This window comes from Microvirga subterranea, assembly GCF_003350535.1.
GTDB lineage: Bacteria > Pseudomonadota > Alphaproteobacteria > Rhizobiales > Beijerinckiaceae > Microvirga > Microvirga subterranea.
In genome coordinates, this window is sequence record NZ_QQBB01000006.1 from 1 (window position 1) to 113404 (window position 113404).

Annotated in this window: 103 protein-coding genes, 1 other RNA gene and 2 pseudogenes (1 of these 106 cut by a window edge); 68 read left to right on the forward strand and 38 right to left on the reverse strand. The window is 66.1% G+C overall.

Going from position 1 to position 113404, the window contains the following annotated elements; translation table 11 throughout:
* Positions 1-197 (reverse strand): annotated as a pseudogene (locus DES45_RS15490) (porin family protein); the annotation flags it as partial.
* Positions 198-418: 221 nt separating this feature from the next.
* Between DES45_RS15490 and DES45_RS26090 the strand changes: the two are divergent.
* Positions 419-1783, forward strand: a complete 1365-nt coding sequence (locus DES45_RS26090; RefSeq protein ID WP_281024092.1) for a glycosyl hydrolase — start codon at positions 419-421, stop codon at positions 1781-1783.
* Positions 1784-1867: 84 nt separating this feature from the next.
* Here the strand turns inward: DES45_RS26090 and DES45_RS15505 are convergent, their stop codons facing one another.
* Positions 1868-2287 (reverse strand): hypothetical protein, encoded by a 420-nt coding sequence (locus tag DES45_RS15505; protein WP_114770941.1) that lies wholly within the window; start codon positions 2285-2287, stop codon positions 1868-1870.
* A gap of 167 nt (positions 2288-2454) precedes the next feature.
* Entirely contained in the window at positions 2455-2895 is a 441-nt protein-coding gene (locus DES45_RS15510) for a CoA-binding protein (protein WP_210271863.1), read from the reverse strand.
* A 131-nt stretch (positions 2896-3026) separates the two neighbouring features.
* Here DES45_RS15510 and DES45_RS15515 point away from each other — a divergent pair, with 131 nt between their 5' ends.
* Positions 3027-3938 (forward strand): hypothetical protein, encoded by a 912-nt coding sequence (locus DES45_RS15515; RefSeq protein WP_114770942.1) that lies wholly within the window; start codon positions 3027-3029, stop codon positions 3936-3938.
* A gap of 69 nt (positions 3939-4007) precedes the next feature.
* On the opposite strand, the gene DES45_RS15520 is transcribed toward DES45_RS15515, so the two are convergent.
* The 5 genes from DES45_RS15520 to DES45_RS15540 form a co-directional block, all read right to left on the reverse strand.
* Positions 4008-4511 (reverse strand): single-stranded DNA-binding protein, encoded by a 504-nt coding sequence (locus DES45_RS15520; protein WP_114770943.1) that lies wholly within the window; start codon positions 4509-4511, stop codon positions 4008-4010.
* Between the two features lie 173 nt (positions 4512-4684).
* On the reverse strand, positions 4685-5098 hold the full coding sequence (locus DES45_RS15525) for a VOC family protein (RefSeq protein ID WP_114770944.1): 414 nt from the start codon (positions 5096-5098) through the stop codon (positions 4685-4687).
* 127 nt (positions 5099-5225) lie between these two features.
* Entirely contained in the window at positions 5226-5501 is a 276-nt protein-coding gene (locus DES45_RS15530) for a hypothetical protein (protein ID WP_114770945.1), read from the reverse strand.
* A 35-nt stretch (positions 5502-5536) separates the two neighbouring features.
* A complete protein-coding gene (locus DES45_RS15535) occupies positions 5537-5932 on the reverse strand; it encodes a hypothetical protein (RefSeq protein ID WP_114770946.1) in 396 nt (131 codons plus the stop codon).
* A gap of 5 nt (positions 5933-5937) precedes the next feature.
* Positions 5938-6543, reverse strand: a complete 606-nt coding sequence (locus DES45_RS15540; RefSeq protein WP_114770947.1) for a hypothetical protein — start codon at positions 6541-6543, stop codon at positions 5938-5940.
* 289 nt (positions 6544-6832) lie between these two features.
* Here DES45_RS15540 and DES45_RS15545 point away from each other — a divergent pair, with 289 nt between their 5' ends.
* Genes DES45_RS15545 through DES45_RS15555 form a run of 3 tightly spaced genes read left to right on the forward strand, consistent with a single transcriptional unit; the run spans position 6833 to position 9944 of the window.
* Complete coding sequence (locus tag DES45_RS15545) at positions 6833-7129, forward strand: hypothetical protein (RefSeq protein WP_114771291.1); 297 nt, start codon at positions 6833-6835, stop codon at positions 7127-7129.
* Positions 7129-8949, forward strand: a complete 1821-nt coding sequence (locus DES45_RS15550) for an AAA family ATPase (RefSeq protein WP_114770948.1) — start codon at positions 7129-7131, stop codon at positions 8947-8949. The genes DES45_RS15545 and DES45_RS15550 overlap by 1 nt, the downstream gene beginning before the upstream one ends.
* Positions 8946-9944, forward strand: a complete 999-nt coding sequence (locus tag DES45_RS15555) for a metallophosphoesterase family protein (protein ID WP_114770949.1) — start codon at positions 8946-8948, stop codon at positions 9942-9944. The genes DES45_RS15550 and DES45_RS15555 overlap by 4 nt, the downstream gene beginning before the upstream one ends.
* 10 nt (positions 9945-9954) lie before the next feature.
* Here the strand turns inward: DES45_RS15555 and DES45_RS15560 are convergent, their stop codons facing one another.
* Complete coding sequence (locus DES45_RS15560) at positions 9955-10605, reverse strand: hypothetical protein (protein WP_114770950.1); 651 nt, start codon at positions 10603-10605, stop codon at positions 9955-9957.
* A 361-nt stretch (positions 10606-10966) separates the two neighbouring features.
* On the opposite strand from DES45_RS15560, the gene DES45_RS15565 reads away from it, so the two are divergent.
* The 3 genes from DES45_RS15565 to DES45_RS25195 all read left to right on the forward strand — a co-directional run bounded on the left by DES45_RS15565 (position 10967) and on the right by DES45_RS25195 (position 14144).
* The gene (locus DES45_RS15565) at positions 10967-11635 is read left to right on the forward strand and encodes a trna delta -isopentenylpyrophosphate transferase (protein WP_114770951.1); all 669 of its coding nucleotides are present in this window, start codon (positions 10967-10969) and stop codon (positions 11633-11635) included.
* Between the two features lie 90 nt (positions 11636-11725).
* The gene (recD2, locus tag DES45_RS15570; RefSeq protein ID WP_114770952.1) at positions 11726-13915 is read left to right on the forward strand and encodes an SF1B family DNA helicase RecD2; all 2190 of its coding nucleotides are present in this window, start codon (positions 11726-11728) and stop codon (positions 13913-13915) included.
* Between the two features lie 61 nt (positions 13916-13976).
* Entirely contained in the window at positions 13977-14144 is a 168-nt protein-coding gene (locus tag DES45_RS25195; RefSeq protein ID WP_170151527.1) for a hypothetical protein, read from the forward strand.
* Here the strand turns inward: DES45_RS25195 and DES45_RS15575 are convergent.
* Complete coding sequence (locus DES45_RS15575; protein ID WP_245571743.1) at positions 14104-15870, reverse strand: glycosyltransferase; 1767 nt, start codon at positions 15868-15870, stop codon at positions 14104-14106. The genes DES45_RS25195 and DES45_RS15575 overlap by 41 nt on opposite strands.
* 269 nt (positions 15871-16139) lie before the next feature.
* On the opposite strand from DES45_RS15575, the gene DES45_RS15580 reads away from it, so the two are divergent.
* Together DES45_RS15580 and DES45_RS15585 are read left to right on the forward strand one after the other, a co-directional pair.
* Positions 16140-16940, forward strand: coding sequence for a transporter substrate-binding domain-containing protein (locus DES45_RS15580; protein ID WP_114771292.1), 801 nt, complete (start codon positions 16140-16142; stop codon positions 16938-16940).
* A 130-nt stretch (positions 16941-17070) separates the two neighbouring features.
* The gene (locus DES45_RS15585) at positions 17071-18804 is read left to right on the forward strand and encodes a lysine--tRNA ligase (RefSeq protein ID WP_114770954.1); all 1734 of its coding nucleotides are present in this window, start codon (positions 17071-17073) and stop codon (positions 18802-18804) included.
* Between the two features lie 3 nt (positions 18805-18807).
* On the opposite strand, the gene DES45_RS15590 is transcribed toward DES45_RS15585, so the two are convergent.
* Positions 18808-19443 (reverse strand): S24 family peptidase, encoded by a 636-nt coding sequence (locus tag DES45_RS15590; RefSeq protein WP_114770955.1) that lies wholly within the window; start codon positions 19441-19443, stop codon positions 18808-18810.
* Between the two features lie 159 nt (positions 19444-19602).
* Here DES45_RS15590 and DES45_RS15595 point away from each other — a divergent pair, with 159 nt between their 5' ends.
* Both DES45_RS15595 and DES45_RS15600 read left to right on the forward strand, forming a co-directional pair.
* Positions 19603-19947, forward strand: coding sequence for a DUF952 domain-containing protein (locus tag DES45_RS15595; RefSeq protein WP_114770956.1), 345 nt, complete (start codon positions 19603-19605; stop codon positions 19945-19947).
* The gene (locus tag DES45_RS15600; protein ID WP_114770957.1) at positions 19944-21026 is read left to right on the forward strand and encodes a quinone-dependent dihydroorotate dehydrogenase; all 1083 of its coding nucleotides are present in this window, start codon (positions 19944-19946) and stop codon (positions 21024-21026) included. Before DES45_RS15595 ends, DES45_RS15600 begins: the two co-directional genes overlap by 4 nt.
* A gap of 15 nt (positions 21027-21041) precedes the next feature.
* On the opposite strand, the gene DES45_RS15605 is transcribed toward DES45_RS15600, so the two are convergent.
* On the reverse strand, positions 21042-22379 hold the full coding sequence (locus tag DES45_RS15605) for an MATE family efflux transporter (protein ID WP_114770958.1): 1338 nt from the start codon (positions 22377-22379) through the stop codon (positions 21042-21044).
* A 17-nt stretch (positions 22380-22396) separates the two neighbouring features.
* On the reverse strand, positions 22397-22648 hold the full coding sequence (locus DES45_RS15610) for a DUF6460 domain-containing protein (protein ID WP_245571744.1): 252 nt from the start codon (positions 22646-22648) through the stop codon (positions 22397-22399).
* Between the two features lie 104 nt (positions 22649-22752).
* Between DES45_RS15610 and DES45_RS15615 the strand changes: the two genes are divergently transcribed.
* The gene (locus DES45_RS15615; protein WP_114770960.1) at positions 22753-23691 is read left to right on the forward strand and encodes an alpha/beta hydrolase; all 939 of its coding nucleotides are present in this window, start codon (positions 22753-22755) and stop codon (positions 23689-23691) included.
* On the opposite strand, the gene DES45_RS15620 is transcribed toward DES45_RS15615, so the two are convergent.
* From DES45_RS15620 to DES45_RS15635, 4 genes are all read right to left on the reverse strand, one after another.
* On the reverse strand, positions 23688-24359 hold the full coding sequence (locus DES45_RS15620) for a response regulator transcription factor (RefSeq protein WP_114770961.1): 672 nt from the start codon (positions 24357-24359) through the stop codon (positions 23688-23690). The genes DES45_RS15615 and DES45_RS15620 overlap by 4 nt on opposite strands.
* 153 nt (positions 24360-24512) lie before the next feature.
* The gene (locus tag DES45_RS15625) at positions 24513-24965 is read right to left on the reverse strand and encodes a secondary thiamine-phosphate synthase enzyme YjbQ (RefSeq protein ID WP_114770962.1); all 453 of its coding nucleotides are present in this window, start codon (positions 24963-24965) and stop codon (positions 24513-24515) included.
* A gap of 2 nt (positions 24966-24967) precedes the next feature.
* On the reverse strand, positions 24968-26701 hold the full coding sequence (locus tag DES45_RS15630; RefSeq protein WP_114770963.1) for a cisplatin damage response ATP-dependent DNA ligase: 1734 nt from the start codon (positions 26699-26701) through the stop codon (positions 24968-24970).
* The gene (locus DES45_RS15635) at positions 26698-27750 is read right to left on the reverse strand and encodes a ligase-associated DNA damage response exonuclease (protein WP_114770964.1); all 1053 of its coding nucleotides are present in this window, start codon (positions 27748-27750) and stop codon (positions 26698-26700) included. Before DES45_RS15635 ends, DES45_RS15630 begins: the two co-directional genes overlap by 4 nt.
* Positions 27751-27988: 238 nt before the next feature.
* On the opposite strand from DES45_RS15635, the gene DES45_RS15640 reads away from it, so the two are divergent.
* Positions 27989-28954 (forward strand): class I SAM-dependent DNA methyltransferase, encoded by a 966-nt coding sequence (locus DES45_RS15640; protein ID WP_245571745.1) that lies wholly within the window; start codon positions 27989-27991, stop codon positions 28952-28954.
* Here the strand turns inward: DES45_RS15640 and DES45_RS15645 are convergent.
* Entirely contained in the window at positions 28951-29769 is an 819-nt protein-coding gene (locus DES45_RS15645) for an SDR family oxidoreductase (protein WP_114770965.1), read from the reverse strand. The two genes, DES45_RS15640 and DES45_RS15645, sit on opposite strands and share 4 nt — an antisense overlap.
* 143 nt (positions 29770-29912) lie before the next feature.
* On the opposite strand from DES45_RS15645, the gene DES45_RS15650 reads away from it, so the two are divergent.
* Both DES45_RS15650 and pdeM read left to right on the forward strand, forming a co-directional pair.
* Positions 29913-32534, forward strand: a complete 2622-nt coding sequence (locus DES45_RS15650) for a ligase-associated DNA damage response DEXH box helicase (RefSeq protein WP_114770966.1) — start codon at positions 29913-29915, stop codon at positions 32532-32534.
* Complete coding sequence (gene pdeM, locus DES45_RS15655; protein ID WP_114770967.1) at positions 32531-33232, forward strand: ligase-associated DNA damage response endonuclease PdeM; 702 nt, start codon at positions 32531-32533, stop codon at positions 33230-33232. The genes DES45_RS15650 and pdeM overlap by 4 nt, the downstream gene beginning before the upstream one ends.
* A gap of 6 nt (positions 33233-33238) precedes the next feature.
* On the opposite strand, the gene DES45_RS15660 is transcribed toward pdeM, so the two are convergent.
* The 3 genes from DES45_RS15660 to DES45_RS15670 all read right to left on the reverse strand — a co-directional run bounded on the left by DES45_RS15660 (position 33239) and on the right by DES45_RS15670 (position 38201).
* Entirely contained in the window at positions 33239-34003 is a 765-nt protein-coding gene (locus tag DES45_RS15660) for a TIGR02186 family protein (RefSeq protein WP_114770968.1), read from the reverse strand.
* Positions 34000-34929, reverse strand: coding sequence for a sulfite exporter TauE/SafE family protein (locus DES45_RS15665; RefSeq protein WP_114770969.1), 930 nt, complete (start codon positions 34927-34929; stop codon positions 34000-34002). The genes DES45_RS15660 and DES45_RS15665 overlap by 4 nt, the downstream gene beginning before the upstream one ends.
* A 104-nt stretch (positions 34930-35033) precedes the next feature.
* Positions 35034-38201, reverse strand: a complete 3168-nt coding sequence (locus DES45_RS15670) for an SEL1-like repeat protein (protein WP_114770970.1) — start codon at positions 38199-38201, stop codon at positions 35034-35036.
* Between the two features lie 389 nt (positions 38202-38590).
* Between DES45_RS15670 and DES45_RS15675 the strand changes: the two genes are divergently transcribed.
* The 10 genes from DES45_RS15675 (at position 38591) to DES45_RS15720 (ending at position 47874) form a co-directional block, all read left to right on the forward strand.
* On the forward strand, positions 38591-39013 hold the full coding sequence (locus DES45_RS15675; RefSeq protein ID WP_114770971.1) for a MerR family transcriptional regulator: 423 nt from the start codon (positions 38591-38593) through the stop codon (positions 39011-39013).
* Positions 39014-39222: 209 nt separating this feature from the next.
* Positions 39223-39441 (forward strand): DUF1801 domain-containing protein, encoded by a 219-nt coding sequence (locus DES45_RS15680; RefSeq protein ID WP_114770972.1) that lies wholly within the window; start codon positions 39223-39225, stop codon positions 39439-39441.
* The gene (locus DES45_RS15685; protein WP_114770973.1) at positions 39425-39655 is read left to right on the forward strand and encodes a hypothetical protein; all 231 of its coding nucleotides are present in this window, start codon (positions 39425-39427) and stop codon (positions 39653-39655) included. The genes DES45_RS15680 and DES45_RS15685 overlap by 17 nt, the downstream gene beginning before the upstream one ends.
* A 136-nt stretch (positions 39656-39791) precedes the next feature.
* Positions 39792-41585 (forward strand): acyl-CoA dehydrogenase C-terminal domain-containing protein, encoded by a 1794-nt coding sequence (locus tag DES45_RS15690; protein WP_114770974.1) that lies wholly within the window; start codon positions 39792-39794, stop codon positions 41583-41585.
* A 131-nt stretch (positions 41586-41716) separates the two neighbouring features.
* Positions 41717-42925: an acetyl-CoA C-acetyltransferase gene (locus DES45_RS15695; protein ID WP_114771294.1), complete on the forward strand. Its 1209-nt coding sequence runs from the start codon at positions 41717-41719 to the stop codon at positions 42923-42925.
* Between the two features lie 123 nt (positions 42926-43048).
* Positions 43049-45259, forward strand: coding sequence for an FAD-dependent oxidoreductase (locus DES45_RS15700; protein ID WP_114770975.1), 2211 nt, complete (start codon positions 43049-43051; stop codon positions 45257-45259).
* Positions 45260-45407: 148 nt separating this feature from the next.
* Complete coding sequence (locus tag DES45_RS15705) at positions 45408-45917, forward strand: DinB family protein (RefSeq protein ID WP_114770976.1); 510 nt, start codon at positions 45408-45410, stop codon at positions 45915-45917.
* On the forward strand, positions 45914-46462 hold the full coding sequence (locus tag DES45_RS15710; RefSeq protein ID WP_114770977.1) for an acyl-CoA thioesterase: 549 nt from the start codon (positions 45914-45916) through the stop codon (positions 46460-46462). The genes DES45_RS15705 and DES45_RS15710 overlap by 4 nt, the downstream gene beginning before the upstream one ends.
* A gap of 57 nt (positions 46463-46519) precedes the next feature.
* Positions 46520-47143: a 2-hydroxychromene-2-carboxylate isomerase gene (locus DES45_RS15715; RefSeq protein WP_114770978.1), complete on the forward strand. Its 624-nt coding sequence runs from the start codon at positions 46520-46522 to the stop codon at positions 47141-47143.
* A gap of 29 nt (positions 47144-47172) precedes the next feature.
* Positions 47173-47874 (forward strand): aspartate/glutamate racemase family protein, encoded by a 702-nt coding sequence (locus tag DES45_RS15720; protein ID WP_114770979.1) that lies wholly within the window; start codon positions 47173-47175, stop codon positions 47872-47874.
* A 20-nt stretch (positions 47875-47894) separates the two neighbouring features.
* Here DES45_RS15720 and DES45_RS15725 read toward each other — a convergent pair whose 3' ends face one another.
* Both DES45_RS15725 and DES45_RS15730 read right to left on the reverse strand, forming a co-directional pair.
* A complete protein-coding gene (locus DES45_RS15725) occupies positions 47895-51404 on the reverse strand; it encodes a PAS domain-containing hybrid sensor histidine kinase/response regulator (protein ID WP_114770980.1) in 3510 nt (1169 codons plus the stop codon).
* A gap of 77 nt (positions 51405-51481) precedes the next feature.
* Positions 51482-52396: a LysR family transcriptional regulator gene (locus DES45_RS15730; RefSeq protein ID WP_114770981.1), complete on the reverse strand. Its 915-nt coding sequence runs from the start codon at positions 52394-52396 to the stop codon at positions 51482-51484.
* A gap of 102 nt (positions 52397-52498) precedes the next feature.
* On the opposite strand from DES45_RS15730, the gene DES45_RS15735 reads away from it, so the two are divergent.
* From DES45_RS15735 to DES45_RS15755, 5 genes are all read left to right on the forward strand, one after another.
* Positions 52499-52933 (forward strand): DoxX family protein, encoded by a 435-nt coding sequence (locus DES45_RS15735; protein WP_114770982.1) that lies wholly within the window; start codon positions 52499-52501, stop codon positions 52931-52933.
* An 11-nt stretch (positions 52934-52944) separates the two neighbouring features.
* Complete coding sequence (locus DES45_RS15740; RefSeq protein WP_114771295.1) at positions 52945-53475, forward strand: VOC family protein; 531 nt, start codon at positions 52945-52947, stop codon at positions 53473-53475.
* Between the two features lie 56 nt (positions 53476-53531).
* On the forward strand, positions 53532-53966 hold the full coding sequence (gene mscL, locus DES45_RS15745; protein ID WP_114770983.1) for a large conductance mechanosensitive channel protein MscL: 435 nt from the start codon (positions 53532-53534) through the stop codon (positions 53964-53966).
* 113 nt (positions 53967-54079) lie between these two features.
* Positions 54080-55282: a pyridoxal phosphate-dependent aminotransferase gene (locus DES45_RS15750; protein WP_114770984.1), complete on the forward strand. Its 1203-nt coding sequence runs from the start codon at positions 54080-54082 to the stop codon at positions 55280-55282.
* Positions 55283-55364: 82 nt separating this feature from the next.
* Positions 55365-56450: an AbrB family transcriptional regulator gene (locus DES45_RS15755; protein WP_245571746.1), complete on the forward strand. Its 1086-nt coding sequence runs from the start codon at positions 55365-55367 to the stop codon at positions 56448-56450.
* A 3-nt stretch (positions 56451-56453) separates the two neighbouring features.
* Here the strand turns inward: DES45_RS15755 and DES45_RS15760 are convergent, their stop codons facing one another.
* The gene (locus DES45_RS15760) at positions 56454-57326 is read right to left on the reverse strand and encodes a MurR/RpiR family transcriptional regulator (RefSeq protein WP_114770985.1); all 873 of its coding nucleotides are present in this window, start codon (positions 57324-57326) and stop codon (positions 56454-56456) included.
* 138 nt (positions 57327-57464) lie between these two features.
* On the opposite strand from DES45_RS15760, the gene DES45_RS15765 reads away from it, so the two are divergent.
* The 5 genes from DES45_RS15765 to DES45_RS15785 all read left to right on the forward strand — a co-directional run bounded on the left by DES45_RS15765 (position 57465) and on the right by DES45_RS15785 (position 63953).
* On the forward strand, positions 57465-58253 hold the full coding sequence (locus DES45_RS15765; RefSeq protein ID WP_114770986.1) for an N-formylglutamate amidohydrolase: 789 nt from the start codon (positions 57465-57467) through the stop codon (positions 58251-58253).
* Positions 58254-58314: 61 nt separating this feature from the next.
* Positions 58315-59850, forward strand: coding sequence for an amino acid permease (locus DES45_RS15770; protein ID WP_114770987.1), 1536 nt, complete (start codon positions 58315-58317; stop codon positions 59848-59850).
* 62 nt (positions 59851-59912) lie between these two features.
* Entirely contained in the window at positions 59913-61283 is a 1371-nt protein-coding gene (locus tag DES45_RS15775) for a glutamine synthetase family protein (RefSeq protein WP_114770988.1), read from the forward strand.
* A gap of 103 nt (positions 61284-61386) precedes the next feature.
* Positions 61387-62781: an aldehyde dehydrogenase family protein gene (locus DES45_RS15780; protein ID WP_114770989.1), complete on the forward strand. Its 1395-nt coding sequence runs from the start codon at positions 61387-61389 to the stop codon at positions 62779-62781.
* A gap of 8 nt (positions 62782-62789) precedes the next feature.
* Positions 62790-63953, forward strand: coding sequence for an iron-containing alcohol dehydrogenase (locus DES45_RS15785; RefSeq protein ID WP_114770990.1), 1164 nt, complete (start codon positions 62790-62792; stop codon positions 63951-63953).
* 65 nt (positions 63954-64018) lie between these two features.
* Here the strand turns inward: DES45_RS15785 and DES45_RS15790 are convergent, their stop codons facing one another.
* A complete protein-coding gene (locus tag DES45_RS15790; protein ID WP_114770991.1) occupies positions 64019-64585 on the reverse strand; it encodes an NADPH-dependent FMN reductase in 567 nt (188 codons plus the stop codon).
* A gap of 145 nt (positions 64586-64730) precedes the next feature.
* Here DES45_RS15790 and DES45_RS15795 point away from each other — a divergent pair, with 145 nt between their 5' ends.
* The gene (locus tag DES45_RS15795; RefSeq protein ID WP_425374290.1) at positions 64731-65096 is read left to right on the forward strand and encodes a winged helix-turn-helix transcriptional regulator; all 366 of its coding nucleotides are present in this window, start codon (positions 64731-64733) and stop codon (positions 65094-65096) included.
* Positions 65097-65105: 9 nt separating this feature from the next.
* On the opposite strand, the gene DES45_RS15800 is transcribed toward DES45_RS15795, so the two are convergent.
* On the reverse strand, positions 65106-65765 hold the full coding sequence (locus DES45_RS15800) for an HAD family hydrolase (RefSeq protein WP_114770993.1): 660 nt from the start codon (positions 65763-65765) through the stop codon (positions 65106-65108).
* Positions 65766-65928: 163 nt separating this feature from the next.
* Here DES45_RS15800 and DES45_RS15805 point away from each other — a divergent pair, with 163 nt between their 5' ends.
* Complete coding sequence (locus DES45_RS15805) at positions 65929-66696, forward strand: potassium channel family protein (RefSeq protein WP_114770994.1); 768 nt, start codon at positions 65929-65931, stop codon at positions 66694-66696.
* A 4-nt stretch (positions 66697-66700) separates the two neighbouring features.
* On the opposite strand, the gene DES45_RS15810 is transcribed toward DES45_RS15805, so the two are convergent.
* The 5 genes and pseudogenes from DES45_RS15810 to DES45_RS26100 all read right to left on the reverse strand — a co-directional run.
* A complete protein-coding gene (locus DES45_RS15810; protein ID WP_245571747.1) occupies positions 66701-67813 on the reverse strand; it encodes an ABC transporter ATP-binding protein in 1113 nt (370 codons plus the stop codon).
* On the reverse strand, positions 67810-69993 hold the full coding sequence (locus tag DES45_RS15815; protein WP_114770995.1) for an ABC transporter permease: 2184 nt from the start codon (positions 69991-69993) through the stop codon (positions 67810-67812). The genes DES45_RS15810 and DES45_RS15815 overlap by 4 nt, the downstream gene beginning before the upstream one ends.
* A gap of 118 nt (positions 69994-70111) precedes the next feature.
* Positions 70112-71125: an ABC transporter substrate-binding protein gene (locus DES45_RS15820; RefSeq protein WP_245571768.1), complete on the reverse strand. Its 1014-nt coding sequence runs from the start codon at positions 71123-71125 to the stop codon at positions 70112-70114.
* Positions 71126-71352: 227 nt separating this feature from the next.
* Positions 71353-71796 carry an inositol monophosphatase family protein gene (locus DES45_RS26095; RefSeq protein WP_281024093.1) on the reverse strand — a complete coding sequence of 148 codons (444 nt, stop codon included), beginning with the start codon at positions 71794-71796 and terminating at the stop codon, positions 71353-71355.
* Positions 71797-71866: 70 nt separating this feature from the next.
* Positions 71867-72148 (reverse strand): annotated as a pseudogene (locus tag DES45_RS26100) (inositol monophosphatase family protein); the annotation flags it as partial.
* Between the two features lie 201 nt (positions 72149-72349).
* On the opposite strand from DES45_RS26100, the gene DES45_RS15830 reads away from it, so the two are divergent.
* The 6 genes from DES45_RS15830 to DES45_RS15855 all read left to right on the forward strand — a co-directional run bounded on the left by DES45_RS15830 (position 72350) and on the right by DES45_RS15855 (position 77947).
* Positions 72350-72775, forward strand: a complete 426-nt coding sequence (locus DES45_RS15830) for an NUDIX hydrolase (RefSeq protein WP_114770997.1) — start codon at positions 72350-72352, stop codon at positions 72773-72775.
* A 142-nt stretch (positions 72776-72917) separates the two neighbouring features.
* Positions 72918-74093 carry a zinc-dependent alcohol dehydrogenase gene (locus tag DES45_RS15835; protein ID WP_114770998.1) on the forward strand — a complete coding sequence of 392 codons (1176 nt, stop codon included), beginning with the start codon at positions 72918-72920 and terminating at the stop codon, positions 74091-74093.
* 45 nt (positions 74094-74138) lie between these two features.
* Positions 74139-74678 (forward strand): cyclase dehydrase, encoded by a 540-nt coding sequence (locus DES45_RS15840; RefSeq protein ID WP_245571748.1) that lies wholly within the window; start codon positions 74139-74141, stop codon positions 74676-74678.
* Positions 74679-74798: 120 nt separating this feature from the next.
* A complete protein-coding gene (locus DES45_RS15845) occupies positions 74799-75245 on the forward strand; it encodes a DUF488 domain-containing protein (RefSeq protein ID WP_114771298.1) in 447 nt (148 codons plus the stop codon).
* 73 nt (positions 75246-75318) lie between these two features.
* On the forward strand, positions 75319-75861 hold the full coding sequence (locus tag DES45_RS15850) for an MOSC domain-containing protein (RefSeq protein WP_114771000.1): 543 nt from the start codon (positions 75319-75321) through the stop codon (positions 75859-75861).
* Positions 75862-76135: 274 nt separating this feature from the next.
* Complete coding sequence (locus DES45_RS15855) at positions 76136-77947, forward strand: ABC transporter ATP-binding protein (RefSeq protein WP_114771001.1); 1812 nt, start codon at positions 76136-76138, stop codon at positions 77945-77947.
* Between the two features lie 17 nt (positions 77948-77964).
* Here the strand turns inward: DES45_RS15855 and DES45_RS15860 are convergent, their stop codons facing one another.
* Positions 77965-79368: a peptidoglycan-binding protein gene (locus DES45_RS15860; protein ID WP_114771002.1), complete on the reverse strand. Its 1404-nt coding sequence runs from the start codon at positions 79366-79368 to the stop codon at positions 77965-77967.
* Positions 79369-79488: 120 nt separating this feature from the next.
* Here DES45_RS15860 and DES45_RS15865 point away from each other — a divergent pair, with 120 nt between their 5' ends.
* From DES45_RS15865 to DES45_RS15885, 5 genes are all read left to right on the forward strand, one after another.
* Entirely contained in the window at positions 79489-84729 is a 5241-nt protein-coding gene (locus DES45_RS15865; protein WP_114771003.1) for an alpha-2-macroglobulin family protein, read from the forward strand.
* Positions 84730-84731: 2 nt separating this feature from the next.
* Positions 84732-86834 (forward strand): penicillin-binding protein 1C, encoded by a 2103-nt coding sequence (gene pbpC, locus DES45_RS15870; RefSeq protein WP_114771004.1) that lies wholly within the window; start codon positions 84732-84734, stop codon positions 86832-86834.
* Positions 86835-86873: 39 nt separating this feature from the next.
* On the forward strand, positions 86874-87386 hold the full coding sequence (locus DES45_RS15875; RefSeq protein ID WP_114771005.1) for a GAF domain-containing protein: 513 nt from the start codon (positions 86874-86876) through the stop codon (positions 87384-87386).
* Positions 87387-87496: 110 nt separating this feature from the next.
* Positions 87497-89632 (forward strand): adenylate/guanylate cyclase domain-containing protein, encoded by a 2136-nt coding sequence (locus DES45_RS15880; protein ID WP_114771006.1) that lies wholly within the window; start codon positions 87497-87499, stop codon positions 89630-89632.
* Between the two features lie 55 nt (positions 89633-89687).
* Positions 89688-90974 (forward strand): NAD(P)/FAD-dependent oxidoreductase, encoded by a 1287-nt coding sequence (locus DES45_RS15885; RefSeq protein ID WP_114771007.1) that lies wholly within the window; start codon positions 89688-89690, stop codon positions 90972-90974.
* Between the two features lie 10 nt (positions 90975-90984).
* Here the strand turns inward: DES45_RS15885 and DES45_RS15890 are convergent, their stop codons facing one another.
* Both DES45_RS15890 and DES45_RS15895 read right to left on the reverse strand, forming a co-directional pair.
* Positions 90985-91287 carry a hypothetical protein gene (locus tag DES45_RS15890; protein WP_114771008.1) on the reverse strand — a complete coding sequence of 101 codons (303 nt, stop codon included), beginning with the start codon at positions 91285-91287 and terminating at the stop codon, positions 90985-90987.
* A 335-nt stretch (positions 91288-91622) separates the two neighbouring features.
* Entirely contained in the window at positions 91623-91925 is a 303-nt protein-coding gene (locus DES45_RS15895; protein ID WP_114771009.1) for a hypothetical protein, read from the reverse strand.
* A 742-nt stretch (positions 91926-92667) separates the two neighbouring features.
* Here DES45_RS15895 and DES45_RS15900 point away from each other — a divergent pair.
* Complete coding sequence (locus DES45_RS15900) at positions 92668-94353, forward strand: methyl-accepting chemotaxis protein (RefSeq protein WP_114771010.1); 1686 nt, start codon at positions 92668-92670, stop codon at positions 94351-94353.
* A gap of 69 nt (positions 94354-94422) precedes the next feature.
* On the opposite strand, the gene DES45_RS15905 is transcribed toward DES45_RS15900, so the two are convergent.
* Entirely contained in the window at positions 94423-96033 is a 1611-nt protein-coding gene (locus tag DES45_RS15905) for a M10 family metallopeptidase C-terminal domain-containing protein (RefSeq protein WP_114771011.1), read from the reverse strand.
* Between the two features lie 126 nt (positions 96034-96159).
* Between DES45_RS15905 and ssrA the strand changes: the two genes are divergently transcribed.
* Positions 96160-96494: a transfer-messenger RNA gene (ssrA, locus tag DES45_RS15910) on the forward strand.
* Between the two features lie 109 nt (positions 96495-96603).
* Positions 96604-97155 (forward strand): hypothetical protein, encoded by a 552-nt coding sequence (locus tag DES45_RS15915; protein ID WP_147282419.1) that lies wholly within the window; start codon positions 96604-96606, stop codon positions 97153-97155.
* Between the two features lie 41 nt (positions 97156-97196).
* On the opposite strand, the gene DES45_RS15920 is transcribed toward DES45_RS15915, so the two are convergent.
* A complete protein-coding gene (locus DES45_RS15920; RefSeq protein ID WP_114771013.1) occupies positions 97197-97781 on the reverse strand; it encodes an acyloxyacyl hydrolase in 585 nt (194 codons plus the stop codon).
* A 199-nt stretch (positions 97782-97980) separates the two neighbouring features.
* On the opposite strand from DES45_RS15920, the gene DES45_RS15925 reads away from it, so the two are divergent.
* The 6 genes from DES45_RS15925 (at position 97981) to DES45_RS15945 (ending at position 104480) form a co-directional block, all read left to right on the forward strand.
* Positions 97981-98292, forward strand: a complete 312-nt coding sequence (locus DES45_RS15925; protein WP_114771014.1) for a hypothetical protein — start codon at positions 97981-97983, stop codon at positions 98290-98292.
* A gap of 380 nt (positions 98293-98672) precedes the next feature.
* Positions 98673-99728 (forward strand): patatin-like phospholipase family protein, encoded by a 1056-nt coding sequence (locus DES45_RS15930; protein WP_114771015.1) that lies wholly within the window; start codon positions 98673-98675, stop codon positions 99726-99728.
* Between the two features lie 121 nt (positions 99729-99849).
* Positions 99850-100935: a branched-chain amino acid aminotransferase gene (locus DES45_RS15935; protein ID WP_114771016.1), complete on the forward strand. Its 1086-nt coding sequence runs from the start codon at positions 99850-99852 to the stop codon at positions 100933-100935.
* 747 nt (positions 100936-101682) lie between these two features.
* Positions 101683-102831 (forward strand): plasmid replication protein RepC, encoded by a 1149-nt coding sequence (gene repC / locus DES45_RS15940; RefSeq protein WP_114771017.1) that lies wholly within the window; start codon positions 101683-101685, stop codon positions 102829-102831.
* A 120-nt stretch (positions 102832-102951) separates the two neighbouring features.
* Positions 102952-103242, forward strand: coding sequence for a hypothetical protein (locus DES45_RS24790; protein ID WP_147282420.1), 291 nt, complete (start codon positions 102952-102954; stop codon positions 103240-103242).
* A 971-nt stretch (positions 103243-104213) separates the two neighbouring features.
* Positions 104214-104480, forward strand: coding sequence for a hypothetical protein (locus tag DES45_RS15945; protein ID WP_147282421.1), 267 nt, complete (start codon positions 104214-104216; stop codon positions 104478-104480).
* A 4-nt stretch (positions 104481-104484) separates the two neighbouring features.
* Here DES45_RS15945 and DES45_RS15950 read toward each other — a convergent pair whose 3' ends face one another.
* Positions 104485-104703, reverse strand: a complete 219-nt coding sequence (locus tag DES45_RS15950; protein ID WP_114771019.1) for a hypothetical protein — start codon at positions 104701-104703, stop codon at positions 104485-104487.
* A 210-nt stretch (positions 104704-104913) separates the two neighbouring features.
* Between DES45_RS15950 and DES45_RS15955 the strand changes: the two genes are divergently transcribed.
* The 4 genes from DES45_RS15955 (at position 104914) to DES45_RS15970 (ending at position 107974) form a co-directional block, all read left to right on the forward strand.
* A complete protein-coding gene (locus DES45_RS15955; RefSeq protein WP_114771020.1) occupies positions 104914-105282 on the forward strand; it encodes an Ig-like domain-containing protein in 369 nt (122 codons plus the stop codon).
* A gap of 231 nt (positions 105283-105513) precedes the next feature.
* The gene (locus tag DES45_RS15960; RefSeq protein ID WP_147282422.1) at positions 105514-105963 is read left to right on the forward strand and encodes a hypothetical protein; all 450 of its coding nucleotides are present in this window, start codon (positions 105514-105516) and stop codon (positions 105961-105963) included.
* A gap of 564 nt (positions 105964-106527) precedes the next feature.
* Positions 106528-106890: a hypothetical protein gene (locus DES45_RS15965; protein ID WP_147282423.1), complete on the forward strand. Its 363-nt coding sequence runs from the start codon at positions 106528-106530 to the stop codon at positions 106888-106890.
* A 235-nt stretch (positions 106891-107125) separates the two neighbouring features.
* Positions 107126-107974 (forward strand): lysine/arginine/ornithine ABC transporter substrate-binding protein, encoded by an 849-nt coding sequence (locus tag DES45_RS15970; RefSeq protein ID WP_114771023.1) that lies wholly within the window; start codon positions 107126-107128, stop codon positions 107972-107974.
* Between the two features lie 278 nt (positions 107975-108252).
* Here DES45_RS15970 and DES45_RS15975 read toward each other — a convergent pair whose 3' ends face one another.
* Positions 108253-108945 carry a FadR/GntR family transcriptional regulator gene (locus tag DES45_RS15975; protein ID WP_170151528.1) on the reverse strand — a complete coding sequence of 231 codons (693 nt, stop codon included), beginning with the start codon at positions 108943-108945 and terminating at the stop codon, positions 108253-108255.
* Between the two features lie 356 nt (positions 108946-109301).
* Between DES45_RS15975 and DES45_RS15980 the strand changes: the two genes are divergently transcribed.
* From DES45_RS15980 to hydA, 6 genes are all read left to right on the forward strand, one after another.
* Positions 109302-110045: a transporter substrate-binding domain-containing protein gene (locus DES45_RS15980; protein WP_170151545.1), complete on the forward strand. Its 744-nt coding sequence runs from the start codon at positions 109302-109304 to the stop codon at positions 110043-110045.
* 76 nt (positions 110046-110121) lie between these two features.
* A complete protein-coding gene (locus tag DES45_RS15985) occupies positions 110122-110793 on the forward strand; it encodes an amino acid ABC transporter permease (RefSeq protein ID WP_114771300.1) in 672 nt (223 codons plus the stop codon).
* Positions 110793-111524 (forward strand): amino acid ABC transporter ATP-binding protein, encoded by a 732-nt coding sequence (locus DES45_RS15990; RefSeq protein WP_170151546.1) that lies wholly within the window; start codon positions 110793-110795, stop codon positions 111522-111524. Before DES45_RS15985 ends, DES45_RS15990 begins: the two co-directional genes overlap by 1 nt.
* A 12-nt stretch (positions 111525-111536) precedes the next feature.
* Complete coding sequence (locus tag DES45_RS15995) at positions 111537-112055, forward strand: ureidoglycolate lyase (protein ID WP_114771026.1); 519 nt, start codon at positions 111537-111539, stop codon at positions 112053-112055.
* A 7-nt stretch (positions 112056-112062) separates the two neighbouring features.
* Positions 112063-113277 carry a cysteine desulfurase-like protein gene (locus DES45_RS16000; RefSeq protein WP_114771027.1) on the forward strand — a complete coding sequence of 405 codons (1215 nt, stop codon included), beginning with the start codon at positions 112063-112065 and terminating at the stop codon, positions 113275-113277.
* 11 nt (positions 113278-113288) lie between these two features.
* Positions 113289-113404, forward strand: the 5' portion of a protein-coding gene (hydA, locus tag DES45_RS16005; RefSeq protein ID WP_114771028.1) for a dihydropyrimidinase. The gene runs 1303 nt beyond the window's last position; only the first 116 of its 1419 coding nucleotides appear in the window; the start codon lies at positions 113289-113291; its stop codon lies beyond the right edge, outside the window.

Sequence of the window (113404 nt, forward strand, 5' to 3'; positions counted from 1 at the left end):
GTCGGGTCGTAGTAGCGGTCATCGCTGTTGGTGTTCCAGCCGTAGCCGGCGTTCACACCCACATAGAAACCCGTCCAGGTGAAAACCGGAACAGCGGCGACGACCGGGAAGTCGACCGTGCGGCCCGGAAGGTCCGCCGCGCCGGCGCCGGCGGTGAGGCCCAGGAGGGCGACGGTCGTCAGGAGGAGGGTTCTCATGTCGTGATTCCATTGAAGATCGATGCGGCGTGAGTCCTAGGGCGTTAACCTTAAGAAAGGGTAACGTAAGGTAATGAAACTTGATAATGTATCATTATCCACAGCTATTCTGTCCCTGAAACCCTTGCAAATTAACGATCCTGCGAGCTCTCGATTGTAAGCCTGTGACGCTTGTGGCGTAGTGTTCCTTATAGGAAACGAAAGCTTTCTGAGCGTGCGCCATGCATTCGATTGATCACCCCGAGAAGATCGGGATCAGTCTCTGGGACAAGGACGATCGGGGCACTGCCCTCAACGACGTGGATCGCGTCAATTTCGATTGGTACTACAATTGGGATTTCCACGCGCTCTGGGATGCCGATGCCACGCCCGAGAGGACCCATCACGTTCCAATGATCTGGGACGAGACCTTCGCGATCGAACAGATACTGGCCCAGATCAAGGCCTCCGGGGCGACGACGCTCCTCGGCTTCAACGAGCCCGACGACCTTCGTCAAGCGAACATGTCGGTGGAGCAGGCCATCGCGCTCTGGCCTCTGCTCCAGGCGACCGGCCTCCGTCTCGGATCGCCTGCAACAACCAAGAACGGCGCCCTTGGCCAGGATTCCTGGCTCGGCCGGTTCATGGCAGAGGCCGACAAGCAGGGCCTGCGAGTCGACTTCATCTCGGTCCATTACTATTCGACCGACGGGGACGTGAACGCCTTCAAGGCCTGGCTCGAGGCCGTTCACAAGCAATACAACAAGCCCATCTGGGTGACCGAATGGGTTCTGGCCGACTGGAACAACCCCGGCCGGTTCACCGCAGCGGAGCAGGCGGCTTTCGCCCGCGCCGGCTCGGAGATGATGGACGACCTGCCGTTCGTCGAAAGGCAGTCATGGTTCGCAGCCTATGAAGGCGGCGACGGATGGTATCTCAACAGCAGCCTTTTCGACGCCAACAACAATCTCACCCCGGTCGGACGCGTCTTTGCGGAATTGACCGGCCTCATCGTGGACCACGTCGTGGTCGGAGGGGCGATCAAGGGTGTCCTCGACCAGAACTATCTCACGGGCACCGCCGGGGCGGACACGATCATCGGCGGCAACGGAAACGACCAGATCTTCGGCCAGGCCGGCAACGACACCCTGAAAGGCGAGGGGGGCAACGATATTCTCGTCGGTGGCGCGGGACGCGACAAGCTCTATGGCGGCAAAGGCAAGCTGAGCCAAGATGCCTTCGTGTTCGACACCAAGCTGACCAGCAAGACCGTGGCCAACAAGCACAAGGACACGATCTACGACTTCGGACCCAAGTATGATTCGCTCTGGTTCGACGATGCGGCCTTCACGAACAAGACCATCGCCAACTACCTGAAAGGCAAGGCTCCATCGTTCGACTCGCCCGTGGCCTTGAAGGCGAGCTTCTTCCGGGTCGGCGACAAGGCCCTGGACAAGGACGACTTCTTCATCTGGAATCCGAAGACCAAGAAGCTCTATTGGGATGTCGACGGGTCGGGCTCGAAGCAGATGGTCGAGATCGCCACAATCAAGCTTCAGAAGGGGGAGGGCACGACCCTCACGCACAAGGATTTCTTCTTCGTCTGAACGGTCGTGAGCCGATCGTTCGGCACGACACGATCCTGCCTGTCGGCGCAAGGCGGCCGACAGAGCGGCCGCGCCCCGCTCCTCTTAGGCTGACAGCTTGCGGTACCAGCCGAGATCGACCTGGACCACACGGGGAGACATGTGGGCCGCGTAGACGGCGGCAGCGCCCTGAAGCTCACGATACTCGTCGGGGCCGACCTTCTCGGAGGCGGCAATCAGCCGGTCATGGAAGCGCTGCCGGGCATCCCGCAGCAGACGCAGCTTGCGGGCCTGCGGCTGCGATCCCACCTCGCGATCGACCACGAGGCACCGTGCGGCCGCATACAGGTCATCCACCGCAGCCTCGACGCCCGGGTCGCGCTTGAGAAGGCCGATCACGTCGATGAGGAGCACACGCAGATCCCGCAGGTCGGCTTGTCCGCCGTCCTCGGTCAACAGGGCAACGATCCGCTCGATCGCCGCAAGCCTTTCGTCGATCGTTTCGGCGAAGCTCTTTTCCGCCATCAGCCGTTACCTCCCGGAAACAATACGTGCCGTTCCTCGACAATGCTCGATTATGGTTAATGAATTGTTGATGGAATGACCGGAGGAGCCCGCGAAACGCCTTTCCGAGCAACGATTTTGACGGTTCCTGTGCCCGATCCCGCCGCCTGTGGAGAACGGCATCGCCCTCAGCGCATGAGGCGGGAATGCTCAATGCTGATGCAGCGGTTCATGACGACCTGGATTCCTGCCGCCTCAGCCTGCGCGGCCGCAACCGCATTCACGATGCCGAGTTGAAGCCAGAGGGCAGGGGCCCGGATGGCGATCGTGTCCGCGACGACGTCCGGGATGTATTCCGGCCGGCGAAAGACGTTCACGAGATCGACGGGCTCGCCGAGGTCCTGGAGGCGGGCGCGGAACGGTTCGCCATGCAGATTCTGTCCCAGGGCTGTCGGGTTCACGGGAATGATCCGATAGCCGGCCTGATGCAGGTAGCGGGTGACGCCAAAGCTCGGTCGCCAGGGATCGGTGCTCGCGCCGACTACGGCGATGGTTCTCGTCCGCGCAAGGATGTCGCGGAGGTAATCGGGCGGGTACGCACCGTGATCGATCGGAGCTTGGATCTGCATGGGAGGAGCCTCTCTCTCACCAATGGACGCCCGACGGGCGGGTTCCATGGACGAGGCGGGATCAAAACGGCCGGCCAGCCGGTTGTTTCCATAGAACGGCTTCTCAGAGGAGGCGGCCGGCAGGTCAGGCGATGGAGCTTTCATCCGCGTTTCAGGTGTTTCCGTCCGACAGCGAGAGGCCAGGCGCCTACGCGTCCTTCCCCTATGATCGCGATTTGGTGCGCCGTTTCCGAGAGACCTTTCCCCGGGCACGCTGGCGTGGAGCGGAGGAGCGGTGGTTCGTCCCCGGCACGACGGCGGCTCGGCGACTGCAGGTTTGGATCTCGCAGGAACTTGAGACGCTCGACCGCTACGCCGACGCCAAGGGCCGGGATGCCTTCGCGTTCGATCCGATGGCAAGCCCCTATCTCACCGTCGCTGACGACCTCCAGGTCAGGACACCCTATTCCCGCACCATCGTCGACGTGATGCGGGCCATTCCCTGGGCCTGGTGGGATTCGCACAATCGCATCTGGCGGGTTCCGTTCCGGTCCTATGAGGAGCTTCGTAGGCGCTGGCCCGAGATTGAGGAGGCCGCGCGTCGCAACGAGCCGGAGGCGCGGCGAAGGAGGCGGGAGGAGCAGGCGGGCCACGGCTCCGGCAAGCTTGAACGCGTCCAGGCCGAGCGCAGGCGTCGGCGCTATCCCGTCCCGGGCGACGATCTTCCCCCTCTGGATCGTCCCGTCACGACCTTCACCTGGGGTGTCGTCGTGTTTGAGGATATCGAGGCCGAGCCGATTACAGATGCGGCCGTACGGGAATTTTATCCGCACCTGCCGGAGGACACGGGAGGGTATGTCTGGGCCAGATGGCGACTGCCCTGGCTTCAGGAGGTTTATCGGGCAAAGCCGGCGCCGGAAGATGAAGGGGGGGACCTGCGTCCGATCAGGGGCTGGTGGCCTGCGAGCCGCGACGAACTGCAGGACCGAGCCCGCCGGCTGCGGCAGGTGGAGCGGGCCCAGCGCACCCGCGAACAGGCGAGAAAATCCCCGGCCGATGCTTGAATGCCGCCAAATGCAAAATCCGGGCCGTGGCCCGGATTCCGAACTCATCAGGTTCTGGCCGGTCGAGGCCTAGAACGGAATGTCGTCGTCGAGGTCGTTATAGCGAGAACCGGAGCTTGCCGGCTCGGGCCTGCGGTCCATCGGGGCTGATCGTCCGAAGTCGCCGCCGCTGCGGACCTGGCCCGGCTCCTCGTCCCCGTACTCGGAGGCTCCCCCGCCGCCGCGGCTGTCCAGGATCGTCAGCTCGCCCCGGAAGCGCTGCAGCACGATCTCGGTCGTGTACTTCTCCTGCCCCTGCTGGTCCTGCCACTTGCGCGTCTGCAGCTGGCCCTCAAGGTACACCTTCGAGCCCTTCTTCAGGTACTGCTCCGCCACGCGCGCCAGGTTCTCGTTGAAGATCACCACCGAGTGCCACTCGGTCTTCTCCTTGCGCTCGCCCGTGCCCTTGTCCTTCCAGGTCTCCGACGTGGCGATCCGCAGGTTCACCACCGGCTCGCCCGAGTTCAGCCGCCGCACCTCCGGGTCACGCCCCAGATTGCCCACCAGGATCACTTTGTTCACGCTGCCTGCCATAACGGCTCTCCACTTCATCTCTCCCGAGGCCGGCTGGAGCCGGCCTGTACGGGTCCGTTGACGCTCTCCTGTCCCTGGCAGGGACATCACGTAATGTTCTATATTTGTTCCGACATTTGTGCAAGAGGGAGCTTCTGACCGGCCGCCGCCGGACGCTCTTTCGTGCGACCGTGTCAATAGGTCGGCCAGAGGCCCGGCGTCGCGAGTTCCAGGAGATGGCCGTCCGGATCGCGAAAATAGATGCTCGTGCCGCCTTTCGGCCAGGTGGTGCGTCCCTCCACGTCGATGCCGTGCCGGCTGAGGTGCTCCTCCCATGGCTTGAGCTCGTCCGCAGAGATGGCGAAAGCCATGTGCGCCGGTCCGCTGCCGTCGTGCGGCGGAATGGTGCCACCCGGGAGCACGGCAGTTTCCGTCGAGCCTCCGCGCCTGAAGAGCAGGAGCACGGTTCGCGCTCCGACGTCGTAGGCGCAGAGTCGGTGGTCCGAAAAGATGGGCTTCAGCTGGAGGACGGCCTCGTAGAAGCGTCGCGCGCGCGGCAGATCGTCGACATAGAGCGCGGTCTCGAGAACCCCGTCCAACCTGGGCATGCTGAATTCTCCCTCTGCTGCACGTCCACTATCGCGCCAGAGGTTCGAAGAGACCACTGCGGACCGACAACAAAAAAGCCGTGAGGCAGGCTCACGGCTCGTTCGTCGATTGTAAATTGCGGAGACGTTACTCGGCGGCCTGCAGGTAGACGACCTTCGTCTGCTCGGCCTTAACCTCGCGCAGGGTCTTGGCCATGTACGTCAGGCGCTCGATTGCCTTTTCGAGATCCTGCTTGGCACCCTCGGTAAGATCATAGGCTTCGCGGCCGCGATAGAGGCGGTTGACCTGGCTTTCCATCTCGCCAGCCGCCTCACGGATCCGGTGCACCAGGTTGTCGGCGATCACGTCGGCATTGCTGTCGACGACGCAGAAGCCGACATTGCTTGCTCGGACTTTGGACATTCGATGAGACCTCTTCTTGTCGTTCTTCTTGCGGTTCAGGCCACAGCCCGATGCTCATGCTCGGCCACGAGGCCGAGCCGGCGCGCCAGGGCATGTTTCGTCACGGGCCCGATCCACGGAAGCGTCGCGATGAAAGCGAGCTTGTCGGGGCTCGTGAGGTATTCGTCATAGAGGCGAGCACGCTCGCTCCAGATCCTGTCGATGGCATCGGCTTTTCCGGGGTGCCGGAAACCGAGCCTTGTGGTCGAGCCGAAGTCCAGAGCCCGCATGCAGCGCTCGAAGGTGCGGCGGCCAACCGATGGGGTCACGCTCGCATGGCAGATCGTACGAATGATCTGCTCTGCGAACTCATCCGCCGTCCTGGGTGCGGAGCAGGTTTCATCCTGCACGAGGCCGAAGCCGCTCCGATCGTCGAAGCTTAAACTTGGCATTGGAGTCACCTCATGGTCCAAGCCGCCTGCAGCAGCCGAACGAGCTTCGTTCCAGTCCCTTCGAGCCGGTACGATGTCCGCCAGGCCAACGCCGTCGATCTTGCGAAGTCGGCCTGGGAGACGCTGGAGCGCGCTTTCGCGGAAAACACCCGCGCACCCTTCAGGGCGTGCTTGCGCGGACCTTTGCCATTTCCGCTAGCATCCTGATCTCTCACGGATTTTTCGCCGCGTTCCGGCTCCCATAAGATGGGGTTGGGCCCCATCGGATGCAAGGTTCGTTTCGTCAATGGAGCGGGCGGAGTGTTTCGTTTTGCTCCATGCGGCCAAGCCGAAACGTCCTGGCGGGCTAGGGTAAAGCTCTGCTCCAACTCGGCACTGGTCTCCACCTTGTAAATGGAGGCCGCCCGGGAGAATGCTTCTGCGAAAGGCCGCATGGCGCACCAGCTCTTTTCCGCCATCTGCAGGGGCCACGTCCAAAGCCCGTCGCTACGGCGATTGGCCAGGCTTTCGCGCTCGATGAAGTATCCGGTCGTCTTGTGCTCAAGTCCGCTCTCCGTCACGAGCCATTCCTCGTTCTCGAAGACCGGACGTTCCGCAACCATCGCCGTCATGTCGACACCCTTCCGGAAGCGGGCTCATCCCGCCTCATTGCCGCCAAATCTCGAATGCATCTCACGCAACTGGAACAAACCAAGAACATAACGCAAGCACCCTGCGTGTCAAGCAAAGTGTGCCGGTCAGGACTGTAATCTTGGAGTAATGACGACTATGTGGGGATGAGGAGCCAGGATTGAAGAACTCGTCTATCATCCGGCCGAAATTGAGGCGAAGGTCTCGAGCGATCTTACCGTCCAGCTTGACTGAAGCTGGGCCCTTGGAATGCAGTGGAGCTTTCTCGACATGACAAGTCTGACGCGCCTGGAATCCGACAGTCTCAGGCGGCTCGAGGAGATGCGCGCGACCTTCGAAAAGCTGCGCGCCGAGCGGATTCGCGCGGAAGGTGAGGTGGAGCGCCTGACGCGCGAGCTGGAGCAGGCTCGCGAGCTCGCCCGGGCCGAGTTCGGCACGGACGACGAGGAACGGATCCGCTCCCTGATCGAGGACGCACTGGCGCAGAATGCCAAGCTCGTCGACGAGTTCGGTGCTGCGCTGCGCGGTATCGAGGCTCGGCTGAAGCAGCTTGGGGGCGAGCGCTGATGCGCGTCGATGCCATCGATCATGAGGTCGCACGCGTTGAGGCCTCTCTCGCGCGGCTGGAAGGGCGCCGCGATGCGGTGACGGCGCGGGTCCAGGAGCTGACGCGCGAGATCGAACTCGCCAAGGGCCGCCTCGCCGTGAAGGATGAGGTCGAGGCCTTCATCGAAGCCGTGCACGGCAGCGCCAGCCGGCGCAATCTCGCGGCGTTCGAAACCCTGCTGACGGCGCTGGTGCAGGAGGTCCTGCCCGGCGAGAAGCCCGTGGCGCTCGATCTCTCGACGGAGCGCGGGCTTGCCTCGCTCGATATCTGCGTAGCCCGTCCCGACGGATCGCTCGAAGACGTGCTGGAGGACAATGGCGGCGCGCTCACCAACGTCATCGGCATGGCCCTGCGCCTGATCGCCGTCGTGAAGGCGGACGTCGCCCGCTTTCTGGCTCTCGACGAGGCGGATTGCTGGATCGCGCCCGATCGCGTCTCGTCCTTCTATCGGGTGCTCGAGGACGGCGCGGCTCGTCTCGGCGTGCAGTGCCTGGCCGTTTCGCATCACGATCTGTCGCAGTTCTCCGGTCATTTTCACATCGCCCGGATCGCAGGCGAGCCCCTCGCGGGAGTGGATGTGGTCTCGAGTGACACCGGCAGCGCCTGGAACGACGTCCAGCCCGGCCTGCGCTACATCCGGCTGGTCAATGTCCAGGCCTACCAGGATGCGATGCTGTCCCTGACACCTGGGGTGAACGCGCTGATCGGCCGGAACAACCGCGGCAAGTCGACCTTCATCCGAGCGCTGCGGGCCGTGTTCTACGGCGAGGCGCGCGACAGCCTCGTGCGCGCGGGTGCGAAATCCGCCATGGTCGAGATCGGCGTTGCCGCAGGGAGGACCCTTCGCTTCGTGCGCCAGCCCAAGCGGACGCCGGTCAACATCTGGTCCCTTCACGAACGGGACGGCTCGATCGTGGAGGAGCAGGGCATGCGCTACGAGACGGGCGGGCGCGCCGTCCCGGACTGGGTTGCGGACCTGTTCCAGATCCGGAAGGTGGAGGATCTCGACGTCCACATCGCGCATCAAAAGTTTCCGGTGTTCCTCCTGGGCGAGACCGCCTCGCGCCGCTCCGCCGTGCTGTCAATCGGACAGGAGGCGAGCTACATCCGCGACATGCTCGTCATCCACCGCGAACGCTGCGCCCGCGACAACGCCCTCGTGCGCAATGGCGAGCGGGAGCTGATCGGCCTCACCGAGACGCTGGTCGATCTCGATCAGCTCGGCGCCATCAAGGACGATGTCGCAGCCGCGCGAGGGCAGGCGTCTGCCATCAAGGCGTCCGTCGACCGTCTCGAGCGGTTGCAGGGACGGGCCGAATCCCTGGCCAGGTTGGGCGAGGCGCTTGCCAGAGCACGAGCGCGCGCCGAGGCCACCGCAGAGCTTCCCGAGCCCGAGCGGCTTGCCACGTTGGCGAGCGCTGTCGAACGCTCGCGCGAGCGGGAGCGCATCGGACGGCAGGTCCTGCGGCTGACCGAGGCCCTGTCGCGAAGCCGGTTGCGGCTCGATGCGCTCCGCTCCCTGCCGTCATCAGTTCCGGCCCTTGAAAATCCGACAGCAGCACAAAACATCCTCTCTCGGCTTTCCGACTTCCGCAGCACGGTCGCCCTAGCGCAGGGGCGGCTGGCGCAGATCGATGAGAACCTTTCAGCCGTTCAAGCCGACATGGCGCGCCTCGTCGAGGAGACCGGCGGCTTGTGCCCGACCTGCGGTTCGCCCGTGAGCGCCGAGAACCTGCTCACCCATCACGCCCATCCTCCTGTGGAACGATTGACCGCATGATCCTGACCGGACAACAGCTCGACCCCGTCTCCTGCAACGGCATCCTCGTGATCGGGGATCCGCATGTGGGCTCGCGCCGTCCCGGGCGACGCAAGGATGCGCAATGGCCGCTCCCCGTGCTCGCCAAGCTCGAACGCTGCGTCTCCATCGCCAATGAGCGGGGACTCGCCGTCGTCATCCTGGGCGACCTCTTCGACCGTCCGGTGGAAACGGACGAAGCGCTGAAGAACCAGCTCATCCGCACGCTCAAGACCTTCCGGCACCGTCCCATCGTCAATGTGGGCAATCACGACATCCAGCACACGACGCTGACCGACGGCGACACGCTGGCGCTTCTGGGCCTGTGCGATGTGGTCGACGTCGTCGCCTCATCCGCTCCCGTGGTCACGGTTCAACTCGGCGGGCGGCGGCTGGGCGTCGGCATGACGCCTTACGGTCAAGCTATTCCCACCGACGTGCGCGGCTCCTTCGCCGGCGTCGACCTCCAGGCCTGGTTCACCCACCACGACATCGCCTTCGAGGGCGGATATCCGGGAGCCGTGCCGCCCTTCGCGGTCGAGGGCTGCGACGTTCTGGTGAACGGCCATATCCACAAGACTCAGAAGGCCGTGCTGGCGGGCCGCACCCGCTGGCTCAATCCCGGCAACATCACGCGGCAGTCTGTCGATCTCGTCGATCACGTGCCGCGCGCCTGGATCCTCGATGCGGCCGGCGACCTCGAAGCGCAGCCGCTTCCGTTCGAAACCAACGTCTTCGATCTGACCGGACGCGTCGTCGATGCCGCGGACGGGTCCGTCGTTGCGCGCGAGGTCGAGAGCGCCTTCGTGACCCTGCTGCAGGCGGAGTCCCCGACGGAGTTGAAGCGAAGTGGCGACGGCTCCATCGTTCGCGACGAGATCGAGGCCAAGTTCATGCAGGACGATACGCCCGACGTGGTGCGTGCGATCGTACGCTCCCTGCTCGGTGAGGCGGTCGAGCGGCACGCCCGTTCATGAGGCTTCGGCTCTAGAAACCGAACGGGTCGGTGTAGGGCAAGCGGCGGCGGCGCACCTGCGTCTCCGGCAGGATCGGACGGCTGATGTCGACCGCGATCAATCCCTCGCAGGCCAGCGCCAGCACGGCCGCGACGCCATCCGCCGTGTTCATGACGGCGCTGGCGCAATCGACCAAGCGCATGGTGCCGTTCTCGTCGAGCTGGTGCAGGATCCGTACCCGGTCGCCCGCCGTCACCGGGGTGCGCTTGCAGGCCATGATGAGGCGAATCGTAGTGAACCGCGGCTCGGCCCGGATGCTCGCCGCGGTCTCGATGGTGAACAGACGTCCGTCGGCGGCCGCGATCCCGTGGAGCGCCGCAGCCCGCATCGGGTGCTTCGCCAGATCCTCGTCCGTCAGAACGTCCATGAGGTAGGGCGTGCCGTCCCGGACGATCTCGAAATCCGCCACGTGCGCGATCATCCCGTCGCCGATGTCGAATTCGGCGGGATCCGCTGGAGCCCTCAAGGCCTCGATTTCCGGGTCGAGCTCACAGATCGCCAGGAAGTCCGCGATCAGGCCGTTGCGCGTCACCGGAGCCCCATGGCTCCGCTGGGGCCGCCTGGATGCGGGCCGGCGGGAGGGGCGCCGGGCCGGAAGATCGAGAATGGCTTGCGCGGACATCAGTATCTCCAGCTGAATGTCGGAAAGCGAGGCCTTGCGGCGCCGCCGGAAAATTCTCAGTCAATGAAACGACAGGAACAAATATAGAACGAAAACGCGGACGTCAAATCCCCTCAAGATCCTGCGCCAGGATTCGGGGCCGGAGCCGAAAGCTTGACTTTAGGTGCACTTGAGACAAAAGGACGCGACCTCTTAAGACCTTGAAAATCAAGGTTTTGAGCGGGCGGAATACTGCCTTGCAACTGGACGTACGGCACCCGATTTGGTATAGAACAAATGACGAACGTGCCGGCCGAGCCACGATGGTTCGAGAAGAGCGCGAGACCTTCTTTTGCGGGCTCCTTTGAAAGTTGGAACCGAGATGAATACGACAGACAAGAAAATTGCCGAGGTGCTTGCGAAGTTCGGCGAACCGATGGCCGGGAACGTCTGGCGCGTCCAGGGAACGGCTGTCATCTACCACAAGGCTCTGGAGCGCGTCGCCGCTCAGGCCAAGATCCAGTTCGATGCGCCGACGATCGTCCGCGCCGAGCGGGACGAAGCAGTCATCCTGGTCACCGGTCGGATGGGCGAGCGTGTCGAGTGGTCGATCGGCGAGGCCCTGATCGGCGTGAACTACCGCGTCTCCGGCAAGCAGGCGGCCTACGTTTATGCCATGGCCGAGAAACGTGCCAAGGACCGCGTCATCCTGAAGCTCATCGAGCTGCATGGCCTCGTCTACTCCGAGGAGGAGGCCGACGAGTTCAAGAACAGCCGTCCGATGGCGGGCGATCAGCAGGTCGAGGTCGAGAAGACGGAAAAGGCCGACAAGACCAAGGTCGAGGTGGCAGCATCCGATACCTCGGTCGAAGCTGACCTGAAGCAGAAGATCACGAAGGCGAAGTCCATCAACGCCGTCACCGACCTGATGCTGCATGCCGATACGCAGAAGATCCTCAACGACCTGCCGGAAGGCGTGCGCGACGAGATCCGCGACTTCGCCAAGGCACGGCTCGTGGAGCTCGGCTGGCCGACCAAGAAGGCGGCCTGAGGCTTTTCACAACTCCCGCCGGGGCGGCGCTTCGGTGCCGCCCCGCTCTCCTGATGAGGCACGCCGCGGCGCGTGCGACCGCCGGTATCGATGCTGAGATCCTCCGCCACGGCTGCGACCGACCAAGGCGCCCTGACGCTGTCGGAGCATCTCGTCGGATCTGTCGAGCGCATCACGTTCCACAACGAGGAGACCGGCTTCTGCGTTCTGCGCGTCAAGGCGCGCGGTCACCGCAAACCTGTCACCGTGGTCGGCCACGCGGCGACCGTCGGCGTGGGCGAACTCGTAGAGGCAGGCGGGGCCTGGCTCAACGACCGCAATCACGGCGTTCAGTTTCGGGCGGATATGCTCACCACCTCCACGCCGACCACTGCCGAAGATCTCCAGCGCTATCTCGGATCCGGTCTCCTGCGCGGCGTGGGCCCATCCTGTGCGCAGCGTCTGATCGCGTCCTTCGGCACCCGCATCATCGACATCATCGAGCGGCGTCCCCACGAGATGACGCGCGTGCACGGCATCGGCATGGCCACGGCGCAGAACATCGCTGCCGCCTGGGCCGAGCATCGTGCCCTGAAGGACATCGCAGCCTTCCTGCATGCTCATGGCATTCGCGGCATTCTGCTGATGCAGATCTACCGGACTTATGGCGCGGGCGCGATCGAGATCATCTCGGCCAATCCCTACCGGCTTGCCCTGGATATTCCCGGCTTCGAGTTCGCGTTGGCGGACCAGATCGCCATGCAACTCGCCATCGAGCCTACATCCCGGGTGCGCCTTCAGGCGGGCCTCGCGAACGTGCTGGCCGAGGCCGTCAAGGACGGTCATTCGGGCCTGCCGGCCGACGAGCTCGTTCGCCAAGCAAGCCTGCTGCTCGACGTCCCGGAGGATGAGTTGAGGCCCGTGCTCGATGCGCAATGTCAGGCGGGGCTCGTCATCCCTGACGACCTCGATGGCCGTCCGGGCATTTTCCTCAAGAGCCTCTATGGGGCCGAGCACTTCATCGCGCAGCGTCTGAAGGATCTGGCCAAGGGCGTCCATCGCTGGAGCGGGCTCGACGCTGGCGATGTCGTCGCCGAAGCCGAACGGGCCATCCGCGTCTCGTATTCACCGAGCCAGCGGCAGGCACTCATGGCGGCGTGCCGGTCCAAGGTCCTGGTGGTCACCGGTGGCCCCGGCGTGGGCAAGACGACCCTGGTCCGCGGCCTCGCGCATCTCGTGGCCGAGCATGATCTGAGCATCGCGCTCTGCGCGCCGACAGGACGGGCCGCCAAGCGGCTTTCCGAGAGCACGGGCTTCCCGGCCAAGACGGTCCATCGCCTGCTGGAGGCATCCGAGGGCGGCTTTCGCCGCAACGCCAAGGCGCCGCTCGCCTGCGACCTCCTCGTGGTGGACGAGGCTTCCATGCTCGACATCCGGCTCATGGCGGCCATCGTGCGCGCCCTGCCGGACAACGCGTCCCTGCTTCTCGTGGGCGATGTCGACCAGCTTCCCTCCATAGGGCCGGGGCAGGTGCTTTCCGACATCATCATGTCGGGTGTCGTTCCGGTCGTCCGTCTGAAGGAAGTATTCCGCCAGGAGCGCGAGAGCCGCATCATCGCGGCTGCCCATGCGATCAACAGCGGCCTCGTGCCCGATGTGGATCCGAAGGCCGATTCCGACTTTTACTTCGTGGAAGCGGAAACGACCGCTGACGCCATGGCCAAGATCGCGATCCTCGTTCGCGACCGCATCCCGCGGCGGTTCGGCCTGGATCCGATACGGGACATCCAGGTGCTCTGCCCGATGAACCGGGGGCGGCTCGGGACGTACATGCTGAACGGCGAGTTGCAGCAGCTCCTCAATCCGCCCGGGCCTGACAGCATTCACCGGGCGGGCTGGATCTACGGCCCGGGCGACAAGGTCATGCAGGTGCGCAACGATTATGATCGCGACGTCTATAACGGCGAGGTCGGCATCGTTCGCGAGGTCGATCGGGACGTGGGGGAGGTTTCCGTCGCGTTCGACGATCGACTCGTGGTCTACAGCTTCAAGGAACTCGACGAGCTGGTCCTGGCCTATGCGGTGACGATCCACAAAGCGCAGGGATCCGAATATCCGGCGGTCGTCATCCCCGTCGGCTTTCGGCAGGCATCGATGCTGCGCCGCAAGCTCCTCTATACGGGGGTGACGCGGGGCAGCAGCCTCGTGGTCCTTGTCGGGAGCCGGGCGGCCCTGGAGCAGGCCGTGGCCGCCGAGGAGGATCCGCGCTGGTCAAGGCTGCAGGTGCAGCTGCAGGCCTGACACCTTTCCTGCGCGCCGGCCGGCGCCTATATTGCCTCGACGTCGTTATCGGGAGCGCTCTATGGCCCTTCATCCAGATCAGGCCGACAAACAGGAGCGGGTGCCGGGCCGCCTGCTGATCGCCGGCGCCGCCCTGTGCTTCGTTGCATCCGGTGGCCTGCTCTGGTGGCGCTATGGTGCGTCCGTGTTCAACGACCTCGTGCTGGCCGGTCTCGCCCTTTGCTTCTGAGCCGTGCGGCGCGCGATGTCCGCGCCAAGCCGTGGCTGGTCTTGTTCCAGCGGAAGGGCGCCACCGCCAGCTCCCATAGGCTTCTCCAGGCCGCGAGGCTCACGAGCACGTAATAGACCGGCAGGAGGGCGACCCAGGGCAGGAGCCGCCAGAGCCGGCGGCGCTTGAGACCCGCGATGGCCGGCAGGAACACCGCGGCAGCTCCCGTGCAAAAGAGCGTCACGCTCACGGAGAACAGGATCCTGCTCCCTTGCGAGTGCGGATCGATGAGCGCGCCCCCGCTCCACAGCAGGATGAAAAGGCCTGTGAAGACAGGATAGAGCAGAGCGCTCAGCACGGTTCCGAGTGTCACGAGGACAGCTCCTATGAAGCGCCAGAGGCCGAGCTGGCGCAGGGCCGTACCCGGATGCCGGGAGTGCACGGTGCAGGTCTGCACGAAACCCTTCATCCAGCGCGTCCGCTGGCGCATCCAGGCATTCAGCGTGATCGGCGCTTCCTCGAGGGTGGAGGAGGGCAGGTCCTCGACGCGGTAGCCCGATCTGGCGAGGCGGATCCCGAGATCCGCATCCTCGGTGACGTTCCACGCGTCCCAGCCATGGATCTGCTGCAGGATTTCCGTCCGGAAGTGGTTGGAGGTTCCGCCGAGCGCGATCGGGCCGCCGATCTCGGCCAGTCCCGGATTGAACACGTCGAACAGTGCCGCATACTCGATGGTGAACAGCCGGGTGAGCCAGGAATCGTCTGTGTTGTCGATGGTCAGACGCGCCTGAAGGCAGGCGACGTCACGCGGAAGGCGGGCGAAGGCATCGGCCGCAAGGCGCAGCTGGCCCGGATCGGGAATGTCCTCCGCATCATAGATCACGGTAAAGCGGCCCCGCGCCAGCGGCAGGGCGACGTTCAGGGCGCGCGGCTTCGTCCTCGGCAGGCCCGGCGGCGCCACGATGACCTCCACGCAGCCCGGAAGGGGAACCGATGCAAGGGCTGCCGGCGTCTCACGGTCATCCGCCTCGAGCACCAGCTTGATGTCGAGCTTGGCCGCCGGATAGTCGAGGCGGGACAGGGCCGCGACCAGTCGCCTGGCAACTCTCTTCTCCCGGTAGAGTGCGATGATGATCGTGTAGACGGGCAGGCCTGCATCAGCTCTCTTCGGGTAGTCGGTGGCCGGTCTCGCAGGGCCACCGAGAAAACATGCCGCCAGCCTCAGCACCGCCAAGCCGAGAAAGAGAGGGCTGAGCGCGGCTCCAAGGCAGGCGAGCGTCGCACTCGGTATAAGGCCGGCGCTGAAGGAGAGCAGGCAGGCTCCTGCGCAAAGCACCGCAAACTGCGATCCGGTTGCGCCGTCGCGGCTCGAAAGATCGGGCGCGTGATCGGGCAGTTCGTTCGCGCAGCGCTCGGCAACCCGGCGCGGCTGATGGCGGAGCACGGCCCGGGCCAGGAGAGATGGAGCCGTCACCGCCAATCCACCGCGGACCAGCGTGCGGTGCTGCAGGAGGCGCGACAGGACAGGCCCGCGAGGTGCGATGACGAACCCGCCTTCCGGCCCGGCCAGGGGCGCCACGCCTGTCAGAATGCTCTCGGGAAAACGGGTCTGCCGGGACAGGTGTGGCGCCGACGCGAAGGGGAGGGCCAACTCCGCCGCGAGCGCGCGATAGAAGACAGTCTCGTCGATCCAGCCGTTGCGGATGAGAAACTCGTCGGCGGACACACGGCCCAATGCCGCCAGCACTGCGGCCTCTCGCAAGGCTTCCGGCGAAAACCCGTGGTCAGCCAAAAAGCTCAGCTCAAACGGGAGAAGGCTCTGCGGGGCGGTTGACTGTCGGGCGCCGTCCGCTAGACCCTGCCTGACCTGCACAGGCGGTTGTCCGAACTCGTTCGAGGATACCGGCAAGAGGACATCAGCAGTTGAAGAAGCGATATACTGTTTCAATTCTTGCGCGGCTCGCGCAGGAGATCAAGCCCTTCTTCAGGAAGCGGTCTGCCGCTCTTCTCGCATCAATGCTTGGGGTTCTGCCCGCGGTGGCGCAGGCTCAAGGGGTCTCAATCCCGAATTTCTGGGATCCGCGAGCGCAGCTCGAGCGGCCCGATCTCACCGGAATGCGCACGGTTCGGTTCCTTGTCGACGACGATTTCCCGCCCCTGCATTTTCCCGCGCTCGACGGCACGCCCACGGGGTTCTCGGTGGAGCTGGCCCGGGCGGCCTGCGAGCGGCTGAGCTTGACCTGCACCATCCAGGTGCGCCGCTTCGACACGCTGCTCGACGCCCTGGCGGACAAGCAGGGCGACGTGGTGGCTGCCGCCATTCCCGTGACAGCGGGCCTGAGGGACCGGTTCGGCCTGACGTCGCCATATTTCAAGATTCCGGCCCGGTTCGCGGTCCGGAAGGACCGCAATCTGCCCCCGCCGGACGCGAAGACCCTCCAGGGCAAGTCGGTGGGCCTCGTCGGCGGCACCGCTCACGAAGCCTTCGCCAAGGCCTTCATGCCCGGCGCGACCCTCAAGCCGTTTCCGGAGCTCTCAGCCGCTCAGGCCGCCCTCAAGGCCGGAGAGGTCGATTACGTGTTCGCCGACGGCCTCGGCCTCGCCCTATGGATCGGCGGCGAGGATTCCGCCGGGTGCTGCGACTTCGCCGGCGGGCCCTTTCTCGAGAGCCGGTTCTTCGGCGAGGGGATCGGCTTCATCGTCCGCAAGGACGAGGACAACCTCAGGCGCGCCCTGGATTTTGCCCTCCAGCAGCTCTGGAAGGAGGGCAAATATGCCGAGCTCTACCTGCGCTTCTTCCCCATCAGCCCCTATTAGGCCGCATTGACCCTCGCAGCTTCGGTCCGTACAGCACTCCTGATAAGCCGGTGTTTCCCGAAGCGATTGCCAATTTCCACGATCCTGAATTCGCTCTAGGGTGCGCCCTCATTTCAATCACTCTGGTCCCATGTCTCAGCCCCTGTCCCTCGACCCCGCCCTCATCGACGCCGCCCAGTCCGCGAATGCCTGGCCTTTCGAGGAGGCGCGCAAGCTCGTCGAGCGGCTGAAACGGACGGGCAAGCAGGAGGCCTTGTTCGAGACCGGCTACGGCCCGTCCGGCCTGCCGCATATCGGCACCTTCGGGGAGGTAGCCCGCACCAGCATGGTCCGGCACGCCTTTCGGATCCTGACCGGGGATGCCATCCCGACGCGCCTCGTCGCCTTCTCGGACGACATGGACGGCCTGCGGAAGGTGCCGGACAACATCCCGAACAAGGAGGTCGTGGCAGCCGCCCTCGGCAAGCCCCTGACCCAGGTGCCGGATCCCTTCGGGACCCATGCGAGCTTCGCCCACCACAACAATGCGCGCCTGCGGGAATTCCTCGACGCCTTCGGCTTCGACTACGAGTTCCTCTCGGCGACCGAGTGCTACAAGGCCGGCCGGTTCGACAAGACCCTGCTGACGGTGCTCGAGCGCTACGACGCCGTCATGGCGATCATGCTGCCGTCGCTGCGCGAGGAGCGGCAGCAATCCTACTCGCCGTTCCTGCCGATCCATCCGAAGACCGGGATCGTCATGCAGGTGCCGATCGACGAGCGCAAGCTCGATGCCGGCACCATCGTGTGGCGCGATCCCGAAACCGGCGAGCGGTTCGAGACGCCTGTCACGGGCGGCCATGCCAAGCTGCAATGGAAGCCGGACTGGGCCATGCGGTGGGTCGCGCTCGGCGTCGACTACGAAATGGCCGGCAAGGACCTGATCGACAGCGTGAAACTCTCGGGCCAGATCGCAACGGCTCTCGGCGGCCTGCCGCCGGAGGGCTTCAACTACGAGCTCTTCCTCGACGAGAAGGGCCAGAAGATCTCCAAGTCCAAGGGCAACGGCCTCACGATCGACGAGTGGCTCGCCTACGGCACGCCGGACAGCCTCGCGCTCTTCATGTACAACAAGCCGCGTGAGGCGAAGCGGCTGTTCTTCGACGTGATCCCGCGCCAGGTCGACGACTACCTGACCTTCCTGGAGAAGTATCCGAACCAAGACGTGCGCATGCGCCTGATGAACCCGGTCTGGCACCTCCATGCGGGCAATCCGCCGGCGCCGGAGCTGGTCTCGTCGGCCGGCAGCAACCAGCCCGGCACGACGATCTCGTTCTCGATGCTGCTCAACCTCGTGGCGGTCGCGAACTCCGAGGATCCCGGGGTGCTCTGGGGCTTCATCCGCCGCTATGCGCCGGGCGTCTCGCCCGAGACGCATCCGCGTCTCGACAGCCTCGTGGCGCGCGCCGTGCGCTACTTCGAGGACTTCGTGAAGCCGCAGAAGACCTATCGTCTGCCCGACGACGTCGAGGCGGCGTCGCTGCGCCGTCTCTCGGACGTGCTGGCCCCGTTCGAGGCGGGCGACCGGCCTGCGACGGCGGAAGCGATCCAGGACGAGATCTACAATGTCGGCCGCGCCGAGCCGCGCTACCAGGACTTCAAGGCCAAGGGCGCCACGCCCGAGCGTCCGGGCGTCTCGATCGAATGGTTCAACACGATCTATCAGGTGCTGCTGGGCGAGCCGCGCGGTCCGCGCTTCGGGTCGTTCGTGGCTCTCTACGGCGTCAAGGAAACGCGGGCGCTGATCGAGAAGGCGCTCGCCGGCCAGCTCGTCAGCGAGCACGAGGCCTTCCTGAAGGAGAAGGCGACGGGGCGCGCGGCCTGAGGATTACTGGCGCGCCCACATGATCCTGCCGACCCAGGAGATCTCCTCGGTCGGGATGGCACGCTCCTCGCTTCCCTCGATGAGGGAGGCGAGTTCGAGGGTCTTCGCCGAGCGGCGTCGCAACTCCCGGGCCAGAACCTCGCCGCCGGTGGTGCGAACGACGACCCGGTCGCCTTTGCGAATGCTCGCCGTCGGCGAGATGATGAGCACGTCTCCGTCCCGGTAGAGGGGAGCCATGCTGTCGCCGGTGACTTCGAGGGCGAAGACCTTCTCCTGGCCGAAATCCGGAAAGTCGATCTCGTCCCATCCCGGACCGCCGGTCGGGTGTCCCTCGTCGGTGAAGAACTTTCCCGCACCCGCCACCTGGGTCATGCTGATGAGCGGGATCATCGAGCGGCGCAGCGATCCGCTCGGCTCCACGAGACGCAGGAAATCCTCGAGCGTCGCGCCGGTGGCGCGCAGGATCTTGGCGATCGACTCCGTGGAAGGCCAGCGGTCCCGGCCTTCCGGACTTGTGCGCTTCGATTTGTTGAAGCTCGTCGCATCGAGACCGGCCTTGCGAGCCAAACCCGACGCGGTCATGCCGTGGCGTGCGGCCAGCGCATCGATAGCAGCCCAAACGCGGTCGTGAGACAACATGTGATGAACCTTCGCAAAACGCGAAAAAACTTACTGAAACCGAACCTATGATTAGGAATTAAGGTTGTTCTATGGCTCAGCCTGATCGCCTTCTTCCTTGATCACAGGCGATTCACATTCGGGTTGCTCCTTAAGCGTCGCACAGCTACTCAAACCCTCATGAAAATCATCTTTAAGATATGTCCCGAACCGCTCTGGCGGGAGGCCGAGAAGGCCGGAATCTTTGAGGGCGCCCCCATCGACATTATTGATGGGTACCTCCATTTCTCGACGGCACAACAGGTGAGGGAAACGGCGTCTCGCCACTTCGCAGGCCAGCGCGATCTGCTGCTCGTCGCGATCGATGGCGATCGACTCGGTGACGATCTGCGCTACGAGCCGTCGCGTGGCGGCGACCTATTCCCGCATCTCTACGCAGCCCTTCCGATGTCGGCCGTGTTGTGGGTCAGGCCGCTTCCCCTGGGCGACGATGGTCTGCACGTTTTTCCGGATCTGGAACAATGATCAGTTCGCTCTTTCCGCTGGCGAAGCCGGTTCTGCATGCGCTCGATCCGGAGACCGCCCATCAGCTGACGATCCGCGCCCTGTCCCTCATGCCGATGAACGCAGGCCCGAAGGACGATGCTCGTCTCTCGGTCGATCTGTTCGGAAGGACGTTTCCCAACCCCATCGGCCTCGCGGCGGGCTTCGACAAGCAATGCGAAGTGCCCGATCAGCTCCTGTCGCTCGGCTTCGGCTTCGTCGAACTTGGCGGCGTCGTGCCGAAGGCCCAGGCCGGCAATCCGCGTCCGCGGCTTTTCCGCCTGACGCGGGACGAGGCGATCATCAATCGCTTCGGTCTCAACAGCGACGGGCTGGAGGCCGCACGGAAGCGCCTGCAGCAGCGGCAAGGCCGCTCCGGAATCGTCGGCGTGAACATCGGAGCCAACAAGGATTCGACCGACCGCATTGCCGACTATGTCACATGCGTGCGGGGCCTGTGCGGCCTCGTCGACTTTCTGACGATCAACGTCTCCTCCCCGAACACGCCGGGGCTGCGCGACCTCCAGGGCGAGGCCTTCCTCGACGATCTTCTGGCGCGTTGCGTCGAAGCACGCGATGCCGCCGACCACGGGCAGCGGAAGACCACGATCGTTCTGAAGATCGCGCCCGACATGACGCTCGAGTCGCTGGACGCCATCGTGGCGACGGCGCTGAAACGCGGCATCGACGGGCTGACGGTTTCCAACACGACCGTCGCCCGTCCGGAGAGCCTGAGGGAGAAGGCGCTCGCGGGCGAGACCGGCGGGCTGTCGGGCAAGCCGCTCTTCGCTCCGTCCACACGCCTGCTGGCCGAGACGTTCCTGCGCGTCGAGCGCAGGATTCCGCTCATCGGCGTCGGCGGCGTCGACTCCGCCGACGCCGCATGGGCGAAGATCCGTGCAGGCGCAAGCCTGGTCCAGCTCTATTCCGCCATGGTCTACAAGGGGCCGGGTCTCGTCGGTGAGATCAAGCGCGGTCTGGTCGAAAGGTTGGCGCGGGAGAAGACGTCCCTGGCGGAGGCCGTCGGGCGGGACGCCGCGTCGCTGGCGAAGGGTCTCTGAAACGGGAAGAGGCGATCACGTGGCCTGCGGGAAGGTTCGCCGCGTGAGCCTCGCGCTCAAGACCGCCTGGCCGAGTCCTCTGGTGCCCAGGAACACCAGCAGCGCGATCCACAGAGCCGTGTTGCCCAGGCTGCCGGCCGCGAGCAGCACCAGCGCATAGGCCGCGAAGGCCGCGACCATCAGGTCCCGCATGGCCTTGGTCCAGGTGGCGCCCGTATAGATGCCGTCGTAGGCGAAGGCGGCGGCGCCGACGAGGGGCGTCAGCGCGGCGAAGACCAGATACTCCCGCGCATAGGCACGCACCTCCGGACTCGTGGTCACGAAGTCGATGAAGAGGCCTCCGCCGACGAGGAACAGTCCCGAGACCGCGAGCCCGAACCCGATGCTCCAGCCCAGGCTCAGGGAAATGGCGCGGCGGAAGCCGCGCTCGTCGCGGGCGCCGACGCTCTGGCCGCAGAGTGTCTCGGCGGCGGTCGCGAAGCCGTCGAGGAAATAGCCGCCGATCAGGAACATGTTGTAGAGCACCGCATTGGCCGCGAGCGTCACGTCGCCGTTCCGTGCCCCCATGGCGCTGAAGATCGAGAAGGCGAGGATCAGCGCCACGTTGCGGATCATGATGTCCCGGTTGACCGCCATGGTCTGGATCATGGCGGCCTTGTCGAGGACCTCGCTCCAGGCGACCGCGAACGGATTAGAACCGAGCCGCCGCAGAACCACGATGCCGAGGCCGACGCCCAGCGCCTCCGCCACCGCCGTGCCGATGGCGGCGCCGGCGACGCCATACCCGAACCCGATCACGAGCAGGGTCGTGAGCAGGATGTTGAACACATTGATTGCGACCTGGAGCAGGAGGCCGAGATCGGTCCGGCCCCGCCCCAGGGTCGAGCCGAGGATCACGTAGTTGGCGAGCGTGAAGGGGGCGGCCCAGATGCGGACGAAGAAGTAGGTCGAGAGGGCGCCCGTCACCGCCTCGCTGGCGCCGGCAAGCGAGAACGCCACCGTCGCGATGGGCCATTGCAGCAGGATCAGCAGCAGGCCGACCGCGACGGCCACCAGGAGAGCGCGGGCGAGCGTGCAGTCGACCTGGTGCCGGTCGCCGGCGCCTGTCGCCTGGGCGGTCAGGCCGGCGGTCGCCATGCGGAGCGATCCGAAGCTCCAGAACACGAAGTCGAAGATGACGGCCCCGAGGGCGACGGCTCCAAGCAGGTGAGCCTCGCCGAGGCGTCCGATCACCGTCGCGTCGACGAGTCCGAGGAGCGGCGTCGTGACGTGCGACAGGGTCATCGGCAGCGCCAGCGCCAGCATGCGCCGGTGCGTGACGTCGATCCGCCGGGCGGAGAGGGAACCGTCCATGATGTTTCTCGCGAAGGTCAGCGCCGGCTGAAGAAGCGGGAGATGAGCCAGAGCGGCACGACGATGACGGCCCCGTAGAGGATCCAGAGCCCGACCTCCTTGACGGTGTCGAGGCTGAGATCGAAGACGGACCTGATCCAGTTGAACAGCCCCTCGATCAGCCCGAACGGCGTGATGTCGAGAAAGGCCATGAAGGCGCCGACCAGGAGGGACAGGAAGATCAGCTTGGCCAGCACCGAGCCGGGCGACCCACCGATGAAACGGTTCATGTTGGACATTCCTTCATCCTCGTCGAAAGGCTTGGCTGGACCTGAGCGCCGGCGTGTGCTTCATCGCAAGGGTCCGCGATGAACGCAACCCATCCGAGCCTGGCATGATCGATCGAGCCCTCTTCGACCCCGCCGCCGTCAGCGACGAAATCCGCGCCCAGAACACCGACATCGTGGCGAAGCTCGCAGGCCTGCCGGACCCGATGTCGGTGCCGCCTGCCGTCGTGCGGGAGCGCCGCCGGCAGGGACTGGGGCCCTTTCCGCTCATGCCCCTGAGCCCGAAGGCGCAGACGATGACCATCGACGGCCCGGCCGGGCCGATCCCCCTGCGGATCATCGCGCCGGACAACCCGCGCGGCGTCTATTTCCACATCCATGGCGGCGGCTGGACCTGGGGCACGGCGGACGAGCAGGACCCCTGGCTCGACCGCCTCGCCGACCGCTGCGGCCTGGCGGTGGTGTCCGTGGAGTACCGGCTGGCGCCCGAAGATCCCTATCCGGCCGCGCCCGACGATTGCGAGGCCGCCGCCCTCTGGGTGATCCGTGAGGCTCAAAGCCGCTTCGGCACGTCCCGCCTCTTCATCGGCGGCGAGTCGGCCGGCGCCCATCTATCGGCGGTGATGATCCTGCGCCTGCGGGACAGGCACGGCCTGACGCCCTTCCGGGGCGCGAACCTCTTCGCGGGCTGCTACGACCTCAACCTGACCCCGAGCGTGCGGCACTGGGGCCCCGAGCGGCTGATCCTCAACACCAACGACGTCAGGGTCTTCGCCCAGAACTTCTGCGGCAGCACGGACCGGTTCGATCCGGACGTCTCGCCGATCTATGCGGATCTGAAAGGCCTGCCGCCGGCGCTGTTCTCGGTCGGCACGAAGGACATGCTCCTGGACGACACGCTCTTCATGTCGGCCCGCTGGGCCGCCGCCGGCAACAGGACGGAACTCGCGGTCTGGCCGGGCGGATGCCACGTGTTCATCCGCTTCGACAGCGCGATGTCCGAGCAGGCGCTGTCGCGGATCGACGCCTTCGTGGAAGGGCTTTAATCGGCTCCGGCAGGCGATGGGCGCTGGGTCACGCCGATCTTCGAGGCCGCGATGACGGCCTGGGTGCGACTGTCGACCCCGAGCTTGTCGAGGATGGCCGACACATGGGCCTTCACGGTCGCCTCGGAGACGTTGAGTTCATAGGCGATCTGCTTGTTGAGCAGGCCCTCGGACAGCATGGTCAGGACGCGGACCTGCTGCGGCGTGAGGGTCGCGAGGCGACGCACCAGATCGGCGGTCTCCTTGTCCTCGGCGGCCGAAAGGTCCACGTCCGGCGGGGTCCAGGTGTCGCCGGCGAGCACGGCCGAGATGGCGCCGCCGATGCTGTCCACGTCGATGGATTTGGGAATGAAGCCCGAGGCGCCGAATTCCATGGCCCGGCGGATCACCGTCGGCTCCTCGGTGGCCGACACGATCACGACCGGCAGTTCCGGGTGCTGCGCCCTCAGGGACAGCAGGGCCGAGAAGCCCTGGACGCCCGGCATGGTGAGGTCGAGGAGGATCAGGTCGAGGTCGCGCTCCTGGCCGAGGGTCGCGTTCAGTTCGTCGAGACCGCTGGCCTCGATCACGCGGGCTTGCGGCATGACGGAGGCGACCGCCTGCCGCAGGGCCCCACGAAACAGCGGGTGGTCGTCGGCAATCACGATCGTGGTGTTCTGACCCTGCACTCTCGTCTCCTCCCACGCCACTTTTTGTTAGGCCTTAGCCGCATCCCCGCTTACCTGGCAAGGAGGAGGCGAGCCGCCCGGTCCATTCTACCTGAAACTATCGACCCGATGCAGCCGGTTCTTCACAGTTAAACCCTTTGCGCTCTCGCAGCGTCAGGCGCCGATGAGATGAAACACGAGGTCGCGCCGGTGCGGCCGGTCCCGGTGCTCGACGAGATAGAGGCCCTGCCATGTCCCGAGGACCATCTGTCCCTCCATCACGGGAATGCTGAGGGACACGCCGGACAAGACCGTCCGGATATGCGCCGGCATGTCGTCGGGTCCCTCCGTGGTGTGGACGTAGCCTGCGTTGCGGGGCGCCAGCCGGTCGAAGGCGGTCATCAGGTCGCGCCGCACGTCCGGGTCTGCATTCTCCTGGATCACCAGGGAGGCCGAGGTGTGACGGCAGAAGACGGTGAGCAGCCCCTGGAGGATGCCGGTCCCGAAGACCCAGCGCGCTGCGGCGTCCGTGATCTCCGTGAAGCCCGGGCCTTTCGTCTCCACGATCAGCCGGCCGCTCGCCTGCTGGGTCACGCTGCCCTGTGTGAGGGTTTCAACCTCCAGCATGCTCATGCCTCCTCGCGTCGGGCCTTCTGGGCCTTGAGAGGGTAGACCTCCTTCTCGCCCCGTTCGAGGATCTTTTCCAGGGTCTCGATCCGGTCCGCTTCCGCCGCGGGCTTGTCCCAGCGGATGCGGTTGATGCGGGGAAACCGCATGGCGACCCCGGATTTGTGCCGGGTCGAGCGCTGCAATCCCTCGAAGGCCACCTCCAGCACGAGCCCCCGGTCCTTGCCGTATTCCACCTCGCGCACGGGTCCGAACCGGTTGACCGTGTGGTTGCGGACGTAGCGGTCGAGCTTGACCAGCTCCTCGTCGGTGAAGCCGTGATAGGCCTTGCCCACGGGCACCAGCTCCTCGCCGCCCGGGCCGTCGCGCCAGACCCCGAATGTGTAGTCGGAATAGAACGACGAGCGCTTCCCGTGCCCGCGCTGGCCGTACATCATGACGGCGTCCACCAGGTAGGGATCGCGCTTCCACTTGTACCAGTAGCCCTTCGGGCGGCCGGGAAGATACGGGCTGTTCGCCCGTTTGATCATGCAGCCCTCGATGGCGTCCGCGTCCGGCCCTGCACCCACCGAGGCCGGGTCCGACCGGGCGGCCGCAAGCTCGTCCCAGGACCCGAAGGGCACCATGGGCGACAGGTCGATGCGCGGGTCGCCCATGCGGGCCACGAGCGCTTCGAGGCGCTGGCGCCGTTCCCGGAACGGCAGGTTGCGCAGGTCCTCGTCGCCCTCGGTGAGGATGTCGTAGACGCGCAGGTGCGCCGGGAACTCGGCGATCAGCTTCGGGGTCACGGCCTTCCGGTTCAGGCGCTGCTGGAGCACGTTGAAGCTCTGCACCCGTCCCTCGCGGACGATGAGCAGCTCTCCGTCGATGGCGCCCTCGAAGGTCAGCGCCTCGACGAGGTCCGGAAAGGCGCGGGAGACGTCCTCGCCGGTGCGGGAATAGATCTTCCGCACGGGGCGCCCGTCGCTCCCGTGACCCGAGACGGCCTGCAGGCGGATGCCGTCCCATTTCCACTCGGCCATGAACTCGGATGCGTCGAGCTTCTCGAAATCCTCGTCCTCGAGCGGATGCGACAGCATCGGCGGCCGGAACGGGGCCGGGTTGCCGGATTCCGGCTTCTCGCCCCGGCCTTCGACCCAGGCGAAGAGGTCCTCGTAGGGCGGCTCCAGCCCATGCCAGATCAGCTCCACCTCGTCGGGCTCGAACCCGCCGAGCTGGGCCACGGCCGTCTTGGCGAGGCGGGCCGAGACGCCGACGCGCAGCTCCCGGGTGATCAGCTTGATCAGCGCCCAGCGCCCGGTCTCGTCGAGGGCGTCCATCCATTCGGCGACGCGAGCGGGCAGATCGCTCTTGCTCGTGGTCGCGAGGGTCTCGACGACCTCCGAGATCGTTGGAACGTGGGGTGGCGGGTTGTTGTGGCCGATGGCGGGCTCGGCGCTCGCCGGTGCCACGCTCTCGTGCCCCGGCGCGGGCCAGATGAGGGCCGTGGTCTCCGCCAGGTCACCCACGTAGTGGTAGGACATGCGGAACAGCACCGGGTCGGTGCGCTCCTCCACGAGGCCGCGGATGAGGCCGGGCTTCGCCTCCTTGAACATCAGCGCGCCGGTCATGGCGGCGAGCGCATAGCCCCGGTCCGGGTCCGGGGTGTGGCGGAAATAGTCCATCAGCAGCCGCAGCTTCGCGTTGCGGCGCGGCTCGTAGGCGAGCCGGTCGAGGAGGGCGGCGAAGCGGTTCATGCGGTCTCTCCCGCCTCTGCCGTGGCCGGGGCCTCCTCGGCCTCGCCCTCGTCGCCGTAGCCCAGCATGTGCAGGGGCCGCGCCTTAATGCCGTGGGTCATGCACCAATGGACGAGCGCGTCCTCCTGGCCGTGTGTGACCCAGACTTCGCCGGCGCCGGTCTCGCGGATGGTGCGGCAGAGGTCGTCCCAGTCGGAATGGTCGGAGATCACGAGCGGCAGCTCCACGCCCTTCTGCCGGGCCCGCGCCCGCACCCGCATCCATCCGGATGCGAAGCAGGTGACCGGGTCGGGGAAGCGGCGGGACCAGAGGTCCTGGATCGAAGAAGGCGGGCAGATCACGATGGCCCCGGCGAGCTTCGGGCGCTCCGCGGCCACGACCTTCGGGGTTTCCCCTAAGGGGATGCCTTCCGACTTGTAGAACTCGGTCAGACGCTCCATCGCGCCGTGCAGGTAGATCGGCTTCTCGTAGCCCTCCTCGCGCAGCAGCGCCATGACCCGCTGCGCCTTGCCGAGCGCATAGGCCCCGACGATGTGGGCGCGCTCCGGAAACAGCGCCACGGAATCGAGGAGCTTTCGCACCTCGCCGCGGGTGTCGGGATGGCGGAAGACCGGCAGCCCGAAGGTTGCCTCGGTGATGAACACGTCGCAGGGCACGAGCTCATAGGACAAGCAGGTCGGGTCCTCGGCGCGCTTGTAGTCGCCCGAGACGACCACGCGGGTGCCGCCTGCCTCGATCGAGATCTGTGCGGAACCCAGAACGTGCCCGGCCGGCGTGAAGCGCACGGTCACGTCGCCGACGCGCAGGCTCTCCCCGAGGGGCGCTTCCTGCGTCGTGTCGGCGAAATCGGCTCCGTAGCGGACACCCATGATGAGAAGCGTCTCCCGCGTCGCCATGACGGCGCGGTGGCCCGAGCGGGCATGGTCGGAATGCCCATGGGTGATGAGCGCCCGCTTCACGGGCCGGACCGGATCGATGTGGAAGTCGCCGAGGGGGCAGTAGAGCCCTTGCGGGGTCTGGGTGAGGATGTCGGTGGAACGCAGCGCCATGGGTGAGGATATAGGGTGGTCCGTGCCGGTGTCATTCCCGGCCGGAGAGGGCAGGGACGCTCTCCGCTTGTCGTCCCCGGCGCGCGTCAGCGCGGGAAGGGGATCCACTCTCCACCCGGTGCCATGGATTCCCTTCCCCTCCGGCGGCTGACGCCGGCTCCGGCCGGGAATGATACAGGGGGTTCTCACTCATTCTCTCGCAGGAGGAGGGAAGGGCCGCCTGGTCCGGTAATCAGCATTGACAGCCTTATCTCTCTCCCCCAATGGCAAGGCCATGCCGCCGACCATGACCCACCGCTCCTCGGGCGACCTCCGCGCCGACCGCCGCTATGAATATGCCCGCGCCGCCTTCGACGAGAAGGACTTCGAGGCAGCGGCCGATCTCGCGCGGCAGGTCCTGGAGCTGGCGCCGGATTTCGCCGCCGCCCATGCGCTTCTTGGGCGCTCCCTGGCGGAGCAGGGCGACCGAGAGGAGGCGGCCGGCGCCCTGCGGCGGGCCCTCGAGCTCGAACCGGACGACACGCTGGGCGTGCGGCTCGATCTGGCGTGGCTCGGCGCGCTGCCGCCGGACGGGGCGATGACGGATTCTTACGTGCGGGCGCTCTTCGACGAGTATGCCCCGAGCTTCGACCGGCACCTCACGAAGAGCCTCGCCTATCGCGGCCCGGACCTCGTCGCCGACGCCCTGCGGCGGGCCTGTTCCCGGCTGGACCGGCCCTACGGCTTCGGCCTGGTGCTCGATCTCGGCTGCGGCACCGGCCTCATGGCCCGGGCGCTGGAGGGCGCGTGCGGCCGGATCGAGGGCGTCGATCTCTCGCGGCTCATGCTGGAGAAGGCCCGCCAGACCAGGCTCTACGCGGATCTCCACGAGAGCGATCTCGTGGGCCTCCTGTCCAGACGGGCGACGGGCGAGGCCGATCTCGTCGTGGCGGCGGACGTGTTCGTCTACATGGCGTCCCTCGAGGCGGCGTTTCGCGAAACGCATCGCGTTCTCGGACCCAAGGGACTTTTTTCCTTCACGGTCCAGGCCCACGGGGGCGAGGGCTACGTCCTCGGAGCCGACGCCCGCTATGCCCACAGCGAGGCCTATCTGCGCGAGCTGGCGGCGACGTGCGGCTTCACGGTCGTCCTGCTCGAACAGGCCTCGACCCGGGAGGACCGGGGCAAGCCGGTTCCCGGGCTTTTGGCTGTCTTCCAGCGTTAGGCCGCCGGCTTCGACGGGTGCGGCGCGTCCTCGTAGCAGCCGAGCACCGACTGGTCGAAATCGATGATGGAGCCGGTCATCAGGCCCGCTTCGGAGCTTGCCAGGAACGCCACCGCGCGGGCGACCTCGGCCGGGTCGAGCAGGCGGCCGAAGGGCTGCGCCGCCTCGGCCTTTTCGAGCCAGCCGTCCTGGGCGCCGTGGTAGAGACGCACGATCCTGTCCTCGCCCTGCGTGTTCATCCAGCCGATGTTGAGCCCGTTCACCCGGATGCGCCACGGCATCAGGCTGAAGGCGGCGTTCTTGGTCAGGGTCGCGAGAGCGCCCTTCGAGCCGCAATAGGCCGTGATGAAGGGCTGGCCGCCATGGGCCGACATGGACAGGATGTTTACCATGGCGCCCTCGATCCTTTCCCGCCGCATGATCTTGGCGGCCTCTTGCATGAGGAAGAAGGGCGCGCGCACGTTCACGGCGAACATGCGGTCGAAGAGCTCAGGGCTGGTGTCGAAGATCGTGCCGCGGTCGGTCATGCCGGCGGCGTTGACCAGCACGTTCACCTTCCCGAAGACCTCGTCGGCCCTGGCCGTGACGGCGCGGGCCTGATCGACATCCGCGAGGTCGGCCCGGACGAACTCGGTCCGGCAGCCCTGGGCGGTGATCTCCCGCGCCACGGCCTCGCCGCGCTCGGCATTGCGGCCGCAGATGACGAGGCCGGCCGCGCCCCGCTTGGCGAGGGTGCGGGCGATGGTCTCGCCCAAACCTTGCGTGCCTCCGGTGACGATGGCGACGGCGTTCTGGAACTGGGATGTTTGCGGCATGGTCTTTTTGTCTTCGTGTCTGGTTGGCGTGACGCCAGAGTGAGACGATCCGAAACAGGATAGCAAGCCGGCAAAGAACCGCTTTCACACTTGAAATCGCGCCCGCATGGCGAAACGCGCAGAAGCACCTATGTTTATGGCGCATGCCGAAAGCGTCCGCGTCCCTCCCTCCCGTCTTCCGCCAATGGTTCGAAAGCCGTGGCTGGGAGCCGCGCAGGCATCAGCTAGATCTTCTCGAGAAGGCGCGGGCAGGGCGCTCGGTGCTGCTGGTGGCCCCCACCGGTGCGGGCAAGACGCTGGCGGGCTTCCTTCCCAGCCTCGTGGAGCTGACGGAGCGCGGCGGGAAGACCCGGGAGAAGCGCGGGCTCCACACCCTCTACATCTCGCCCCTCAAGGCGCTCGCCACCGACGTCGCCCGCAACCTCGAGACTCCCGTCCAGGAGATGGGCCTGCCGATCCGCGTCGAGACCCGGACCGGCGACACCCCGTCCCACAAGCGGGCGCGGCAGATCGAGCGCCCGCCCGACATCCTGCTGACCACCCCGGAGCAGCTCGCCCTCCTGCTGGCCCATCGCGAGGCGCGGGAGCTGTTCAAGGATCTGCGCCGCGTGGTGCTGGACGAGCTGCATTCCCTCGTCACCTCCAAGCGCGGCGACCTGCTCTCGCTCGGCCTCGCGCGGCTCTTCACCATGGCGCCGCAGCTCACGGCGGTCGGGCTCTCCGCGACCGTCCGCGAGCCGGACGACCTGAGGCGCTATCTGGTGCCGCAGCGCCACGAACCCTCTCCCCCCTTGTGGGGGAGAGATGGAGAGGGGGGTGGCAACGGATCGGCTGAGCGCGCCGATCAACCCGTTAGCGCCGTACCCCCCTCCCTGGCCCTCCCCCACAAGGGGGGAGGGGAGCAGGACCTCGCCGATCTCGTCGTGGTTCAGGGCGGCGCGGAGGCGGACATCCGCATGCTGGAATTGGACGAGCGTCTGCCGCTTGCGGGCCACACCGCCTCCCTGTCGATGCCGGCGATCTACGACCTCATCCGGGAGCACAAGACGACCCTGGTCTTCGTCAACACCCGCCTCCAGGCCGAGTACACGTTCCAGGAGCTGTGGAAGCTCAACGACGAAAGCCTGCCGATTGCGCTCCATCACGGGTCGCTGGACGTGTCGCAACGGCGGCGGGTCGAGGAGGCGATGATCGCCGGCAAGCTCAAGGCCGTGGTCTGCACCGCGACCCTCGACCTCGGCATCGACTGGGGCGACGTGGATCTCGTGGTGAACGTCGGCGCGCCCAAGGGCGCCTCGCGCATCATGCAGCGCATCGGCCGCTCCAACCACCGCATGGACGAGCCCTCGAAGGCCTATCTGGTGCCGGCGAACCGCTTCGAGATCCTGGAGTGCCGCGCCGCCCTCGACGCGGTGCACGAGGCTGCCCAGGACACCCCGGACGCCCGCACCGGCGCTCTCGACGTGCTGTGCCAGCACATCCTCGGCATGGCCTGCGCCGATCCCTTTCGGCTGGAGGACCTCTACGAGGAGGTCCGCTCCGCCGCTCCCTATGCAGGCCTCACCTGGGAGGATTTCGAGGCCGCCGTCGCCTTCGTGGCGACGGGCGGCTACGCGCTGCGGGCCTACGAGCGCTTCGCCAAGATCGTAAAGGGCAACGACGGCCTCTGGCGGGTGCGGGACGCGCGGGTCGCGCAGCAATACCGCCTGAACGTCGGCACCATCGTCGAATCCACCATGATCAAGGTACGGGTCGGGCGCAGCTCGCGCTCGAAGCCCGGCACCGTGCTGCCGCGCGGGCGCATCCTCGGGGAGATCGAGGAGTATTTCGCCGAGACCATGACGCCGGGCGATACGTTTCTCTTCGCCGGCGAGGTGCTGCGGTTCGAGGGCATCCACGAGGACGAGGTGATCGCGGTGCGCACCAGCGCCGGGACCGAGCCCAAGATCCCGTCCTACGAGGGCGGCAAGTTCCCGCTTTCCACCTTCCTGGCCGCGCGGGTGCGGGCGATCCTGGCGGACCCGTTCGAGTGGGACCGGCTGCCGCCGCAGATGACGGAGTGGCTCCTGCAGCAGCGCCGCCGCTCGGTGGTGCCCGGGCCGCGCGACCTTCTCGTCGAGACCTTCCCGCGGGCGGGGCGCTTCTACATGACCTGCTTTCCGTTCGAGGGGAGGCTCGCGCACCAGACGCTGGGCATGCTCCTCACCCGCCGCCTGGAACGGGCGCGGCTCAAGCCCCTGGGCTTCGTGGCGAACGATTACGGCATCGCGGTCTACGCCTCCGGCGACATCGCCGCCCGGGCGGCGCGGGACCCGGGCTTCATGGACGAGCTGTTCTCGGAGGACATGCTGGGCGACGACCTGGAGGATTGGCTCGCCGAATCCTCGCTAATGAAGCGCACGTTCCGTCAATGCGCCGTGATCGCCGGGCTGATCGAGCGCCGCTTTCCGGGACAGGAGAAGACCGGCCGGCAGGTGACGGTCTCGACGGACCTCGTCTACGACGTGCTGCGCAAGCACGAGCCGGACCACGTGCTGCTCCGCGCCGCCCGGGCGGATGCGGCAACGGGACTCCTCGACGTAAGGCGCCTCGGCATGATGCTGTCGCGCATCCGGGGGCGAATCATCCACAAGCCGCTCGACCGGGTTTCCCCTTTGAGCGTCTCCGTCATGCTGGAGATCGGCCGCGAGCGCGTCTATAGCGACAACGCGGACGAGATTCTGGCCGAGGCGGAAGCAGCGCTTCTCGACGAGGCTTTGGCGTGACGGCTTTGCTCAAGAACAAACAGACAACACATGAAATCGGCCTGCAGGGACGCACCGCCGTTCTCGACCTGACGGGGGCGATGTACCTGCCCGACGAGGATGCGCTCCTCGTGGCGGACCTGCATTTCGAGAAGGGCTCGTCCTTCGCGAGGCGCGGCATGATGCTGCCGCCCTACGACACCCGCGAGACGCTGATCGCGCTCTCGGACGCGGTGCAGCGATACAGCCCCCGCACGGTGATCGCCCTGGGCGACAGCTTCCACGACATCGGCGGCCCGGAGCGTCTCGGCGACGAGGAACGGACGACGCTGGAGGGCGTGCAGAGCGGGCGCGACTGGATCTGGGTGACGGGCAACCACGACCGGATCCTGCCCGAGAGCATCGGCGGCCAGGTGGTCGAGGAGATGGAGCTCGGACCGCTCACCCTGCGCCACGAGCCGCAGGAGGGCGCCGGGGCCGAGGTCGCCGGCCACCTCCACCCGGTCGGCAAGGTGGTGATGCGCGGGCGCTCGACCCGGCGGCGCTGCTTCCTGACCGACGGCTCCCGCTGCATCATGCCGGCGCTGGGCGCCTATGCGGGCGGGCTGAACGCCTGCGACGCCGTGTTCAAGCCGCTCTTTCCGAAGGGCTTCACGGCCCACCTCATCGGCACCGAACGCATCTTCGCCATCGCGAAGGCGATGCTCTGCCGGGATTGATCCGGGTCAGTCGCGCCGGAAGATCACGTTGGCACCCCAGCCGAAGAAGATGGCGAGGAGCGCGGTCGTCAGGCCGTAGAGCACGCTCCAGTCCCGCGCCACCTCGCCGACCTGCTGCTCGAATCCGGTCTTCACCAGCTCGAAATGGGTGATGGTGCGAGCGAGGATCACCGTGTCGGCCAGGAGGGTGACCTCCACGTCGTAGTTGCCGGGCGGCGCTGTCGCCGGCAGCGGAATGCTGGCCCGGAAGATGCTGGGCGTCAGGAAGGTCACGCCGCGCTCGTCCTCATGGTAGAGGCCTTCCTGCTCCTTGAGCCGGTAGAGGGCGTCCCGGAACGGCTGGTCGGCCCCGTCGCGAACGTTCGTGAAATCCGGCGCGTCGATGATGGCGCGCAGGCCGATCTTCTGCCGCTGCCGCAGCTGCGGACTGGTGATCTCGTCAATCGGCGCCGACATCAGGACGCCCAAGTAGGAGGGCGCAAGCGGGAACTTCTGCTGCTCCTGGTTGATCCAGACGGGGCCGATCTGCTCCTTCTCGCGCACGACGAGGTACTGGGTGGGGCCGCGCACGGTGACGACCGCGTCGTAGCCCGTGGCGCGGGAGATCGTCTGCGCGTCGCGCTCGATGGCGCCGAATACCGCGATGGACGTGCCCGTATAGTTCGACGTGATCAGGACGCGGTGGTTCGACAGGGACGTGATCAGGGTCTCGGCGGAGGCCGGGACCAGGCTTGCCCAGCAGAGGCTCAGCAGGAGGACGAGCGCCCTCATGTGCGCGACTCCTGCACCGTGATGGAGAAGGGCTCGTCGGGATGGACCACCAGCTCCATGGCGAAGCGCAGGCCGACGGCGAGCAGGAGGAGGGCCAGGAGGAACCGGAACAGCTCGGCCCGGAGGTAGCGTCCCGCCCGCGCGCCGAACTGCGCGCCGAAGACGCCGCCGACGATGAGCAGGATGGCGAGCACGATGTCGACCGCCTGGTTCGCCACCGCGTGCAGGATGAGCGCCACGAGGGTCGTGCAGACGATCTGGAACTGGGACGTGCCCACGACCACGCTGGTCGGCACCCGGAAGATGTAGAGCAGCGCCGGCACCATGATGAAGCCGCCGCCGATGCCGAGAAGCGCGCCCGCGAACCCGACGAAGAGCGCAAGCCCCAGGATCGGGATCACGCTCGCATAGAGCTTGGAGCGATAGAAGCGCACGCGAAAGGGCAGGCCGAGATAGGGGGCGTGCTCGCCCGCCTGGCGCCGGAGCCGCACGGAACCGCCCTTTCGCTTGGTCCAGAATTCCCGGAGGCTCTCCTTGAGCATGAGGCTTCCGACGACGGTGAAGAGCGTCACGTAGGAGATCACGATCACGAGATCGAGCTGGCCGGCGCGCCTTGCCGCCGCGAAGAACCAGACGCCGAGCACCGAGCCGATGAAGCCGCCGGCCACCAGGATGGTCCCGAGCTTGAAGTCGAGCGCCTTCCGGCGAAGGGCGTTCAGGGAGCTGGTCGTGGAGGAGGCGACGATCTGCGCCGATTGCGTGGCGACCGCGACCGCCGGCGGGATGCCGAGGAAGATCAGCAGCGGCGTCATCAGGAAGCCGCCGCCGATGCCGAACAGACCCGAGATGAAGCCAACCGCCGCGCCCATTCCTAGGATGAGGAGAACGCTCACGGGCATTTCGGCGATAGGCAAATAAATTTGCACCCCGGTCCCCCTATGGCCGGTGCAGCCAGGCTCTGGTTATGACGTCGCTGAACGCGACTTTAAGCGTTGTGCCTGAACGGAAGCTGACAGGTCTGTGCGTTTTGTCAGCTCCTGGGATCGGCCTTGGTTTCCAGCGCGGCGGTCCGGCCGCGGGCCGCGGGCGCGGTCCCGTTCGCGGTCGTGTCGACCGGCCGGGGCTGCCAGCGCTCCACCGTGGTCTTCGCCGCGGCGAGTTCGGGGGCGGTGAGGCGCGCCGCGACGTCGTCGCGCTTCTTCGCCGCCTCGGCGTCGCCCTGTGCGGCCGCGAGGGAGAACCACTGGAAGGCCTTGGAGAAATCCGTTCGGGTCCCGATGCCGCGCGCGAAGAGCACGCCGAGATTGAACTGGCTGTCCTGCAACCCGGCTTCGGCAGCCTCCGTGTACCAGCGCAGGGCGCCCGGGTAATCCGGCTTGCCGTCGATCCCGGAGGCGAGCAGCGTCGCCAGGTTGTGCATGGCGCGGACGTTGCCGACGACGGCCGCCCGTTCGTACCAGGTCAGGGCCAGCCGGGTGTCGCGCAGAAGGCCGACCCCCTTCTCGTAGAGCATCGCGAGGCGCTCCTGGGCCGGAGCGTAGCCGGCCCGCGCCGCGCTCTCGTAGAGATGGGCCGCAAGGATCGGGTCGTGCGCCAGCTCGCGCCCCTCCGACGCGCGGGATGCGATCTCGTAGATCGCCGTCGCGTCTCCGGCGAGGGCCGCCTCCCGCAAGGCAGCGGGAACCTGGGCGGGGAGGTCGCCGACCGTGCCCGGATCGACGCGGATCTTCACAGGCGCCGGAAGCGAGGCCAGGCTCGATCCCTGCAGCAGGCTCGCCTCGGCGGGCGATGCGGCGACCGTCACGATGCTGGCGGGAGGCGGTGGCGCCTCGGCGACCGCCTGCGCGGGGACGGCCGATGCCTCCTGCGCGTCGGGCCGGTTCGCGAGGATCTGGGCCGCGCCCGCGGCGATAACCAGGAAGGCGAGCCCGAACAGGAGCGGGCGCCGGCGGGCGTCGAGGCTCCGGCGCAGCCGCTCGATCAGCGACGGGGCCGAGGAAGCCGGTTTCTCGGCCGCGGCCTCGGACGCGTCCGTCACGGGAGCGGGCGGCTCGACCGGCAGAGGGGGCGCGGAGCCGAGCTTCTCGGGCAGGGATGTCTGCGAGGCCCGCCGCGCGGCCGCGATGAAGTTGGCCCGCACGTTGCCGAGGTCGCTCTCCCGCGGGGCAGAGGCGGCGGCCGGAACGGGCGGCGCATCCGATCCTGCCATGGCGACAGGGGACAGGACGTCGGGCGCATGCGAGGGATCCGACGTCTCGGCGATCTGGGACAGGGCCGCGGCATGGAGCCGGCGCACCGCCGCTTCGAGCCGATCCGCCGAGGGCATGTCGCCGGCGCCCTGGCCCGCCGCCGGCTGGACCTGGCCGGACCTTCCGGCCTGAAGCACTGGCCCGGGATAGCGCGACACCAGGGTCTCCAAGGCGTCGCGGATGGCGCGCAGCGTCTCCTGGGTCTTCTTGTCTGACCGGGATTGCAGCGCCTTCAGCTCGACGAAGCCCTGCTTGAGGGCGTCGACGTCGCCGGAGGCAGGCGTATCCCGGTGGATGTCCTGCAGGGCGGTCCTGGTCGCGCGCTCGACGATGGACGCGGTCTCGTCCTGCATCTTCCTCAGCTGGCTGGTCGCCTCGTCGAAGACCTGGCGCAGAGGCTCGGACGACGGCTCGACGATCCGGTCCGCGAGCGCGGCGATGCGCTGCTCCAGGGCATCGAGGGCCGCATGCGAGGGAACGGGTTGCTCGAACCGCTCGCTGATCGCGCGAAGCATGAGCTCGATCGTGGAGGTGTCGGCCTGCTGGCCGACCTGACGCAGCTCCTCCTCGATGCGGTCGAAGCGCTTGAGCAGAACGTCGTGAGACGCCCCATCCGCCACGGATGCGAGTTGCGAGGACAGGTGCTCCATCTTCGCCGCCAGCGCCTCGGTCTGCTCGAGGCGGGAATCCGTCATGGACGCCATGCGCTCGGTGAGGAACGAAAGCTGCTCGGCGATGGGATCGAGATTGGCGGGCTCCGGCTCGGCGCGGCTGGCGAGGGCATCGAGACGACGGCTCAAGGTTTCCAGCTGCTCCGGCACGGTGCTCGCCTCCTGGGCCGCGACCGTGCGGCCGAGGGCGGCGCAGACATCCTCGAGGGAGCTCTTGAGCGCCGCGAAGTCGCTGCGCCCCACCTGGTTGTCGCGCAAGTCCGCGATCTGGCGGCCCAGGGAGGCGACCTCGCCGGACAGGCGCTCGATCTGCTGCGGCTCGGCCCGGCCGGACAGCTCCTGGCGGAGATCGACGATCTGCCCGGCCAGGAACTCGATGGCGAAGCGGTCGACGCCGGCCCTGGAGGCCTCGTCGATCCGGGTCCTGATCTGCTCGATCCCGGCCTCGATGCGTCCGTGCACGCCATCGGCGACCTCGCCCGACAGGGACTCGACTCGCCGGAAGATCGCCGCGACGGAATTCGCCAGGGTCACGACATCCTTGGTCGGGCGCCCCTGCTCAAGATGCTGCGAGACGTCCCGGACGGCCCGGTCGAGGGCCGTGATCTCGTCGCGCGTCGCAAGGTCTCCGAGCGTGGCGCGAAGCTGCTCGATATCCGCGCGGATCGCCTCGAGGGCCGGCGGCATGGCGGCATCGGCCGGCCGCTCCAGGCGCTCCGCCAAGCGCGACATGTCCGTGCGCAGGCCCGTGAGCGTTTCCGAAAGGGGTGCGAGCGCCTTCATGGCGTCCTGGACCGGGAACTCGATGCGGGCCGGAACGGCGCGCTCCGAGATGACCTGCCGCTCGACCGTGTCGAGGCGCTCCTTCAGGGCCGTCAGGGCCTGCGAGAGCGCGGAGGCGATCCGGTCCTGCTGGTTCGCCGACATGCGGGCGGTCTCGTTGAGGCGCTCTTCCGCGTGCTCGATCCAGCTCGCCATGGATTCGAGGGCGATCGCCGTCCTCGTGGCCTCGTCGGGCCCGAGGGCGGCGCCCGAGGGCTCCGCCTGGCCCGGAGCTTTACGCCGGCTCTCGACGAGGCGGGCGATGATGCCGTCGAGGTTGTCGCCGGCGCGGCGGCGCTCGGGCCTGTGTGACGGGCCCTGCTTCCCGTCCGGTCCGGCCAGGGTGGCCGCGAGCCAGTCCTCGACCCGCATGCCCGACCGGCGCGCGGCGGCCTCGGCGATGTCGCGGGCGTCGAGCCCCAGCTCGTCGAGTTTCGGGAGAACGTGTCGGCTCATGGCAACGCCCAGGGGAACTATGAACTGGAACTCTGAATGCGTCCGACCGGGGCCGACCCCATTCCGGCCCGTCGGGACGGTCCGAAGGACAGGTTATGGCGAATCACGAGCCATTCCCGGCCTTCGAGCCGACGGCGCAGCTTTTGGCGATCGTGGTAAAAAAGCCGTTAAGGCGACGGTATTTAGCCGGACCGGACACTGACCCTGCGGGAGCTTCCTTTCCGTCGCTTTTCTAGGAAAAAGAGCCGTTACCGCTCCGGTACACGCCTTTGTTGCAAACGTCTTGCTATAACGATAATATATGTTCTATTATTTCATTACGCGTGAATCGCGGTTCCCCCTACGGGATTTCGATTCCGGCAAGCGAACGGAAAAAACCGGGGCACGGCATGAACAAAGATACGCTCGGACATTATTCGATTCATTCGACCGAAGGCGCGGCGGAGAGCGGCAAATCCTATACCATCGGCGATCTGGCGCGTGAGTTTGGCGTAACCCTGAGGACCCTGCGCTTCTACGAGGACCGCGGCCTCCTCTCGCCCCGTCGCGACGGCACCTCCCGCATCTACGACGCGCGCGACCGCGACCGCCTGTCCGTCATCCTGAAGGGCAAGCAGCTCGGCTTCACCCTCACCGAGATCCGCGCCATGCTCGCCGAGGACCGCATGGGCGACGGCGCTTCGGCCAAGCTCCAGCTCTCGATCGACCAAATCGAGGATCAGATCAGCCACTTGGAGCAGCAGAAGGCGGAAATCGAGGAGGCTCTCGCGGAGCTCCACGCCCGTCGTGCCGGGATGGCCGCTGCGGCCTGACGCCGGAGAGCCTTGGCCGGGCATGGCGGTCCATGTCCCTGCGCCTCAAGGCGGAGATGCGCCGGCGAGCCCTTCGGCGTCTCCGCCGGCTTGGCCGCTCGCTGTCGTAAGCCCTGATCCGACGACTTGAAGGACCGGCCCGGCATCGTTTCTCAGCGGAATGGGACGAAGTGCTCGACCCGCAAAGACCGGGATATCGTTCGAGTGTGATGCCGGCCTCCTGCGACCCTCGCATTCAAGCTGTCATCGCGGCCTATCCGCCCGGACTCCGGAAGGACCTGCTGAGGGTCCGCGGCCTCATTGACGAGGCGGCCGAATCCGCCGGCATCGGTGCGCCTGTCGAGACCATGAAATGGGGCCAGCCGGCCTACATGCCCTCGCGGCCGCGGATCGGCACGACCGTCAGGATCGATGCATTCGGGTCATGATCACTTCGCCGTCTTCTTCCATTGCCGGACCGGCCTGGTGCCGACCTTCCGGGCTCTCTACCCGGACGAATTCACATTCCATGGCCGGCGCGCCATCGTCCTCCCGGTCGGCTCCAGCCTTCCGGCCTATGCCCTGCGGCACTGCCTGACCCTGGCGCTGACATATCATCTGCATCCCGAACACCGACAGCGCCGCCTCATCCCTTCCGGATAAGCCGCCTGCTACAGCCGGCAATTTCGCGCCCTACCTCTTCCCCTACACGACTCGATAGTTTATATGTGAACTATCTGATGCCGGCGCCGCGGCGGATGCAGCGTGATGCCGGGCCAATCGAGCTGGGAGGATCTCCATGCCGGTCTACAAGGCCCCCGTCGAAGACGTGATGTTCCTGCTGAACGACGTCTTCCCCATCGAACGCTACAACAACCTGCCGGGCTTCGCCGATGCGACCCCCGATACGGTCGAGGCGATCCTGGGCGAGGGCGCCAAGCTCTGCGAGGAGGTCTTCGCGCCCCTGAACCTCTCCGGCGACCAGGAGGGCTGCACGCGTCACCCGGACGGCTCCGTCACGACCCCGAAGGGCTTCAGGCAAGCTTACGAGGCCTATGCGGCGGGCGGCTGGATGGGCCTTGCGGCGCCGGAAGAGTACGGCGGGCAGGGACTGCCCTCGGCCCTCAACACGATCATGCAGGAATTCGTCTCCTCGGCGAACCTGGCGCTCGGCATGTATCCGGGCCTGACGCAGGGAGCCATCGCGGCGCTGCTGGTCCACGGCTCGGACGAGATCAAGAAGACCTATCTGCCGAAGATGGTCGAGGGCGTCTGGACCGGCACCATGAACCTCACCGAGCCCCATTGCGGAACGGATCTGGGCCTGCTCAAGACCAAGGCCGTGCCGAACCCGGACGGCTCCTACGCGATCACCGGCACCAAGATCTTCATCTCGGCCGGAGAGCACGACATGGCCGAGAACATCGTCCATCTGGTGCTGGCGCGCATCGAGGGAGCGCCCGCCGGCACCAAGGGCATCTCGCTCTTCGTGGTGCCGAAGGTCCTGGTGAACCGGGATGGCTCGCTCGGTGAGCGCAACGGCGTCTCCTGCGGCTCCCTCGAGCACAAGATGGGCATCCACGGCAATGCCACCTGCGTCATGAACTACGACGGCGCGAAGGGCTGGCTGATCGGCGAGGCGAACCGCGGCCTCAACGCCATGTTCGTGATGATGAACGAGGCGCGCCTCGCGGTCGGCGTGCAGGGGCTGGCCCAGTCGGAGGTCGCCTATCAGAACGCCGTTGCCTATGCGAAGGACCGGCTCCAGGGCCGCTCGCTCACAGGCCCGAAGTTCCCTGACAAGCCGGCGGACCCGATCATCGTGCATCCGGACGTGCGCCGGACGCTTCTCTCCATCAAGGCCTTCAACGAGGCCGCCCGCGCGCTCGTGGTCTGGACGGCCCTGAAGAGCGACGTGGCGCACCGCTCCTCCGACGAGGCCGAGCGGCAGCAGGCGGACGACCACATGGGCCTCATGACCCCGGTGGTGAAGGGCGTGCTGACCGATCTCGGCTTCGATATGGCCGTGAGGGCGCAGCAGATGTTCGGCGGCCATGGCTATATCGAGGAATGGGGCATGTCGCAGTTCGTGCGCGATGCCCGCATCACCATGATCTACGAGGGCGCCAACGGCATCCAGGCCATGGACCTCGTCGGCCGCAAACTCGGCAAGGACGGCGGCCGCGCCATCATGGGCTTCTTCAACGAGGTCGGCGCCTTCTGCCAGGAGAATGCGGGCGACGAGAGCCTGAAAGGATTCGTCGAGCCGCTCCAGCAGGGCCTCGGCCACCTGCAGCAGGCCACCATGTGGTTCATGCAGAACGCCATGGCGAAGCCCGACAACGCGGGCGCCGGCGCCACCGACTACATGCACCTCTTCGGCCTCGTGGCGATGGGCTACATGTGGGCCAAGATGGCCAAGGCTGCGCAGGCCCGGAAGGCTGACGGCAACGGCGTCGCCGAGCGGATGGACGCCAAGATCCTCACCGGCCGCTTCTACATGGAGCGCATGATGCCGGAGACCGGCCTGCGCCTGGCGCGGATCTCCACGGGCGCCGATGCCACCATGGCGATGCCCGCCGAGATGTTCTGATTGCAACGAGCGTCATCCCGGCCGAAGCGAAGCGCAGAGCCGGGATCGCATGATGAGCAAAGCACTCTATTCTGTTGACGATCCCGGATCGCTCGAGCGTCCGGGATGACAACCTGACCGGGAGATCCTTCATGGCCAATGCTTTTATCTATGACGCCGTCCGCACGCCGCGCGGGCGCGGCAAGCCGGACGGCTCGCTGCATGAGGTGCCGGCGGTTGACCTCGCGGTCACCACGCTCGACGCCATCCGCACGCGTAACGATCTCGACCCGGTGCTCCTGGAGGACGTGGTGCTCGGCTGCGTCGATCCGGTGGGCGAGGCGGGCGGCGACATCGCGCGCGCGGCGGTGCTCAAGGCCGGCTTCGGCAAGGAGGTGCCGGGCGTGCAGATCAACCGCTTCTGCGCCTCCGGCCTCGATGCCGTGAACCTCGCGGCCGCGCAGGTGATGACCGGTATGAAGGATCTGACCGTCGGCGGCGGCGTCGAATCCATGAGCCGCGTCGGCATGGGGGCGTCCGGCGGCGCATGGCCGGTCGATCCGGGCATCGCCATCGCCAACTACTTCCTGCCGCAGGGCATCTCGGCCGACCTCATCGCCACCAAGTACGGCTTTTCCCGCGACGACGTCGACGCCTACGCGGTGGAGTCGCAGAAGCGCGCCGCGAAGGCCTGGGAGGAGGGCCGCTTCAGGAACTCCGTGATCCCGGTCAAGGACATCAACGGCCTCACGATCCTCGACCGAGACGAGCACATGCGGCCGCAGACCGACATGCAGTCGCTGGGCCAGCTCAAGGCCGCCTTTGTGCAGATGGGCGAGATGGGCGGCTTCGACGCGGTCGCGATCGCGGCGCATCCGGATGTGGAGTTCGTCAACCACGTGCATCATGCGGGCAACTCGTCGGGCATCGTCGACGGCGCCTCCGCGGTGCTCGTCGGCTCGAAGGAGGGCGGCGCCAAGGCCGGCTTGAAGCCGCGCGCGCGCATCAAGGGCTTCGCGTCCATCGGCTCGGACCTCGCCCTCATGCTCACCGGCCCCATCGACGTGTCCGAGCTTGCGCTCCGCAAGGCCGGCATGACGAAGGACGACATCGACCTCTTCGAGATCAACGAGGCCTTCTCGGCCGTGGTGCTGCGCTACATCCAGGCGATGGACCTCGACCCCGCAAAGGTGAACGTGAACGGCGGCGCCATCGCCATGGGCCATCCGCTCGGCGCCACCGGCGCCATGATCCTCGGCACGGTGCTCGACGAGCTGGAGCGCACCGACAAGCAGACGGCGCTGATCACGCTCTGCGTCGCGGCCGGAATGGGCACGGCGACGATCATCGAGCGGGTTTGATGTGATCGTCATCCCGGGGCCGCGCAGCGGAACCCGGGATCGTAGGACCAGATATCGGATGACGATCCCGGCTCTTCGCTTCGCTGCGGCCGGGATGACGAAAATCCCTCCGGGAGAACCAGAATGACGACATTCATCAATTTCCGCTTCGAGGTCGATTCCGACGGCATCGCGCTCGCGACCTGGGACATGGCCGACCGGTCCATGAACGTCATCACCCCCGAGGTGATGGAGGAGCTGTCGCGCCTCGTCGAGACGGTCGCGGGCGACGAGGCCATCAAGGGCTGCGTCATCACCTCCGGCAAGGAGGCCTTCTCGGGCGGCGCGGACCTCACCATGCTCCAGGGCCTGAGCGCGCAATATGCGAAGCTCGCCAAGGAGAAGGGCGAGGAGGAGGTCATGCGCTTCTTCTTCGAGGAATCGCGCAAGCTCTCCCTGCTCTACCGCCGCCTGGAGACCTGCGGAAAGCCGTTCGCGGCGGCGATCCACGGCGTGTGCCTCGGCGGCGCCTTCGAGCTGGCGCTCGCCTGCCATTTCCGCGTGCTGTCGGACTCGGACGCGACCCGCGTCGGCCTACCGGAGATCAAGGTCGGCCTCTTCCCCGGCGCCGGCGGCACGCAGCGCGTGGCGCGCCTGATGCAGACCGGCGACGCGCTGCAGATGCTGTTCAAGGGCGAGCAGATCCGCGCCCTCATGGCGCGCAACATGGGCCTGGCCCACGCGGTCGCCGCGCGCGATCAGATCGTGCAGGCGGCCAAGGACTGGATCAAGCAGGGCGGCTCCGCGGTCGCGCCGTGGGACCAGAAGGGCTTCAAGCTCCCGTCCAACAAGGTCTACTCGGCCGCCGGCATGCAGATCTGGCCCGCCGCGAACGCCATCTATCGCCGTGAGACGCAGGACAACTACCCGGCGGCCTACGCGATCCTGGAGGCGGTCTACCAGGGCCTGCAGCTACCGATGGACCTGGCTCTCAAGGTCGAGTCGCGCTGGTTCGCCAAGATCCTGCGCTCGAAGGAGGCGGCGGCGATGATCCGCACGCTCTTCATCTCCATGCAGGAGCTCAATAAGGGCGCGCGCCGACCGAAGGACGTGCCGGCTACCAAGATCCGGAAGGTCGGCGTCGTCGGCGCCGGCTTCATGGGTGCGAGCGTCGCCTATGTGACGGCAAATGCGGGGCTCGAGGTCGTGCTCATCGACCGCGACGTGGAGGCGGCCGAGAAGGGCAAGGCCCATTCCCACAAGCTCATGTCCGACCAGATCATGAAGGGCCGCGCCAAGACGGCGGACCGCGACGCGCTGCTTTCGCGCATCACGGCGACGGCGGATTACGTGGCGCTGTCCGATTGCGACCTCGTCATCGAGGCGGTGTTCGAGGACCCGAAGGTGAAGGCCGAGGTGATCGGGAAGGTGGAGGCCGCGATCCGGCCCGACTGCATCTTCGCGTCCAACACCTCGACCCTGCCGATCTCAGAGCTCGCCAAGACCTCGAAAAACGCAGGCCAGTTCATCGGCATCCACTTCTTCTCGCCGGTGGAGAAGATGATGCTGGTCGAGATCATCATGGGCAAGGAAACGGGCGACAGGGCGCTTGCCACCGCCCTCGACTACGTGCGGACCATCAAGAAGACGCCGATCGTGGTCAACGATTCCCGCGGCTTCTTCGCCAATCGCTGCGTGCTGGCCTACATCCTCGAAGGCCATCTCATGTTCCTCGAAGGCGTGCCGCCGGCGATGATCGAGCAGGCCGGCAAGCAGGCCGGCATGCCGGTGGGGCCGCTCTCCCTCAACGACGAGGTCGGCGTCGACCTCGGACTCAAGATCCTCAAGGCCACCAAGGCGCAACTGGGCGAGGCCGCCATCGTGCCGGAGCAGGAGCAGCTTCTCGTGCGCCTCGTGGAGCAGGACGGCCGCTTCGGCCGCAAGAACCGCAAAGGCTTCTACGATTATCCGGAAGGCGCGCCCAAGCGACTCTGGCCCGGATTGAGGGATCTTCAGCCGAAGCATCTGGAGCCCGAGCTCATCGACATGCAGGAGCTGAAATCACGCCTCCTCGTGACGCAGGCTCTCGAAGCCGCGCGCACGGTGGAGGAGGGCGTAATCACCGATCCGCGCGAGGCGGATGTGGGCTCGATCCTCGGCTTCGGATTCGCGCCCTTCACGGGCGGCGCGCTCTCCTACATCGACTTCATGGGCCCCAAGGCCTTCGTGGAGCTGTGCCGGGAGCTTCAGGCCAAGCACGGCGACCGCTTCTCGCCGCCGAAGATCCTCCTCGACATGGCGGCCTCCGGCGAGACCTTCTACGGACGCGCCGCCAAGGAGAAGAAAGCGGCTTGAGCGGCTTCAACCCTCTCCCCCTTGCGGGAGAGGGTGACCTGCAAAGCAGGCTCGGAGAGGGGCAGAGGTCGTCTGGCGGCTTTCCCTCTCCCGGCTCACTCCGTTCGCCACCCTCTCCCGCGAAGGGGAGAGGGCAGGGAGGACCACCATGAAGCCTCACTTCGCCATGCTGGCGGCCTACAATGCCTGGTGCAACCGGCGCCTCTACGATGCGGTGGCGCAGCTCTCCGACGCCGAGTATCGCGCCGATCGCGGGGCCTTCTTCAAGTCGCTGCATGGGACGCTGAACCACATCCTCGTGGCCGACCGGATCTGGATGCGGCGCTTCACGGGCGAAGGGGACGCGCCGAACCGCCTCGACCTCATCCTGTTCGAAAGCTTCGACGATCTTCGCCGCGCCCGCGAGGCGGAGGATGCGCGGATCATCGCCTATGCGGAAGATCTCACGGACGCGAGGCTGAACGGCCTCTTTCGCTACCGCACCATCGTGAAGCCGGCCGAGGTCGAACAGCCGCTGGCTCCCGCCCTCATCCATTTCTTCAACCATCAGACGCATCATCGCGGACAGGCGCATTGCATCCTGACCGGCCTCGGCCAAGAGGCCCCGTCCTTCGATCTCGTCCTGTTTCAGCGCGAAGCGCGCATGGGCTTGTCATGAACCTCTGGCTCCGGGTCCTCGGCCTCATCCTCGCGACCTTCTTCCGGCCGAGGCTCGATCCGGTCCGGGACATGTCGCGCCTGTCCTTCCGGGTCTGGCCGCACGATCTCGACACCTCCCTGCATCTGAACAACGGCCGCTACTGGACCCTGATGGATCTCGGCCGCACGGACATCATGATCCGCTCCGGCCTGTGGCGCCCGATCCTGCGCAACGGCTGGGTGCCCGTGGTGGGCGCGGGCCAGATCCGCTTCCGGCGCGAGCTGAAGCCGTTCCAGGCCTTCATGCTCGAGACCCGCATCGTCACCTGGTTCCAGGGGCAGGTCGTGATGGAGCACCGCCTCGTCTCCAGGGGGCGGGACGGCAGCCCGATCCTCAACGCCATCGCGCTCGTGCGGGCCGGGCTCTACGACCGCAAGGCGAAGAGCTTCGTGACCATGGAGGCGCTCCTGCGGGAACTAGGCCTGGAGGCGACGGCTCCGGAAGCGCCCGCCGAGGTCGAGGCCTTCCTGGCCTCGGAGGAGACGATGAAGCGGGCGGCTTGATCCTTCCGGCCGACGCGGTACCTTCCTATCCCCTCGTTTCAACCGCGATGCTGCCCCATGCCCCGTGTCATCGACTACTACTTCTCCCTCGTCAGCCCCTGGGCCTATATCGGCCATGTGCCCTTCATCGAGATCGCGCGGCGGCACGGGGTGGAGATCAACTACAAGCCGGTCTTCCTCGGCCGGGTCTTCGCCGAGACCGGAGGCCTGCCCCTGGCGCAGCGCCATCCGGTGCGGCAGCGCTACCGGATGCTCGAATTGCAGCGCTGGCGCGAGAAGCGCGGCCTGAACTTCAACCTTCAGCCCAAGCACTGGCCCTTCGACGTCAACCTCGCCGACCGGTTCGTCATCGCTGTCACGGCGGCCGGGAAGGATCCCGACCCGTTCCTGCGCCGGGCCTATGCGGCTGTCTGGGAGGAGGAGCGCGACCTCGCCAACCCGGTCGTGCTGACGGAGCTCGCCGAGCAGGCCGGTCTCGACTCCTCGTCCCTCATGGACGTCGCCACCGGCAGCACCACGGAGGCGATCTACGCCCTGAACCTCGAGAACGCGGTGGCGGGCGGCGTCTTCGGCTCGCCTGCCTATGTGCTCGACGGCGAGGTGTTCTGGGGACAGGACCGGCTCGAACTCCTGGACGATGCGCTGGCGAGCGGCCGGGCCGCCTATTCGCCGAACGTGTGAGAACGTCGAAGCGGCGTGAGGGGGCGGGAATGCAGAAGGCGACGATCGGGCTTATCGGCGGCATGAGCTGGGAGAGCTCGGCCGAATATTACCGCATCATCAACCGGGAGATGCAGAGGCGGCTGGGAGGCGTCCACTCGGCGCGCAGCCTCATGTGGTCGTTCGATTTCGGCGAGATCGAACACCTCCAGCACGCTGGCGAATGGGGCAGCCTCGCCGACGAGATGAAGGACGCGGCCCTCCGCCTGGAGCGGGGAGGGGCGGATTTCATCGTCCTGTGCACCAACACCATGCACCGGCTCGCCGACGGGATCTCCGAAGCGGTCGGCATCCCTCTGCTTCACATCGCGGATCCCACAGCGCGGAAGATCAGGGATGCCGGGTTCGAGCGCGTGGGGCTTCTGGGCACCTCCTTCACCATGGAGCAGGATTTCTATAAGGGGCGTCTGCGGGACCGGCACGGTCTCGACGTGATCGTGCCCGACGATGCCGATCGGCGCATCGTCCACGACATCATCTACAAGGAACTGGTCCTGGGCCGGATCCGGCCGGAATCGAGGCAGGCCTACCGCGAAATCATGGCGCGCCTCGTGGAGCGCGGCGCCCAGGCGATCATCCTCGGCTGCACCGAGATTATGCTTCTCGTGTCGGACGAGGACAGCAGCGTCCCGCTCTACGACACCACGACGCTTCATGCGCTCGCGGCTGTGGATCTTGCTCTCGGCGAATAGCGCTGAAACCAGCGCCGCGGCTACTCCGCCGCCACCCTCGACGCGCGCCACTGAGTCAGGAGCGCACGCAGGGCCGCGGGTTTCACCGGCTTGTTGAGAACGTGCACGTTCATGGCGGCCGCCGCGTCCCGCACGGCCGGCGTGCGGTCGGCCGTGACCAGGACGGCGGGCGTGTTCACCTGGGTCTTCCAGCGCAGGGCCTTGATGAGGTCGAGGCCGTCGCCCTCGTCGAGGTGGTAGTCGGCGATGATCACGTCGGGCGGAGTCCGGTGCGCCCGCAGGGCCTGCTGAGCGCTGTCCAGGTCGGACGCGGTCCACACGTCGCAGCCCCAGCCGGCCAGCAGCAGGCGCATGCCCTCGAGGATCGCCGGCTCGTTGTCGATGACGACCACGTGGAGGCCCGCCAGCACCGTCACCGGCGGCTGCGGCGGCGCGGGCTGCTCCGCGGTCGCCGGCAGCGCCGCCACGATGGGAACGTCGACCCGGAACACGGAGCCGCGCCCTGGCTCCGACTTGAGCGTCACCGGATGGCAGAGCACGCGCCCGATGCGCTCGACGATGGAGAGGCCGAGGCCGAGGCCGCGCGCCGCCTTCGCGCCCTGGTCGAGGCGCTGGAATTCCCGGAAGACGATCCGCTGCTTCGACGGCGGGATGCCCAGCCCCGTGTCCCATACCTCGAAGATGAAATGGCTGTCCTTGCGCCGTCCGCCGACGAGGACGCGGCCCTGCGGCGTGTACTTGATCGCGTTCGAGATGAGGTTCTGCAGCAGGCGCCGCAGCAGGCGGCGGTCGGAGCGCACCGTCAGGGATGAGGGCATGAAGGTGAGCTTCAGGCCCTTCTTGCGGGCGATCGGGTCGAACTCGCGCTGGAGCTGGCGGAAGAGCTCGTCGATGCGGAAGCTCGACCATTGCGGCTTCATGGCGCCCGTGTCGAGCCGCGAGATGTCGAGGAGCGCGGTGAGGATCTCCTCGACTGCGTCGAGCGAGGCGTCGATGTTCTCCGCGAGCGACGCGTCGCCCGCGTCGCGGTCGCGCTCCACCAGCGAGGTGGCGTAAAGGCGCGCGGCGTTGAGGGGTTGCAGGATGTCGTGCGATGCGGCGGCGAGGAAGCGGGTCTTGGAGATGTTCGCCTCGTCGGCTTCCGCCTTCGCGCTGGTGAGCGCCGCGTTCAGGCGCGTGAGCTCCTCCGTGCGCTCGCGGACGCGCTGCTCCAGGGTCTCGTTGGCGCGCCGGGCCTCCTCCTCGGCCTGCACGGTGTCCGTGACGTCCGTGTAGGTGGTGACGATGCCGCCGTCCGGCAGGGCGTTCGAGCGGATCTCTATGACCTTGCCGGACGGGTAGAGCTTCAGGCGCACCGGCTCGATGTCGTGCCGGAACGAGTGGATGCGCGCAGCCACGAGCTCGTCGATGTCGCCCGGCCCGTAGGAGCCGCGCTCCGCGTTGAACGCCACGATGTTGTCCATGCCGACACCAACGCGGACGAGGTTCGGCGGCAGGTCGTAGAGGTCGACGAAGGCCTGGTTCCAGGCGAGCAGCCTGAGATCCCGGTCGAGCACCGTGATGCCCTGCTTGGCGTAGTTGATCGCATGCTGGAGCAGGTCGCGGCTGTGCTGGATGGCGGCGGATGCGTCGTCGAGCAGCTTGAGGGCCGCCTTCGTCGACACGGTGCGGCGGCGCAGGAGCAGCGACAGGGCGAGGCGCGACGACGCCGTGCCGATGGCGGAGGCGAGCAGGTGTTCCGCGTAGCGCAGGAGATGGATGTCGGCCTCGGCGCGGGCCTCCAGATGCTGGCCGCGGCTGTGGGCGAAGCCCTCGAAGGAGCGGGTTGTGCGCTCCTCGCCGAGATAGCGCGCCACCGTGGCGCGCAGCTCGTCGACCGTAACGCTCGCGCGGAATAGCCGGAAGCTCGGGGTGACGGACACGGGCGTCTCGCCCACGAACACGTTCGCCTGGAGCTGCTCCATGGCGGTCGCCGGTCGCCAGAGGGAGAAGCCAATATAGGCGATGATGTTGAGGCTCAGGCTCCAGACGACACCGTGCGTGAGCTGCGGAAGGTCGACGCCGAACAGGGAGGTGGGCTTGAGGGCTGTGATGCCGAAGGGCCCGGTGACGACCACGTCCGACCACAGCACCCCGTCCCAGACGAGGCTCGGCACGAGAAGCGTGTAGGCCCAGGTCAGGAAGCCGACCACCAGACCCACGCTTGCGCCCAATGCCGTGCCGCGCGACCAGATGAGCCCGCCCAGGAATGCGGGCGCCACCTGCGCAATCGCCGCGAAGGACAACAGCCCGATGGCCGCGAGCGCCGCTTCGCCGGAGGCGCGGTAATAGGCGTAAGCGAGCAGGATCACCACCACGATGGAGACCCGGCGCACGCCGAGCACGAAGCCGCCGAGATCACCGCCCGCGAAGGCCCGGCGGCGCAGGACGATGGGCATGACCAGGTGGTTGGAGATCATGATCGCGACGGCGACCGAGTCGATGATGACCATCGCGGTCGCGGCCGAGAACCCGCCCAGGAACGCGATGATGGCGATGGTGCCGGCATGGTCGAAGAGCGGCAGCGCCAGGACCGTCATGTCCCGGTCGATGGTGCCTTCGGGAAAGACCGCCATGCCGGCGAGCGCCACCGGGATCACGAAGATGTTGATGAGCACGAGGTAGAGCGGAAACAGCCAGGCCGAGCGCCTGACGTCGTCGATGCCCCGGTTCTCGACCACCGTCATGTGGAACTGCCGCGGCAGGAGCAGGGCGGCGCAGCTCGAGAGCAGAATCAGGGTGATGTAGCTGCCGAAGCCGGAGGTCCGCTCCAGCAGGCTGGTGCTGGTCCCCTCCGCGTTGAGCCGGTCCACGATCGCGTCGTAGCCGTCGAACATGATGAAGGTGACGTAGAACCCGACCACTAGGAAGGCCACGAGCTTCACGACGGATTCGAGCGAGATCGCCATGATCAGCCCGTCCTGGTGCTCGGTCGCGTCCGTATGGCGGGTGCCGAACGCCACCGCGAAGCCTGCGAGCACGAGGGCCACGATGAGAGCGAGGTCGCCGAAGATCGGGATCTGCGGCGTCATGGTCCCGTTCGCGGCGGTCAGGAAGACGTCGAGGGACGACGACACCGCCTTCAGCTGCAGGGCAATGTACGGGATCGACCCGATGAGCGCGATCAGGCTGACGATGGCGGCGACCCGTTCGCTCTTGCCGTAGCGGGCGGCCACGAAGTCGGCGATGGAGGAGATGTTCTGGGTCTTCGCCACCCGGACCACCCGGGCCACGAGGGCGTGGCCGAGGCCGATGACCAGGATCGGCCCGATATAGATGGTCAGGAAGTCGAAGCCGGAGCGGCTCGCGAGACCCACCGACCCGAAGAAGGTCCAGGACGTGCAGTAGACCGCGAGCGACAGGGCCGCGATGGTGGAGCGGGCCCGTCCCCGCAGGAGGCGCCGGCCGCCGTTGTCGCCCCAATGGGCCACCATGAACAGCAGGCAGAGATAGACCAGGGCCGACAGGATAACCGCCCAGCTGGCGACCATGTGGGATCCTTGAGCAACGATTGAGGAAAGATTTACCCGCTCGGCGGCCCCGGCGCCACTCTCCGCGACGGGATGGCCTACAGCCCCCGGTCCCAGCTCGGTTCCGGAGCGAGCCAGGCGGCGAAGAACTCCACGAAGGCGCGCACCTTCGCGGGTGCCTGGCGGCCCGAGGGAAAGACCGCATGGACGCCGAATTCCGGCGTCGACTGGTCCGGCAAGACCCGCACGAGGCGCCCGTCCCGCAGCGCGTCGCCGACCAGGAAGGTCGGCTGGTGGATCAGCCCCTGTCCGGCGAGCGCCGCCGCCAGCAGCGCATCCCCGTTGTTGGCCCGGAGGTTGCCCCGGACCGGCACGGCAATCTCGCCGTCCCGGCCGAACGTCCAGCGTCCGGCGCTCGCCGCGCTGGGCAGGGTGTAGCCCAGGCAGTTATGGCCCGGGAGGTCGTCCAGAGTCCGTGGCGTGCCGTGGGCGTCGAGATAGGCCGGAGCCGCGCAGACCATCGTCCGGCACGGAGCCAACCGACGCGCCACGAGGCTCGAATCCTTCAGCCGGCCGATCCGGATCGCCAGGTCCCAGCCCTCCTCGATCAGGTCCACCACCCGGTCAGCCAGGCCCAGATCCACATCGACCTTCGGATGGAGACGGCTGAACTCCGCGAGCGCCGGAACGATCTGGCGGAAGCCGAAGGTCAGCGGCACGTTGAGGCGCAGGGTGCCTCGCGGCTCCACCCGATCAAGGCTGGCGGAGGCCTCGGCCTCCTCGACCTCGGCCAGGATGCGTTCGCAGGAGGCCAGGTAGGTCCGGCCGGCCTCCGTCAGCGTGAGCTTTCGGGTCGAGCGGTGCAGGAGCTTGACGCCGAGCCGCTCCTCGAGGGCCACCACGTGCTTCGTCACCATGGTCTGTGACAGGCCGAGCGCCCGCCCGGCCGCCGAGAAGCTGCCCAGGGCGGCGACCCGGACGAAGGCCTGCATGCTGGTGATCCGGTCGAGCATGGCTGGGTCTCATCCTCCTGGTTGGAAGTGATATGCGAAGCGGCCGATTATCGCAAAGTGAGTATGAGATCATATGACAGGAGCACTCTGACGGAGTTTCCGATGATCGACACCCGAACCGCCCCTTATGCAGCCCTCATCCTGCGCGTCGCCCTCGGCGCCCTGTTCCTGGCCCATGCCGGACTGAAGCTCTTCGTCTTCACGCCGGCCGGCACCGCGCAATTCTTCGGCAGCCTCGGCCTTCCGTCAGCGCTCGCCTACCTCGTCATCCTGGCCGAGGTGGCCGGCGGCGTCGCCCTCATCGTCGGGTTCCACACCCGCTGGGCCGCTCTGGCCCTCGTCCCGATCCTCATCGGCGCGATCGTCACGGTTCACGGCCCGGCCGGGTTCTTCTTCTCCAACCCGAAGGGCGGCTGGGAATTCCTCGCCTTCTGGATCGTCGCCCTCCTGGCGCAGGCGCTCCTCGGCGACGGGGCCTATGCTGTCCGCGGCGGATCGGCGACAGTGTCGGGCCGCCTTGCAACCCATTCGGCATAATGGACACGGCCATGACTTCCCCTGTTTCTCCCCTGGACGACGCCGGTACCCCGGCCTCCCGTCCCATCGATCCCGGCGTTCGGATCGGCCATGTCCACCTGAAGGTGGCCGATCTCGACCGGGCCCTCGGGTTCTATTGCGGCGTTCTCGGCTTCGAGCTGATGCAGCGCTACGGCACGCAGGCGGCCTTCGTTTCGGCCGGCGGCTACCACCATCACATCGGCCTCAACACCTGGGAGAGTCAGGGCGGCTCGCCGCCGCCTCCCGGCACGACGGGCCTCTACCACGTCGCGATCCTCTACCCGACCCGGGCGGCCCTTGCGGATGCGCTCGTGCGGCTCGCCGAGGCGGGGGTCCCACTCGACGGGGCGAGCGACCACGGGGTCAGCGAGGCGCTCTACCTGCGCGACCCGGACGGCAACGGCGTCGAGCTCTACTGGGACCGGCCGCCGCAGGACTGGCCGAAGACCCCGGACGGGCATCTCGCCATGGTCACCCGGCGCCTGGACCTCCAAGGCCTGCTCGCCAGCCGCGAAGCTTGACGAGGAATACCGATCGGGCACCTTTATCCTGTTGAAAAACAAGGAGTGGCCCGGTCATGATGAACGAGTTCAAGCAGTTCGCCCTGCGGGGCAACGTCGTCGACCTTGCGGTCGGCGTGATCATCGGTGTGGCGTTCGGGGCCATCGTGACCTCGCTGGTCGAGGACATCATCATGCCGATCATCGGCGCGGTCACAGGCGGGCTGGACTTCTCGAACTACTACCTGCCGCTGTCCTCGGCCGTGCAGGATGGGGCCTCCTACGCCGATGCCAAGAAGCAGGGCGCCGTGGTCGGCTACGGACAGTTCATCACGGTGGCCCTGAACTTCCTGATCGTGGCCTGGGTGCTTTTCCTGGTGATCCGGGCGATGAACAAGCTGAAGCGGCAGGAGGATGCGAAGGCCGACGTTCCCAAGGCTCCGGAAATCCCGGCCGACGTGAAGCTCCTGTCGGAGATCCGCGACCTCCTGAAGGACCGGCGGGTGGCCTGACCCATCACCGGTTTCGATGGGACCATTCGTTTCTTGTCATGGGTCCGCCTTAGGCCCTTGCCTTCGGGGATTGCACAGGCCATGCCTGTGGTGCGCGGCTTGAGGAATCCCCCATGAACGTATCCGTTTCGGTCCCGTCATTCCTGAACCTTCGCCCGGAGGCCGAGCAGGCCCCGACGAGCGGGATCGTCGATGTCGCCAATTACGGCCGCGGCCGCGAAGGGCTCATCCCGCTCTGGGTCGGTGAGGGCCACCTGCCGACGCCCTCCTTCATCTGCGACGCGGCCACGCGCTCGCTCGCGGCGGGCGAGACCTTCTACACCTACCAGCGCGGCATTCCCGAGCTGCGGCAGGCCATCGCCCGCTACCACGAGAAGGTCTACCGCAAGCCGTTCGATCCCGAGCGCTTCTTCGTCACCTCCGGGGGCATGCCGGCGATCCAGATGGCGGTGCGCATGGTCGCCGGGCCGGGCGACGAGATCCTGATCCCGACCCCCGCCTGGCCGAACTTCGGGGGCGCGATCACGGTATCGGGGGCGCGGCCGGTCGGCGTGCCAATGACCATTGACGCGCGCGGCTGGCACCTGGACTTCGAGCGCCTCGAACAGGCCATCACCCCGGCGACCCGCGCGGTCGTCATCAACTCGCCCGCCAACCCGACCGGCTGGACCGCCAGCCACGAGGACCTGCGCACTGTGCTGGACATGGCGCGCCGCCACGGGCTCTGGATCATCGCCGACGAGATCTACAGCCGCTTCGTCTACGATCCGGCCCTGACGATCGACGGGTGCACCCCGTCTTTCCGGGACGTGTCGACGCCGGAAGACCGCATCCTCTTCGTCCAGACCTTCTCGAAGAACTGGGCCATGACCGGCTGGCGGCTCGGCTGGCTGGAGGCTTCGCCCGCTCTCGGCCAGATCATCGAGAACCTCGTCCAGTACCAGACCTCGGGAACCCCGGTCTTCGTCCAGCGGGCCGGCATCGCGGCCATCGAGCAGGGCGAGGACTTCCTGGCGCACCAGATCGACAATGCCCGCCGGGGCCGCGAGATCGTGAGCAGGCTGACCGAGACCGGCCTCGTCGAGCTGCCGCCGCCGAGCGGCGCCTTCTACGCCTTTTTCAAGATCCGCGGCGCGACGAACTCGAAGGAAATCGCGATCCGCCTCATCGACGAGGCCAATGTGGGCCTAGCGCCTGGTTCCGCCTTCAGCGCCGCGGGCGAGGGCTATCTCCGCCTGTGCTATGCGCGCAAGGCCGAGGACCTCGAGGAGGCCGTGCGCCGCATCGCGGCCGCGCTCCCCCATCTCGCCCGCTGACGGCTGGGACGCGACGGCGATGCATGGCATGGCCGCGCAATGGGCATTTGACCTCGGGGGCTCCGGCCTGCATTGAGCCAGGGTGGGCCATCGGCGGCCCGCCCTGTTCGCCATGCACCCCATTCTCGCTCACATCGCCCAGATCCTGGTCGCCGGGCTCGGCGGCCTCACGTTCCATTGGCTCGGCGTTCCCGCGGCGTGGCTGTCCGGCGCCGCCATCGCGGTGGCGCTCTGGGGGCTGACCGGCTGGGCCGTGCCGATGCCCCGTGCCCTGGCCGATGCCGCCATGCTGACCTCGGGCGCCGCCATGGGAGCGGCCGTGACGCCGGCGGCGATCGCCGCCGTCGGACGCTACCCCGCGAGCCTCGTCCTCTTGGTCGTCGCCGTCCTGGTCATTTCCTGCGCATCGTCGCTGTGGCTCACCCGCGTCTCAGGCTGGCGCCGGGACGACGCGGTCCTGGCCTCCGTGCCCGGAGCGCTCTCGACGGTCCTGGCCGTCGCGGCCGACCGGAAAGCCTCGGTCGGCTCCATCGCCATCGTGCAGAACCTGCGCCTGTTCGTGCTGATCGCGCTCCTGCCGAGCGTCGTCGTCCTGTCGGGCGGCGGGCAGCACACCGGCGCCCTGCTGGGCCAGGGGCTCCCCATCGCGGCGCCCGGCGACATGGCCTTCGTGCTCCTGGGCGGCCTCGCGCTTGGAGTCGTCTTCAAGAGGCTCAAGGTGGCCGCTCCAGTCCTGCTCGGTGCGACGGTTGTCAGCACCGTCAGCCACGGCACCGAACTCGCGACCGGGGTGATCCCGCCCGTCGTCGCGACGGGCGGCCTCGTGCTCATCGGGATCTTCATCGCGGAGCGCTTCCGCCACATCGACCGCGCAACGCTCGGAAAGAGCCTGCTGGCGGGCCTCGGCTCCTTCGGGATCGGCATGGGGTTCGCGGTGGCCTTCGCGGGACTGGCCGCATGGGTGGCCGGGGTGAGCTTCGCGGACGGGCTCGTCGCCTTCGCGCCCGGCGGGCTCGAGGCGATGACGGTGCTGGCTCTCGTCCTGGGGCTCGACCCGATTTACGTGGGCATCCATCACATCGTGCGGTTCTTGAGCATCGGTCTGGTGCTGCCGTTCGTGATCGCCTGGCTGCAGAAGGGCAGCCCGCCCGGGGCCCAGAGAGGGTAGGGGTCAGGCCCTCGCATTCCGCAGGCGCTCGATGGCTTCCATGCGGGGCTTTGCGGTCTCCCACAGGTGCTTCGTGACGGCGGCCACCATAGCTTCCGTCAGGAGGAGGAGGCCGGCCGACGAGTCCCAGTTGGACGGTGCCGCGATGTGGGCCGGCAGCACGTGGCGCGCCACCCGGGCGATGGGGGACAGCCACGCATCCGTCAGCAGGACCACCGTCGCGCCCTGCTTGGCAGCGGTCTCGCTCAGGGCGATGACGTCCTCCTGATAGCGGCGGATGTCGAAGGCGACGATCACGTCCTTGCGGCCGATCTCGATCATCCGGTCGCGCCAGAGGGCCGGCTGACCTTCGATGTAGTCCACATGGCTGCGCACGATGCGAAAATGGCTCTCGGCATAGCGGGCCAGCGCCCCGGTGAAGCGGCCGCCGGTGAAATGCAGCGGGCGGCGCGGATCGGCCAGGAGAGCCACCACCGCGTCGAACTCGGCCGGCGCGATGTTCTCCACCGTCGCGTTCAGGTTGCCGATCACCGCCTCTGCGAAGGCCGCGAGCGCCGGGGCGCCCGGGCTCTTGTCGGCAGGGCTGGCCTTGGCGAGAGGCGACAGGAGCTGCGCCTCCAGCTCCTCCCGGAGGTGCTTCTGGAATTCGGGGAAGCCGCTGAAGCCCAGCCGGGTGACGAAACGGAGGACGGACGGCGCCGAGATGCCGGCCCGGGAGGCGAATTCCGCCACCGTGTCGAGGCCCGCAAAGGGATAATGGCTCAGCAGCAGGTGGGCCGCACGCTTCTCGCTCGGCGTAAAGGAATCCATCTCGTGGCGGATGCGTTCGGCGAGGCTCTGGGGATCGGGGGAGGGTTTCGTGTTGTCCTTACGCATGCCTGAACGATCCACAGCCCCGCCTTGACGACCTGCCAAAGCTGTATCAGAAATTTCAGAATAAGAAAAACGGGAATGAACGTACCAGACGTTCAAACGGGGGCTGAGGCTTGCTCTGACAGGCCGATGGAGGACCGCATGGTGCATCCGGGTCGGGTTGCCACTCGGGAAGACCCTACCGGACAGGTTCCGGAGCCTGTCGCGCGGATCGAGAACCCGCAGGGCGCGTCGCCCATCCTCCTGATCTGCGAACACGCCTCCCGCCATCTCCCGGGCCGCTACGGCACTCTGGGGCTGGGTTCTGCGGAGCTCGAAAGCCATATCGCATGGGATCCTGGCGCCCTCGGGGTGGCGCAGGCCCTGTCCCGGCTCCTCGACGCCCCACTGATCCATGCGGCGGTCTCGCGTCTCGTGCTCGACCTCAACCGCGATCCATCGGCACCGGATTCCATCACGTCCATGAGCGAGCGCACCGCGATCCCGGGCAATCTCGATCTCGACGACACGGAGCGCGCCCGGCGCGTGCGGGAGGTCTACGATGCCTTCCACGGTGCGGTCGATGCCTATGCCGATGCGCGCAAGGCGGCCGGGCAGGTGCGGGCCGTCGTGTCGATCCATTCCTTCACGCCCGTCTACCGGGACGTGCCGCGTCCGTGGGAGATCGGCCTGATCTTCGATCGCGACGAGCGCTATGCGCGCAGCGTCGAGGCCGGGCTCCGGCAGGATCCGGCGCTGAACGTGGGCATGAACCAACCCTATTCACCGGCGGACCGGGTGTTCCACACCCTCGACCGCCACGCAGTGCGGCGCGGCCTCGCGCCCCTGATGATCGAGATCCGCAACGACATGATCCGCACGGAAGACGGACAGTCGGCGTGGGCAAGCCGTCTCGCACCCTTGTTGAGGGAGGGGGCGCGGACGCTCTGACGACGGCCGCGGCGCGTGACGTGCCGCGGTTTAGAGGCAGACTATTCTTGGAGGAAGAGTTATGTCAGTCGGACAAGACAGTACGGGCGTCCATGCCCCGCCGGCCGCCATGAAGGCGACCGCCGGCGTCACCTACACCACAGTCGACGAATCCTATTTCGAAGCGCGGCGCCTCAAGCGCCATGCCCGCGTCTGGTCGCTCTGGGCGCTCGGCGTCGGCGCGGTCATCTCGGGCCACTACTCGGGCTGGAACCTGGGCCTGACCCAGGGCTTCGGCTCGATGTTCTTCGCGACCATCATCATCGCGACCATGTATCTCGGCCTCACCTTCTCGCTGGCCGAAATGTCCCCGGCGCTGCCTCACACGGGCGGCGCCTATTCGTTCGCCCGGACCTCGATGGGGCCCTGGGCCGGATACATCACGGGGATCGCGGAGAACATCGAGTTCGTGCTGACGCCGGCCGTGATCGTGTTCTTCATCAGCTCGTACCTCTCGGCGATCTTCGGCACCGCACCGGAGTTCCAGCCCGTCTACTGGGTGCTGTGCTACGCCCTGTTCGTCGGGCTCAACATCGTCGGCGTCGAGCTGTCGTTCAAGGTGACCGTCACCGTCACCCTGATGGCGCTCGCGGTGCTCGCCTTCTTCTACGTGTCGGTCCTGCTCTCCGGGCAGCTCGACTTCTCCCGCTGGGCGCTGAACATCGGGCCCGACGGCGCGGAGTTGCCGAGCGGGAACGGTCCGTTCCTGCCGATGGGCGTAGGCGGCATCCTGGCGGCGCTTCCCTTCGCGGTCTGGCTCTTCCTCGCCATCGAGCAGCTGCCGCTGGCGGCGGAGGAATCGCATGATCCGCAGCGCGACATGCCCAAGGGCATCATCGCCGGCATCCTGACGCTCATCGTGTCGGCGTTCCTGGTGGTGTTCCTCAACACGAGCATCGCGCCGGGCGCAGCCGGCCTGGCCAAGTCGGGCGAGCCGCTCCTCGACGGGTTCCGTACGCTCTTCGGGTCCGACATCGCGAAGATCCTTGCGGCGATCGCGGTGATCGGGCTCATCGCCTCGTTCCACACCATCATCTTCGCGTTCGGGCGGCAGATCTATTCCCTGTCGCGGGCTGGCTACTTCCCGAGCTTCCTGTCGGTGACGCACGGCAACCGCAAGACGCCCTACGTCGCGCTGATCGCAGGCGCGGTGATCGGCCTCCTGGTGATGCTGGTGATCTGGTTCTCTGTCGGAGCCGAGGCGGGCGCCACCGTCATCGGCGGCACCCTGCTCAACATGGCGGTGGCGGGCGCGATGCTGGCCTACTTCATGCAGGGCATGTCCTACATCGTCCTGAAGAGGAAGTTCCCGAACCTGCACCGGCCGTACAAGAGCCCCTTCGGCGTCGCCGGCGCGGTGATCTGCATGGTCATCGCGGCCGTGACGCTCTACTTCCAGCTCACGGATCCGGTGTTCCAGAAGGGCGTGATCGGCGTCGCCATCTACTACGCGATCATGATGGCGTATTTCCTGATCCACGGGCGGCACAAGCTCATCCTCTCCCCCGAGGAGGAATTCGCCCTCACCAAGGGCGAGACCGGATACAAGACCTACTGACGCACGCGGGAGGCGCACGCGCGGTGCGCCTCCCAATCCCTCATTCTTTTCAGGTTTTCCGCATGGACGCTCCCACCATCAAGAATGCCGCCGACGCAGCGGCCTACGTGCGCAGCCGCGACCTGCCTTTCGTCAAGGTCGGCGTCACCGACTCGGACGGCATCATGCGCGGCAAGTACATGGCCCGCGACAAGTTCGAATCCGCGCTGGAGAAGGGCTTCGGCTTCTGCGACGTGGTGCTGGGCTGGGATTCGAACGACCAGCTCTACGACAACACGACCCTGACCGGCTGGCACACTGCCTACCCCGATGCGTCGGTGCGGGTCCTGCCGGAGACCATGCGGCTCATCCCGTTCGAGAACGACCTGCCGTTCTTCCTGGCCGAATTCGACGGCTATGCGGAAGCGGCCTGCCCCCGCGGCGTGCTGCGGCGCGTGCTCAAGAAGGCTGAGGACATGGGTTTCGCGGTCTCGGCCGCGGCGGAGTTCGAGTTCTTCCTCTTCGAGGAGACGCCTCATTCCGTGCGCGAGAAGAGCTATCGGAACCTCAAGAACATCACGCCCGGCTTCTTCGGCTATTCGCTGCTGCGCGCCGGCGTCCACGCGGATTTCTACCACGAGCTTCTCGACCTCGCGACCAAGATGGATTTCGAGATCGAGGGGCTGCACACCGAGACCGGGCCCGGGGTCCTCGAAGCCGCGATCCGGGTCGACGACGCCCTGAAGGCGGCCGACAAGGCGGCGCTGTTCAAGACCTTCACCAAGATTCTGGCCCAGCGCCGCGGCTGGATGGCGACCTTCATGGCCAAGTGGTCGCGCGACTGGCCCGGCCAGTCGGGCCACTTGCACGCTTCCTTACGCGACGTAAAGACCGGCAAGGGCGCGTTCTACGATGCGGATGCGCCGCACAACATGTCCGACACCATGCGCTGGTTCGTCGGCGGCCAGCAGCAGCTGATGCCCGAGATCCTCGCCATGGTGGCTTGCACGGTGAACAGCTACACGCGGCTGATCCCGGGCTTCTGGGCGCCGACGGATTCCGCCTGGGGCGTCGAGAACCGCACGACGGCGCTTCGCGTCATTCCGGGCTCCGAAAAGTCGCAGCGCGTCGAGTACCGGGTCGCGGCCGCCGACATCAATCCCTACATCGCGCTCGCGGCCGCTATCGGCTCCGGCCTGTGGGGCATCGAGAACCGGATCGAGCCCGGCGAGCCGATCCAAGGCAACGCCTATGCGGTGGAGCACCCGAAGGAGCGGGCCCTGCCGCGCTCGCTCGGCGAAGCCGCCGAGCGGCTCAAAGGGTCGCAGGCGGCGCGCCAGCTCTTCGGCGACACTTTCGTTGACCATTATGCGGCAACGCGCGAATGGGAGGAGCGTGAGGCCCGCAAGGCCATCACGGACTGGCAGCTCGCCCGCTATTTCGAGATCATCTAAGGAAGCAGAATCCGAAAAAGTGGACGCCGGTTTTTCGAAAGATTTTGCGGAAGAAAAAAGGAGAAGACTATGATCGGCCCGATCATAGTCGTTAGACAAGACCATGGCTGACACCGATATCGTCTGTATCTCCCCGATCGACGGGCGCGAGCTCGTTCGTCGCCCGATCATGTCCGAAGCCGCGATCGACACTGCCGTCACGGTGGCGCGCGAGGCGCAAAAGGCATGGCGCAACGTCTCCATCGCCGAGCGCGGCCGGATGGTCTCCGCCTTTCTCGACGCGCTGCTCGCCATGAACCAGGAGGTGGTGCCGGAGATCGCCCAGATGATGGGCCGCCCGGTCCGCTATGGCGGGGAGTTCCGCGGCGTCGAGGAGCGCGCGCGCCATATGATCCGCATCGCGGAGGGCAGCCTGAAGCCCATTCCGGCCGACGACGAGAAGCCGGGCTTCCGCCGCATGATCAAGCGCGAGCCGGTGGGGCTCGTCCTTGTGATCGCGCCCTGGAACTATCCGTATCTGACGGCCATCAACACCATCGTGCCGGCCCTCATGGCCGGCAATGCGGTGCTGTTGAAGCATGCCTCGCAGACGCTGCTCGCGGGCGACCGCTTCCAGATGGCCATGGACCGGGCCGGCATGCCGAAGGGCCTGTTCCAGAACCTCGTGCTCAGCCACGACCAGACGGCGCGTATTCTGAGCGCCGGCCTCGTTGACCACTGCAACTTCACCGGCTCGGTCTCCGGCGGTCGCGCCATCGAGCGCGCGGCGGCAGGCTCGTTCACGTCGCTCGGGCTGGAGCTCGGCGGCAAGGACCCGGCCTATGTGCGCGAGGACGCCAACGTCGACCACGCCATCGAGAATATCGTGGACGGCGCCTTCTTCAATTCGGGACAGTGCTGCTGCGGCATCGAGCGGATCTACGTGCACGAGAAGCATTACGACCGGTTCGTCGAGGGCGCGGTCGACCTCGTGAGCAAGTACGTGCTCGGCAATCCGCTCGAGGAGGCGACGACCCTCGGGCCGATGGCGCACAAGCGCTTCGCCGACCTCGTGCGCCGGCAGAACGCCGAGGCCGTCGCACAGGGCGCGAAGGCGCATATTAACGCGAAGGCGTTCCTGGCCGACGTGGGCGACACCGCCTATCTGGCTCCGCAGGTGCTGACGAACGTCGATCATTCGATGAGCGTGATGCACGACGAGAGCTTCGGCCCGACCGTCGGCATCATGAAGGTCAAAGGGGACGAGGAGGCGATCCGCCTCATGAACGACTCGCCCTATGGCCTGTCGGCCGCGATCTGGACCTCCGACGTCGATGCGGCGGAAGCCATCGGCGAGCGGCTGGAGACCGGCACCGTGTTCATGAACCGCTGCGACTATCTCGATCCCGCTCTCGCCTGGACCGGCGTGAAGGATACGGGCCGCGGCGCGAGCCTGTCGCGGCTGGCCTACGAATCCCTCACCCGTCCCAAGTCCTACCACCTGCGCCACGCGCTGTGAGCATTACGATGACCGCTTCTCCCCGCTCCAACTGGAACTACCCCACCGCTGTTCGCTTCGGCGCCGGCCGCATCTCGGAACTGGCCGAAGCCTGCCGCACGGTCGGCATGTCGGCGCCGCTGATCGTCACCGATCCGTTCCTGGCCACGCAGCCGATGACCAAGGCGGCGCTCGACCAGCTGACCGGCGCCGGCCTCAGGGCCGCCGTCTTCTCCGACATCAAGCCGAACCCGGTCGAGACCAACGTCTATAAGGGCCTCGAGGCGCTGAAGGCCGGCAATCACGACGGCGTCGTCGCGTTCGGCGGCGGCTCTGCGCTCGACGCCGGCAAGGTCATCGCCTTCATGGCGGGCCAGACGCGGCCCATGTGGGATTTCGAGGATATCGGCGATTGGTGGACCCGCGCCGACCCCAATGGCATCCTGCCGATCATTGCCGTGCCGACGACCGCCGGAACGGGCTCGGAAGTCGGCCGCGCGGGCGTCATCACCCAGGAGGCGACGCACACCAAGAAGGTGATCTTCCATCCGCTGATGATGCCGAAGATCGTGATCTGCGATCCGGAGCTGACGGTCGGCATGCCGCCCCACATCACCGCCGGCACGGGCCTCGACGCGCTTGCGCATTGCATAGAGGCCTATTGCGCGCCGGGCTATCACCCGATGGCCGAGGGCATCGCGGTCGAGGGCATCCGCCTCGTCAAGGAATATCTGCCGCGCGCCTACAAGGACGGCAAGGACATTGAGGCACGCGCCAACATGATGTCGGCGGCCGCCATGGGCGCCACCGCGTTCCAGAAGGGCTTGGGCGCCATCCACGCGCTGTCGCATCCCGCGGGTGCGCTCTACGACACCCATCACGGGCTGACCAACGCGGTCTTCATGCCTTACGTGCTGGTCTACAACCGCGCGGCGATCGAGCGGAAGATCGAGCGGCTTGCGGCCTATATCGGCCTGGAGCCGTCCTTCCAGGCCTTCCTCGACTGGGTGTTGCAGCTGCGTCGGGATCTGGGCGTGCCGCACACGCTGGAGGGCCTCAAGATCGATGCCGCGCGCTTCGACGAGATGTCCGAGATGGCTCCGAACGATCCGACCGCCGGCGGCAACCCGGTGCCGATCACGAAGGAAAGCGCCCGCAAGCTCTTCGAGGATGCTCTGGCCGGGCGCGTCTGAGGCGCGGCAAGGGCGAATTCCGAGCGGCACCGCTGGTCCCCAGCGGTGCCGTTTTACGTGGAGGCTCAGCCCCGCATCGGCTTCAGGGCCTCCGCCCAGCGATGCAGCTCGTCCATCATGGGCTTCACGGAGGCAAGGATCAGGTCGTTCGGCCGGAACACCTTGTCCTCACCGATCAGCTGCCCGAAGTTCGGGATCGAGACTCCCTCCGTCATCGGCATCATCTTGAGCGTCGTCACGAGCTGCTTGGCCATCTGCACCGCACGCAGGCCGCCCGACACGCCGCCATAGCTCACGAAACCCGCGGGCTTGTAGTTCCACTCCTTGTAGACGTAGTTCAGCGCGTTCACGAGGGACGGCGGCGGGTTGTAATTGTATTCCGGCGTCACGAACACATAGGCATCGGCCGCCTTCACGCTCGCGCTCCAGGCCTTCGTGTGCTCGTGCTCGTATTTCTGCAGCACCGGATGAACCGGCTCGTCATAGACCGGCAGGTTGAACTCCGCGAGATCGACCAGGACCGGATCGAACTTGCCGTGTGCAGCGGCCTCCTGGTGGAACCACTTTGCGATGGTGGGGCCTGCCCGGCCCGGGCGGGTGCTGGCGATGATGATGTGAAGCTTGAGCGTCATGTCTTGTCCTGGATTTGCGCTGAGGCGGAAGGATGATTAGGTTCCGACTCGTAACCAGGGCTCATTAGGTAACGTTCCGCCTGAGCCGCAAGGAGGCACTTTTTTGATACCCGGGCACATCCGTGTAACCACGGACTGCCGAACCGTGACGGAGATCCTGTCCCGGATCGGCGACAAGTGGAGCGTTCAGACCGTCGTCCAGCTCGGAAGCGGACCTAAGCGCTTCAATGAATTGCGAAGGCAGATCGACGGTATTTCCCAGCGCATGTTGACCTTGACCCTCAGGGGGCTGGAGCGCGACGGACTTGTGAACCGAACGGTATTTCCGACTGTTCCGCCGCGTGTCGAGTACCGGCTGACGGACCTAGGGTGTTCGCTCCTGAAGACAGTGCGTGGTCTTGCCGAATGGGCCATAGAAAACAGGCCTGAGATCGTTGCGGCCCGACAGCGCTTCGATGGAACGGCTTCAAATGGCCATACAGGAGACGAAAGGCGGTCGGCCAGCCTCTGATTGGTGCCGCTACGCCGCCACCCGGCGCTCCAGGATCTCCCACAGCGCAGGATCCCGGAAGGTCTCGATCGTGCCGTCGGCGCCGAGGGCCTTCATGTCATCGGCTGTTAGCCCCGTAAGGACGCCGAAGGAAAAAAGGCCGGCGCCCTTGGCGGCTTTCATGCCGGAAGGGGAATCCTCGAACGCGACCGCCTCCTCGGAGCCGATGCCGAGCCGCTCCAGAGCCGTGAGGTAGGGCAGGGGATCCGGCTTGCCGCGCTCGACCTGCTCGATCGTGACCTTGACAGCGAACCGCTCGGTGATGCCCAGCACGTCGAGCATATGGGTTGCGTTCAGCACGGGCGCATTGGTGACAAGGGCGATGCGAATGCCATGGGATTCCGCCCAGTCGAGAAGTTCGACAAGGCCGTCCAGCGGCTTCAGGTCGAGCGCCCGGCGGCGGAATGCCGCCTCCTTGCGATCGGCGAAATCCTCATGCTCCTCGACGGTGCGATGGGGCAGCAGGGAGGCGAAGATCGCGTCATTGGTCCGGCCGATGATCGCCGAGCGGTAGAGCGCATCGTCGATCACGACGCCCTCCGGCCCCAGGACTTCAGCGAAGGCCTCCAGATGCGTGGGGTCGCTGTGCACCAGCGTGCCGTCCATGTCGAAGATCAGGGCTTTGAGCATCGTAGGGTCTCGTCGGTCGACGTCCGGCGGCCAAGCTTGCCGCTGTGCCTGTTGGAATCTTGCCTTTGCCTTATAGATAAATCGGCGGATGATAAACCGCTGCCGAGTGTCGCCGCCCTTCCATGGCCCAAAATCCTTCCCCTGCATCGATTGAGCGTTGCCCATGCGGCTGATCGGCCGTCTAAGAGGGCTCTACGAGGGCGACAGCCGGGAAGCGCACCGTTTCCGCTACGGCCTCCTTCTGTTCGACGTCACGACGATCCTGTTCATCGTCGTCACCTCCTTCATGCCCCGCTTCCCGGTCCTCGAAGGAATCGATCGTGTGATCGGGCTGCTCGTCCTGGCCGACTTCGTCGCCCGCCTGGCGATCAGCCGTCATCCCTGGAAGGACCTGGCGCACCCGACCACATTGGCGGACGCGGCTGCGATCGTGTCGTTCCTCGCCCCGATCGTCGGCGAGGGAATCGGGTTCCTGCGGATCCTCCGGACGGTCCGGCTTCTGCGCACCTATCAGCTCCTGGCGCGTCTGCGCGCCGATAGCCCCTTTTTCCGGCGCAATGAGGAGCTGATCATCGCGACCGTCAATCTCGGCGTCTTCATCTTCATCATGACCGGGTTCGTGTATGAGACCCAGCGCTGGACCAATCCGGACATCGGTAACTATGTCGATGCGCTCTATTTCACGATCGCGGCCCTGACCACGACGGGCTTCGGTGACGTTACCCTCAAGGGCACCCTCGGCCATCTTCTGTCCGTGATCATCATGATCTTCGGCGTGACCTTGTTTCTGCGGCTCGTGCAGGTGCTGCTGCGGCCCAACAAGGTGCGACACGACTGCCCTGTCTGCGGCCTGCAGCGGCACGATCGGGACGCGGTGCATTGCAAGGCGTGCGGGACGATCCTGAACATCCCCGACGAGGGCTCGGTCTGATCCTCTAGGCGCCCGGGATGATCGCGACGCCGCGCTGCAGCGCGAAGGAGATCGACACCGGTGTGCCCGCCGCAATGGGCTCCTTGCGGCCGTACTGCACGACGAAGAGCTCGCCGATCGGGCTCTCGACCTCGTACTCGATCTGCGTGCCCAGATAGGAGACCTTGCGGACCTGACCGGCGATCTCCCCGGGCTGCGGGCCGCTCTCGTCGATCAGGATGGCGTCGGGCCGGACCGCGAGCTTCACCGGCCCCTGGCCGGCGCCGCGATGGGGAAGGTCGATGTGCAGGCGGTCGACCTGCACGCGCGCCTGCGGCCCGGTCAGGCCCACGACCGTACCGTTCAGGATGTTGGCGTCGCCAATGAAGTCGGCCACGAACAGGTCCGCCGGCTCCTCGTAGAGCTCCCGCGGGGTGCCCGTCTGGGCGATGCGGGCATTCGACATGACGATGATCCGGTCGGAGACGGCGAGCGCCTCCTCCTGGTCGTGAGTCACATAGGCCACCGTGAGGTTGAGGCTCTGCTGCAGCTCGCGGATGTCCTCGCGCACCCGGCGGCGCAGTTTGGCGTCGAGATTCGAGAGCGGCTCGTCGAAGAGCAGGACCTGCGGCTCGAGCACGAGGGCGCGCGCCACCGCCACGCGCTGCTGCTGGCCGCCAGACAACTCGGACGGTACGCGCTTCTCGAGGCCGGTGAGGCCGACGAGCGCCAGCTTCTCCATCGCCATCGCCTGCGCGTCCTTCTTCGACGCGCCCTGGACGGATGGCCCATAGGCGACGTTCTCCAGCACCGACATGTGCGGGAAGAGCGCGTAGGACTGGAACACCATGCTGACGTCCCGGTCCGCGGCCGAGAGGTTGGTGACGTCCTTTCCGCCGATCAGGATCTGGCCACTCGACGCCATCTCGAGCCCGGCGATCATGCGCAGGGTCGTGGTCTTGCCGCAGCCGGAGGGGCCGAGAAGCGTGACGAGCTGTCCCGCGTCGATGATGAATGATACATCGTCCACCGCCGTGACGGTGCCGTAGCGCTTCGTCACGTTGCGAAACTCGACCGAGGCCGCCTGCTTCTTCGACGTGGCCGAACGGGGGGAGAGGAGGGAGGTCATCTGGTTCATGGCACAGCCTGGACGGCAACGGGGTTGGCATTGGCGGCGGCGGAGCGTCTGCCGAGACGCCGCTCGCCCACCGCGAGCTGGATCACGACGATGGCCAGCAGCATGACGATGATGAGAACGGTGGAATAGGCGATGGCGAGGCCGAACTCACCCGCCTCGACGCGGCCGACGATGTAGGTCGTGGCCATGTTGTACTCCGCCGTCACAAGGAAGATCACGGCGCTCACCGCCGTCATCGCGCGCACGAAGGAATAGACCAGCGATGCGACGACCGCCGGCCGCAGAAGCGGCAGCACCACGCGGCGCATGGTGGTGGCGGAACGCGCTCCGAGCGTAAGCGAAGCCTCGTCTAGGCTCTTGTCGATCTGGCTCAGGGTCGCGATGCCGGAGCGCACGCCCACCGGCATGTTGCGGAACACGAAGCACATCACGAGGATGAAGCCGGTGCCGGTGATCTCGATCGGCGGCACGTTGAAGGCCAGGATGTAGGACACGCCCACCACGGTGCCGGGAATCGCGAAGCTCAGGAGGGTGCCGAACTCGAAGGCGCGCTGGCCCGAGAAGCGCTGGCGCGTCAGGAGATAGGCGGTGAGCAGGCCGATGGCGGCCGTGAGCGGCGCCGAGAGCGCCGCGACCTTCACGGTCGCGAAGAACGAATCCCAGGCGGAGCCGGAGAAGTAGAGGCCGCGCTCCGTATTCTCGATGCGGAAGGCGGTCAGGAGGTGGTCGAGGGTGGGTGTGTAGTCGCGGCCCATGGAGCGCACGAAGCCGCCGACCATGATGATCGCATAGATCGCGAGCGTGAACAGCGCCCACGGGATCGCCGTGAGATAGGAGGCGATCGCCACGCGGCGGGGGAGGGGCAGGGGAATGCCCGCGTCGCCCTTGCCGGTGACGGTGGTGTAGACCTTCTTGCCCAGCCACGCATGCTGGAGCCAGAAGGCTCCGAGCGTGAAGGCGAGCAGGATGATAGACAGAACCGCCGCACGTCCCTGGTCCTGCTGCGCGCCCACCACCGCGAAGAAGATCTTGGTGGACAAGACCTCATAGTTTCCGCCGAGCACCAGCGGGTTGCCGAAATCGGCGAGGCTTTCCACGAAACCGAGAAGGAACGCATTGGCGAGGCCCGGCCGCATGAGCGGAAGCGTGATGGTCAGGAAGGTCGTCCAGCTCTTGGCCCGCAGGGTCTGGGACGCCTCCTCCAGCGACGGGCTGATGCCCTGGACCACGCCGATGAGGACCAGGAAGGCGATCGGCGTGAACGCGAGAAGCTGCGCGATGAAGACGCCCGGAAGGCCGTAGATCCAGCGTGAGCGCGGGATGCCGAGCCACTCCCACAGCACGGACGAGAGCGCGCCGGAGCGTCCGAACATGAGGATGAGCGCGAGGCCGATCACGAAAGGCGGCGTGATGATCGGCAGCACGCTCATCACCCGCAGGAGCTTCTTGTAGCGGAACGCCGTCCGGGTCGCGATCAGCGCGAAGGCAAGCCCGAGAGCCGTGGTGCCGACGCCGACCAGCAGGCCGAGAAAGAGCGTATTCCAGGCGACGCCACAGCGCAGGTCGCTCGTGAGGCAGTCCAGACCCCAGATCGACCGGTCCATGAATTTCACGACGAACTCGCCCGGGGCGAAGTTGCCGTTGTTGTCTGCGAAGGCGCTCGCCAGGATCGTGCTGACGGGGAAGAACACGAACACGAGGATCAGGGCGATCACGACGCCGATCGACGAGGTGACGAAGGCATCGCCCCGGCACCAGCCGCGGGCCGCGAATCCGTGGCAGAGGACGATCAGAAAGGCCGCCGCGGTGAGCGCTGCGCCGTAGCCCATGCCGCCCTGGCGTGGGCCGGGCTCGCCGAAGAGCGCCTTCAGACCATCGAAAGTCCATCCGTTCAGGCCGATGGTGAAGCCCTGGAGGATGATGAGCGCCAGGCCGAGCGCGCCCGAGGCGATGAGCCAGTCGCCGTCGGAACTCCGTGACGAACGCACGGACGGCCACAGCGACATGAGGAGCGGGACGAGAATGGGCAGGAGCCACCACGCACCTGTCAGCCCGCGCACGAGCCCTGATCCGCCGCCGAGATAGTCGCTGAAGGTCGGTGCGGCATCGAGGCCGTACCAGGGCAGGAGGGCATAACCGATCCATCCCAGGATGATCCAGCCGAGGGTGGCTCGCGACATGTCTGTTCTCACCTGACGTCTTCGGAGCGGGCTTCAGGCGAAACCCGCTCCTGGGAAACTCTATGGTAGAAGACTTCCGGCGATGCCTCGCTTCGCCGGAAGTACAGGTCGGGCCGTACTACTTCGGCAGGTTCTTGACCTCGTTGTCCCACTTGGACAGCAGGCGCTTGCGCTCGTCCGAAGAGCCGTACTTGGCGAAATCGAAGTTGATCAGCTTGATCTCTTCGAGCTTGGGCGCCTGCGGAGGGATCGGCGTGCTCTTATTGGAGGGCACCTGGTAGGACTTTGCCTCGGCGCCGAGCTTCTGGGCCGCCGGGGTGAGAGCCCAGTCGTAAAACTTCTGCGCATTCTCCAGATTTTTAGCGCCCTTGATGATCGACATGGATCCGATTTCGTAACCCGTGCCCTCACAAGGAGCGACAACCTTTACCGGGGCTTTGTCCACCACCATCGTGACGATGTCATGCATGAAGGCGATGCCCGCAGTCGTTTCGCCAAGCGCCATGGCTTTCGCTGGGGCCGCGCCGGACTTGGTGTATTGATTGATGTTCTTGTGAAGAGACTTGAGGTAATCGAAGCCCTTTTCTTCACCCATCAACTGGACGATGGTCGCAAGAAGCGTATAGGCCGTGCCGGATGAGTTCGGATCAGCTACCTGAACTTCATCCTTGAGTTTCGGGTTGAGAAGGTCGGCCCAGCATTTCGGCTCGGGAATGCCTTTGGATTTGATGAGTTCCGTGTTGTACCCGAATCCGAGAGCGCCCGAGTAGATGCCGATGGTCCGGTTCTTCGACTGCTCCCACTGGCGCACGGCCCAGTCCTGCAATTCGCCCATCTTCGGCGACTTGTACTCGACGGTGAGCCCTTCCTCGGCCGCCTGCATGTGCGGATCGCCCGTGCCGCCCCACCAGATATCCGCACGCGGATTCGAGGCTTCTGCCTTGACCTGAGCGAAAACCTCGCCCGCACTCTTGCGGGTCATGGAAACCTTGATGCCCGTCTCGCGCTCGAAGGCGGTCGTCATGGCGCGGCACCATTCCTCCTGGACGCCGCAATACATCACGAGCGCGCCCTGGGCCTGCGCGGCGCCCGCCGACATGAAGGAGAGCGCCGCGCTGGCCCCGGCCAGCATCGTTGCGGCAATAAGGTTCTTCCGAAGTTTCATCGATATCCTCCCGTTCTGGTTCAATTTTGTTTTTCTTGGCTGGCTAAGCTCCAACCATTGTGACTGCGGGTCAAGGGCCCCCGCTTCGGATTCAGGTGCGGCTTTGGGATGATGGGGAACGGTCCGCTCGCCGGCGACCGATGCCTCCCCCGGTCCGGCTGCCCCGTGCGGAAGCCCACATGCCTGAAGTTGCATCAGGGCTCCTTGGCGATGCCGGTCGCGGCCACCAGCGTCTCGGCCAGTTCCGGCGTGCAGGCGAGAATGGGGTTGCCTTTGCGCAATCCATCCTTGGCCAGGAAGTTGTTGGTCCAGCCCCCGGCCTCCTCGATGATCAGGAGGCCTGCGAGCGCGTCCCAGGAATTGATGTGCAACTCGCAATAGGCGTCGATCCGACCGTCAGCCACATAGGCGAGGCCCAGGGTTCCCGATCCGGCCCGCCGGACGTTGGCGCCGGCCACCTTCAGGTTTTCCACAAGGCTGACGTAAGGATGATGGGCCAGCCGCGTCGACCAGCCGGCCTCCACAGTGGCGCTGCGGATGTCCGCCAGGCCGCTGGTGCGGATCGGAAGGCCGTTGAGGAAGGCTCCTTTGCCGCGCTGCGCCATGTAGAGCTCGTGGTGCATGACGTCGTAGATCACGCCGATTTCCCGGCCGGTTGTCCCGGACGAACGCGATGGAGATCGCGAAATGCGGGATGCCGCGGGCGAAGTTCGCCGTCCCGTCGATGGGATCGACCACCCAGACGTCCCGGTCGAAGGAGCCGCCGCCTTCCTCGCCGAAGAAGGAATCATCGGGGAAGAGCTCGCCCAAACGGCTCCGGACCATCTCCTCGACCTCCGAGTCGGTCGCCGTCAGAAAGTCCTGATGCCCCTTGAAGTCCGGAAGCTGCGACCGCGGCCGCTCCAGAAAGCGCCGGCGGGCCAGCGTCCCGGCATCCCGGGCGATGGCGCAGGCTGCCACCAGTCTCGTGTCCAAACCCTCTGTCGTCATGGCCCAGCTCGCCTCCCGGATCAAAATGCCTCTTTCTTTGTTATCAGGCCGTCATGCTTGCTCGTTCACGATGGCTCCTCGAGCATCGTGCCGTTCACGGGAAGAACGATGTCACTCAGGCCACAGAAATTGATCCTTTATTAGCCGGCTCCAATCAACTAGGCTTTTGTCACAAACCGCAGGAATCCTACCCACCCCTCGATGCCCCGAACCCTAAAAGAACGACACAGCCAGGTCGCAGCGCTCCCATTCCGGATCAAGGACGGCAAGGTCGAGGTTCTTCTCGTGACGTCACGAGAGACCAAGCGCTGGCTCATTCCCAAGGGTTGGCCCATGAAGGGCAAGAAGCCTCACAAGGCGGCCGCGCAGGAGGCCGTGGAGGAAGCGGGGGTCAAAGGCGAGATCAAGCAGAAGCCCCTCGGCCACTACGACTACTGGAAGCGACGCGCATCCCATTTCGACCTGTGCCGGGTCGACGTCTACCCGCTCGAGGTGTCGAAGCAGCTCAGCTCGTGGCGGGAGAAAGGCCAGCGCGACGCCCGCTGGTTCGAGGTCGAGGAGGCCGCTCACCAGGTTCTGGAGCCGGCCTTGGCCGAGCTGATCCGCAGCCTTCCCGAGCACGTCTGACGCGGTGCCCACGACGGGGTAGCGCATCGAATTTTTAAGCCTCCCAGGGAACGCAACGTCCGCCGGAAGTCTTTTCCTCACGGAATGAGGCTCGGGCGAAAGCTCGGCCGTTTTTGTCCCGTTCAGTCGAGGAGAGGTTTTCATGAAGGCGCTGCGCTGGCATGGAAAGGGTGACATTCGTTGCGAGACGGTTCCCGATCCCGAGATCGAGCACCCCCGCGACGCGATCATCAAGGTGACCAGCTGCGCCATCTGCGGCTCGGATCTGCATCTCTACAATCACTTCATGCCGGGCATGAAGAAGGGCGATATCGTCGGCCATGAGTTCATGGGCGAGGTGGTCGAGGTTGGGCAGGATGCGAAGAGCGCCCTCAAGGTTGGCGATCGGGTGGTCGTGCCATTCACGATCATCTGCGGCGAGTGCGACCAGTGCAAACGTGGGAACTTTTCGGTCTGCGAGCGCACCAACCGCAACGCCGAACTGGCCGCGACTGCTTTTGGCCATACGACCGCAGGCCTGTTCGGGTATACGCATCTGACCGGCGGCTATCCGGGTGGGCAAGCGGAATACGTCCGGGTGCCGTATGCGGACAAGACGCACATCAAGATCCCGGACGGCCTGACCGACGAGCAGGTGCTGTTCCTCGGCGACATCTTCCCGACAGGATGGCAGGCAGCCGTCCAGTGCGACATCGAGCCGACGGATACCGTCGCGATCTGGGGCGCCGGGCCCGTGGGCCAGATGGCGATCCGCAGCGCGCTCCTTCTGGGCGCCAAGCAGGTGATCGCCATCGACCGCCTGCCGGAGCGCCTGAGCATGGCGAAGGCCGGCGGCGCCATCACGATCAACTTCGAGGAGGAGAGCGTCATCGAGCGCCTCAACGAACTCACGAACGGCAAGGGGCCCGAAAAGTGTATCGACTCGGTTGGCCTTGAGTCCCATGTGTCGATGAACCATCCGGACACGCTCCTCGACCGCGCCAAGCAGACCGTGATGCTGGAATCCGACCGGCCTCACGTTCTGCGTGAGATGATGTATGTCTGCCGGCCGGCCGGCGTCCTGTCGGTTCCGGGCGTCTATGGCGGTCTCGTCGACAAGATCCCGTTCGGCGCCGTCATGAACAAGGGCCTCACGATCCGCACCGGTCAGACCCATGTGAACCGCTGGACCGACGACCTCCTGCGCCGGATCCAGGAAGGCCAGATCGATCCGTCCTTCGTCATCACCCACACGGTCGGACTCGAGCAGGGTCCCGAGATGTACGAGACTTTCCGAGACAAGAAGGACGGCTGCATCAAGGTCGTTCTCAAGCCCTAACGAGGTATTGTCATGGCTCATCATCGAAACCGCCGATCTGCGCAGATGTCCCGCGAGTCCGCGGACGCGCTTGCGCGAGGGCTCGGGTGGTTCAGTATCGCCCTCGGCGCCGTCGAGGTCTTCGGCGGCAAAGGCGTCGCCCGCTGGCTCGGCATGGAGCAGAACGAAAAGCTCCTGCGCGCCTATGGCGTGCGCGAGATCATGACCGGCGTCGGCATTCTCGCGTCGCGGGACCCGACCCCCTGGATCTGGGGGCGCGTGGCGGGCGATGCGCTCGATCTCGCCACACTCGGCAAGGGTCTGGCCGATCCCAATGCGGAGCGCGACCGGGTCATCATGGCGACCGGCGCCGTCGCCGGCGTCACGGTGCTCGACATCATCTGCGCCAATGCGCTGACCGGACAGCCGCCGCAGTCGCGCCAGCTGCGCTGGGACTACAGCGATCGCAGCGGCTTGCCGAAACCTGCCATGCAGATGCGCGGTGCGGCCAGCGACTTCCAGGCGCCGCGGGACATGCGCATTCCCGATGCGTTGCGTCCCTACACGCAGCCGCAGGGGAACGAGTTCCCGCGGCCGTCCATGTAAGCAGACCGAGCAAACCAAGGAACGGGTCCCGCTCCATGGGGCTCATCCGAGGCTCGTTGAGCAAGCGCATCGTGCGGAAGGCCTGGTCCCCTTTTCCGCACGATGCGCTACCATGCCCACATGACAAAACAGATCTTCACCATCGGCTACGAGGGAGCGGACATGGACCGCTTCCTCACCGTTCTTCAGGATGCCGGCGTCGCGACGCTCGCCGACGTGCGCGCGGTGGCGCTGTCGCGCAAGCGCGGGTTCTCCAAGTCTTCCTTACGCGAGGCGCTCGCCGGTCGGGATATCGGCTACGAGCATTTCCGCTCGCTCGGCACGCCCAAGGAGGGGCGGCAGGCTGCGCGGGCAGGGGACGGCGAGCTGATGCGCCGCATCTTCTGCCAGGAGGTGCTGGACACGCCGCAGGGGCAGGAATCCTTCGAGGAACTGGCGACCCTTGCGGATGCCCGGCCGATCTGCCTGCTCTGCTTCGAACGCGACCCCACGAATTGCCACCGTCGCGTCCTTTCCGAGCGCCTGGCCCGGCGGGGCTGGAGCGTGGTGGACTTGGCCGTTCCGTAAGGTCTCTTGACAAGCGGCGCTCATCACAATCAGGTGCCTGCCGATAAGGCCCGAAGGTGGAGCGCGTGAAGAGATGGGTGCGATTGTCACGGCCGTCAGCAGCAGCGCTTCCCATTCGTTCGGCAAGAGGAACCAGCTCAGCATCCGCCTCCTGGCCGGGCTGGGTGTCGCTGGTGATGCGCACGCGGGAGAGACGGTGAAGCACCGGTCCCGGGTGGCGAAGGACCCGACCCAGCCCAATCTGCGGCAGGTCCACCTGATCCATGGCGAGTTGCATGACGAGCTGAACGCAGCGGGATTTAACGTCGGCGCCGGCGAGATGGGCGAGAACATCACCACGCGCGGCATCGACCTCCTCGGCCTGCCGGAAGGCGCGCGCCTGCACATCGGCGATGCCGCGACCATCGAGGTGACGGGCCTTCGCAATCCCTGCGTCCAGATCGATCGCTTCCGGAAGGGCATGATGAAGGCCGTTCTCGGTCGGGACGCCCAAGGCAACCTCGTGCGCAAGTCCGGCGTGATGGGGATCGTCCTTGCGGGTGGCGACGTGAGCCCCGGCGATGCGATTCGCGTGGAGCTTCCGGACGGGCCGCATCGGCCGCTCGCCTGCGTCTGAGCGTGGGGCTCTCGCTTCTGGTTGCCAAGCCCGCGTGAATGAGTTACCTATGCGTGGGTTTGTTTTCAGAGAGGGAGGAGCGCATGGCGATCAAATGCTTGCTGAACACCCCTCCCGCGTCCGCGCGCTAGGCCGGACGAAGCGGGACAGAGACGTCCCGCACCCTTGAACCCGATTTCCATTCGACGAGCGGCATTCGACGCCTTCTAGGACCGTCATCCAGACCGCTCCTCTGCATCCAGGAGAGGTCCGCCCCGGGCGGCCTGCTCATCCCATGACTCGAGAGACCAAGAGCGGGGACACGACCCGCGACGTGTTGCGATTCACCTTCCGGCATTGGCGCGACCAGCCGCGCTACGTCGCGCTCATCGTGGCCGCCATGATGACGTCGACGCTGGCCGACGTGTTCATGCCCGTCTTCGCCGGGCAGCTGGTCGACGCCATCACGGTCGGCGCGGCCGAGCGCGACGCGGCTCTCCGCGTGGCCCTGATGGCGTTCGCCTTCATGACGGGGCTCGGCCTCGTGACGATCGTCATGCGGCACCTGGCCTTCTACGGCATCGTGGAGCTGACGCTGCGGGTCATGAACCGCGTGGCGCAGGATGCCTTCGCGCGCGTGCAGCGTTTCTCGACCGACTGGCACGCCAACAGCTTCGCCGGCTCGACCGTGCGCAAGATCACGCGCGGCATGTGGGCCCTCGACCTGATGCACGACACGCTCCTGCTCGCCCTCCTGCCGTCGCTGGTCGTGCTCGTCGGATCGATGGTCGTGCTCGGGCTGCACTGGCCCGTCATGGGACTGGTCGTCGCCATCGGCACCGTGACCTTCATCGTCATGACGGCCTTCCTTGCCACGCGCTACGTCGCGCCGGCTGCGCGCCTCGCGAATGCCTGGGACACGAAGGTCGGCGGCACGCTCGCGGATGCTTTGAGCTGCAACGCGGTCGTGAAAGCCTTCGGGGCCGAGCGGCGGGAGGACTCGCGCCTGTCGCGGGTTCTCGACAAGTGGCAGAGCCGGACCCGGCGCGTCTGGCAGCGCGGCACGAACAGCGGCACGGTGCAGTTCATCGCGCTGCTCGCCATCCGGGCCGCCATCATCGGCACCGCGCTCTGGCTCTGGTGGAACGGTCAGGCGACGCCGGGCGATCTGGCTTACGTGCTCACGACCTATTTCGTGATCCACGGCTACCTGCGCGACGTCGGCATGCACATCAACAACCTGCGCCGCTCGGTGAACGACATGGAGGAACTCGTCGAGATCCATCGCGAGCCCTTCGGCGTCGTCGACCGGCCGGGAGCGGCGCCGATCCGGATCAGGCAGGGCGAGATCGCATTCGATCATGTGGACTTCCATTACGCGGGCCACGAGACGCCGCTCTATAGCGACCTGTCGCTCACGATCCGGGGCGGCGAGCGCGTCGGGCTGGTGGGGCCGTCTGGCTCCGGCAAGACGACGCTCGTCAAGCTGATCCAGCGGCTCTACGACCTGAGCGGAGGCGCCATCCGGATCGACGGCCAGGACATCGCTGCGGCACAGCAGGCTTCGCTCCGCTCCCAGATCGCCATCGTGCAGCAGGAGCCGATCCTGTTCCATAGGACGCTCGCCGAGAACATCGCCTATGCGCGTCCGGGCGCCGGCATGGCGGAGATCGAGCGTGCGGCGCGGCTCGCCAACGCGCACGACTTCATCATGCGCCTGCCAAAGGGCTACGGAACGCTCGTGGGCGAGCGCGGCGTGAAGCTGTCGGGCGGCGAGCGCCAGCGCGTGGCGATCGCGCGTGCCTTCCTGGCCGATGCGCCGATCCTGATCCTGGACGAGGCGACCTCCGCACTCGATTCGGAGTCGGAGGTGCTGATCCAGCAGGCCATGGAGCGGCTCATGGAGGGGCGCACCTCCATCGTGATCGCGCATCGGCTCTCGACCGTGCGCGCCCTCGACCACATCCTGGTCTTCGACACGGGCCGAATCGTGGAGGAGGGCTCGCACGAGACTCTCTATCGCAAAGGCGGGCTCTACCGCCGCCTCTGCGATCACCAGGGGCTCAAGTTCACGCGCGGTCGCGGAGTCGGCCTCGCGGCGGAGTAGGCCGCGGCGGGCTCCTCTCAGGGGCCGCAGACGATCGGCACGAGAGACGGGCGGAGCGCCACGACGATATCGGCGGCGCTTCGCTTCTGCGTCGGCGCCTCCGTTTGCGATGCTGCCGGAGCGGCTGCCGCTTTGGCGAGATCGGCGGCCGGGACCAGAGGGTAACTCGTCGCCGGAACGATGCCCGCGACCTTGCGCTGATCGCCTGCAACCGCTCCGACCAGGCCAACCAGGGCGCCGCTCATGTCGAGAATTGGCGCTCCGCTTGCTCCCGGCTGCAACGGAGCTGTCACGCGCCCCGGGCCGGCAGCCGTTCCGGGCGCTGCCGAGAGGCGTGCAGATCCACTCTCATCGGCAAAGGCGACGATCAGAAGGGCGGCGCCCTCGTCGGTGGCTGCCGTGGTCGGGGCATAGGGCTGCGCCTTCAGGTCCACCGCGAAGTCCAGCACGAGAACGCCTTGTCCGCCGATCTTCTGCGGCTTCGCGCCGGCGACGGTCGGGGCGGGGCACGATGAAAAGGACCCGGCCGTCACGACTCGCCTGGGGCCGACGACCAGCCCGGTTCCGACCAGCTTCTGTGCCGGCGGCTGGGCTTGCGGCTGCGGGGCCGGTGCGGGCGGCGCGCTTTGCGGAGCTGCCGCAACTGTCGGAGCCGCCGGGAAGGGCGTGAAGCTGTTGGCGATCGCGACCACGAGCCTGTCGACCTGTGGCGCCACGGCTTTGTCGTAGCCGATCGAGAAGCCGCGCAGCCCCGCCGGGCCGCTGCTGTAGCGCGTGTAGAACTTACCCGCCGGCGTCTCCCCGGCGATCACGAAGAAATCCGGACGCAGCACCTTGTAGCTCACCACACGCCCGGGTGTCTGGATCGCGAGGTTGCGGTCGTAGAGGGACTGCAGGGTGGCGTCCGGCGGAGCCGTGCGGGTGTCGAGGGTGACCTTGCCGTCCTGGCTCTGCCAGCGGCTGCCGCCGCTCGGGTTGACGTCCTGCTTCGGCAGCAGCTTTGCCGGGATGCCGATGCGCAGTCCCGTCTTCGGGTCGTCGATCACGGTGAAGCCGGCGGCGGTCCGGGCGTGCTGGGCCGCCGCTAGAAGGGCTGACCGGGCCTGGGTCGTGAGAACGCCGTTCGCCGGCTGCCGCGCCCGATCCTGGTAGGCCGCGATGGCCGCGAAGGTCTGGCGCCCGAAGGTCCCATCTGCGACCCCGCTGTAATCGCCCGTCCAGATCAGGGAATCCTGGATGGCCTTGCGGTCCGCCTCGGGCAGCGCCTCGAAGGCCTGCCGGGCCGCATCCACCACGGGGTCGGGGACCGGTGCCCGGGAAAGAGGGGCCTGCGCCGCCGCCCGGCCGCAAGAAAGGGCCGTCGTCGCGGCCGCGAGCACGGCAAGAGGCAGGATAAGGGCTCGCAGAGAGGCGCAGAGCATTTCGGGTTCCTCGAATAGCGGATCATATTCACAAAGGACGACCCGCGACGCTAGTGCCGAGCCGGAGACGTGGTGCTAAAGTTCCACAGCCCATCGACGGGTGAATGCAAGGAACAAGCCATGGTCCGGTCTCTGCTGCGTGCCGCCTTCGTTGCTGCGGGTCTGATGGCCGGGATGGCACCGGTCCAGGCGCAGCAGAAAGCTTACGTGCAGGACGAGCTGGCGAGCCAGACCGTCCGGCTGGAGCAGACCCTCAAAACCGAGGGGGCGCGCTTCATGGGCGGCAAGCCCGCCCCGCAGCTGCGCCGGGAGGCCGACATCGCCCTGACCAGGGGCAATGCCCGCTTCGCCCTGAACCTCTATACCGGCGCCATCGCAGCCGAACCGGCCAATCCGGCCAACTGGACCGGCTATGCCCGTGCGGCGCTTGCGGTCGATCCCGGCAACGACTGGGACGAGCGCTATCGCCTCCAGGAGCGCCAGGTCACGGCGGCCTACGCCGCCTACCAGCGCGCCTCGAACCCGGCGGACGAGGCTGCCGCCCTGGCTCTCCTGGGCGAGGTCTATGCGGGACAACAGGCTTGGCGGCCCTCGCTCAATGCCTATGCGGCGAGCCTGAAGGTCCAGGACAACCCGAATGTCCGCTCCACCTACGAGCAGCTCCGCGAGGAGCACGGCTTCCGGGTAACCGACTTCAAGGTGGATTCGGATTCGGCCTCGCCCCGCGTCTGCTTCCAGTTCTCCGATCCGCTCGCGGCCGGCAAGGTGGACTTCGCGCCCTACGTGGCGGTCTCCGGCAATGCCAATGCGGCGGTATCGGCCGAGGGGCAGCAACTCTGCGTCGACGGGCTTAAGCACAGCGAGCGCTACGCCATCGTCCTGCGCCAGGGGCTGCCGTCCTCCGTGGGGGAGAGCCTCCTCAAGGCCGCGGACTACGAGGTCTATGTGCGCGACCGCGCCCCCCAAGCCCGCTTCACCGGCCGCAACTACGTCCTGCCGAGCACGGGGCAGGAGGGCATCCCGGTCGTGTCGGTGAACGCGTCCAAGGTCGATGTCGAGGTCTACCGCATCGGCGACCGCAACCTGCTGCCGACCGTGCGCTCCTACGATTTCCTTGGGCAGCTCACCCGCTACTCCGCCGCCGAGATCGCCCGCGACAAGGGCCTGAAGATCTGGAACGGCACCCTCGATACGGCTTCCGACCTCAATCGCGACGTGATCACGGCCTTCCCGGTCATGGAGGCAGTCGGCAAGCTCGAGCCCGGCGTCTACGTCATGACCGCGAAGCCTCATGATGGCACGGCGATCGATAACGAAAGCGCCGAGGCCTACGAGAACATCGCCACGCAATGGTTCGTGGTGTCCGATCTCGGCCTGACCGCCTTCACCGGCAAGGGCGGCGTGCAGGTCTTCGTGCGCTCGCTCGCCAGCGCCGAACCGCGCCCCGACGTGGAGGTGAGGCTGGTTGCCCGCAACAACGAGGTGCTCGCCACAAAGAAGACGGACCCCATGGGCGTCGCCGCCTTCGATCCCGGTCTAGCAAGGGGCGAAGGAGGGCTTGCGCCGGGCCTCGTGGTGGCGACCGAAGGCGTCGATTACGGTTTTCTCGATCTCGGCACCGCCGCCTTCGATCTGACCGACCGGGGCGTGAAGGGACGGACTGCGTCCGGCGCCGTCGACGCCTACCTCTATACGGAGCGCGGCGTCTACCGCACCGGCGAGACCGTGGCGCTGACGGCGCTCCTGCGCGACCAGAAGGGCGTCGCGGTCCCGGGCGTGCCGCTCACGATCGTGGTGCGGCGCCCCGATGGCGTCGAGTACCGCCGGGCGCTGGTCGAGGACCAGGGCCTCGGCGGCCGCGCCTTGTCGATCCCTATCCTGCCGGGATCGCTGCGCGGCACCTGGCGGATTGCCGCCTATACCGATCCCAAGGGCTCGTCCGTCGGCGATGCGAGCTTCCTGGTCGAGGATTACGTGCCCGAGCGCCTGGAGCTGACCCTCACGCCGAAGGTGGAGGCGCTGCGGCCGGGGCAGCCGGCGCCGATCGACCTCTCGGCGCGCTATCTCTACGGCGCTCCGGGCTCCGGGCTCTCGGTCAGCGGCGAGGTCACGGTCGCGGCGGCATCCGGCTCCGGCATCAAGGGGCTCGACGGCTACACGACCGGCCTCGTCGACGAGACGGTCGAGGCCTCCACGGCGGAGATCGAGCAGAGCGCCACGACGGATGCGCAGGGCCGCGCGAGCCTCCAGGTTCCGGTGCAGGACGTGGCGGCACCCCGTCCGACCGAGGCGAGGATCGTTCTCCGCGTGGCCGAGGACGGCGGGCGGGCGGTGGAGCGCAGCCTGACTCTGCCGATCCTGCCGAAAGGTCCGGTGGTGGCCGTGCGCAAGAACTTCTCCGGGCAGCTCGGGGAGGGGGCGAACGCCACCTTCGACGTCGTTCTTGCGGACCCGGCGGGCAAGCGCCTTGCCAATGCCAATGTGGTCTGGCGGCTGTCCAAGATCGAGCGCCGCTACCAATGGTACAACTCGGACGGACGCTGGGGCTACGAGCCGGTCAAGAACACACGCCGGGTGGCGGACGGGCGGATCAACGTGGCGGCCGATGCGCCCGCGCGCATTTCCGCGCCCGTCGAATGGGGCACCTACCGGCTCGACGTGACCGCCGCCGACCTCGGCGAGACGGCGCAGACGAGCCTGTCCTTCACGGTCGGCTGGTCCGGCGACCAGACGGCCGACACGCCTGATCTCCTCGACATGAGCCTCGACAAGGCGAGCTACCGCAGCGGCGACACCATGCAGCTGCGCCTCAATCCGCGTTTCAAGGGCAAGGCGACCCTCGCGTTGGTGAGCGACCGGGTGCACGACATCCGCGTGGTCGACGTCGCGGCCGAGGGCTCGAACGTCAGCGTGCCGGTGCAGGCATCCTGGGGACCGGGCGCCTATCTCGTGGCGCTCGCCCATCGGCCGCTCGACCAGGCGGCGAAGCGGATGCCGGGGCGCTCCCTCGGGACCGCGTGGTTCGAGATCGACCGCGCATCGCGCGACCTTCAGGTCGGCCTCAACGCGCCGGAGAAGATCAGGCCGCGGGGCACCCTGAACCTGCCGATCAAGGTCTCGGGGCTCGCGCCCGGCGAGGAGGCGCGGATCACGGTTGCGGCGGTCGACGTGGGCATCCTCAACCTCACGCGCTACGAGGCTCCGGATCCGCTTAAATACTTCTTCGGCCAGAAGCAGCTCTCCTCGGAGATTCGCGACCTTTACGGCTATCTCATCGACGGGATGCAGGGCACCCGCGGCGCCATCCGGTCCGGCGGCGACATGGAGCCTAAGCCTCTCGACGGCATCCCGCCGACCCAGGAGCCGCTCGCACGCTTCTCCGGCGTGGTGAAGGTGGAGGCGGACGGAACGGCGAACGTTTCCTTCGACATCCCGGCCTTCAACGGAACGGCGCGCGTCATGGCCGTGGCCTGGACGCGGGACCGCGTCGGCAGCGCGAGTTCGGACGTGATCGTGCGCGATCCCGTGGTGCTCGCAGGGACGCTTCCGCGCTTCCTGTCGGTCGGCGACCGTTCGCGCTTCTTCATGCAGATCGACAACGTGGAAGGTCCGGCCGGCGACTATACGGTCGATCTCGACATCCGCGGCCCGATCCTGGTGGCCGCGGACGCCTTGCGTTCGACGGTCAAGCTGGACGCGAAGGCGAAGGGCGGCGTCACCATCCCGGTCACGGCGGGCGGCCAGGGAACGGCCGTCATCGACGTAACCCTGAAGGGCCCGAATATCGAGGAGCTGACCCAGAGCTTCACGGTCGCGATCCAGCCCGGCACTGGCGCACTCGCGCGCCGGACGATCCAGCCGATCGCGCCGGGCGCGAGCCTCACCCTGTCGAAGGATCTCGTGGCGGACATCCTCGCCGGGACCGGAACCGTCTCGGTTTCGGTCTCGCCGCTGGCGAGCCTCGACGTGCCGGGGCTGCTCAAGGCCCTCGACCGTTATCCCTACGGGTGCACGGAGCAGATCGTCAGCCGCGCCCTGCCGCTGCTCTACGTCAACCGCCTGGCCGAGGAGGAGAACCTCTCCCTCGACGCCAAGGCTGACGAGCGGGTGCGCAGCGCCATCGAGCGAATCCTGGCGCGGCAGGATTCCAACGGCTCCTTCGGCCTGTGGTCGGTGGGCGGCGACGACATCTGGCTCGACGCCTACACGAGCGATTTCCTGACCCGGGCGCGGGAGAGCGGCTTCCCGGTGCCGCAAGTGGCCTTCAACCTCGCGCTCGACCGCCTGCGCAACTTCGTGGCCAACACCACGCAGGTCGAGGAGAACGCTTCGGATCTCGCCTACGCGGCCTATGTGCTGGCGCGCAACGGCCGGCCCGTCATGGGCGACCTGCGCTATCTCGCCGACACCAAGATGGATGCCTTCGCATCACCCTTGTCCCGTGGACAGATCGCGGCGGCGCTTGCCCTGCTGGGCGACCGCGCACGAGCCCAGAAGACCTTCATGGCGGCCGTTGACGTGCTGCGGAGCGGGCGCGATACCGGAGAGTACCGCGCCGATTACGGCTCGCGCCTGCGCGACGGCGCGGGGCTTCTGGCGCTGGCATCCGAGTCGGACAACGCTTCCGCGATCGTCCAGCCGGTCGCGAAGATCGTCGACGAGGAGCGCGGAACCCGGCGCACGAGCACGCAGGAGCAGGCATGGCTCGTGCTCGCCGCACTAGGGGTGGCGCGCGACGCGGGCAGCATCGTGCTCAAGGCCGACGGAGCCGAGCATAAAGGAGCGTTCTACCGCACCTACAAGGACGCCGCACTCGGCGACGGCAATCCCGTTACCATCGCCAATGGGGGCGCTGCGCCGGTCCAGGCGGTCGTCACCGTTTCGGGCAATCCGGTGGAGCCTGAGCCGGCGATCGCCCGCGGCTATACGGTGGAGCGCAGCTACTATCGCCTCGACGGCAGCGAGATCCAGCCGTCCTCCGTGCAGCAGAACGATCGCCTCGTGGTCGTCCTGAAGGTCACTGAGGCGCAGGCGCGGGAAGCGCGCGTTCTCCTGGTGGACCGCCTGCCGGCCGGGTTCGAGATCGACAACCCGAAGCTCGTGGACAGCGACACGGTCGCGTCCCTCACCTGGCTGAAGCGCGATGTGGAGCCCGCCCACACCGAGTACCGCGACGACCGCTTCGTGGCGGCATTCGACCGCCAGCCGGACCAGCCCGCCTTCTTCACGGTGGCATACATGGTCCGCGCCGTTTCGCCGGGGCGTTATGTGCATCCCGGCGCCCAGGTGGAGGACATGTACCGGCCCGAGCGCTACGGTCGCACAGCATTCGGCTCGGTCGAGGTGATGCAGGTCCGATAGCCATGACGAACCGGACGGCGACGCGACGGCGATGGCGAGGGGCGATCCTCGCCGCCGCACTCGCGTGCCTCGTCCTGGCTCCCGGTTTTGCCTTCTGGCGCTTCGTCGAGGGACTGGGGCCGCTCGATCTGTCCGTCGCCGGGAACCGCTCGACCGTGGTGCTGGATCGCCATGGACAGCTGCTGCGCCCCTTCGCGACGCGTGAGGGCCGATGGCGGCTGCCGGTCGAGACGGTGGACGCCGATCCGCGTTATGTGGCGATGCTGAAGGCCTACGAGGATGCGCGCTTCGAACGTCACCCCGGCGTCGATCCCCGGGCGCTCCTGCGCGCGGCGGCGCAGTTCGTGGGCAGCGGCCGCGTCGTGTCCGGCGGGTCCACGCTCACGATGCAGGTGGCGCGTCTGCTGGAACCCCGCGACGAGCGCACGATTCCCGCAAAGCTCCGCCAGATGGTGCGGGCCCTCCAACTCGAGCGCCGCCTTTCGAAGGACGAGATCCTGCGCCTGTACCTGACGCTGGCGCCCTATGGGGGCAATCTCGAAGGCATGCGGGCCGCGAGCCTGTCCTATTTCGGGCGCGAGCCGAAGCGCCTGTCCTTCAGCGAGGCGGCTCTCCTCGTGGCGCTGCCGCAATCGCCCGAGACGCGTCGCCCTGACCGCTTCGCTCAGGCTGCGAAGGCCGCGCGCGACCGCGTGCTCGACCGGGCGCGGGAGCGCGGCGTCATCACCGCGGCGGAAGCGGAGGCCGCGAAGGCGGAGCCCGTGCCGCACGCCCGCCGCCCGTTCCCGATGCTGGCTGCACATGCGGCCGAAACTGCCGTGGCGCAGCGCCCGGACCGGAGCATGCATCGTCTCGCCATCGACGGTCGTCTCCAGGCAAGCCTCGAACGGCTGGCGCGCGAGCGCATCGACCGGCTCGACGCCAGACTGTCGCTCGCCATCCTGGTGATCGACAACGCCACCGGCGCCGTGCGCGCGCAGGTCGGAAGCCCCGACTACATGAACCGGGAGCGGGCGGGGGCGATCGACATGACTGCGGCCGTGCGCTCGCCCGGCTCCGCCCTGAAGCCTTTCATCTACGCGCTCGCCTTCGAGAACGGCCTCGCCCATCCCGAGACGCTCCTGGACGACCGCCCGTCCCGGTATGGCCTCTATCAGCCGGAGAACTTCGATCTTGCCTTCCAAGGCACCGTGACGGCCCGCAAGGCGCTCCAGCTCTCCCTTAACGTGCCTGCAGTGGAACTCCTGAACGAACTCGGGCCCGCGCGCCTGCTCGCCCGCCTGCGCCAGACGGAGATCGCCGTCGCCATGCCGAAGGAAGCGGCGCCCGGCCTCGCCATCGGCTTGGGCGGTCTTGGGATCACGCTCGCGGACCTGACGCGCCTCTATGCCGGGCTCGCGTGGGGAGGGGAGGTGCCGAGCCTGCTGCGACGCGCGGACGAGGAGGCCCCGCAGACTTCGCTCCGGCGGATCGCCGATCCGGTCTCCGCTTGGTACGTCTTCGATGTCCTTCGCGGGGCGCCGCCGCCGGACAATGCGCTCGCCGGGCGCATCGCTTTCAAGACCGGCACGTCCTACGGCTACCGGGACGCCTGGGCCGTCGGCTACGACCGGCAGTTCACCATCGGCGTGTGGGTCGGACGGCCCGACGGCACGGCGGTGCCGGGGCTCGTGGGGCGCCTCGTGGCCGCTCCCATCCTGTTCGACGCGTTCGGGCGTCTCGGGGTCGAGCCGGAGCCGCTCGTCATGCCGCCCTTCGCCCTCCAGGCCACGACCGCGACCCTGCCGCCGCCCCTGCGCCACGTGCGTCAGGACGTCCCGAAGACCATCGCGTCGACCGTTCAGGCTCCGCTCAAAATCGCCTTTCCGCTCGATGGGTCGCGGGTCGATCTCGGCTTCTCGTCCAAAATGGAGGAACACGGGAGCCTCGTCCTGAAGGCTTCGGGCGGCGTGCCGCCGCTGACCTGGATGGTGGACGGCGCTCCCGTGGAGACCGGCACCCTGCGCCGGGAGGCGTCCTGGCAGCCGGAAGGGGCCGGTTTCATCCGGCTTTCGGTCATCGACGCGCGGGGCGCCACGGACAGCGTCGTGGTGCGGCTGGAGTGACGTCTGGACAAGGCCTCCCCCGGCCCATACATCAGGCCCATGTTCACACTGACCGCGCTCCCCCAATCCGCCAGCAAGCAGGATCTCTACGCGTCTCTCGCCCAGCAGCTCACCGGGCTGCTCCACGGCGAGCCGGACGCCATCGCCAATGCGGCCAACATGTCGGCGCTGCTCTACGACCTGCTGCCCGACCTGAACTGGGCTGGATTTTATTTCATGCGCGGCTCGGGTCTCGTGCTGGGGCCGTTCCAGGGCAAGGTCGCCTGCGTTCGCATCCCCGTCGGGCGGGGCGTCTGCGGCACGGCCGTGGAGCGCCGCGAGTCGGTCCTGGTGCCCGACGTTCACGCCTTCCCGGGCCATATCGCCTGCGACAGCGCCTCCCGGTCGGAACTCGTCGTGCCCCTGATCAAGGACGGCAAGGTTTTCGGCGTCCTCGACCTAGACAGCCCGCATCCGGAGCGCTTCGACGAGGAGGATCGGGCCGGCTGCGAGCAGTTGGTCCGGATCTATCTCGACGCCTCGGACATGGCTGAGGGCTTCAGCGGCGTCTGAGGTCGCTTCCGAGCCGCGGCTCCCGGCTCCCTTTCGAGAAGTCGCCGTCCCGTGCTACTGATGCGGTCGGCCCTGGCTGGCCGTTCGGAACCTCGCAGGGGTGAAGGCTGATGCAGCAAGCGGGACGAAAGCCGGTCCTCTGGTCCCTGCAGGCCGTCGTTGCGCTCGTCTTCACCCTGATCGTCCTGGCGATCTCCGGCGCCCTGATCGGGTTCAACCATTACCAGCTCACCGCACTCACATTCCGGGACGCCGAGGAGGATTTCCAGCGGATCACCGGCAGCATCAAGGACGAGATCGCGGGCAGCCTCCGCGTCGCCGGATCGGTGCTCGACACCGCATCGCTCACCATCGATCCAGACCTGCCCCTGGAGCGGCTGGCCGCCGTGCTGACGCCGGTTCTCAAGGACCTTGACCGGGCGCTGCCAGCCGCGATGGGAATCTTCGTCGGCCGCGGGGACGGGAGCCATGTGGTCGTCCAGAGCCTCGACGGCGTGCGCCCGCCTGAAATCGGCCCGGGCCCGGAGAACGCTGCCTATGCGTTCATGCTCGTCGAGCCGACCGCGGACGGCCAGATGGCGACCTGGATCGTCACTGACGGCGAGGGAAGGGAACTCCGCCGGATGCCGCCGCAGCCGACCACGTTCGATCCTCGCAAGCGGCCCTGGTATGGGGCGAGCATGGCGAGCGCCGGCATCATCCTGACGCCTCCGTATCGGTTCGCGAACGTACCGGAGGCAGGGATCACGCTGGCGCGGCAGGCGCGCCAGAGGGACGGGGCCGTCTTCGGCATTGACATGACCCTCGCGAGCCTCGACCAGTATCTCGATCGCCTGCGCTTCCCGCCGGAACTCGAACTGCTGATCTTCGACACCTCCGGCACGCTGATCGCTCATCCCCGCGGCGGCTCCTATCGCCAGATCCGACAGGCGGACCGCGAGGATCGGCTCCTGACGATCTCCGATCTCGGATCGCCTCTCCTCAGCGGCATGTTCCGCATCTACCAGGAGACCCCGGGCGGGCAGGCGCGAAGCACGTCGTTCTCGGTCGGCGGAGAGGATTATTTCGGCCGCACGGAGCGGGTGGGGCAGGGATTCGACAACCTGATCATCAGCCTTGCCATCCCGTATGAGACGATGATGGGGCCGGCCGAGAGCATCCGGACGAGCCTTCTGGTGATTTCCGCCAGCTCGGTCGCGCTGGCCCTGCTGATCGTGATGCTGGCCTCGCGCCATCTCGCCCTGCCGCTGCGCCGCGCCGCCGAGGACATCCGCCGCATCATGCGCTTCGAGTTCGGGCATGCGCGCCGGCCGCCGTCCCAGGTGGTCGAGGTGCAGGAGCTCTCGCGCGCTATCGACACCCTCGAGATCGCGCTCAGCAACTTCATGCGCTACGTGCCGAATGCCCTCGTGCGCGGGATCGTCGGGCGCACCTTCTCGTCCGACCTCGGCGGAAAGCGCCAGCCCATCACGGTGCTCTTCACCGACGTCGCCGGCTTCACGACCATGGCGGAAGGGCTCGATCCCGAGGCCGTGATGGCCAAGACCTCGCGCTACTTCAACGAGATCGGAAGCGAGCTCGTGCGCTCCGGCGCAACCATCGACAAGTACATCGGCGACAGCATCATGGCGTTCTGGAACGCGCCCGAGGAGCGCGACGACCATGTGTCGCTCGCCTGTCTCGGCGCCTTGCGCGCAGCGCGACGGCTCGACCGGCTCAACGCAGAATTCGCCGCTGAGGGCGGAGCGCCCATGAAGACGCGCTTCGGGCTGCATACGGGCGAGGCGGTCGTCGGCAATGTCGGCTCGATCGACCGCGTCAACTACACGGCCCTGGGTCACACGGTGAACATGGCGTCGCGGTTCGAGAAGCTGAACAAGCGCTACGGCACGACGATCCTCGTCAGCGAGGACGTCCGGAAGGCCGCCGGCGACGACTTTGTCTTCCGCTTCGTCGACGAGACCGTGCCAGAGGGCGCGCATCGCCCGATCACCGTCCATGAGCTTCTCGGGACCACCCTGACGGACGAGCCGGATCTGGAACCATTTCCCGAGCGTCTTTCGACGCTCGAAGCCTGGGAAAAGGCGCGCGCCAGCTACGAGGCCGGGCGCTGGGAGGATTCGGCGGCCCGGCTCGCGGACCTCGTAACCGACGCGCCCGGCGACCGGCTTTTCGAGATTTATCTGCAGCGCTGCCATGCTAAGCTCGAGGCAGCTTCCGCCGACGGCGCCCTGACCCGGTCCTGAGGCGGTTTTCCCAGCACCGACCGCCATTCCCGCTCCGCACCAGCTTGCCCGAACCATGTCCGCCTATATCGACTGCTATTACAGCCGAACGCTCGCCACGCCCGAGAGCTACCCGCGTGCCGAAGGGCGCATCAGGACCGACATCTGCATCGTCGGCGGCGGCCTTGCGGGCCTGACGGCGGCCTTGAAGCTGGCACGCCGCGGGCGCTCCGTGGTCCTGCTCGAGGCGCAACGCGTCGCCTGGGGCGCCTCGGGGCGAAACGGCGGCTTCGTGTCGGCCGGCTACGCGACCGGATTGTCCACCATCGAGCACCGGGTGGGGCCAGATCAGGCCGGCGAGCTGTACCGGCTCTCGATGGAAGGGGTCGAGATCGTCCGCCGGAATATCGCGGATCTCGGCATCACGGAGGCTCAGCCCGTTCCCGGCATCGTCAAGGCGCTGCGCTACGATTCGCGCGGTGCGTTGCGCCAGACGCGCGACAGGATGGAGCGGGATTTCGGGCTGAGGCAGCGCCATCTCTCCGGCGACGAGGTGCGGGCCATGTTCGTCTCGCCGAAGTACCGAGAAGGGCTCGTCGACGAGCAGGCCTTCCACTTCCATCCGCTCAATTACGGCCGGGCTCTCGCGCGGGAGTCGGCGCGATGCGGCGCCGCCATCTACGAGAACTCGGGTGTCGTGTCGGCGGAGTTGGAGGGGCCGCGCAAGATCCTCCGGACGGCCGGGGCTCAGATCGAGGCAGAGCAGGTGCTGGTCACGACCGGCGGCTATACGGGAGCGATTCTGCCGGACCTCAAGCGCTCCTTCCTGCCCATCGCGACCTACGTGCTCCTGACGGAGCAGGCGCCGGATCTGGTGCGCAGCGCCATCCGCACTTCCGCGGCGGTTCTCGACGACCGGAGGGCGGGAGACTACTACCGCCTCGTCGACGGAGGGACCCGCATCCTCTGGGGCGGCCGCATCACGACGCGCACGACGGACCCGCGGAACATCGCGGCGTTGCTCAGGCGCGAAATGGTCGGAACCTACCCCCAGCTCAGCGGCCTGAAGGTCGAGGTGGCATGGTCCGGCCTCATGTCCTATGCGCGCCACCTCATGCCGCAAATCGGGCAGCTTCGCCCGGGTGTTTGGTTCTGCACCGCCTTCGGTGGGCACGGCATGAACACGACGGCCATCGGCGGGACGGTGATCGCCGAGGGGATCGGCGGAGACAGCGACCGCTATCGCCTGTTCGCGCCCTTCGGACTGGATTGGAACGGCGGCGTGTTGGGACGCGCCGCCGCTCAGCTGACCTACTGGTCGTATCAGGCAGCCGATGCGGTTCGCGAGTACCGCGCCTCCTGAGGGTGGGGCCTCAGCCGCCGACCGTGCCTGAGGTCGTCCCGAAGCGGCGGCTCTCGCAGGAGCAGGAATCGCCCTGGGACACCGGCTCGCCGATCCAGCACACGCCCTTCGGCGTAACACAGGTCGCCCCTTGGTTCATTCCCGCCCGGGTTCGCTCATAGGCGCGCAGCCGATGCTCGCGGAAATAGGTCCGGTCGACAGAGCGGAACTGTGCCTGGACCGTATCCTGGTCGAGCGCCGGCTCCGTATCGGCCGCGAGGGCGTTCGCGGAGCCTATGAGCAGAACGAGGCAGGATGCAAAGAATGAACGCATCAACATCTCCCAAATCGAATCTCGAAACGCAGTAAGGACGGCTTCCTCCCATCCTTCCGTTAAGGAAGGCAACCCCGGATCGGGAGGGACCGCCCGTGCAGAGGCGCGCTTGAGGAAGGACGCGGGCCCTAATCACGAGCCTGCACAAGGGCTTCGGCATCGATGGCGAGGGTGCGGCGTGTCTGAGCGAAGGCCTGTCACGATCGCTTGAGCGCCGGCAGGTCGGGGAGTGTCGAACCCGACCGTTGGGCTCAACTTCTCAAACCGGGTCGAGGCAGGACGTCTGAATGACGACGGAAAGAGCACGGCTCGCGCGCGTGCCTGCCGCCGCCTGGTCAGTGCATGTTCTCTTTCCGGAAAGCCCCCAGGGGGGAGGCGCCGACCTGTTCCTGGACCGCCTTCAACTCCTTGACCCTGTCGCGGAAATGCTGGGCGATCGCCTCGGAGACGAGCGCCGTTGCCTCCGTAGTGGGAGGAACGTCCTGCGACGAGTGGATCATGGCGATGGCGCTCATCACCCCGTCATAGATCTCGCGCTCGCTCAGCAGCAGCTTTCCATCCTTCACCGACGCATCCAGGATCGCCTTGAAGCATCCCTCCCGGACTCGCTTGGCGTATTCCTCGTCGAAATCCTTCATCTCAGGTTTCCTCCCCACGAAGCATGTGGGGTCCTATCGATCGGCAGGCCGCTTTCGCCTCCTGCCGCATGCGCGACCGAGGACCTGTAGCAGCGGCAGGCCGGCGCAACGGCATCCGCGACGAATAGCATTGTATGGCAAGGGCAGATCCACCCAACGGCCAGGCTCCCAGGTTGAGGTCGCGTCGCGACAGGTCGTCTGATTTCGATGGTATTTTAAGGGCATAGCTGGCCCGAGTCTTGCGCGTATTGTGGCAATAATGGGTTGCGCGGGCAGAGTTGCCGGGATGACGCGCCGCTTTGCTGTTGACAAGAGCCCTTGAGCGTCACGGTCCGCTCTTCGAGAGAGTCCCTGGGGGAGATCGTCCGGCGACGAAGAGCGAGGTCATCCTCTGCAACGTGCGTCGGGTCCAGTTCTCATGAAGTGCGATAGGCAGGATCCAGCTTTTGTTAATCAAGCAAGATCCATTTTTGATCTCGTTGTAAGGTCGTTGCGGCAAGCTGTTCAAAGTCTATTCGGAAAACCGATCTTTATAGTAGGCTATAGTAAGGCTGCTTTGTTTTTCGAATAAGCGAAGTTTTAACCGTAATATGTTTGTTCTGTCCTTATTGGGACAGATGTCGCGGGCAGATTGCGCAAATTTGCTCGTATTGCCTTCAGAGGACTTTACGTCATTGGGGTGCCCCAGGTCGTTCAGCCGGCATGCCATCTTCCCGCACAAAAAGAACTAACCGAGGGAACCATGCGCCTGAAGAAGCTTGGCATTGCCACGAAAATCCAATCCATCACCCTGGCCGCCTTGATCGGTGTCGCAGCCGTCGCCGGCCTTTCGCTGTTCCAGCTGCGTGAGGAGATCGTCTCGGCGCAGGCCGTGAAGACGCAGCAGGTCGTGGAGGCGGCCTATGGCATTCTCGCCCATTACGAAGCGGAGGAGCGGGCCGGGAGGATGACCCGTGAAGCGGCCCAGAAGGCCGCCATGCAGACCCTTCGGGGCCTGCGTTACGACAAGCAAGAGTACTTCTGGATCAACGACATGCATCCGCGCATGCTGATGCACCCGATCAAGCCGGAACTCGAGGGGCAGGACCTGTCCGAGAACAAGGATCCGACCGGCAAGAGGCTGTTCGTGGCCTTTGTGGACACGGTGAAGCAGAGCGGGGCGGGTTTCGTCCCCTATCTCTGGCCCAAGCCCGGAGCGGAGGAGCCCGTGGGCAAGATCTCCTACGTGCAGGGCTTCAAGCCCTGGGGCTGGATCATCGGCTCGGGCGTCTACACCGACGACACCGCCGCGAAGGTCCACAGGACCGCCATGGAGCTGATGGGGGGCATCGCCCTGATCGTCCTCGTCATCGCCGCCGTCGCGACGCTGATCGGCCGGAGCGTGACCGGGCCGATCCTAGCCCTCAGCCGGACGATGCGCGCGCTCGCGGCGGGCGAGAAGCATGTCGAGATTCCGGCCCGGACCCGAAGCGACGAGCTGGGCGAGATGGCCCAGGCGGTCGATGTGTTCAAGAAGGTTCTCGTCGAGAAGGATAACGCGGAGGCTGTCGCGGCGGTGGAGGCCGACGCGAAGGCCCGGCGGGCCCAGCGCCTGGACGAGATCGCCAGGCATTTCGAGGCGAGCGTCTCCGCCCTGACGCGTGGCCTCTCGGGCGCGGCCCATGAGATGGAGACGACAGCGCAGGCCATGGCGGCGACGGCGGAGCAAACGAACCATCAGTCGAGCAGCGTCGCACACGCCGCAGAGCGGACTGCCGCCAACGTGCAGACCGTTGCGGCCGCCACGGAGGAACTGTCCATCTCCACGCGGGAGATCGCCGCGCAGGTGGCTCACTCGACCCAGATCGCAGGAACGGCCGTCGAGGGCGCCAAGCGCACGGACGCCACCGTGCAGGCGCTCGTCACGACCGCAGAGCGGATCGGAAGCGTCGTCGCCCTCATCAATACCATCGCGGCGCAGACCAACCTCCTGGCGCTCAACGCCACCATCGAGGCGGCGCGTGCGGGCGAAGCCGGTAAGGGCTTCGCGGTCGTGGCCTCCGAGGTCAAGGAGCTGGCCGGCCAGACCACCAAGGCCACGGAGGAGATCAGCGCGCAGATCGCCGAGATCCAGCAGGTGACGCAGGAGGCCGTCACGGCCATCCAGAGCGTCGGCCGCACGATCGGGGAGATGTCCAGCGTCTCGAGCGCCATCGCGGCCGCGATCGAGGAGCAGGGAGCCGCCACCGCCGAGATCGCCCGGAACGTGCAGGAGGCCGCCCGCGGCACCGACGCCGTGTCGGGCAACATCGTCGAGCTGCGGCAGGGCGCGGGCCAGACCGGTACGGCGGCCTCGCAGGTGCTCGGCGCGGCCCAGGAACTGGCACGCCACTCGCAGGAACTCGGCGGCGAGGTCGAAGCGTTCCTCGCCGACGTGAAGGCTGCGTGAGGCACGTCAGGTTGCGACGCGATCCGGCCGGAGACGCCCTGGCGTCTCCGGCCGGATCGGTTTGAGCGGTCAGAGGAAGAAGTCGCCGTTGTGCAGGGCGGAGGCCCCTTTCACCGCAATGGCGAAGTCGGCCAATCCATCGCCGTCCACGTCGCCGTAGACGACGAGGCTGCCGTTGTCCTTAACGTAGCGCAGCTCTCCGGCTTTCGCATGGAAGTCCTGCTTGCCGATGAAGCGGAAGGCTTGATCGCCCTTGCGCGTGATGTTGGCGTCGATGAACGAGAGATCGATCTTGTCTCGTTGCGTGCGGGTGAAATCCTCGATGGTGTCGCGCCCGACGATGGAGACGGTGCTGTCCGTGACGGCTTTGAACACGAAGCGGTCGGCCCCCGCGCCCCCGGAGAGGCGGTCGGCTCCGTGGCCGCCGTAGAGCCAGTCCTCGTCGCCGCCGCCGTTGATCCGGTCGCTTCCGCTGTTGCCGATCAGTTCGTCGTCGCCGCTGCTGCCCGACAGAACGTCGTTGCCCGCTCCACCAGAGAGACGGTTGTCGATGCCGTTGCCGATCAGGCGATCGTTGCCCTTGCCGCCGATCGCGCGCTCGATCATCGAGCGGGTGTCGCCCTGGTAAAGCAGCGCATTGGCGATGTTCCCCGGCGCATAGACCACACCGGACGATTCCTCCACGTCGGCAAGCTGGCTCCTGCTGAAGGTGGAGAATGCGCCCGGACGGAGGTCGACCGTCACCCCGGTCGAATAGCTGCGCAGATCGTAGGTGTCGATGCCGTTGCCGTCCCAGAGCGTCAGGAAGATCTTGCTGTTGGTCGGACGCTCCTGGCCGATGCCGTCGATGAACATCTGACCTGTCTTCGGGCTCCAGGAATAGATCGTATTGCCGGCGTTCGTGTCGAAATTGGCGCCATAGAGATACTGCAGGGCGGCAATGTCGTCCTGCATGTAGGTCTGCGGTTCGTTCAGCTTGTCGCCTTTGAAGCTGAGATCCGATCCCGGGTACGACCGATAGGTCATGAGCGACCAAGCCTGCCCGTCATGGTTGGCCGGAAGAGCTTTTGTGCCAGGCCGTGGCGACGGGCCCATGACGTATTCGCTCAGATCCTCATGGGTATAGTCGTCGTGACCGTGCTTGAGCCCGAGCGTGTGCCCGATCTCGTGCATGATGGTCGCCCAGCCCCAGTTCCCCTTTGCAGGCGTGGTGTAATAGGGCTGGTTCGTTTCGCCGAACCAGATGTCGCCGGCGTCCGACCGCGGACCGGGGAAGATGCCCATCGCCGATTGCACATAGGGGTTCGATGTTTGGGCGAAGCGGAGAACGGCCTGGTCCGAGGCGCTCTCGGTGATTTCGGAGAATGTCAGCTCGGTGTAGGACGCCACGAGGTTGAGTGCCGCACGCACCGCATGCGCCTGCTTGGCGTTGAAGGGATCGAAGCCGTTATTGACGTTCCCCGGATAGGCGTTGCCATAGAGCGCGCCGTCGGTCGGAAAGCTGTAGGTCAGGTTTTTGATCGTCCACTTCGAGCCGATCAGCGCAGCATCGATGTCTAGGGAGCCGCTGAAGTAATATGTCCCGTCCGGGGCCTGGTTGATCGGCAGGACCGTGGAGTTGTTGGCCGTCGGCCCTTTGGCGGCCGCGGCCAGGATCTGGCTCTTACTCGTGAAAATCATGGAATGCCCCGGAAAATATTCTGCAAATCCGGTAGCAACTCAGCGTCATTCAGCCAAGGTAACTCTTCGTCATATTCGCATGCGATCAGGCAATTTGGTTACCGATCGATGTGCCAGCCCGTCTTAGGACTGGCGCGGGGGAGCGTGATTGCCTATATGAGGAGTGTCGGGTTTTGCCCGGCTATGATCGTAGAGGCCTAGTGGCATAGGCGTTCAGGACGCGGGTTCAATTCCCGCCGCCTCCACCACGAGCCGATCGGGCGCACTTTGCTGGGTCGGCTTCTGGAGGGGGCGACTTGGGTTCGACTGGGCGCAGTAAGGACTGGGCTGCGATTAGGCTGAGCTACGGCCTTGATAGTGCACATTCACAAATGCCAACGACAACGTTGACATGGGTGCGGTTCGCCTCGCGGCGTAACCATCCGGGGCTCGGGAAAGCCTAGCAACAGAAACGGCACCCTCGCGGTGCCGTTCCCATTTTCAGGCCTGTGAAACCCCGGAAGTTCGTTACATTATTTCCCTGTTAAGCCTTGGCCGGTAGCGTGCGCATGACTTTCTGGAGGAAAGACCATGCTTCGCTCACTACTCATGGCTGCGCTCGTTGCAGGCGCGTCGCTGGCTGCCATGCCCGAGGCCATGGCCCAGGGGCTCGTCCCATGTGCGCCTGAACACGGTTTCTGTCGCGTGCCGTATCCGACCCGCGTGATCTATGGCGTTCCCGGGCGCACCGCGGCGCGCGACGTGGGCGGCCGCGGCATTCCCTGCTCGAACGAGGCTTTCGGCGACCCCGCGCCCGGGATTCCCAAGCGCTGCTCCTATGTGGCGCGCGGCTATGGCCGCGGTGGGGACGATTGGGGGCCGGACCGCTACGAGGGACCCGGACGCGGGTTCGATGGCCCACGCCGAGGCCCCTTCGGACCCGGTCCGCGGGATGAGATGGCGGCCTGGCAGTTCTGCGCCCGGGAGGGCGGCTTCTGCGACTTCAGGGGCCCCAGGCGGGTGCGCTACGGCGCGGGCGGACGCTTCGCCGAGCGCGTTTCCCGTGACGGAATTCCCTGCAACAACAGCGTGTTCGGTGATCCGGCCCCTGGAAGGCCGAAGACCTGTCAGGTCCTGGACTGACCGCCATCGGTGCGGCCGATGCTCATCTCGGCCCTCTCTGGTCAGAACGTATAGCCTACCCGGAGGCCGACATTCGTCAGCCCCCGGTTGTTCGAGCACAATCCGGCATTGGAGAGGTGCTCGACGGTCGCCATGACGCTCCAGTTCTCGGATACGCGCACCCCTAGGGATCCGGATTCCCGGAACAGGGCAGTACAGCCCAAAGCGTCATGGTGAGCCGGGATCGGGTCCGTCTCGCCGTTGTGAACGGCTCCCCCGAGGCTGCCCTCGATGAAGATGCTGGGCGTGATGTCGAACGTCCAAGTCAGTCCCGCATAGGCGAAGCTCGTCCGCCCGCTGAAGTTGAGGCTGCCGCCCAGGTGCAGGCGCGGAACGAGCAGATCAAGGTCCGGGTTCGCAAAGGTGAACGGTCGGACCGACAGGATTTCGCCGGTCAGGTTCGCCGTGCCGCTCTCCGGGCCGCCAGGATCATGGGCCGACAGGCCAAGCCTAACTTCCGACAGGAAGGCGGGCTGCGCCTGTCCCGGACCTGGGGCGGTCGGGGAGCCGACTGGCCCGAGGTCGGCAGCCTGCGCGGCCGGGCCGAGAGCCAAAACTCCACCAATCATGGCGAGGAGTCTGTTCATGGGATCTCTGCATGATTCGACGACTTGCTCCACGCTAGCTTGGCGCTGCCGCCTTGGCTCCGGCCCATTCGGGGAAGATGATGCGATCGACGGCGCGTGATGCATTCATGTAACAGCAGGTCGCCTGATCCTGCGACAATGGTGCACTGCACAATTTCTGCCGTGCGGCGTTGGTCTGCAGCAAGGTGGAGGAATTAGGATGGTCAAGAACCATGCAACGCCGGCCGAGTGGGGCCGGAGACGCACGCGGCACGACCCACCCGACGTCGAGGAGGCCGTGGCGGCTGCCCGAGGACTGACCGACGACATCGACAGCCAGGTGGAGATCGCCGCAGGGCTGATCGGCCTGCCGGAAGACGCAGTCAGATCGGTCGTCATCCAGGCTTCTGTGCAGCCCCCAACGGCTCGGGCAGCGCCTGGACCGATCCCTTCGTCGTCGAGACGCATCGTCACGGTCGAACGACGGAGTTCTCGCCTGACGTCGGTCAGAACCGTGCAAAGACACCGCTGACCATCCAAGAAGAGCCGGCCGGCCCTCTGGATATCGCATCAATCGCTGGGAAACGCCTGGAAGGCTCCATCTCTCGAACAGGAGCCATGACATGGTGCTCGTTCCGCTTCTCAACCTGGCTGCGCGCCGTCTGTGGCGTTTCCTTCTCATTCGTCTGTCCGGAAACAAGTGAGGCTTCGGTCCCGGGCCGCGCCGGGCATGGACCATGCAGGTTCCATGCTCGCGTCGCATGGCTGCGTCGGCGCGGTTCCATGTTGCGGTGCAGCATGGAAGGCCCACCTAAGGCATTCACCTTTCTCCCGGGTGCGTCATGCGGTCGAGCCAGTCTGCGGCTTTGCGGATGAACCCTCGAACGACATGCGGCAGCATGGAGGCAAAACATGAGTTTTCTCGATTCGGGCCTGCCCCGTGGCGATCCTGCGGACAGTCCCGCGGCATCCTCGCGCGGTGCTTCGCTCCGCCGGGCGACCGTCCGCCCGAAGCGGCTCTCGCTGGCGCTGCAGGGCGGGGGCGCATTCGGAGCCTTCACGTGGGGCGTCCTCGATCGACTGCTCGAGGCGAAGGTGCCGTTCGACAGCGTGAGCGGGGCCAGCGCCGGCGCGATGAACGCGGTTCTGCTCGCATCCGGGCTGGCTCAGGGCGGCGCCGACGGCGCGCGTGACGCTCTCGACCGCTTCTGGCACAGGGTCAGCGAAGCGGGCCGACGAAGCCGCTTGATGTCTCCGATCCTGTCCCGCGTCACCTCCCAGCTCTCGCCCTATCAGTTCAACCCCTTCGATCTGAACCCCCTGCGCGACATCCTCGCCGCCGAGGTCGACATCGAGGCCGTGCGCACCGGGTCCCCGGTGAGGCTGCTGCTCGGAGCGACCCGGGTCCGGGACGGGGCGCTGCGAATCTTCCGCAACAAGGACCTCACCTTTGACGTGGTCCTCGCCTCCGCATGCCTTCCGCAGCTTCATCAGGCGGTGTCGATCGACGGCGAGCCCCATTGGGACGGCGGTTATGCGGCCAATCCTCCGCTCATGCCGCTCGTGACCGCCACGCGGGCATCGGACCTGATGGTCGTGCAGATCATCCCGGGCAATCACGGGGAGCTGCCGACCACGTCGCCCGAGATCCAGAAGCGCTTGAACCAGATCACCTTCAACAGCTCTCTTCAGCGCGACCTAGAGGCCCTGGCGATGATGGCTCGGCTGTCCCGCGAGGGAGACATGCGCCACTCTCGGCTCGGCCGAAAGCTCGAGCGGCTATCTCTGCATCGCCTCGTTGCCGAAGATCATGTCGAGGGCCTGAGCACGCTCAGCTTCCTCAATACCGACTGGTCGCATCTGCAGCGTCTGCGCGACCATGGTCGTGCAGCGGCAGGGGCGTGGCTTGAAGGTCGGTCCACGGGTGTCGGTGCAAACAGGCCCGACCTTGTCGCACCCGAGGCGTGATTGTTGGTCCTGGGGCTGCGCGCGGGTTGACTTGATGGTTCTGTCGGGAGGTATGTATCGGATTTCCCGCTGTGACGGTAACCGAGAGCAACCTGCCGCAGCCTTTCGAGAGAGATGCATCATGGATCACAAGGTGGACTTCCAGGTCTTCCCCAGCGAGAACATGGTTCCGGCGCCCGACCGGGCGCGGCTTTTGGACAACCTGGGCTTCGGCAAGGTTTTTACCGATCACATGGTGGCGGTATCGTGGGAAGCCGGAAAGGGGTGGCACGAGGCGCATGTGCGCGAACGCAGGCCGTTCCAGCTCGATCCCGCCAGCGCCGTTCTCCATTACGCGCAGGAGATCTTCGAGGGTATGAAGGCCTACAGGACGGAGCAGGGCTCCATCGTCCTGTTCCGGCCGGAGGAGAACGCCCGTCGCTTTCAGAACTCCGCGGCGCGGCTCGCCATGCCGATCATGCCGGAGGAGCTATTCCTTGACGCGGTCGAGCGTCTCGTCCGCATCGATCGCGAATGGCTTCCCGCCGGCGAGGGAAGTCTCTATCTGCGGCCCTTCATGTTCGCCGACGAGGCCTTTCTCGGCGTCCGTCCGGCGAACCGGTACACGTTCTGCGTCATCGCAAGCCCGGTGGGGGCGTATTTCAAGGGCGGCGCGAAGCCGATCACGGTCTGGGTGACCGACAAGTACAGCCGGGCCGCGCCCGGCGGGACCGGCGCGGCCAAGTGCGGCGGAAACTATGCCGCGAGCCTCATTGCGCAGGCGGAGGCGATCGAGAAGGGATGCGACCAGGTCGTCTTCCTGGATGCCGCCGAACATCGCTGGGTCGAGGAGCTCGGCGGGATGAACATCTTCTTCGTGATGGAATCCGGGACGCTGGTGACGCCGCCCCTCGGAACGATCCTGCCCGGAATTACCCGCGCCTCGCTGATCGCGCTCGCACGGGATGCCGGCATGAATGTCGAGGAAAAACCCTACTCCTTCGAGCAGTGGCGGGATGACGCCGCTGCCGGCCGCCTGAAGGAGGTCTTCGCATGCGGCACAGCCGCAGTCGTCGCACCGATCGGCCATGTCCATCATGGTGACAACCGGTTCTCGATCGGGAGCGGAGAGGTCGGGCCGGTCACCCGTCAGCTTCGTGAAGCGCTCGTCGGCATTCAGAAAGGCTCCCGGCCGGACCCTCACGGCTGGCTTCATGTAATTGCCTGAACGAGCCGAAGGTGCCTGATCCCGGCTTGGCTGAAGTCAGGCCGGGGCGGAACCGCTGCTGGAGCGGTGCCGGAGAACACTGCTTCAAACAATTTATTTCAAGTAATTTATAGTATTCGCATGAAGTTATCGGAATGGCGAAGCTGGAACGTTCCTGTATTTCATGACAATGAACGTGGCGCGAGAATCGAGTCCACGAAGATGTCAAGGTTCAGCTTTCGCTTGACTCACGGGTTCTATCCTGCCGATTCGGCCCGATCGGGTTTTCCAACGCAAACTGTCCCCGTCCTTAACCAATTCTTAGATTCCGACTCCACGCGCAACATCGAATCAGACATCTCTCGGCCTGCTACGAGACAATGAGTGAGCGCGGCCGATCCTTCGGATCCCAAGGCCGCTGGCGCTTCCGGAAAGACCCGTCACCTGACGGCGCTTCCGGGAGGCTGGCGTGCTGGGCTCTCGGCAGGACCGGCGCGGGTTCGAGGCTTCTCGACTGAGAACCTTGCTCGCTTTCCTGCGCATGCCCATCGCCTCGCAGCCCTCTTCGAGCAGGAGACGACAACCGTGAACTGAGGTCAGGCAAAGCAAAAGGCCCCCGAAGCTGGACACTTCGAGGGCCTTTGGAGTCACCGAGGAACGGCGACGGATTCGTTTGGCGACAATCCCTATGCCATTCCGACAAGCTGAGTGTCAACAACATCGGTTTCGGTGAACGCTCCTGCTTTGCCCTCACATTGGAGGGACGCGATGCAGCTTGCATCGTCCGGAGGCCGACGGCTGAGACATGCCGCTCTGGCGGCGAGAAAGTTTGCGCTCGAAACCGAGCGTGCCGTGACACGAAAGGAACTCTCGGCCTCGGCCCGGGAGGCGGAGCGGGCGCTTCAGCTGAGCCCGCCCCAGCGGCTCGTGCTGAGTCAGCTGGTTGCGTGCTGGGGCGAACTGGACATGGCCCGGCTCTTGGTCTGGCCGTCAAATCAGCGCCTGATGGCGGCCACGGGCCTGTCCGAGCGCGCCGTGCGCAATGCCGTTCGCGCCCTGATCGAGCATCAGCTGGTCATCCCGAAGGACTCGCCGAACGGCAAACGCTATGCCGTGCGCGACGCATCGGACGCCATCGTCGACGCGTTCGGCTTCGACCTGACGCCGCTCTTCGTCCGTCGCGGCGAATGGACCGCGGCTCTGGCAGCGCAAAAGCACGCCAAGGCAGAGCTGAAGCGCTCCTTCGACGAGATCACGATCTGCCGCCGCGCCGCCGAGGAGGCGCTGGGTGCATTGGAGCGTCATCATCCCGCTGTCGATCGCAGCGCGCTCGAGAGCCGGCTTGCGCTGCTGCAAACCCGCACTCCGAAGCGCTCCGGAGCGGCTCTTCCCGAGGGGCTTCTCGATGCGTGGAAGGAGATCAGGCAACTTGCGGAGGAAGCCTTCCACCAGGCGGGCTGTGGCGGCACGGAATGCCGACACATAGAGCCAGAGAAAGGATCTCCCGGAGAGTCCTGTAACAAGGCTGACCCGCTCGACGCGCGAGCCGCGGCGCGAGGCGAGACGCCGGCTCGGATGCGGCTCGCAGGCTTGCTTGCGGAGGCCTGTCCGGTGATCTGCGGCTGGACGCATCCGGTCCGGGATGCCGTCGACGTGATCGCGGCGGGCCGTTTCCTGCGCGCTTCTCTGGGAGCGCACCCGAGCGCCTGGGAAGAGGCTGTCGGCGAGATCGGCGCGATCCAGGCTGCCACAGCGGTGATCTATGTACTCCAGCTTCATGACGACGACGTCGCAAGCGGCCGCAACCGCATCCGGAACGCAGGAGGCTACTTCCGGTCCATCGTGCGCCTGATCAAGGAGGGCCGCCTCGATCTCCAGGCCGAGTTGCTGGCCTTGCGGAGGCGAAAGATGACGTGATGCCTCCCGCCTTGCCGGCCGGTGATCGTTGTCAGTCAGGCTGCAATGGTATTTTTGGGACCTTGAAACGTAATGCAAAGTAACGCGTTGGGTCCCATGTGCCATTTACGCGGAGGCGTGATGATGACGAAGGCAACTTGGCTATTGGCTGCGACGTTGATTGGTTCGGGTCTTCTTTCGGCGACCCCATCATATGCTCAAGTTCAATTTGGGATCGGCCCCAATGGACCCAGCGTACGAGTCGGGCCGGACGATGATCGCCGTTATGAGCGCCGGCGCTACGAACGCCGACGGGTCTATGACGATGACACTCTCTCGACCGGAAGCGTGAACCGGTGCCGGACGGTCGTCATCCGTGAGGAAGATGACGACGGTGATATCGTGACGCGCCGTGTGCGCCGCTGCCGGTGATCCTTCGACATATCAGTGACGGACAGGAGCGCCTGAGAGGCATTTGCTCGCCTCCCAGGCGCCTTGCCGGCTGAGAGCATCAGGTCGTGCCTCGCAGAGCCACCGAAGCCAGGAGGGCGATGCAATGGATGCGCCCCCTCCTGCGAGGGATCTGGTTGCCTTTACGCCTGCTCAGGCGCGGAGCATGCCGAGAGGAGATCCTGGGAAGGCTGGATGCCGCGTTCGTGCGGGAATGTTGAGCGGCGGGACCGTCACATAAGAGATGACGTTCTCGCCTGCAGCCGAGTTGTTCGAAACGATGAGTTCTGAGCATCACGAGCGTCGGATCGCACGTTTGTGGGATCTGACAGATGCGGGGTAATGGCTCGCTGGATCCGATCGAGCATATCTTCGACCCACCATGCATCTTCTCCGAGATCAGCATGGCCACCGCTTGCCTTGTCGCGGAATTGCAGAACAATTTGGCGGGCCAACTCAGCCCTTACATCGTGGTTTCGGTCCATATCCACATACATTCTTATGGTTAAGCCCCACCCCGTGCATCAATGGGTGGGGCGTGGAATGGTTCCCGAAGCTTAGGGATGGGTTCCTCGATCAGCGGAACATCAGAGTCATGTCGGGCGCCGGCAGGTCCAAGGGGCAGCCATCCAGAGCTGCCTCGATGGATCGAGCGCACAATCCTCCTCCGGGTGACCTTCAATTCTTCTGGCGGGCTTGGGGAGATCGCAGCGGTCAAGGGATTGTCCGTCTCCGTCAAGCGAACCTGCCTGATCCGTGATTCCTTGATCCTTGGCGAAGGCTCGGCCGCCGCACTGGCGCAAGCCTCCACCCTATGCCGATCCCTACTACCGTCCATTGCCCTATTGAGACGGCAAGCGCAGGCATGAGTGGATCGGATCCATCGGCGAGCCTGCGACACGCCTCCTGTGGAGCGGGAGCAAGGCATCGATCCGGATTTGGGAGTAACGACCATGCAGCGTTGTTTATGGCTGGCGATCCTCGGATCGCTCATCACCGCAGTTCCCGCCTCCGCACAGGATCGGAAGGGGCCGCACATGTCGTCCGGCGAGATCCGAGTTCCGTCGGACGCAGCGATCGAAAAGATGCTCGAGGGGAAGTCGGTGCCGAACCCGGCCAATGAGTTCTCGGGCAACGATTCGATCGCCACCCAGCAGATGGACCGCCAGGACCGGCAGATCGACCGGGAGGTCGAGAAGGGCATCTGCTCGGGATGCTGATAGATCAACGGAATCCCGGCGCATCGGCAGAGGATCCCGTGCCCCCGCCGGCCAGGGCCGCGTCCAGGGTTGCGCTTGCGATCCAGAAATCGCGCCGCGCCACGATGGCGTGAGCCTCGTCACGGGCCTCGCTCAATGACTCGGGAGACAGGGAGACGAACTCAAGCGCAGCCTCCCGCACAGCCGGGATCGCCCCGCCACCGTGCTCGCGGGACGCCGACAAAACCGACAGGAGATCCGCGAGTTCTCACGCAAACGGAACGGGCGGTGTGTCCGCCTCTGCCAAGAAATTGTCTCCTTTGGTCAAGCAAGCCTTCCCTCGCGACCTATGATGCTTTGCGCGCACTGGCCCGACGGCTGGGCGCACACGGCGGATCCCGCGGCCGGGGCGAGAATACTGGCCGTCCATCTTGAACATTGAGAGGAGGCTGTCATGAGGTCATCATTGCTGGTTGCCGCAATCCCGGTGGCGTTTGTGTCCGCAAGCCCGGTCCTCGCGATGGACATGTGCGTCATTGCGGGCAACCAGCCCATCATGGGGGCGAACATGAACGCCGACTTCGAGGTCCAAGCGGGGCACGGGTGCATGTCCGATATCCATCCGCAGGGCACGCTCAGCAAGTCGGAGATCAGCCAGCGCCCGCAGCACGGGACCCTCAAGATGGTCGACAAGGACACGTGGACCTATGAGCCTGCGGCGGGCTACCGCGGCCAGGACAGCTTCGCGATCACAGCGCAGGGGCAGAGCGTTGACGAGAAGTCCGGTACGTCCGTCCTCAGCTACCGGGTGAGCGTCAAATGACGGCGACCTGAGATCGGACGTTCATCTTGCTGCGATGGCAGGCGTCTGGAAGGCCGAGGGCGTTCCTCGCCTTCCGGCTCGTCGTGGCGGCGAGCGACAGGGTCATGCCATCCGGTCGCTGTCAGCGATGAAGAGGTGAGAACGCCCCTGCGGTTAAGCACGTCACCACAGTTCGCCTATCCTCGAGCGTCGTGTGAGTGCGTCTCATCCCGTGACAACATGGAGGTTCAGATGCGTTTCCCTATAAACCCTTCGAAACTGCTGGCGTCCGTGGCTGCGACTGGCGTCGTCCTGCTCTCGACCATGGCGGTCTCGCAGCCGCTGACGTTGAGGGTTTCTCCGTCTACGGGTGGCACCGGGACCAGCTATCCGGATCTGGGCTATGCCGTGAACCCGGCTGATCTCCCTCCAGGCGTGACGCCTATGGGCTATACCCAGGACGGATGGCTCCAGGTTCCGGCCGACAGCCTCCATTACATTGGACCACGCTATGCTCAGCCCAGCGGGATCAAGCTGCGCCGTGGAAGCGTGGTACCGGACTGGATCACCACCGGGGACATGCAAAGCGTCGCGATCCGCGGGCTTTCGCCAGGGGCTCAGTACGGCTACTTCATCTCGCCCGACCAGAGGATCGTGGTGGTGGAACCGCAGTCCCGCCGGGTCATGCGCGTGATTCGGTGAACCGGCGCGCCCGAATGAGAATGTCGGTGGCTCCCAGGCCCTCTCCTCGGGCAGGAGCCGCCGGAAGTGGCAGGGCGGCCGCAGGAGCTCGAGCTGCTTGACGGCGCCTTGGGACGTGGAGCGCCGGACGGGAGTAGTCTGCCAACGCGTTCAGCGGAGAATTCCAACACCGACTATCTGTGCGTTCTGAACCGAACGGCGATGCGTTCATTGTCATGCTCGAGGGCCGATGCTCCTCGGTGCGGCCGGTTTGCGGCCCCAGCAGACAAAGGAACCACGATGGCTACGAACAAGAAGGACCGTCCTTCACAACCCAGTAGGAGCCGGAAGACGCCGGCAAAGTCGGCGTCGAAATCTAAGTCCGGGTCGGCCCCCAAGAGAGGGGATGCCGCTTCCAAGCGTGCGCAACCCAAGACGATGGCGGGCTCCCGGACGGCGACGAAATCCCAGGCTGTTCCCGCGAAGACTCACGCGGCCGGAGGATCCCGCACAGCGGCACGCTCGACCTCCGGCGCGTCGAGGTCACGTTCCTCGACGCAGGCCCGCTCGCAGTCGCGGGGCAGCATGTTGAATCCTATGGCGTGGCTCTCGACCCTTGAGACAACGCTCACCTCGCCACAGGCCCGCGCGGTGATGGCGGAGGCCCTGCGGGCAGTCGCGAACGTGCTTGAGCGGCCGCAGGGCAGCGAGCAGAAGCGGAGCGGCGAAACACAGGAGGGCCGGGACGCCGTGTCAGCCGCCGGAAGCCTCGGAGCCGAGATTGTGGCCGCTCCGCTGGAGGTCGCTGCGGCAGCTATCGGAGCGGCAGGGGAGGTCGTGACGAGCGCGCTTGGCGGTTCGTCGGGCGAGGAGCGCAGCAAGGGTGGCAGCAGCAAGCGCGGCAGGCAGTCTTCTTCGCGAAAGAAGCCGTCGGCGTTGGGCGATTAGCATATCGTGAGGAACCGGAGGGACGTGTCTGCGAGAAGCCGACTCGTTCCTCCGCACCCCACAATGCGATTGGCACGGTCGCCATCGGACACAAAGGTATTCCACTTTTGGCTCTGCTGGTCTCCCATGCCGGGCGAAGAGCGCTATATGCGGATCCGCTGGCCGCATGCACAGAGACCGAGGGTCGCGACAGCCTCTGCTGTTCGAAATCCGTCTCCAATCCAGGAAAACCGTCATGAAATTCGGGAAGCTTCTCAGCATCGCTCTTCTCTCCGGAACGTTCGCCATCGGCTCCGCGATGGCGCAGGACCGAACTGTGAAGATCGCTGTGGAAGGCGCCTATGCGCCATGGAACTTCACGGGAGCGGGCGGCAAGCTCGAGGGCTTCGAAATCGATCTTGCGAACGATCTTTGCGCGCGGATGAGGGTAAAGTGCGAGATCGTTGCGCAGGATTGGGACGGCATGATCCCGGCCCTGAATGCCAAGAAGTTTGATGCGATCATGGATGCCATGACCATCACGGACGAGCGCCGCAAGGTTATCGACTTCAGCGACCGCTACGCCGACTCCCCGAACGGCTTCCTTGTCGCAGCCGACTCCCCGCTCGCCAAAATGCCGGGCACGGGACAATCCTATAATCTCTCCAGCCAACCCGTGGAGGCTGAAAAGGCTATCGAGGTCATCAAGCCTCTGCTGAAAGGCAAGACCATTGGTGTGCAGGTCTCAACCATCCAATCCGCTTTCGCCGACAAGTACCTGAAGGACAGCGCGGACATTCGCGAGTACAAGACCGTTGAACAGCATGATCTCGACCTCGCAGCCGGTCGCTTGGATGCAGTCTTTGCGGGCGCGACACAGATCATGGGCACGCTCGAAAAGCCCGAGTTCAAAACTGGGTACGCGCTTGTCGGCCCCTCCCTTACCGGAGGAGTGCTCGGTGGCGGCATCGGCATCGGCTTGCGCAAAGACGATGCCGAGTTGAAGGCGAAGTTCAACGATGCCATCCAGGCTGCCATCAAGGACGGCACTGCAAAGACCCTGTCGACGAAATGGTTCAAGGTCGATGTGACGCCGCAGGGCTAGCGCATCCGTCCTCGGTGTTCCGGTGAGCTGACGGTACAGGACGGTCAAATCCACGTTTCCGTCTGATGCGCGAGCGGCCCGAACATATGCCTGGATGGGACAGAGATCCACCAGGCTCGGCCCTATCCGGCTGGCCGCAAGATCGCCGTCGCATGTACTGGCCCTTGAAGCGCTGTGCCAAGTGTCGGAGGAAAGGTCGCACTGTGAGCGCCTGAGAACTCGCTATGCAGTCGCGCGGGTGGATGATGAGCTCACCGTCGTCCCGAGCGGCCCATTCCTCAGAGCGAGACGCCAAACCGGCCCGCAGCCGAGCGTATATGACTTTGCATTGCCGCTTCGGCTTTGTCAGGATCCTGGCTGGCTATACTCGCCAGAATGGCCTCATGCTCACGAACCGTTTCACTCAGGCGGTCGAGTTGCGCCATGGGAAGTCGTTGACTTTCGACGAGCATTTCGCGGACCGGCCGGTACATGGCGGCGAGAACCGGATTTCCGGAGACCTCAAAGATCATGTCGTGGAACTCCGTGTCGTTGACGGCGAGGTTGATCACGTCGCCCGCCTCGAAGGCGCTTCGCATGGCGTCGGTGCACCGTCTCAGACGTTCCTCGGCGGGTTTGTCGATGCGACCGGCTGCAAGCCTCGCAGCGTATCCTTCCAATCCGAGGCGTGCCTCGTAAACATCGGCCGGCGTGCAGTGATCCGAGTAGCGCCACAGCGGCCGACGAGCACCGGTTTTTGCGACGAACACGCCGCTGCCCACCCGTACCGTCACAAGACCCATGGTCTCGAGCACCGTCAGTGCCTCCCGCACTGACGGCCGACTTACACCGAGCTGCTCCGCCAGCTCCCGCTGGGATGGCAGACGTTGGCCGGCCTTAAGGCCGCCTTTCAGGATCAGGCGTTGAATATGTTCAGCAATGCCGCGCGGCACGGGAGTACGATCGGCGAGCTCTAGTTCCGACAGGTTCATTGGATTACTCGTCATCTGCCGTCCCCACTTCATTCTCACACCGAGCGCTCGTGGCGCGTCGAGTTTTGGGTGCGGGCCTCATTTTTTGAGCAACTCCCGGCCACATTTTTCATCACCTGACGCTCGTGATTAGCCTTGACCATGCGTCAGGATGGCTGCACGATCAACCGGCCAGATTGGTAAGACCAGTTTGGCCAATATGACCGGCCGAAGCAAGCATTGGAAGAGCCGGCTACCAGATGGCAGCAGCGAACCGTTCGTCGGCCATGGGTCCGACGCGTAAGATGGAGGACCAGATGTCAGCGAAATTTACCCGACGCGGCGCGATCGTCGCAACTTTATCCGCCACGTTGGCTATGTCGGCAGGGACGATGGCCTCTGCTGCCGACATGAAGGTCGGAGCGAACGTCGGCAACGTTCCATGGGAGTTCCAAAACGAGAAGGGCGAGATCGTCGGTTTCGAAGTCGACCTCGCCAAGGAAGTCGGCAAGCGCCTGAACATGAACGTGTCCTTCATCAACATTCCGTTCAACGGACTGTTTGCTGCGGTCCAGTCGGGTCAGGTCGATGCCGCCGTATCCTCGATCACCATCACGAAGAAGCGTCTTGAGTCAGTATCCTTCGCCCAGCCATATTACGACAGCGACCAGTCGCTGGCCGTGCGAGCCAACTCAGGCATCAAGAATCTGGAAGGTATGGCGGGCAAGGTAGCCGCAGTCGATACGGGCTCGACCGGTGACATGTGGTCGACGCAGAACCAGCAGAAGTACAAATTCTCGGATATTCGGCGCTACGAGGGCCTGGCTCCCGCGATGCTTGACCTCGCTGCGGGCCGCATCGATGGCTATGTCAGCGACATCCCGGCCGTCCAGTACTACATCAAGGATAAGCCTATGTATCAGGTGGTCGAGCGCATCCCGACCGGCGAGCAGTATTCGATGATGTTCGCGAAGAACAGCCCACTGGCGGAAAAGGTCAATGCTGAGATCACGAAGATGAAGCAGGACGGGACCCTGGCGAAGATCCACGAGCAGTGGTTCGGCGCCAAGGCGGAGCCGAACTCGGCAACCGTCAAGGTCATGGAGATGCCCAAGCTCTGACGGGCAACTCTCCCCGAGCGCTTGGCATTCGTGCCGGGCGCTCGGCATGGTCACGAATGTTGAGGCGCTGCCTGTCATGTCAATCTTCGACACCTTCCTGAACTGGAAGGTCTTCGTCCAAACCCTTCCGCTCCTGCTGTCGGGCCTGACCACCACCCTGACCCTGGGAGTGACGGCCATCGTCCTGGGCTTCATTGGCGGCCTGATTCTTGCGTTGCTCCGGCTCTACGCCAGCTCACCCCTCAGGCAGATCGCCGTCGCCTATATCGACATTTTCCGCTCCATCCCGATCCTGGTTCTGCTCGTCGTCATCTACTATGCATTGCCGTTCGTGGGGCTGCGGCTTTCCCCCTTCGGAGCTGCGGCCTCTGCTCTGAGCCTCGTTTCCGCCGCTTATTCCGCGGAGATCTTCCGGGCCGGCATCGAGGCCGTTCCGCGGGGTCAGTTCGAGGCTGCCCGCGCCTTGGGTCTAAGCCCGTGGCGGCGAATGAGCGACGTGGTGCTGCCGCAGGCGCTTCGGATCGTAATCCCGCCGATCACGTCCAATTCCATCAACGTGATGAAGGACACGGCCCTCGCATCCGTGGTGGCGATGCCGGACCTGCTCAAGCAGGCGACGCAGGCGCAGGCGCTGGCGGCGAACCCGACGCCCCTCATCAGCGCCGCGATCATCTACATCCTGATCCTGATGCCGCTCGTGCGCCTCGTCGGGGTCTTCGAGAAGCGACTCGCGGTGAGGGGACGATGATGCGCCCGATTATCGAGATGAAGAACGTCGTCAAGTCGTTCGGAGTCTTCAAGGCGCTGCATGGCGTCGACCTCAGGGTAGGAGAGGGCGAGATCGTGGTCGTCATCGGTCCCTCCGGCTCGGGCAAGTCAACCCTGATCCGCTGCATCAACCAGCTTGAGGAGCACAACGACGGCGAGATCATCGTCGACGGGGCGGAGGTTGGCCGCGGCCGCAAGAGCACCGTGCTCACCGAGGTCGGAATGGTGTTCCAGAGCTTCAACCTCTTTCCGCATATGACCGTGCTCCGCAATGTCGCGCTCGGACCCGTCCGCGTGCGCGGCCTGTCTTGGGGGGCAGCGGAGGAGCGTGCCCAACGCCTTCTGACCCGCGTCGGGCTGGAGGACCATGTGGAAAAATATCCAGCCCAACTCTCGGGCGGGCAGCAGCAGCGCGTCGGAATCGCCCGGGCTCTGGCCATGGAGCCGAAGGTCCTGCTCTTCGACGAGCCGACCTCGGCATTGGATCCAGAGATGGTGGGCGAGGTCTTGGATGTGATGCAGCAGCTTGCCAAGACGGGTGTCACCATGGTCGTCGTGACCCACGAGATGGGATTCGCCCGCAAGGTCGCCGACCGTGTGGTGTTCATGGACGGAGGGCGTATCGTCGAGGAAGGACCTCCCGACGAGATCTTCAATTCGCCACGCGACCCGCGCCTCAGAAGCTTCCTTCAGGCCGTCCTGTCCCATTAGGCGTACACATCCGTGCAGACTCTGCTACCAAAGCGATTGACGCCGTCAGCCTTCAGTCCGTTCGGCGAGGTGCTGTTCTTCGACCCTGAACGCAGCCGTTCGGTCAACGATGGACGGGCACTGCGCTTCGATACCGACACTCGCTTCGACCACGCATCGCCGGATGGAGAGCCTGTCCTTGCTGTCTACCGGGCCAGCGGTGGGCCACTGCCGATGCGGCTCTTGACCTTCGAGCGGCATCCTCTGTCTTCGCAGACGTTCGTCGCTCTTTCTGCTGAGCGGTTCCTGATCGTTGTCGCTCCTGAGGATCGAGCCGGGCTGCCCGACCTCGAGCGTGCCGAAGCGTTCGTCGGAGATCGGTACGAGGGGGTCAACTACGCCCGCAACCTTTGGCACGCGCCGATCGCGGCGATTGGCGCCGACGGCGACTTTCTCATGTTTATGTGGGAAAGCGGCTCCTCCGAAGACTGCGTTTTCCATCACCTCCACGAGCCGCTTGTCGTCGGCTCGATTCAACCGTCCGCAGAATAGGTGCTCCATGTCCCTTGATCTCGCCTTCGTCCGCTCCCAGTTTCCCGCCTTGGCAGACGGCTTCGCCTATTTCGACAATGCTGGCGGTTCCCTCGTCCTGCGCAATGTTGCCGAACGCATCTCGGATTATCTCCTGACCACGAGCGTGCAGACCGGCGCCGGCTACGAGCACTCGCAACGGGCCACGAGCCGGCTCATGGAAGCTCGCGCCAAGATCGCGCGCCTGCTCGGCGCGGAACGACCGGAAGAAATCGTGCTGGGGCCTTCGACCACTGTCCTCGCCCAGTTCCTGTCACGGGCCATGGAAGGTCGCCTCAAGCCAGGTGACGAGATCGTCGTCACGAATTTCGATCACGAATCCAATATCGGTCCATGGCGCTCGCTGGAGAAGCGCGGCATCGTCATCAAGGAATGGTCCATCGACCGCGACAGCTACGAGATCAACCTGGATGAACTCGACCGCCTGATGAGCGAACGGACCCGGCTCGTAGCCGTGACCCATGCGTCAAATATCCTGGGCACCATCAACCCCGTCAAGGAGATCGCGCGCCGCGTGCACGAGCGCGGCGCCGAAATCGTCGTCGACGCCGTTGCCTATGCTCCCCACCGGGCAGTGAACGTGAGCGATCTCGACGTCGATTACTACATCTTCAGCTTCTACAAGACCTACGGACCCCACTTCGCCGTGATGTACGGCAAGTACGAAAAGCTGCTCGAACTCGACGGGCTCTACCACTACTTCTACGGTCGCGAGAAGGTGCCGATGAAGCTCGAGCCCGGGAACACCAACTACGAGCTTGCCTGGGGTTCGGCTGGCATCGTGGACTATATCGACTCCCTCGGCGGTAGTACCGGCGACCGGGCTGCCATTGACCGCGCCTTCGGCAAGATCGCGGCGCACGAGACCCTTCTGGGAGAAAAGCTGCTCGCCTACCTGAGGGATCGCAACGATGTGCGCATCGTCGGGCGCCGCGACAGCGCTACGGATCGCCGCGTGCCGACCATCGCGTTCAAGGTGGATGGACGCGACTCGGCCGAGATCGTGCGTTCCACCGAAGCCGACAGGATCGGCATCCGCTTTGGGGATTTTCACTCCCGGCGGCTGATCGAGCATTTGGGTCTCGCCAATGGCAATGGCGTGGTGCGCGTCTCGATGGTGCACTACAATACGCCAGAGGAGGTCGATCGGCTGATCGGAAGCCTCGACCGAGCGCTTGCCTGAGGAGGACGGAGATGGAGATCGATCTCGCGATCCGCGGCGGCACCGTTGTCACCGCCTCCGACACGTTCCGCTGCGATGTGGGCATTAGGGGCGAGCGCATCGTTACGCTCGGCGAAAACCTTCGCGC

Bases quoted from the DNA above. Each gene is read 5' to 3' on its own strand.
- DES45_RS26090 (WP_281024092.1), top strand. From the start codon at position 419: ATGCATTCGATTGATCACCCCGAGAAGATCGGGATCAGTCTCTGGGAC.
- DES45_RS15505 (WP_114770941.1), bottom strand. From the start codon at position 2,287: ATGGCGGAAAAGAGCTTCGCCGAAACGATCGACGAAAGGCTTGCGGCG.
- DES45_RS15510 (WP_210271863.1), bottom strand. From the start codon at position 2,895: ATGCAGATCCAAGCTCCGATCGATCACGGTGCGTACCCGCCCGATTAC.
- DES45_RS15515 (WP_114770942.1), top strand. From the start codon at position 3,027: ATGGAGCTTTCATCCGCGTTTCAGGTGTTTCCGTCCGACAGCGAGAGG.
- DES45_RS15520 (WP_114770943.1), bottom strand. From the start codon at position 4,511: ATGGCAGGCAGCGTGAACAAAGTGATCCTGGTGGGCAATCTGGGGCGT.
- DES45_RS15525 (WP_114770944.1), bottom strand. From the start codon at position 5,098: ATGCCCAGGTTGGACGGGGTTCTCGAGACCGCGCTCTATGTCGACGAT.
- DES45_RS15530 (WP_114770945.1), bottom strand. From the start codon at position 5,501: ATGTCCAAAGTCCGAGCAAGCAATGTCGGCTTCTGCGTCGTCGACAGC.
- DES45_RS15535 (WP_114770946.1), bottom strand. From the start codon at position 5,932: ATGCCAAGTTTAAGCTTCGACGATCGGAGCGGCTTCGGCCTCGTGCAG.
- DES45_RS15540 (WP_114770947.1), bottom strand. From the start codon at position 6,543: ATGACGGCGATGGTTGCGGAACGTCCGGTCTTCGAGAACGAGGAATGG.
- DES45_RS15545 (WP_114771291.1), top strand. From the start codon at position 6,833: ATGACAAGTCTGACGCGCCTGGAATCCGACAGTCTCAGGCGGCTCGAG.
- DES45_RS15550 (WP_114770948.1), top strand. From the start codon at position 7,129: ATGCGCGTCGATGCCATCGATCATGAGGTCGCACGCGTTGAGGCCTCT.
- DES45_RS15555 (WP_114770949.1), top strand. From the start codon at position 8,946: ATGATCCTGACCGGACAACAGCTCGACCCCGTCTCCTGCAACGGCATC.
- DES45_RS15560 (WP_114770950.1), bottom strand. From the start codon at position 10,605: ATGTCCGCGCAAGCCATTCTCGATCTTCCGGCCCGGCGCCCCTCCCGC.
- DES45_RS15565 (WP_114770951.1), top strand. From the start codon at position 10,967: ATGAATACGACAGACAAGAAAATTGCCGAGGTGCTTGCGAAGTTCGGC.
- recD2 (WP_114770952.1), top strand. From the start codon at position 11,726: ATGCTGAGATCCTCCGCCACGGCTGCGACCGACCAAGGCGCCCTGACG.
- DES45_RS25195 (WP_170151527.1), top strand. From the start codon at position 13,977: ATGGCCCTTCATCCAGATCAGGCCGACAAACAGGAGCGGGTGCCGGGC.
- DES45_RS15580 (WP_114771292.1), top strand. From the start codon at position 16,140: ATGCTTGGGGTTCTGCCCGCGGTGGCGCAGGCTCAAGGGGTCTCAATC.
- DES45_RS15585 (WP_114770954.1), top strand. From the start codon at position 17,071: ATGTCTCAGCCCCTGTCCCTCGACCCCGCCCTCATCGACGCCGCCCAG.
- DES45_RS15590 (WP_114770955.1), bottom strand. From the start codon at position 19,443: ATGTTGTCTCACGACCGCGTTTGGGCTGCTATCGATGCGCTGGCCGCA.
- DES45_RS15595 (WP_114770956.1), top strand. From the start codon at position 19,603: ATGAAAATCATCTTTAAGATATGTCCCGAACCGCTCTGGCGGGAGGCC.
- DES45_RS15600 (WP_114770957.1), top strand. From the start codon at position 19,944: ATGATCAGTTCGCTCTTTCCGCTGGCGAAGCCGGTTCTGCATGCGCTC.
- DES45_RS15605 (WP_114770958.1), bottom strand. From the start codon at position 22,379: ATGGACGGTTCCCTCTCCGCCCGGCGGATCGACGTCACGCACCGGCGC.
- DES45_RS15610 (WP_245571744.1), bottom strand. From the start codon at position 22,648: ATGAACCGTTTCATCGGTGGGTCGCCCGGCTCGGTGCTGGCCAAGCTG.
- DES45_RS15615 (WP_114770960.1), top strand. From the start codon at position 22,753: ATGATCGATCGAGCCCTCTTCGACCCCGCCGCCGTCAGCGACGAAATC.
- DES45_RS15625 (WP_114770962.1), bottom strand. From the start codon at position 24,965: ATGCTGGAGGTTGAAACCCTCACACAGGGCAGCGTGACCCAGCAGGCG.
- DES45_RS15630 (WP_114770963.1), bottom strand. From the start codon at position 26,701: ATGAACCGCTTCGCCGCCCTCCTCGACCGGCTCGCCTACGAGCCGCGC.
- DES45_RS15635 (WP_114770964.1), bottom strand. From the start codon at position 27,750: ATGGCGCTGCGTTCCACCGACATCCTCACCCAGACCCCGCAAGGGCTC.
- DES45_RS15645 (WP_114770965.1), bottom strand. From the start codon at position 29,769: ATGCCGCAAACATCCCAGTTCCAGAACGCCGTCGCCATCGTCACCGGA.
- DES45_RS15650 (WP_114770966.1), top strand. From the start codon at position 29,913: ATGCCGAAAGCGTCCGCGTCCCTCCCTCCCGTCTTCCGCCAATGGTTC.
- DES45_RS15660 (WP_114770968.1), bottom strand. From the start codon at position 34,003: ATGAGGGCGCTCGTCCTCCTGCTGAGCCTCTGCTGGGCAAGCCTGGTC.
- DES45_RS15670 (WP_114770970.1), bottom strand. From the start codon at position 38,201: ATGAGCCGACACGTTCTCCCGAAACTCGACGAGCTGGGGCTCGACGCC.
- DES45_RS15675 (WP_114770971.1), top strand. From the start codon at position 38,591: ATGAACAAAGATACGCTCGGACATTATTCGATTCATTCGACCGAAGGC.
- DES45_RS15680 (WP_114770972.1), top strand. From the start codon at position 39,223: ATGCCGGCCTCCTGCGACCCTCGCATTCAAGCTGTCATCGCGGCCTAT.
- DES45_RS15685 (WP_114770973.1), top strand. From the start codon at position 39,425: ATGCATTCGGGTCATGATCACTTCGCCGTCTTCTTCCATTGCCGGACC.
- DES45_RS15690 (WP_114770974.1), top strand. From the start codon at position 39,792: ATGCCGGTCTACAAGGCCCCCGTCGAAGACGTGATGTTCCTGCTGAAC.
- DES45_RS15695 (WP_114771294.1), top strand. From the start codon at position 41,717: ATGGCCAATGCTTTTATCTATGACGCCGTCCGCACGCCGCGCGGGCGC.
- DES45_RS15700 (WP_114770975.1), top strand. From the start codon at position 43,049: ATGACGACATTCATCAATTTCCGCTTCGAGGTCGATTCCGACGGCATC.
- DES45_RS15705 (WP_114770976.1), top strand. From the start codon at position 45,408: ATGAAGCCTCACTTCGCCATGCTGGCGGCCTACAATGCCTGGTGCAAC.
- DES45_RS15710 (WP_114770977.1), top strand. From the start codon at position 45,914: ATGAACCTCTGGCTCCGGGTCCTCGGCCTCATCCTCGCGACCTTCTTC.
- DES45_RS15715 (WP_114770978.1), top strand. From the start codon at position 46,520: ATGCCCCGTGTCATCGACTACTACTTCTCCCTCGTCAGCCCCTGGGCC.
- DES45_RS15720 (WP_114770979.1), top strand. From the start codon at position 47,173: ATGCAGAAGGCGACGATCGGGCTTATCGGCGGCATGAGCTGGGAGAGC.
- DES45_RS15725 (WP_114770980.1), bottom strand. From the start codon at position 51,404: ATGGTCGCCAGCTGGGCGGTTATCCTGTCGGCCCTGGTCTATCTCTGC.
- DES45_RS15730 (WP_114770981.1), bottom strand. From the start codon at position 52,396: ATGCTCGACCGGATCACCAGCATGCAGGCCTTCGTCCGGGTCGCCGCC.
- DES45_RS15735 (WP_114770982.1), top strand. From the start codon at position 52,499: ATGATCGACACCCGAACCGCCCCTTATGCAGCCCTCATCCTGCGCGTC.
- DES45_RS15740 (WP_114771295.1), top strand. From the start codon at position 52,945: ATGACTTCCCCTGTTTCTCCCCTGGACGACGCCGGTACCCCGGCCTCC.
- mscL (WP_114770983.1), top strand. From the start codon at position 53,532: ATGATGAACGAGTTCAAGCAGTTCGCCCTGCGGGGCAACGTCGTCGAC.
- DES45_RS15750 (WP_114770984.1), top strand. From the start codon at position 54,080: ATGAACGTATCCGTTTCGGTCCCGTCATTCCTGAACCTTCGCCCGGAG.
- DES45_RS15760 (WP_114770985.1), bottom strand. From the start codon at position 57,326: ATGCGTAAGGACAACACGAAACCCTCCCCCGATCCCCAGAGCCTCGCC.
- DES45_RS15765 (WP_114770986.1), top strand. From the start codon at position 57,465: ATGGTGCATCCGGGTCGGGTTGCCACTCGGGAAGACCCTACCGGACAG.
- DES45_RS15770 (WP_114770987.1), top strand. From the start codon at position 58,315: ATGTCAGTCGGACAAGACAGTACGGGCGTCCATGCCCCGCCGGCCGCC.
- DES45_RS15775 (WP_114770988.1), top strand. From the start codon at position 59,913: ATGGACGCTCCCACCATCAAGAATGCCGCCGACGCAGCGGCCTACGTG.
- DES45_RS15780 (WP_114770989.1), top strand. From the start codon at position 61,387: ATGGCTGACACCGATATCGTCTGTATCTCCCCGATCGACGGGCGCGAG.
- DES45_RS15785 (WP_114770990.1), top strand. From the start codon at position 62,790: ATGACCGCTTCTCCCCGCTCCAACTGGAACTACCCCACCGCTGTTCGC.
- DES45_RS15790 (WP_114770991.1), bottom strand. From the start codon at position 64,585: ATGACGCTCAAGCTTCACATCATCATCGCCAGCACCCGCCCGGGCCGG.
- DES45_RS15800 (WP_114770993.1), bottom strand. From the start codon at position 65,765: ATGCTCAAAGCCCTGATCTTCGACATGGACGGCACGCTGGTGCACAGC.
- DES45_RS15805 (WP_114770994.1), top strand. From the start codon at position 65,929: ATGCGGCTGATCGGCCGTCTAAGAGGGCTCTACGAGGGCGACAGCCGG.
- DES45_RS15810 (WP_245571747.1), bottom strand. From the start codon at position 67,813: ATGAACCAGATGACCTCCCTCCTCTCCCCCCGTTCGGCCACGTCGAAG.
- DES45_RS15815 (WP_114770995.1), bottom strand. From the start codon at position 69,993: ATGTCGCGAGCCACCCTCGGCTGGATCATCCTGGGATGGATCGGTTAT.
- DES45_RS15820 (WP_245571768.1), bottom strand. From the start codon at position 71,125: ATGCTGGCCGGGGCCAGCGCGGCGCTCTCCTTCATGTCGGCGGGCGCC.
- DES45_RS15830 (WP_114770997.1), top strand. From the start codon at position 72,350: ATGCCCCGAACCCTAAAAGAACGACACAGCCAGGTCGCAGCGCTCCCA.
- DES45_RS15835 (WP_114770998.1), top strand. From the start codon at position 72,918: ATGAAGGCGCTGCGCTGGCATGGAAAGGGTGACATTCGTTGCGAGACG.
- DES45_RS15840 (WP_245571748.1), top strand. From the start codon at position 74,139: ATGTCCCGCGAGTCCGCGGACGCGCTTGCGCGAGGGCTCGGGTGGTTC.
- DES45_RS15845 (WP_114771298.1), top strand. From the start codon at position 74,799: ATGACAAAACAGATCTTCACCATCGGCTACGAGGGAGCGGACATGGAC.
- DES45_RS15850 (WP_114771000.1), top strand. From the start codon at position 75,319: ATGGGTGCGATTGTCACGGCCGTCAGCAGCAGCGCTTCCCATTCGTTC.
- DES45_RS15855 (WP_114771001.1), top strand. From the start codon at position 76,136: ATGACTCGAGAGACCAAGAGCGGGGACACGACCCGCGACGTGTTGCGA.
- DES45_RS15860 (WP_114771002.1), bottom strand. From the start codon at position 79,368: ATGCTCTGCGCCTCTCTGCGAGCCCTTATCCTGCCTCTTGCCGTGCTC.
- DES45_RS15865 (WP_114771003.1), top strand. From the start codon at position 79,489: ATGGTCCGGTCTCTGCTGCGTGCCGCCTTCGTTGCTGCGGGTCTGATG.
- pbpC (WP_114771004.1), top strand. From the start codon at position 84,732: ATGACGAACCGGACGGCGACGCGACGGCGATGGCGAGGGGCGATCCTC.
- DES45_RS15875 (WP_114771005.1), top strand. From the start codon at position 86,874: ATGTTCACACTGACCGCGCTCCCCCAATCCGCCAGCAAGCAGGATCTC.
- DES45_RS15880 (WP_114771006.1), top strand. From the start codon at position 87,497: ATGCAGCAAGCGGGACGAAAGCCGGTCCTCTGGTCCCTGCAGGCCGTC.
- DES45_RS15885 (WP_114771007.1), top strand. From the start codon at position 89,688: ATGTCCGCCTATATCGACTGCTATTACAGCCGAACGCTCGCCACGCCC.
- DES45_RS15890 (WP_114771008.1), bottom strand. From the start codon at position 91,287: ATGCGTTCATTCTTTGCATCCTGCCTCGTTCTGCTCATAGGCTCCGCG.
- DES45_RS15895 (WP_114771009.1), bottom strand. From the start codon at position 91,925: ATGAAGGATTTCGACGAGGAATACGCCAAGCGAGTCCGGGAGGGATGC.
- DES45_RS15900 (WP_114771010.1), top strand. From the start codon at position 92,668: ATGCGCCTGAAGAAGCTTGGCATTGCCACGAAAATCCAATCCATCACC.
- DES45_RS15905 (WP_114771011.1), bottom strand. From the start codon at position 96,033: ATGATTTTCACGAGTAAGAGCCAGATCCTGGCCGCGGCCGCCAAAGGG.
- DES45_RS15915 (WP_147282419.1), top strand. From the start codon at position 96,604: ATGCTTCGCTCACTACTCATGGCTGCGCTCGTTGCAGGCGCGTCGCTG.
- DES45_RS15920 (WP_114771013.1), bottom strand. From the start codon at position 97,781: ATGAACAGACTCCTCGCCATGATTGGTGGAGTTTTGGCTCTCGGCCCG.
- DES45_RS15925 (WP_114771014.1), top strand. From the start codon at position 97,981: ATGGTCAAGAACCATGCAACGCCGGCCGAGTGGGGCCGGAGACGCACG.
- DES45_RS15930 (WP_114771015.1), top strand. From the start codon at position 98,673: ATGAGTTTTCTCGATTCGGGCCTGCCCCGTGGCGATCCTGCGGACAGT.
- DES45_RS15935 (WP_114771016.1), top strand. From the start codon at position 99,850: ATGGATCACAAGGTGGACTTCCAGGTCTTCCCCAGCGAGAACATGGTT.
- repC (WP_114771017.1), top strand. From the start codon at position 101,683: ATGCAGCTTGCATCGTCCGGAGGCCGACGGCTGAGACATGCCGCTCTG.
- DES45_RS24790 (WP_147282420.1), top strand. From the start codon at position 102,952: ATGATGACGAAGGCAACTTGGCTATTGGCTGCGACGTTGATTGGTTCG.
- DES45_RS15945 (WP_147282421.1), top strand. From the start codon at position 104,214: ATGCAGCGTTGTTTATGGCTGGCGATCCTCGGATCGCTCATCACCGCA.
- DES45_RS15955 (WP_114771020.1), top strand. From the start codon at position 104,914: ATGAGGTCATCATTGCTGGTTGCCGCAATCCCGGTGGCGTTTGTGTCC.
- DES45_RS15960 (WP_147282422.1), top strand. From the start codon at position 105,514: ATGCGTTTCCCTATAAACCCTTCGAAACTGCTGGCGTCCGTGGCTGCG.
- DES45_RS15965 (WP_147282423.1), top strand. From the start codon at position 106,528: ATGTTGAATCCTATGGCGTGGCTCTCGACCCTTGAGACAACGCTCACC.
- DES45_RS15970 (WP_114771023.1), top strand. From the start codon at position 107,126: ATGAAATTCGGGAAGCTTCTCAGCATCGCTCTTCTCTCCGGAACGTTC.
- DES45_RS15975 (WP_170151528.1), bottom strand. From the start codon at position 108,945: ATGAACCTGTCGGAACTAGAGCTCGCCGATCGTACTCCCGTGCCGCGC.
- DES45_RS15980 (WP_170151545.1), top strand. From the start codon at position 109,302: ATGTCGGCAGGGACGATGGCCTCTGCTGCCGACATGAAGGTCGGAGCG.
- DES45_RS15985 (WP_114771300.1), top strand. From the start codon at position 110,122: ATGTCAATCTTCGACACCTTCCTGAACTGGAAGGTCTTCGTCCAAACC.
- DES45_RS15990 (WP_170151546.1), top strand. From the start codon at position 110,793: ATGCGCCCGATTATCGAGATGAAGAACGTCGTCAAGTCGTTCGGAGTC.
- DES45_RS16000 (WP_114771027.1), top strand. From the start codon at position 112,063: ATGTCCCTTGATCTCGCCTTCGTCCGCTCCCAGTTTCCCGCCTTGGCA.